General features: G+C 42.1%; 122 protein-coding genes, 22 tRNA genes, 3 rRNA genes, 2 riboswitches and 1 other annotated feature (1 of these 150 cut by a window edge). Of the genes, 31 read left to right on the forward strand and 116 right to left on the reverse strand.

Features of this window, described 5'->3' with window-relative positions:
- From MHB66_RS13940 to MHB66_RS13950, 3 genes are all read right to left on the reverse strand, one after another.
- Positions 1 to 27: the beginning of a dienelactone hydrolase family protein gene (locus tag MHB66_RS13940; protein ID WP_046312137.1), read on the reverse strand. Its footprint begins 876 nt before the window's first position; the window shows 27 of its 903 coding nt (coding positions 1-27); its start codon is at positions 25 to 27; its stop codon lies beyond the left edge, outside the window.
- Positions 28 to 157: 130 nt separating this feature from the next.
- On the reverse strand, positions 158 to 2,572 hold the full coding sequence (leuS, locus tag MHB66_RS13945; protein WP_046312139.1) for a leucine--tRNA ligase: 2,415 nt from the start codon (positions 2,570 to 2,572) through the stop codon (positions 158 to 160).
- A gap of 97 nt (positions 2,573 to 2,669) precedes the next feature.
- Positions 2,670 to 2,891 (reverse strand) — a binding site (T-box leader).
- A gap of 103 nt (positions 2,892 to 2,994) precedes the next feature.
- Complete coding sequence (locus tag MHB66_RS13950; protein WP_008343006.1) at positions 2,995 to 3,324, reverse strand: DUF4257 domain-containing protein; 330 nt, start codon at positions 3,322 to 3,324, stop codon at positions 2,995 to 2,997.
- A 422-nt stretch (positions 3,325 to 3,746) separates the two neighbouring features.
- On the opposite strand from MHB66_RS13950, the gene MHB66_RS13955 reads away from it, so the two are divergent.
- Both MHB66_RS13955 and MHB66_RS13960 read left to right on the forward strand, forming a co-directional pair.
- Positions 3,747 to 4,550, forward strand: a complete 804-nt coding sequence (locus tag MHB66_RS13955; RefSeq protein ID WP_024426208.1) for an STAS domain-containing protein — start codon at positions 3,747 to 3,749, stop codon at positions 4,548 to 4,550.
- Between the two features lie 85 nt (positions 4,551 to 4,635).
- On the forward strand, positions 4,636 to 5,334 hold the full coding sequence (locus MHB66_RS13960; RefSeq protein WP_046312141.1) for a m protein repeat family protein: 699 nt from the start codon (positions 4,636 to 4,638) through the stop codon (positions 5,332 to 5,334).
- A gap of 65 nt (positions 5,335 to 5,399) precedes the next feature.
- On the opposite strand, the gene MHB66_RS13965 is transcribed toward MHB66_RS13960, so the two are convergent.
- The 7 genes from MHB66_RS13965 to MHB66_RS13995 all read right to left on the reverse strand — a co-directional run bounded on the left by MHB66_RS13965 (position 5,400) and on the right by MHB66_RS13995 (position 10,277).
- Positions 5,400 to 6,710 (reverse strand): ABC transporter permease, encoded by a 1,311-nt coding sequence (locus MHB66_RS13965; protein ID WP_024424896.1) that lies wholly within the window; start codon positions 6,708 to 6,710, stop codon positions 5,400 to 5,402.
- Entirely contained in the window at positions 6,700 to 7,398 is a 699-nt protein-coding gene (locus MHB66_RS13970; RefSeq protein WP_044332340.1) for an ABC transporter ATP-binding protein, read from the reverse strand. The genes MHB66_RS13965 and MHB66_RS13970 overlap by 11 nt, the downstream gene beginning before the upstream one ends.
- Positions 7,399 to 7,419: 21 nt before the next feature.
- The gene (locus tag MHB66_RS13975; protein ID WP_046312144.1) at positions 7,420 to 8,406 is read right to left on the reverse strand and encodes an ABC transporter permease subunit; all 987 of its coding nucleotides are present in this window, start codon (positions 8,404 to 8,406) and stop codon (positions 7,420 to 7,422) included.
- Complete coding sequence (locus MHB66_RS13980) at positions 8,400 to 9,278, reverse strand: ABC transporter ATP-binding protein (RefSeq protein ID WP_046312146.1); 879 nt, start codon at positions 9,276 to 9,278, stop codon at positions 8,400 to 8,402. The genes MHB66_RS13975 and MHB66_RS13980 overlap by 7 nt, the downstream gene beginning before the upstream one ends.
- Positions 9,271 to 9,663 (reverse strand): GntR family transcriptional regulator, encoded by a 393-nt coding sequence (locus MHB66_RS13985; RefSeq protein ID WP_024426212.1) that lies wholly within the window; start codon positions 9,661 to 9,663, stop codon positions 9,271 to 9,273. The genes MHB66_RS13980 and MHB66_RS13985 overlap by 8 nt, the downstream gene beginning before the upstream one ends.
- A gap of 17 nt (positions 9,664 to 9,680) precedes the next feature.
- Positions 9,681 to 9,860 (reverse strand): hypothetical protein, encoded by a 180-nt coding sequence (locus MHB66_RS13990; protein WP_024426213.1) that lies wholly within the window; start codon positions 9,858 to 9,860, stop codon positions 9,681 to 9,683.
- 141 nt (positions 9,861 to 10,001) lie between these two features.
- Positions 10,002 to 10,277, reverse strand: a complete 276-nt coding sequence (locus tag MHB66_RS13995; RefSeq protein ID WP_024426214.1) for a YtzC family protein — start codon at positions 10,275 to 10,277, stop codon at positions 10,002 to 10,004.
- A gap of 152 nt (positions 10,278 to 10,429) precedes the next feature.
- Here MHB66_RS13995 and MHB66_RS14000 point away from each other — a divergent pair, with 152 nt between their 5' ends.
- Together MHB66_RS14000 and MHB66_RS14005 are read left to right on the forward strand one after the other, a co-directional pair.
- Complete coding sequence (locus tag MHB66_RS14000) at positions 10,430 to 11,395, forward strand: TIGR01212 family radical SAM protein (protein ID WP_017358356.1); 966 nt, start codon at positions 10,430 to 10,432, stop codon at positions 11,393 to 11,395.
- Entirely contained in the window at positions 11,392 to 11,964 is a 573-nt protein-coding gene (locus tag MHB66_RS14005; RefSeq protein ID WP_046312150.1) for a class I SAM-dependent methyltransferase, read from the forward strand. Before MHB66_RS14000 ends, MHB66_RS14005 begins: the two co-directional genes overlap by 4 nt.
- A gap of 178 nt (positions 11,965 to 12,142) precedes the next feature.
- Here the strand turns inward: MHB66_RS14005 and MHB66_RS14010 are convergent, their stop codons facing one another.
- Positions 12,143 to 13,222 (reverse strand): tetraprenyl-beta-curcumene synthase family protein, encoded by a 1,080-nt coding sequence (locus MHB66_RS14010; RefSeq protein ID WP_024424905.1) that lies wholly within the window; start codon positions 13,220 to 13,222, stop codon positions 12,143 to 12,145.
- A gap of 30 nt (positions 13,223 to 13,252) precedes the next feature.
- On the reverse strand, positions 13,253 to 14,032 hold the full coding sequence (locus MHB66_RS14015) for an alpha/beta hydrolase (protein WP_024424906.1): 780 nt from the start codon (positions 14,030 to 14,032) through the stop codon (positions 13,253 to 13,255).
- Positions 14,033 to 14,077: 45 nt separating this feature from the next.
- On the opposite strand from MHB66_RS14015, the gene MHB66_RS14020 reads away from it, so the two are divergent.
- Complete coding sequence (locus MHB66_RS14020) at positions 14,078 to 14,593, forward strand: gamma carbonic anhydrase family protein (RefSeq protein WP_046312152.1); 516 nt, start codon at positions 14,078 to 14,080, stop codon at positions 14,591 to 14,593.
- A 142-nt stretch (positions 14,594 to 14,735) separates the two neighbouring features.
- On the opposite strand, the gene asnB is transcribed toward MHB66_RS14020, so the two are convergent.
- Together asnB and metK are read right to left on the reverse strand one after the other, a co-directional pair.
- Positions 14,736 to 16,634, reverse strand: coding sequence for an asparagine synthase (glutamine-hydrolyzing) (gene asnB / locus MHB66_RS14025; RefSeq protein WP_046312154.1), 1,899 nt, complete (start codon positions 16,632 to 16,634; stop codon positions 14,736 to 14,738).
- 148 nt (positions 16,635 to 16,782) lie between these two features.
- A complete protein-coding gene (gene metK / locus MHB66_RS14030) occupies positions 16,783 to 17,985 on the reverse strand; it encodes a methionine adenosyltransferase (RefSeq protein ID WP_034279424.1) in 1,203 nt (400 codons plus the stop codon).
- A 195-nt stretch (positions 17,986 to 18,180) separates the two neighbouring features.
- A riboswitch (SAM riboswitch) is annotated at positions 18,181 to 18,315 on the reverse strand.
- A gap of 226 nt (positions 18,316 to 18,541) precedes the next feature.
- On the opposite strand from metK, the gene pckA reads away from it, so the two are divergent.
- Positions 18,542 to 20,128, forward strand: a complete 1,587-nt coding sequence (gene pckA / locus MHB66_RS14035) for a phosphoenolpyruvate carboxykinase (ATP) (protein WP_024424910.1) — start codon at positions 18,542 to 18,544, stop codon at positions 20,126 to 20,128.
- Positions 20,129 to 20,170: 42 nt separating this feature from the next.
- Here the strand turns inward: pckA and MHB66_RS14040 are convergent, their stop codons facing one another.
- Genes MHB66_RS14040 through MHB66_RS14065 form a run of 6 tightly spaced genes read right to left on the reverse strand, consistent with a single transcriptional unit; the run spans position 20,171 to position 25,307 of the window.
- Entirely contained in the window at positions 20,171 to 20,413 is a 243-nt protein-coding gene (locus tag MHB66_RS14040; protein WP_025092385.1) for a DUF2584 domain-containing protein, read from the reverse strand.
- Between the two features lie 39 nt (positions 20,414 to 20,452).
- Entirely contained in the window at positions 20,453 to 21,247 is a 795-nt protein-coding gene (locus tag MHB66_RS14045) for a prolyl oligopeptidase family serine peptidase (protein ID WP_041107366.1), read from the reverse strand.
- 26 nt (positions 21,248 to 21,273) lie between these two features.
- Positions 21,274 to 22,755, reverse strand: a complete 1,482-nt coding sequence (crtI, locus tag MHB66_RS14050; protein WP_046312158.1) for a phytoene desaturase family protein — start codon at positions 22,753 to 22,755, stop codon at positions 21,274 to 21,276.
- The gene (locus MHB66_RS14055; protein ID WP_046312160.1) at positions 22,752 to 23,879 is read right to left on the reverse strand and encodes a glycosyltransferase; all 1,128 of its coding nucleotides are present in this window, start codon (positions 23,877 to 23,879) and stop codon (positions 22,752 to 22,754) included. Before MHB66_RS14055 ends, crtI begins: the two co-directional genes overlap by 4 nt.
- Entirely contained in the window at positions 23,864 to 24,610 is a 747-nt protein-coding gene (locus MHB66_RS14060; RefSeq protein ID WP_046312162.1) for a lysophospholipid acyltransferase family protein, read from the reverse strand. Before MHB66_RS14060 ends, MHB66_RS14055 begins: the two co-directional genes overlap by 16 nt.
- Positions 24,579 to 25,307, reverse strand: a complete 729-nt coding sequence (locus tag MHB66_RS14065) for a carotenoid biosynthesis protein (protein ID WP_046312165.1) — start codon at positions 25,305 to 25,307, stop codon at positions 24,579 to 24,581. Before MHB66_RS14065 ends, MHB66_RS14060 begins: the two co-directional genes overlap by 32 nt.
- Positions 25,308 to 25,481: 174 nt before the next feature.
- Here MHB66_RS14065 and MHB66_RS14070 point away from each other — a divergent pair, with 174 nt between their 5' ends.
- From MHB66_RS14070 to MHB66_RS14080, 3 genes are read left to right on the forward strand one after another with little or no spacing between them, the layout of a single operon-like run.
- Positions 25,482 to 26,483, forward strand: coding sequence for an ABC transporter substrate-binding protein (locus MHB66_RS14070; RefSeq protein WP_046312167.1), 1,002 nt, complete (start codon positions 25,482 to 25,484; stop codon positions 26,481 to 26,483).
- 15 nt (positions 26,484 to 26,498) lie between these two features.
- Positions 26,499 to 27,269 carry an ABC transporter ATP-binding protein gene (locus MHB66_RS14075; RefSeq protein ID WP_046312169.1) on the forward strand — a complete coding sequence of 257 codons (771 nt, stop codon included), beginning with the start codon at positions 26,499 to 26,501 and terminating at the stop codon, positions 27,267 to 27,269.
- Positions 27,256 to 28,050: an ABC transporter permease gene (locus MHB66_RS14080; protein WP_039180873.1), complete on the forward strand. Its 795-nt coding sequence runs from the start codon at positions 27,256 to 27,258 to the stop codon at positions 28,048 to 28,050. Before MHB66_RS14075 ends, MHB66_RS14080 begins: the two co-directional genes overlap by 14 nt.
- Positions 28,051 to 28,081: 31 nt before the next feature.
- On the opposite strand, the gene ytkD is transcribed toward MHB66_RS14080, so the two are convergent.
- Positions 28,082 to 28,558: an RNA deprotection pyrophosphohydrolase gene (ytkD, locus tag MHB66_RS14085; protein ID WP_034279403.1), complete on the reverse strand. Its 477-nt coding sequence runs from the start codon at positions 28,556 to 28,558 to the stop codon at positions 28,082 to 28,084.
- A gap of 248 nt (positions 28,559 to 28,806) precedes the next feature.
- On the opposite strand from ytkD, the gene MHB66_RS14090 reads away from it, so the two are divergent.
- Both MHB66_RS14090 and MHB66_RS14095 read left to right on the forward strand, forming a co-directional pair.
- Positions 28,807 to 29,418, forward strand: a complete 612-nt coding sequence (locus MHB66_RS14090) for a TerD family protein (RefSeq protein ID WP_046312174.1) — start codon at positions 28,807 to 28,809, stop codon at positions 29,416 to 29,418.
- Positions 29,419 to 29,440: 22 nt separating this feature from the next.
- A complete protein-coding gene (locus MHB66_RS14095) occupies positions 29,441 to 30,226 on the forward strand; it encodes an AIM24 family protein (RefSeq protein ID WP_024424922.1) in 786 nt (261 codons plus the stop codon).
- Between the two features lie 28 nt (positions 30,227 to 30,254).
- Here the strand turns inward: MHB66_RS14095 and MHB66_RS14100 are convergent, their stop codons facing one another.
- From MHB66_RS14100 to MHB66_RS14115, 4 genes are all read right to left on the reverse strand, one after another.
- The gene (locus MHB66_RS14100) at positions 30,255 to 30,563 is read right to left on the reverse strand and encodes a hypothetical protein (RefSeq protein ID WP_024425787.1); all 309 of its coding nucleotides are present in this window, start codon (positions 30,561 to 30,563) and stop codon (positions 30,255 to 30,257) included.
- 43 nt (positions 30,564 to 30,606) lie between these two features.
- Complete coding sequence (locus MHB66_RS14105; RefSeq protein ID WP_034279395.1) at positions 30,607 to 31,011, reverse strand: phage holin family protein; 405 nt, start codon at positions 31,009 to 31,011, stop codon at positions 30,607 to 30,609.
- 155 nt (positions 31,012 to 31,166) lie between these two features.
- Entirely contained in the window at positions 31,167 to 31,358 is a 192-nt protein-coding gene (locus tag MHB66_RS14110; protein WP_024424925.1) for a hypothetical protein, read from the reverse strand.
- 126 nt (positions 31,359 to 31,484) lie between these two features.
- Positions 31,485 to 31,922, reverse strand: coding sequence for a Dps family protein (locus tag MHB66_RS14115; RefSeq protein WP_024424926.1), 438 nt, complete (start codon positions 31,920 to 31,922; stop codon positions 31,485 to 31,487).
- 131 nt (positions 31,923 to 32,053) lie between these two features.
- On the opposite strand from MHB66_RS14115, the gene ytzI reads away from it, so the two are divergent.
- A complete protein-coding gene (ytzI, locus tag MHB66_RS14120; protein ID WP_003217544.1) occupies positions 32,054 to 32,200 on the forward strand; it encodes a YtzI protein in 147 nt (48 codons plus the stop codon).
- 8 nt (positions 32,201 to 32,208) lie between these two features.
- On the opposite strand, the gene MHB66_RS14125 is transcribed toward ytzI, so the two are convergent.
- The gene (locus MHB66_RS14125) at positions 32,209 to 32,646 is read right to left on the reverse strand and encodes a FixH family protein (RefSeq protein ID WP_041116883.1); all 438 of its coding nucleotides are present in this window, start codon (positions 32,644 to 32,646) and stop codon (positions 32,209 to 32,211) included.
- A gap of 118 nt (positions 32,647 to 32,764) precedes the next feature.
- On the reverse strand, positions 32,765 to 33,238 hold the full coding sequence (locus MHB66_RS14130; protein ID WP_003217624.1) for an S-ribosylhomocysteine lyase: 474 nt from the start codon (positions 33,236 to 33,238) through the stop codon (positions 32,765 to 32,767).
- A 126-nt stretch (positions 33,239 to 33,364) separates the two neighbouring features.
- On the opposite strand from MHB66_RS14130, the gene yidD reads away from it, so the two are divergent.
- Positions 33,365 to 33,589, forward strand: coding sequence for a membrane protein insertion efficiency factor YidD (gene yidD, locus MHB66_RS14135; protein WP_024424928.1), 225 nt, complete (start codon positions 33,365 to 33,367; stop codon positions 33,587 to 33,589).
- A 1-nt stretch (position 33,590) separates the two neighbouring features.
- Here the strand turns inward: yidD and MHB66_RS14140 are convergent, their stop codons facing one another.
- The gene (locus tag MHB66_RS14140; protein WP_024424929.1) at positions 33,591 to 34,157 is read right to left on the reverse strand and encodes a carbonic anhydrase; all 567 of its coding nucleotides are present in this window, start codon (positions 34,155 to 34,157) and stop codon (positions 33,591 to 33,593) included.
- Between the two features lie 214 nt (positions 34,158 to 34,371).
- On the opposite strand from MHB66_RS14140, the gene MHB66_RS14145 reads away from it, so the two are divergent.
- The gene (locus tag MHB66_RS14145; protein WP_041116881.1) at positions 34,372 to 35,355 is read left to right on the forward strand and encodes a zinc ABC transporter substrate-binding protein; all 984 of its coding nucleotides are present in this window, start codon (positions 34,372 to 34,374) and stop codon (positions 35,353 to 35,355) included.
- Between the two features lie 77 nt (positions 35,356 to 35,432).
- On the opposite strand, the gene MHB66_RS14150 is transcribed toward MHB66_RS14145, so the two are convergent.
- Entirely contained in the window at positions 35,433 to 35,675 is a 243-nt protein-coding gene (locus MHB66_RS14150; RefSeq protein ID WP_024424931.1) for a type B 50S ribosomal protein L31, read from the reverse strand.
- Between the two features lie 176 nt (positions 35,676 to 35,851).
- Between MHB66_RS14150 and MHB66_RS14155 the strand changes: the two genes are divergently transcribed.
- From MHB66_RS14155 to MHB66_RS14170, 4 genes are all read left to right on the forward strand, one after another.
- Entirely contained in the window at positions 35,852 to 37,183 is a 1,332-nt protein-coding gene (locus MHB66_RS14155) for a cytochrome ubiquinol oxidase subunit I (protein ID WP_041116879.1), read from the forward strand.
- A gap of 22 nt (positions 37,184 to 37,205) precedes the next feature.
- Positions 37,206 to 38,252, forward strand: coding sequence for a cytochrome d ubiquinol oxidase subunit II (locus MHB66_RS14160; RefSeq protein WP_170871266.1), 1,047 nt, complete (start codon positions 37,206 to 37,208; stop codon positions 38,250 to 38,252).
- Positions 38,253 to 38,320: 68 nt separating this feature from the next.
- Positions 38,321 to 38,479, forward strand: coding sequence for a DUF1540 domain-containing protein (locus tag MHB66_RS14165; RefSeq protein ID WP_080943468.1), 159 nt, complete (start codon positions 38,321 to 38,323; stop codon positions 38,477 to 38,479).
- 25 nt (positions 38,480 to 38,504) lie between these two features.
- Complete coding sequence (locus MHB66_RS14170; RefSeq protein ID WP_034279382.1) at positions 38,505 to 38,696, forward strand: hypothetical protein; 192 nt, start codon at positions 38,505 to 38,507, stop codon at positions 38,694 to 38,696.
- Positions 38,697 to 38,802: 106 nt separating this feature from the next.
- On the opposite strand, the gene menC is transcribed toward MHB66_RS14170, so the two are convergent.
- The 6 genes from menC to MHB66_RS14200 form a co-directional block, all read right to left on the reverse strand.
- A complete protein-coding gene (menC, locus tag MHB66_RS14175) occupies positions 38,803 to 39,927 on the reverse strand; it encodes an o-succinylbenzoate synthase (protein ID WP_046312180.1) in 1,125 nt (374 codons plus the stop codon).
- Entirely contained in the window at positions 39,914 to 41,374 is a 1,461-nt protein-coding gene (locus tag MHB66_RS14180) for an o-succinylbenzoate--CoA ligase (RefSeq protein WP_046312182.1), read from the reverse strand. The genes menC and MHB66_RS14180 overlap by 14 nt, the downstream gene beginning before the upstream one ends.
- A 71-nt stretch (positions 41,375 to 41,445) precedes the next feature.
- On the reverse strand, positions 41,446 to 42,264 hold the full coding sequence (gene menB, locus MHB66_RS14185; protein WP_024424937.1) for a 1,4-dihydroxy-2-naphthoyl-CoA synthase: 819 nt from the start codon (positions 42,262 to 42,264) through the stop codon (positions 41,446 to 41,448).
- A 14-nt stretch (positions 42,265 to 42,278) separates the two neighbouring features.
- Entirely contained in the window at positions 42,279 to 43,106 is an 828-nt protein-coding gene (gene menH / locus MHB66_RS14190; protein ID WP_034279373.1) for a 2-succinyl-6-hydroxy-2,4-cyclohexadiene-1-carboxylate synthase, read from the reverse strand.
- Positions 43,088 to 44,833: a 2-succinyl-5-enolpyruvyl-6-hydroxy-3-cyclohexene-1-carboxylic-acid synthase gene (gene menD, locus MHB66_RS14195; protein WP_046312183.1), complete on the reverse strand. Its 1,746-nt coding sequence runs from the start codon at positions 44,831 to 44,833 to the stop codon at positions 43,088 to 43,090. The genes menH and menD overlap by 19 nt, the downstream gene beginning before the upstream one ends.
- Positions 44,826 to 46,244 (reverse strand): isochorismate synthase, encoded by a 1,419-nt coding sequence (locus tag MHB66_RS14200; protein WP_041116869.1) that lies wholly within the window; start codon positions 46,242 to 46,244, stop codon positions 44,826 to 44,828. Before MHB66_RS14200 ends, menD begins: the two co-directional genes overlap by 8 nt.
- Positions 46,245 to 46,626: 382 nt before the next feature.
- Between MHB66_RS14200 and MHB66_RS14205 the strand changes: the two genes are divergently transcribed.
- From MHB66_RS14205 to MHB66_RS14215, 3 genes are all read left to right on the forward strand, one after another.
- Complete coding sequence (locus tag MHB66_RS14205) at positions 46,627 to 47,565, forward strand: 1,4-dihydroxy-2-naphthoate polyprenyltransferase (protein ID WP_034279366.1); 939 nt, start codon at positions 46,627 to 46,629, stop codon at positions 47,563 to 47,565.
- 117 nt (positions 47,566 to 47,682) lie between these two features.
- A complete protein-coding gene (locus MHB66_RS14210) occupies positions 47,683 to 48,417 on the forward strand; it encodes a TraR/DksA C4-type zinc finger protein (RefSeq protein WP_046312185.1) in 735 nt (244 codons plus the stop codon).
- An 86-nt stretch (positions 48,418 to 48,503) separates the two neighbouring features.
- Positions 48,504 to 48,980 (forward strand): tryptophan-rich sensory protein, encoded by a 477-nt coding sequence (locus MHB66_RS14215; RefSeq protein WP_046312187.1) that lies wholly within the window; start codon positions 48,504 to 48,506, stop codon positions 48,978 to 48,980.
- A 75-nt stretch (positions 48,981 to 49,055) separates the two neighbouring features.
- Here the strand turns inward: MHB66_RS14215 and MHB66_RS14220 are convergent.
- The 24 genes from MHB66_RS14220 to MHB66_RS14335 form a co-directional block, all read right to left on the reverse strand.
- Positions 49,056 to 49,127 (reverse strand) — tRNA-Glu (locus MHB66_RS14220).
- Positions 49,128 to 49,134: 7 nt separating this feature from the next.
- Positions 49,135 to 49,225 (reverse strand) — tRNA-Ser (locus MHB66_RS14225).
- 3 nt (positions 49,226 to 49,228) lie between these two features.
- Positions 49,229 to 49,303 (reverse strand) — tRNA-Asn (locus MHB66_RS14230).
- Positions 49,304 to 49,309: 6 nt separating this feature from the next.
- A tRNA-Ile gene (locus tag MHB66_RS14235) sits at positions 49,310 to 49,386 on the reverse strand.
- A 17-nt stretch (positions 49,387 to 49,403) separates the two neighbouring features.
- A tRNA-Gly gene (locus tag MHB66_RS14240) sits at positions 49,404 to 49,477 on the reverse strand.
- An 11-nt stretch (positions 49,478 to 49,488) separates the two neighbouring features.
- A tRNA-His gene (locus MHB66_RS14245) sits at positions 49,489 to 49,564 on the reverse strand.
- Between the two features lie 25 nt (positions 49,565 to 49,589).
- Positions 49,590 to 49,662: transfer RNA gene (locus tag MHB66_RS14250), tRNA-Phe, on the reverse strand.
- Between the two features lie 18 nt (positions 49,663 to 49,680).
- A tRNA-Asp gene (locus MHB66_RS14255) sits at positions 49,681 to 49,757 on the reverse strand.
- Positions 49,758 to 49,761: 4 nt separating this feature from the next.
- Positions 49,762 to 49,838 (reverse strand) — tRNA-Met (locus MHB66_RS14260).
- 22 nt (positions 49,839 to 49,860) lie between these two features.
- Positions 49,861 to 49,953, reverse strand: a tRNA-Ser gene (locus tag MHB66_RS14265).
- 7 nt (positions 49,954 to 49,960) lie between these two features.
- Positions 49,961 to 50,037, reverse strand: a tRNA-Ile gene (locus MHB66_RS14270).
- 4 nt (positions 50,038 to 50,041) lie between these two features.
- A tRNA-Met gene (locus MHB66_RS14275) sits at positions 50,042 to 50,115 on the reverse strand.
- Between the two features lie 25 nt (positions 50,116 to 50,140).
- Positions 50,141 to 50,213 (reverse strand) — tRNA-Ala (locus MHB66_RS14280).
- 8 nt (positions 50,214 to 50,221) lie between these two features.
- Positions 50,222 to 50,298: transfer RNA gene (locus MHB66_RS14285), tRNA-Pro, on the reverse strand.
- Positions 50,299 to 50,305: 7 nt separating this feature from the next.
- Positions 50,306 to 50,382: transfer RNA gene (locus MHB66_RS14290), tRNA-Arg, on the reverse strand.
- Positions 50,383 to 50,392: 10 nt separating this feature from the next.
- Positions 50,393 to 50,478, reverse strand: a tRNA-Leu gene (locus MHB66_RS14295).
- A 12-nt stretch (positions 50,479 to 50,490) separates the two neighbouring features.
- Positions 50,491 to 50,562 (reverse strand) — tRNA-Gly (locus MHB66_RS14300).
- A gap of 30 nt (positions 50,563 to 50,592) precedes the next feature.
- A tRNA-Leu gene (locus tag MHB66_RS14305) sits at positions 50,593 to 50,675 on the reverse strand.
- Between the two features lie 8 nt (positions 50,676 to 50,683).
- Positions 50,684 to 50,759: transfer RNA gene (locus MHB66_RS14310), tRNA-Lys, on the reverse strand.
- Positions 50,760 to 50,796: 37 nt separating this feature from the next.
- Positions 50,797 to 50,872, reverse strand: a tRNA-Thr gene (locus MHB66_RS14315).
- Between the two features lie 33 nt (positions 50,873 to 50,905).
- Positions 50,906 to 50,981 (reverse strand) — tRNA-Val (locus MHB66_RS14320).
- 517 nt (positions 50,982 to 51,498) lie between these two features.
- Positions 51,499 to 51,614: ribosomal RNA gene (gene rrf, locus MHB66_RS14325) — 5S ribosomal RNA — on the reverse strand.
- 61 nt (positions 51,615 to 51,675) lie between these two features.
- Positions 51,676 to 54,606 (reverse strand): 23S ribosomal RNA (locus MHB66_RS14330).
- 182 nt (positions 54,607 to 54,788) lie between these two features.
- Positions 54,789 to 56,337: ribosomal RNA gene (locus MHB66_RS14335) — 16S ribosomal RNA — on the reverse strand.
- Together the 16S, 23S and 5S rRNA genes form the textbook arrangement of a ribosomal RNA operon.
- A gap of 436 nt (positions 56,338 to 56,773) precedes the next feature.
- Positions 56,774 to 56,875: riboswitch (TPP riboswitch) on the forward strand.
- 98 nt (positions 56,876 to 56,973) lie between these two features.
- On the opposite strand from MHB66_RS14335, the gene thiT reads away from it, so the two are divergent.
- Both thiT and MHB66_RS14345 read left to right on the forward strand, forming a co-directional pair.
- Positions 56,974 to 57,549, forward strand: a complete 576-nt coding sequence (gene thiT / locus MHB66_RS14340) for an energy-coupled thiamine transporter ThiT (protein ID WP_046313445.1) — start codon at positions 56,974 to 56,976, stop codon at positions 57,547 to 57,549.
- 92 nt (positions 57,550 to 57,641) lie between these two features.
- The gene (locus tag MHB66_RS14345) at positions 57,642 to 57,830 is read left to right on the forward strand and encodes a hypothetical protein (protein ID WP_046313443.1); all 189 of its coding nucleotides are present in this window, start codon (positions 57,642 to 57,644) and stop codon (positions 57,828 to 57,830) included.
- Here MHB66_RS14345 and MHB66_RS14350 read toward each other — a convergent pair.
- The 3 genes from MHB66_RS14350 to MHB66_RS14360 form a co-directional block, all read right to left on the reverse strand.
- A complete protein-coding gene (locus tag MHB66_RS14350; protein ID WP_034284309.1) occupies positions 57,790 to 58,344 on the reverse strand; it encodes a GNAT family N-acetyltransferase in 555 nt (184 codons plus the stop codon). The two genes, MHB66_RS14345 and MHB66_RS14350, sit on opposite strands and share 41 nt — an antisense overlap.
- Before the next feature lie 142 nt (positions 58,345 to 58,486).
- Positions 58,487 to 60,034, reverse strand: coding sequence for a flotillin family protein (locus MHB66_RS14355; RefSeq protein WP_046313440.1), 1,548 nt, complete (start codon positions 60,032 to 60,034; stop codon positions 58,487 to 58,489).
- Positions 60,035 to 60,045: 11 nt separating this feature from the next.
- Positions 60,046 to 60,576, reverse strand: coding sequence for a hypothetical protein (locus MHB66_RS14360; RefSeq protein WP_034284306.1), 531 nt, complete (start codon positions 60,574 to 60,576; stop codon positions 60,046 to 60,048).
- 206 nt (positions 60,577 to 60,782) lie between these two features.
- On the opposite strand from MHB66_RS14360, the gene MHB66_RS14365 reads away from it, so the two are divergent.
- Positions 60,783 to 61,262: a DinB family protein gene (locus MHB66_RS14365; protein ID WP_024425883.1), complete on the forward strand. Its 480-nt coding sequence runs from the start codon at positions 60,783 to 60,785 to the stop codon at positions 61,260 to 61,262.
- A 39-nt stretch (positions 61,263 to 61,301) separates the two neighbouring features.
- Here MHB66_RS14365 and MHB66_RS14370 read toward each other — a convergent pair whose 3' ends face one another.
- Both MHB66_RS14370 and betB read right to left on the reverse strand, forming a co-directional pair.
- Positions 61,302 to 62,510, reverse strand: a complete 1,209-nt coding sequence (locus MHB66_RS14370) for an iron-containing alcohol dehydrogenase (RefSeq protein WP_025094230.1) — start codon at positions 62,508 to 62,510, stop codon at positions 61,302 to 61,304.
- 27 nt (positions 62,511 to 62,537) lie between these two features.
- Complete coding sequence (betB, locus tag MHB66_RS14375; protein WP_046313438.1) at positions 62,538 to 64,007, reverse strand: betaine-aldehyde dehydrogenase; 1,470 nt, start codon at positions 64,005 to 64,007, stop codon at positions 62,538 to 62,540.
- Between the two features lie 206 nt (positions 64,008 to 64,213).
- Between betB and MHB66_RS14380 the strand changes: the two genes are divergently transcribed.
- Positions 64,214 to 64,771, forward strand: a complete 558-nt coding sequence (locus MHB66_RS14380) for a GbsR/MarR family transcriptional regulator (RefSeq protein ID WP_034284303.1) — start codon at positions 64,214 to 64,216, stop codon at positions 64,769 to 64,771.
- A 72-nt stretch (positions 64,772 to 64,843) separates the two neighbouring features.
- Positions 64,844 to 64,916, forward strand: a tRNA-Ala gene (locus MHB66_RS14385).
- A 53-nt stretch (positions 64,917 to 64,969) separates the two neighbouring features.
- On the opposite strand, the gene MHB66_RS14390 is transcribed toward MHB66_RS14385, so the two are convergent.
- The 39 genes from MHB66_RS14390 to MHB66_RS14580 all read right to left on the reverse strand — a co-directional run bounded on the left by MHB66_RS14390 (position 64,970) and on the right by MHB66_RS14580 (position 92,338).
- Positions 64,970 to 65,152, reverse strand: a complete 183-nt coding sequence (locus MHB66_RS14390; RefSeq protein ID WP_046313435.1) for a hypothetical protein — start codon at positions 65,150 to 65,152, stop codon at positions 64,970 to 64,972.
- Positions 65,153 to 65,268: 116 nt separating this feature from the next.
- Complete coding sequence (locus MHB66_RS14395; RefSeq protein ID WP_046313432.1) at positions 65,269 to 66,072, reverse strand: N-acetylmuramoyl-L-alanine amidase; 804 nt, start codon at positions 66,070 to 66,072, stop codon at positions 65,269 to 65,271.
- A 19-nt stretch (positions 66,073 to 66,091) separates the two neighbouring features.
- Positions 66,092 to 66,355 (reverse strand): phage holin, encoded by a 264-nt coding sequence (locus tag MHB66_RS14400; protein WP_046313431.1) that lies wholly within the window; start codon positions 66,353 to 66,355, stop codon positions 66,092 to 66,094.
- A gap of 11 nt (positions 66,356 to 66,366) precedes the next feature.
- Complete coding sequence (locus tag MHB66_RS14405; RefSeq protein WP_017367922.1) at positions 66,367 to 66,579, reverse strand: BhlA/UviB family holin-like peptide; 213 nt, start codon at positions 66,577 to 66,579, stop codon at positions 66,367 to 66,369.
- A gap of 36 nt (positions 66,580 to 66,615) precedes the next feature.
- Positions 66,616 to 66,759 carry an XkdX family protein gene (locus MHB66_RS14410; protein WP_041115885.1) on the reverse strand — a complete coding sequence of 48 codons (144 nt, stop codon included), beginning with the start codon at positions 66,757 to 66,759 and terminating at the stop codon, positions 66,616 to 66,618.
- Positions 66,756 to 67,076: a hypothetical protein gene (locus tag MHB66_RS14415; protein WP_046313427.1), complete on the reverse strand. Its 321-nt coding sequence runs from the start codon at positions 67,074 to 67,076 to the stop codon at positions 66,756 to 66,758. The genes MHB66_RS14410 and MHB66_RS14415 overlap by 4 nt, the downstream gene beginning before the upstream one ends.
- 12 nt (positions 67,077 to 67,088) lie before the next feature.
- A complete protein-coding gene (locus tag MHB66_RS14420; RefSeq protein WP_046313425.1) occupies positions 67,089 to 68,474 on the reverse strand; it encodes a hypothetical protein in 1,386 nt (461 codons plus the stop codon).
- 48 nt (positions 68,475 to 68,522) lie between these two features.
- Positions 68,523 to 69,650, reverse strand: coding sequence for a pyocin knob domain-containing protein (locus tag MHB66_RS14425; RefSeq protein WP_046313423.1), 1,128 nt, complete (start codon positions 69,648 to 69,650; stop codon positions 68,523 to 68,525).
- Between the two features lie 7 nt (positions 69,651 to 69,657).
- Complete coding sequence (locus MHB66_RS14430; RefSeq protein WP_046313421.1) at positions 69,658 to 69,831, reverse strand: phage portal protein; 174 nt, start codon at positions 69,829 to 69,831, stop codon at positions 69,658 to 69,660.
- Positions 69,828 to 70,157: an XkdW family protein gene (locus tag MHB66_RS14435; RefSeq protein ID WP_046313419.1), complete on the reverse strand. Its 330-nt coding sequence runs from the start codon at positions 70,155 to 70,157 to the stop codon at positions 69,828 to 69,830. The genes MHB66_RS14430 and MHB66_RS14435 overlap by 4 nt, the downstream gene beginning before the upstream one ends.
- Before the next feature lie 10 nt (positions 70,158 to 70,167).
- A complete protein-coding gene (locus MHB66_RS14440) occupies positions 70,168 to 71,046 on the reverse strand; it encodes a hypothetical protein (protein WP_046313417.1) in 879 nt (292 codons plus the stop codon).
- 14 nt (positions 71,047 to 71,060) lie between these two features.
- Positions 71,061 to 71,444, reverse strand: a complete 384-nt coding sequence (locus MHB66_RS14445; protein WP_024423249.1) for a phage tail protein — start codon at positions 71,442 to 71,444, stop codon at positions 71,061 to 71,063.
- An 11-nt stretch (positions 71,445 to 71,455) separates the two neighbouring features.
- Positions 71,456 to 72,379, reverse strand: coding sequence for a YmfQ family protein (locus tag MHB66_RS14450; protein ID WP_046313414.1), 924 nt, complete (start codon positions 72,377 to 72,379; stop codon positions 71,456 to 71,458).
- A complete protein-coding gene (locus MHB66_RS14455; RefSeq protein ID WP_034282461.1) occupies positions 72,363 to 73,412 on the reverse strand; it encodes a baseplate J/gp47 family protein in 1,050 nt (349 codons plus the stop codon). Before MHB66_RS14455 ends, MHB66_RS14450 begins: the two co-directional genes overlap by 17 nt.
- Complete coding sequence (locus tag MHB66_RS14460; protein WP_034282463.1) at positions 73,405 to 73,827, reverse strand: DUF2634 domain-containing protein; 423 nt, start codon at positions 73,825 to 73,827, stop codon at positions 73,405 to 73,407. Before MHB66_RS14460 ends, MHB66_RS14455 begins: the two co-directional genes overlap by 8 nt.
- A gap of 14 nt (positions 73,828 to 73,841) precedes the next feature.
- Complete coding sequence (locus MHB66_RS14465) at positions 73,842 to 74,108, reverse strand: DUF2577 family protein (protein ID WP_024423253.1); 267 nt, start codon at positions 74,106 to 74,108, stop codon at positions 73,842 to 73,844.
- Positions 74,105 to 75,115 (reverse strand): hypothetical protein, encoded by a 1,011-nt coding sequence (locus tag MHB66_RS14470; protein ID WP_046313412.1) that lies wholly within the window; start codon positions 75,113 to 75,115, stop codon positions 74,105 to 74,107. The genes MHB66_RS14465 and MHB66_RS14470 overlap by 4 nt, the downstream gene beginning before the upstream one ends.
- 12 nt (positions 75,116 to 75,127) lie before the next feature.
- Positions 75,128 to 75,796 (reverse strand): LysM peptidoglycan-binding domain-containing protein, encoded by a 669-nt coding sequence (locus tag MHB66_RS14475; RefSeq protein ID WP_046313410.1) that lies wholly within the window; start codon positions 75,794 to 75,796, stop codon positions 75,128 to 75,130.
- Positions 75,789 to 79,928 (reverse strand): transglycosylase SLT domain-containing protein, encoded by a 4,140-nt coding sequence (locus tag MHB66_RS14480; RefSeq protein WP_046313408.1) that lies wholly within the window; start codon positions 79,926 to 79,928, stop codon positions 75,789 to 75,791. The genes MHB66_RS14475 and MHB66_RS14480 overlap by 8 nt, the downstream gene beginning before the upstream one ends.
- Positions 79,929 to 80,066, reverse strand: a complete 138-nt coding sequence (locus tag MHB66_RS14485) for a hypothetical protein (protein WP_095357030.1) — start codon at positions 80,064 to 80,066, stop codon at positions 79,929 to 79,931.
- Between the two features lie 41 nt (positions 80,067 to 80,107).
- Positions 80,108 to 80,548 (reverse strand): phage portal protein, encoded by a 441-nt coding sequence (locus MHB66_RS14490; protein ID WP_046313405.1) that lies wholly within the window; start codon positions 80,546 to 80,548, stop codon positions 80,108 to 80,110.
- A 525-nt stretch (positions 80,549 to 81,073) separates the two neighbouring features.
- Positions 81,074 to 81,517: a phage tail tube protein gene (locus tag MHB66_RS14495; RefSeq protein WP_024423257.1), complete on the reverse strand. Its 444-nt coding sequence runs from the start codon at positions 81,515 to 81,517 to the stop codon at positions 81,074 to 81,076.
- A 1-nt stretch (position 81,518) separates the two neighbouring features.
- Entirely contained in the window at positions 81,519 to 82,865 is a 1,347-nt protein-coding gene (locus MHB66_RS14500; RefSeq protein WP_034282473.1) for a phage tail sheath family protein, read from the reverse strand.
- A gap of 3 nt (positions 82,866 to 82,868) precedes the next feature.
- Positions 82,869 to 83,081: a hypothetical protein gene (locus MHB66_RS14505; protein WP_034282476.1), complete on the reverse strand. Its 213-nt coding sequence runs from the start codon at positions 83,079 to 83,081 to the stop codon at positions 82,869 to 82,871.
- Positions 83,068 to 83,523, reverse strand: coding sequence for a hypothetical protein (locus tag MHB66_RS14510; RefSeq protein WP_046313403.1), 456 nt, complete (start codon positions 83,521 to 83,523; stop codon positions 83,068 to 83,070). Before MHB66_RS14510 ends, MHB66_RS14505 begins: the two co-directional genes overlap by 14 nt.
- A gap of 4 nt (positions 83,524 to 83,527) precedes the next feature.
- Positions 83,528 to 84,025: an HK97 gp10 family phage protein gene (locus tag MHB66_RS14515; RefSeq protein ID WP_046313401.1), complete on the reverse strand. Its 498-nt coding sequence runs from the start codon at positions 84,023 to 84,025 to the stop codon at positions 83,528 to 83,530.
- Complete coding sequence (locus MHB66_RS14520) at positions 84,022 to 84,378, reverse strand: YqbH/XkdH family protein (RefSeq protein ID WP_046313400.1); 357 nt, start codon at positions 84,376 to 84,378, stop codon at positions 84,022 to 84,024. The genes MHB66_RS14515 and MHB66_RS14520 overlap by 4 nt, the downstream gene beginning before the upstream one ends.
- Positions 84,375 to 84,758 (reverse strand): DUF3199 family protein, encoded by a 384-nt coding sequence (locus MHB66_RS14525; protein WP_024423261.1) that lies wholly within the window; start codon positions 84,756 to 84,758, stop codon positions 84,375 to 84,377. The genes MHB66_RS14520 and MHB66_RS14525 overlap by 4 nt, the downstream gene beginning before the upstream one ends.
- Before the next feature lie 13 nt (positions 84,759 to 84,771).
- The gene (locus tag MHB66_RS14530) at positions 84,772 to 85,695 is read right to left on the reverse strand and encodes a phage major capsid protein (protein ID WP_024425904.1); all 924 of its coding nucleotides are present in this window, start codon (positions 85,693 to 85,695) and stop codon (positions 84,772 to 84,774) included.
- Between the two features lie 22 nt (positions 85,696 to 85,717).
- Positions 85,718 to 86,806, reverse strand: coding sequence for an XkdF-like putative serine protease domain-containing protein (locus tag MHB66_RS14535; RefSeq protein WP_046313398.1), 1,089 nt, complete (start codon positions 86,804 to 86,806; stop codon positions 85,718 to 85,720).
- A gap of 38 nt (positions 86,807 to 86,844) precedes the next feature.
- The gene (locus MHB66_RS14540) at positions 86,845 to 88,302 is read right to left on the reverse strand and encodes a phage portal protein (RefSeq protein ID WP_024425905.1); all 1,458 of its coding nucleotides are present in this window, start codon (positions 88,300 to 88,302) and stop codon (positions 86,845 to 86,847) included.
- The gene (locus MHB66_RS14545; protein ID WP_162176180.1) at positions 88,299 to 89,600 is read right to left on the reverse strand and encodes a PBSX family phage terminase large subunit; all 1,302 of its coding nucleotides are present in this window, start codon (positions 89,598 to 89,600) and stop codon (positions 88,299 to 88,301) included. Before MHB66_RS14545 ends, MHB66_RS14540 begins: the two co-directional genes overlap by 4 nt.
- 8 nt (positions 89,601 to 89,608) lie before the next feature.
- Positions 89,609 to 90,253, reverse strand: a complete 645-nt coding sequence (gene terS / locus MHB66_RS14550) for a phage terminase small subunit (RefSeq protein ID WP_046313395.1) — start codon at positions 90,251 to 90,253, stop codon at positions 89,609 to 89,611.
- Positions 90,254 to 90,405: 152 nt separating this feature from the next.
- Positions 90,406 to 90,924: a sigma-70 family RNA polymerase sigma factor gene (locus MHB66_RS14555; RefSeq protein WP_046313392.1), complete on the reverse strand. Its 519-nt coding sequence runs from the start codon at positions 90,922 to 90,924 to the stop codon at positions 90,406 to 90,408.
- Positions 90,925 to 91,050: 126 nt separating this feature from the next.
- A complete protein-coding gene (locus MHB66_RS14560; RefSeq protein WP_024423268.1) occupies positions 91,051 to 91,257 on the reverse strand; it encodes an XtrA/YqaO family protein in 207 nt (68 codons plus the stop codon).
- Positions 91,254 to 91,655, reverse strand: coding sequence for a hypothetical protein (locus MHB66_RS14565; RefSeq protein WP_034282500.1), 402 nt, complete (start codon positions 91,653 to 91,655; stop codon positions 91,254 to 91,256). Before MHB66_RS14565 ends, MHB66_RS14560 begins: the two co-directional genes overlap by 4 nt.
- A 50-nt stretch (positions 91,656 to 91,705) precedes the next feature.
- Entirely contained in the window at positions 91,706 to 91,948 is a 243-nt protein-coding gene (locus tag MHB66_RS14570; protein WP_080701215.1) for a hypothetical protein, read from the reverse strand.
- Positions 91,926 to 92,078: a hypothetical protein gene (locus MHB66_RS14575; protein WP_169737554.1), complete on the reverse strand. Its 153-nt coding sequence runs from the start codon at positions 92,076 to 92,078 to the stop codon at positions 91,926 to 91,928. Before MHB66_RS14575 ends, MHB66_RS14570 begins: the two co-directional genes overlap by 23 nt.
- Positions 92,075 to 92,338 (reverse strand): helix-turn-helix transcriptional regulator, encoded by a 264-nt coding sequence (locus MHB66_RS14580; RefSeq protein WP_034282502.1) that lies wholly within the window; start codon positions 92,336 to 92,338, stop codon positions 92,075 to 92,077. The genes MHB66_RS14575 and MHB66_RS14580 overlap by 4 nt, the downstream gene beginning before the upstream one ends.
- Positions 92,339 to 92,497: 159 nt before the next feature.
- On the opposite strand from MHB66_RS14580, the gene MHB66_RS14585 reads away from it, so the two are divergent.
- The 3 genes from MHB66_RS14585 (at position 92,498) to bioB (ending at position 94,591) form a co-directional block, all read left to right on the forward strand.
- Complete coding sequence (locus tag MHB66_RS14585) at positions 92,498 to 92,875, forward strand: helix-turn-helix transcriptional regulator (protein ID WP_024425910.1); 378 nt, start codon at positions 92,498 to 92,500, stop codon at positions 92,873 to 92,875.
- A 218-nt stretch (positions 92,876 to 93,093) separates the two neighbouring features.
- On the forward strand, positions 93,094 to 93,444 hold the full coding sequence (locus MHB66_RS14590; protein WP_024425911.1) for a hypothetical protein: 351 nt from the start codon (positions 93,094 to 93,096) through the stop codon (positions 93,442 to 93,444).
- A gap of 151 nt (positions 93,445 to 93,595) precedes the next feature.
- On the forward strand, positions 93,596 to 94,591 hold the full coding sequence (bioB, locus tag MHB66_RS14595) for a biotin synthase BioB (RefSeq protein ID WP_046313389.1): 996 nt from the start codon (positions 93,596 to 93,598) through the stop codon (positions 94,589 to 94,591).
- Between the two features lie 35 nt (positions 94,592 to 94,626).
- Here bioB and MHB66_RS14600 read toward each other — a convergent pair whose 3' ends face one another.
- The 4 genes from MHB66_RS14600 to MHB66_RS14615 form a co-directional block, all read right to left on the reverse strand.
- Entirely contained in the window at positions 94,627 to 95,100 is a 474-nt protein-coding gene (locus MHB66_RS14600) for a hypothetical protein (protein WP_024423274.1), read from the reverse strand.
- A 374-nt stretch (positions 95,101 to 95,474) separates the two neighbouring features.
- On the reverse strand, positions 95,475 to 96,308 hold the full coding sequence (locus MHB66_RS14605; RefSeq protein ID WP_046313507.1) for an undecaprenyl-diphosphate phosphatase: 834 nt from the start codon (positions 96,306 to 96,308) through the stop codon (positions 95,475 to 95,477).
- 127 nt (positions 96,309 to 96,435) lie between these two features.
- The gene (locus tag MHB66_RS14610) at positions 96,436 to 97,578 is read right to left on the reverse strand and encodes an AI-2E family transporter (protein WP_024423275.1); all 1,143 of its coding nucleotides are present in this window, start codon (positions 97,576 to 97,578) and stop codon (positions 96,436 to 96,438) included.
- 66 nt (positions 97,579 to 97,644) lie between these two features.
- Positions 97,645 to 98,037, reverse strand: a complete 393-nt coding sequence (locus MHB66_RS14615) for a DoxX family protein (RefSeq protein ID WP_034282508.1) — start codon at positions 98,035 to 98,037, stop codon at positions 97,645 to 97,647.
- Between the two features lie 197 nt (positions 98,038 to 98,234).
- Between MHB66_RS14615 and MHB66_RS14620 the strand changes: the two genes are divergently transcribed.
- Entirely contained in the window at positions 98,235 to 99,227 is a 993-nt protein-coding gene (locus MHB66_RS14620) for a Gfo/Idh/MocA family oxidoreductase (RefSeq protein ID WP_046313387.1), read from the forward strand.
- A 62-nt stretch (positions 99,228 to 99,289) separates the two neighbouring features.
- On the opposite strand, the gene MHB66_RS14625 is transcribed toward MHB66_RS14620, so the two are convergent.
- From MHB66_RS14625 to MHB66_RS14645, 5 genes are all read right to left on the reverse strand, one after another.
- Complete coding sequence (locus MHB66_RS14625) at positions 99,290 to 99,814, reverse strand: type 1 glutamine amidotransferase domain-containing protein (RefSeq protein ID WP_024423278.1); 525 nt, start codon at positions 99,812 to 99,814, stop codon at positions 99,290 to 99,292.
- Between the two features lie 90 nt (positions 99,815 to 99,904).
- Complete coding sequence (locus MHB66_RS14630; RefSeq protein WP_046313385.1) at positions 99,905 to 101,893, reverse strand: methyl-accepting chemotaxis protein; 1,989 nt, start codon at positions 101,891 to 101,893, stop codon at positions 99,905 to 99,907.
- A gap of 365 nt (positions 101,894 to 102,258) precedes the next feature.
- Positions 102,259 to 104,235: a methyl-accepting chemotaxis protein gene (locus MHB66_RS14635; protein ID WP_046313383.1), complete on the reverse strand. Its 1,977-nt coding sequence runs from the start codon at positions 104,233 to 104,235 to the stop codon at positions 102,259 to 102,261.
- A gap of 173 nt (positions 104,236 to 104,408) precedes the next feature.
- On the reverse strand, positions 104,409 to 106,400 hold the full coding sequence (locus MHB66_RS14640) for a methyl-accepting chemotaxis protein (RefSeq protein WP_046313381.1): 1,992 nt from the start codon (positions 106,398 to 106,400) through the stop codon (positions 104,409 to 104,411).
- A 125-nt stretch (positions 106,401 to 106,525) separates the two neighbouring features.
- On the reverse strand, positions 106,526 to 108,517 hold the full coding sequence (locus MHB66_RS14645; protein WP_046313378.1) for a methyl-accepting chemotaxis protein: 1,992 nt from the start codon (positions 108,515 to 108,517) through the stop codon (positions 106,526 to 106,528).
- 156 nt (positions 108,518 to 108,673) lie between these two features.
- On the opposite strand from MHB66_RS14645, the gene MHB66_RS14650 reads away from it, so the two are divergent.
- On the forward strand, positions 108,674 to 109,414 hold the full coding sequence (locus tag MHB66_RS14650; RefSeq protein ID WP_041115839.1) for a protein-glutamine gamma-glutamyltransferase: 741 nt from the start codon (positions 108,674 to 108,676) through the stop codon (positions 109,412 to 109,414).
- 21 nt (positions 109,415 to 109,435) lie between these two features.
- On the opposite strand, the gene MHB66_RS14655 is transcribed toward MHB66_RS14650, so the two are convergent.
- From MHB66_RS14655 to MHB66_RS14670, 4 genes are all read right to left on the reverse strand, one after another.
- Positions 109,436 to 109,684, reverse strand: coding sequence for a hypothetical protein (locus MHB66_RS14655; protein WP_034282525.1), 249 nt, complete (start codon positions 109,682 to 109,684; stop codon positions 109,436 to 109,438).
- Positions 109,685 to 109,708: 24 nt separating this feature from the next.
- Positions 109,709 to 110,740, reverse strand: coding sequence for a nitronate monooxygenase (locus MHB66_RS14660; protein WP_046313376.1), 1,032 nt, complete (start codon positions 110,738 to 110,740; stop codon positions 109,709 to 109,711).
- A gap of 16 nt (positions 110,741 to 110,756) precedes the next feature.
- Positions 110,757 to 111,158, reverse strand: a complete 402-nt coding sequence (locus tag MHB66_RS14665) for a secondary thiamine-phosphate synthase enzyme YjbQ (protein WP_034282527.1) — start codon at positions 111,156 to 111,158, stop codon at positions 110,757 to 110,759.
- Positions 111,159 to 111,271: 113 nt separating this feature from the next.
- Entirely contained in the window at positions 111,272 to 112,564 is a 1,293-nt protein-coding gene (locus MHB66_RS14670; protein ID WP_024423287.1) for a hemolysin family protein, read from the reverse strand.
- Positions 112,565 to 112,585 lie beyond the last annotated feature (21 nt).

Below are 112,585 nucleotides of genomic sequence, written 5' to 3' on the forward strand. Positions count from 1 at the left end.
TTGTTCACGTTTGCTTTCCTTTTCCATTGACGTCACTCCTCATTTTCTTGATCACCTGTTAAAATACGAGACCGATGCGGGAATCACCTTGTTTTCGACAAAATTATGTCCCGGGAAATAAAGAACACCCACCGGTTCATACCGATGGGTGTCATCATTAGTTCGCAACAATATTGACAAGCTTCCCAGGAACTGCAATCACTTTACGAATGGTTTTCCCTTCAAGCTGTTCTTTTACACGTACATCATTTTTCGCGAGCTCTTCTAACTGCTCCCTTGTTGCATCAGCAGGAACGGTTAATTTTGCTTTTACTTTACCGTTAAGCTGTACGACAATTTCTACTTCATCGTCGACAAGTTTTGACTCATCATATTGAGGCCATGCTTCATAAGAAATAGATCCTTCATGACCAAGTTTATTCCAAAGCTCTTCTGCTAAATGCGGTGCAATTGGAGAAAGAAGCTTTACAAAGCCTTCTGCATATTCTTTCGGCAGTGTATCAGCTTTATAGGCATCGTTGATAAACACCATTAATTGTGAAATGCCTGTATTGAAACGCAAGCCTTCATAATGATCCGTTACCTTCATGACTGTTTCATGATAGCTGCGTTCTAATGCGCCGCCAGATTGCTCTGTCACTTTATCACTGAGTGAGCCATCTTCATTTGTAAAGAGACGCCATACACGATCAAGGAAACGACGAGCGCCATCAAGTCCTGTTTCAGACCAAGCAATTGACGCATCTAAAGGTCCCATGAACATTTCATAAAGTCGTAATGTATCCGCACCATGAGATTCTACGATATCATCCGGGTTGACCACATTTCCTTTTGATTTACTCATTTTTTCATTGTTTTCCCCAAGAATCATACCTTGGTTGAACAATTTCATGAAAGGTTCTTTTGTTGGAACAACACCGATATCATACAAGAACTTATGCCAGAAGCGTGCATATAGAAGATGCAGTACAGCGTGTTCTGCTCCGCCGATATACACATCAACTGGAAGCCATTTCTTCAGCTTCTCAGGAGAGGCAAGCTCTTCTGTGTTATGAGGATCAATATAACGTAAGAAATACCAGCAGCTGCCTGCCCATTGCGGCATTGTATTCGTTTCGCGGCGGCCTTTCTTACCTGTAACAGGATCTACAACCTCAACCCAGTCTTTAATATTGGCTAACGGTGATTCACCTGTACCACTTGGCTTAATCTCTGTCGTCTTAGGCAAGATCAGTGGAAGCTCTTCTTCTGAAACAGCTGAAGATGTTCCGTCCTCCCAATGAATGATTGGAATCGGCTCACCCCAGTAGCGCTGACGGCTGAACAGCCAGTCTCTTAAACGATATGTGACTTTCTTTTCACCTTTTTGATGTTCTTCAAGCCATGCAATCGCTTTTTCAATCGCTTCTTCTTTTCCTAAGCCATTTAGGAAATCAGAGTTAATGTGCTTTCCATCACCTGTGTAGGCTTCTTTCTCAATGTCTCCGCCTTCTACAACTTCTTTAATTGGAAGATCAAAGGTTTTGGCGAATTCATAGTCACGTTCATCATGGGCCGGAACCGCCATAATGGCTCCAGTTCCATAAGTCGCCAGCACGTAATCGGCAATCCAGATCGGCATCTTTTCACCATTTAAAGGATTGATGGCATACGCTCCTGTGAAAATACCTGTCTTCGTTTTAGCAAGATCTGTCCGCTCTAAGTCACTCTTTGATTGAATCTCTTTGATATACGCTTCGACAGCTTCTTTTTGAGCATCTGATGTAATTTTTTCAACAAGTGCATGCTCTGGTGCAAGCACTGCATATGTTGCGCCAAATAGTGTATCAGGACGCGTTGTGAAAACCGTAAACTGTTCGTCATGTCCTTCTACTTCAAAATGAACGTGCGCACCTTCAGAGCGTCCGATCCAGTTACGCTGCATATCTTTGATGCTTTCAGGCCAATCAATGTCCTCTAAATCTTCTAACAGCCTGTCCGCATATGCTGTAATCTTTAGCATCCACTGCTTCATAGGACGTCTTTCAACAGGATGCCCTCCGCGTTCACTTTTTCCATCAATGACTTCTTCATTTGCAAGCACTGTGCCAAGCGCTGGGCACCAGTTCACTGGTACTTCATCGATATAGGCCAATCCTTTTTCGTACAATTTTAAGAAAATCCATTGTGTCCATTTGTAGTAATTCGGATCTGTCGTGTTGATTTCTCGATCCCAATCATACGAGAACCCTAGTGATTGAATTTGGCGGCGGAAGTTATTGATGTTCTCTTCTGTAAAAGCCGCCGGATCATTTCCTGTATCAAGTGCATACTGTTCTGCTGGGAGACCAAATGCGTCCCATCCCATTGGATGAAGAACATCATATCCCTGCATGCGTTTCATGCGTGATAAAATATCCGTTGCTGTATAGCCCTCAGGGTGCCCGACATGAAGCCCTGCTCCTGATGGATATGGAAACATATCAAGTGCATAAAACTTCGGTTTATCTTCCGAGTCAGATGTGGCGAATGTTTTATGTGTCAGCCAATAATCCTGCCACTTCTTTTCAATTTCCCGATGCTGAAAACTCAATGTGAAAACCTCCTTTAATATGTACGGCTTTATCTGCTTAGATGGCCACTGCAAGAATTCAGATTTTTCTAAAATCAACAAAAAACCCTCATCCCTGGAAAGGGACGAGAGATTTTTTGGTTCCCGCGGTACCACCCTTGTTAGCGTAACATGCTGTTCGTACGCTCACTTAATATCTTTAACGCAGACATGCGACAGAAGCTTTAACGCAACTGCAACTCTGAGGCGAGTTCAGAAGCAGATTTGATTGACTTTCACCAGCCGTCAATTCTCTAAAGACAAATACTGCTTTCCTACTACTCCTCTTCACTGTTCTTATCGTAACCGTCATCTAAGTAGTATTTTATAGAATTATGATCATAAGTGCAAGCAGGTTTGTATACAATGGGAATGTACCCTAGACTAGGGTAAAGTAGAGGATATTATTCGTGTGGAGATCGGTTATGACGGTTGGAGCCTGCATCCTGTGAACGTTCTTCTCTCACAAAATCGAAGCTTCGCAGAACTGCTTCTCCTCCGTAACCTGAAATAATGGATAAGATGATCAAGTGCAGACTAGATTCGGGATTTGAGGATAAGACAAGCAGTGTAGCGGCAATCATCCCAACGAGCCAATCTTCAATAAACCCTAAGTAAATAAACTTTTTTGTCATTCTGGGCTTCTCTAGCCTGCCTTTTTTCTTTACGTGACCGAGAATGCCCATGACCCCTCCAATGGCGCAAGCAATAATGACTTGTTGCAGCATTTTCATCACCTTCCTAAAGCCCTTAGAATAGTAAAGCGACTTCAGGCTGTCCAGCCCCCTGTAATGCCATTCTGCTGTTCCGTCATAATCCATGTAAAAGGTCTATTCTCTCTAACGAAGAAAAAAAGCTTGTTTCTTCCATTATATGTGAATGACCTAAAAACAATCTTGATGCATTGGAATCATTTTTACCTAATCCATATTAACTATTTTTGTCATTTTATGAATGATGAGTAATTGATTCCTTCTTTTTCTAATGAAAAGTCTCCTTACTTACTCTATTCTAATGGAGGACAAACTATGATGACAAATTTAACAAAGCGTTTGCAATCGTTGAAACAGAACATATGTTATGTTACGTTTAAAAGGATTCATTTGGTTGAAAAGACAACCATTTGATATGTCTTATAGCAGCAAAGGAGGGTAATATGGTCAGCTCGAACATTTTCGGCTTGCAAAAACAGCTTGAACTCATCAAAAAAGCGCTGGATCATGCGCGGATCGGTGTTGTCATTACAGACCCTTCCTTAGAGGATAACCCTATCGTTTATGTGAATCACGGCTTTACACAAATGACTGGATACAAACCAGATGAAATTCTTGGTCGTAATTGTCGATTCCTTCAAGGAAAAGACACGGATCAAAAGCAGCTTGCTTTAATTCGTCATGGAATTCAAAACAAAACACCTATTACCACACAGCTAAAAAATTATAAAAAAGACGGCACTTTTTTTTGGAATGAACTCAATATAGATCCTCTATACATTGAACAAGATGACAAAACATTTTTCATTGGTTTTCAAAAGGATATTACGAAACAGAAAGAATATGAACAGCTCCTAGAAGATTCCTTACAGGAAGTCACCTCTCTTTCGACGCCAATCGTCCCAATTAAAAATGGTGTATCTGCTCTTCCGCTTATCGGAAAATTATCTGAAGAACGCTTTGATGCTATTGTCGCTAAGTTAACCTGTATATTAGATGATTCAAAGGATGATTATTTAATTGTCGACCTTTCTGGTTTAATCGAGGTCGATGATTCCGTCGCAGCACGTATTTTCAAACTGCATCATCTTCTCAATCTAACTGGAACCGAACTGATCATCACTGGGATTAAGCCGCAGCTTGCGCTGAAAATGAAAGACCTGGATACAGATTTCCAGAATACGATCACTTATTTGACAGTAAAAGAAGCCATAAAAGGATTACCATTAGCTGAAAACCCTGTGTAAACAGGGTTTTTTTAATTGAACCGCTCCCCAAAATGGAAAAATGAGGTATGATAGGTGTAAATAGCAATTTAGGGGGCTGTTAGATATGCTGTTACTCATATTAGGTCTTTTATGTGTTTGTTTTGCCATCGGATATGCTGTCAATTTCTTCTTACTCAAACACCAGAACGAGCTGATTTTTTCAAAGAAACTTTTTTATCCTTTTTTGATCATTGGTCTCTTCTTTTCCATTATGTCATTACCGCTTACTGCTGGAAATGCGCCAAAGGCACAAGCCGATCCATCTTCCGAACAGCTGTTAAAGGATCAAAAGGAACTCTCATCTGACATTTCGCGCTTAAAAGCTGATAAAGAGTCGCTTACCTCCTCTTTAGAAGATGCGGAGAAGGAAAAAGAAAAGCTGGAAAAAAAGCTAGAAACCATCACCTCAGAAAAAGAAACGGTCAAACAGCAAGAAAAGACCATTCAATCGCTTGAACAGAAAATAGACAAGCTCACCTCCAGCAATGAAACACTCAAACAAGAAATCAAGAATAGTAGCAGCGATACGAGTTCTTCCACCGTCCAGCGCTCCGCACCTAAAGATGAAGGAAAAAGCACAGGCGGTCATGAATCACAAAAGGAAACAAAAAAAGAATCGGCTGCCTGTAACATTAAAGGGAGTGTCAACGGTATTTACCACACACCAAGCAGCAGATACTACTCTAGAACAAAGAATGTAACCAAAATGTTCTGCTCAGTAGAAGAAGCAGAGCGTGCCGGATACAGGGCACCTAAGCAATAGCGATGTTTAATTAAGATAAAAAAGAACCTCCTGAGCACCCAATCGGGTTTACAGGAGGTTCTTTTTTAGATTTCTCTTCTTAAAGCTGCTAATACATTCGTTTTTGTTGCCTTACGTGCCGGGTTAAGCCCTGAGATGATCGCTACCCCTGCGCTGATCACTGTCGCTGTAATGACAAGGCTGAGTGGAATATAGGAAAAAGTAATCGAGAATTGATCGCTTGATCCTCCCTCAGACATGGACGACAAAATGGCTGGGATGATTAAATTAACGGCGAAACTAATCAAATATGAGATGATAATACCGATGATTGATCCGATTACTCCAATATAAGCACTTTCCATTAGGAACATCCGCTTGATAATGGATGGATTCGCGCCAATGGCTTTCATAATCCCAATCTCTTGTGTTCGCTCTGTTACCGCCATGGTCATCGTATTGAAAATTCCGATGGCAGAAATAATGACTGCAATACATCCGACAAAAATGAGTCCAATTTTGAAGACCGTAAAGAACATATCCATTCCTTCAAGCTGGTTCGTCACAGAGATGACTTGATAGCCCTCATCTGTCAGTTTATTCGTGAGCGTACCGACATTGTCGAATTTATCTGCATAAACAGAGGTCATTTTCTCGACATTTCCTGCTTCAGGAGACAGATCGAGTATTTGACCAAATTCTTTTTCATAAGCATTCGGAATCAGAATTTTATGATCCTCCTGCCACTCCAAATTCGGCTTTTTCAAAACGCCTACTACACGGAAATCAAATGTTTTTTCTTTAACGACTTCACCTTCTTCATTTAGTTTTGGCACTTTGATTTGAATCACTTTATTTAAAATATCCTTCGTGTAGCCTTTTGGCTCCTTCGGTGTTTCTTCCCCATTTGACGTCTGGTTTAATTCTTTTTCATAGGCTTCGCGTTCTTTTTTTGTCCACAGTTGCTGCGCCATATGATACCCAACCACAATTTCGTTCGCTGATGTTGGGACTTTTCCTCGGTCTAGTTCAAGACCTGCTTCTTTTTCTTCTTTCATATCAGTCAAAGCAGCCTGCGTTTCACTTGAACGGTTATCGAGCTCGACGTTAACCGAAGGATTGATTGCCGTTCTTGAGACGACAGATTTCACATGATCATATTTCTTTAAATCATCAATCTTAACGTCTCCTTTTTCTTTTCCTAACACTTTAATTTCTGTGATGATTTGCTGCTTCATAATTTCATCTTGAGCTGATTTTTGCAAACCAAAACCGACAGACGCTAGAACGATTAAGAAAGAGCATGCCATTGTCGTCGCAAGAATGGTCATAAACACACGCAATCTATTTTTCTTCATATTTCTTCTAATGAATTTGACCTGATCTCTAAATTTCAATGGATTGTTCCCCTTTCTTTAATACACCGTCGTGAAGCTGGAACGTTGTGTCTGCGATTGAAGCGACTTCATCGTCATGTGTAATGATGACAAATGTAATTCCTTTTTCGCGATTGAGCTGCTGGATAAAGGCTAAAATTTCTCCTTCAGTTTCTGAATCCAGACTGCCTGTTGGTTCATCTGCTAAAATAATTGATGGATTTAAAATCAAGGCTCTTGCAATACTCACACGCTGCTGCTGTCCGCCTGACAGCTCATTTGGGTAATGTCCTGCGTGGTGTTCGAGTCCTACTCGTTTCAGCATTTCTTTTACTTTCACTTTTCGTTCAGACGGCTTCACCCCTTTTAAAGTGAGCGGAAGTTCAACATTCTCATACGTTGTTAAGCTCCCGATCAATTGAAAGCTTTGAAAGATAAAGCCAAAGTGATCTAAGCGAAAGTCTGCCCATTCTTTTTCATTAAAGCCGGTCACATCGGTGCCATCAATGACAATTTTTCCGCTCGTTGGCGTAATATAGCCTGATATTAAGTTCAATAAAGTCGATTTCCCCGAACCACTTCGTCCAACAATACAAGCAATATCGCCTCTTTTGATGGACAGGTCAATCCCTTTCAGCACAGGAATTTCATTTTCCCTGCCCTTTTTACCAATTTTAAATACATGATCTAATGCTTGAATCTGAATCATCTCTACTCCCCTGCTCTCTGTTTATCTTTTTCTATAGATTAAGAAATAACTCGTTAAGGCGCCTACGACTCCACCGATGAGCATGCCAACGATATAACCAAATATGGAATTATCTGAAGAAAAACCAAACCATCCAAACCCTAGAACACCGAAGATGATGACCATAATCTGAATAGGTCTATCCATACTTGAGTAAAGGAAGAAGCGGCCATTTCTTTCAATTGGATGTTTTATAAAGCTAATTAAGCCAATTAGATAAAACAGAACCACCATGACAATAGGTATAATGATTTTTTCGCCTGAGAACCAAAGAGGATAATCAGATCGGAAAGGTTCATCTATAATATAGTTGATTGGAGATATAGGCGATATCAAATAAGCGAAGCTCTTATCTAACCAACTCCCACTTGTCTTGATGATAAAATCTACATGAACAAGCGGTAATCCGATCACTAAAAAGGGTAAAATAGCTGTGCTGAACCCAACGATTGCTTGCGCAATGGAACTTCCGGTTAAAGTACCCGCTGCAAAAAATAAACTATAAAACATCAAGGAGGACACAAGCGAAATGATATAAACGCTATGAAAGCCAGGTGTCTCTAGTGGGTCAAGTCCTAAAATAAGTAAATAAGTAAGAACATAAGAAACGGCATGAGCGACTGCTATGATTCCAGCACCTAAGAAAAACTTTGTGTGATAGATTGTACTTCTGCTAAATGGTAAGGATAAGGTAAAATCCATCTGCCCTTTATTTCTCTCAAATCCAAGCTGCATGACAGCAAAGAAAATTCCCATTAGCCATGAAAGGGAGAGGAAAGGATCCGTCTTAAAGATATAAGAAAAACGTGGTGCATCCGTAATACACTCTGTATCGTTTAGACACGTTTGAAAAGACGAATATTCCATTAAGAATGCGAAAGGCGTCGCAAGCGCAGCAACAAGCATCACTAAAATGAATGTCAGCTCTGATTGCTTCCACTCCTTATATAATAATTGCCGCTTTACCATCTGCGTTTCCCTCCAAACTTCGCAATGAACACTTCTTCTAAATTCACAGGCAGTTCATGCCATACTTTTGGCTTCAGTGACTTCAAGTACTCTTTAGCTTCTTCGTCGGTTTTTAGAACAAGCGCTGTATAGAAAACGCCCGCTTGATCCAAAATCGCAACGCCATTTTTTCGAATACTTAAGTTCATATCTTCTTCAAAGGCCATTTGGATTTTGACATAGTCATTCTTTAATTCATCTAAATCCATGACACTTGTGAGCTGATTTCCTTCTAAAAATCCAATTCGATTACACATGCGCTCAATGTCCTCTAAGCGGTGAGATGTAATTAAAATCGTTGTTTGTCGTTCTGCCACCTCGTCAATCATCAACTGAAGAACGTCATTTCTTGTGACCGCATCAATACCATCAGTCGGCTCATCTAATAAAATGACCGCTGGTTTGATGGCAAAGCTTAAAATTAATGACAGCTGTTTCTTTAACCCTGTCGACAACTCACGATACTTCACTTTTTCCGGAATTTCATAGCGGTTCACAAGCTCATTGGCATAGGTCACGTCAAACTTTGTATACATATGCTTTAACAGCTGGACAAGCTGTCCGTAATTGTATCTGTCAAAGTAGGGATTCACGACCGGCATGAATACAATATTTTGCTTTACTAAAGGGTGGTCTTTCACCAGTACGTCTTTAAAATAAATCTCTCCTTCATCTGGAAGAAGAATTTGCTGAATCAATCTGAGAAGTGTTGTTTTCCCAGAGCCATTCCGGCCAAGCAGACCGAAAATCTCACCTTCGCCTATTTTGAAGGAAACGTCGCTGAGTACTTCGCGTCCATTTAATTTCTTTGATACATTTCTAACCTCAATCAACTTGTTTTCCTCCTTTTAGACTTGAGCCGATCTCTTCCAGCCATTCCTTGAGCTGATGAATATCAATACCAGCATGATGAGCTTCTATGATGAGTTGTCTTAACTGTTCTTTCATCTGGAGCACCTTCCCTTCATTCAGCTTTAACTGAGCACCTTCTGTTACATACGTACCGCGGCCCCGCAGAGTTTCAATAATCCCTTCCCGCTCTAGCTCTTTATACGCTTTACTGACGGTGTTTGGGTTGGCAATGATAATGGTGGCGAGCTCTCTGACAGAGGGCAGTTTGTCACCTGGCTTCATCACGCCTTTTAAACATAAAATTTTGAGCTGCTCAATGATTTGTTCATATATTGGCGCAGCGCTTCTTGGATCTATTTGAATCATGATGACTCCCTCTTTCCTCATTCATGCTTTTGCAGTCCTATCGCTTGTTCATGTCCTTGCATTAAAGGAACTGAATTGGGTATCAAATCTTTTTGAACTTCAAAACCAATGAAAACAAGAACGAAAAAAAATGTACATGCTAACGCAACAGCCAGCACCATCCACTTCAAATTAATTGGGTTTTTTTCTTTTTTCATGGTTGAACACCTTTCTTCACTTTAAGTGTCTGTAGTGTATTAGTTGATGTAGTACACCTAATACAATATAGACACCCAGCATAAAAGTCAATAACTTATTAAGAAAATAAAAAACAGACCCTTAAAAGAAGGATCTGTTCATCATTCATTATCGTAAGAAATCCCTAAAATCATTTGATTTTGTAAGCTCTGAATTTGAACACGTGCCCTGTCTAATCGTTCTCTTTGCTGGTCATTGGCGACATCTTTTAATTTTTCTAATTCGTTGACCGTATTCTCAAGCATGAGCTGTGCTTTAGAAAACTCTTCCTCATTATAATGTTCCTGACGTGAGCTCAAATCAAATTGTTCACTTGCAAACTCAAGGGTTTCCGTACTTTTTTGGATAAATTCATCAATCGACTGCCTTGTTGCCATCTTACATTCCCTCCATTTCATCATCGCTCCCGCCTATTTTGCCCATGTAAAGCTTTTTCACTAAAGAAAATGTTGGACAGATTCAATTGTCCTCCTTCGTGATTTTTGTTAAACTTTAAGGATGCCTATTATTATGCAAGGAGGTTACTGACTTGGATCAGCATAACCCTTTTTTATATTCAAACAGCGAAAAACGTTATCACACATGGAACTACCATTTGCGTGAACACTTTGGTCATAAAGTATTTAAAGTAGCCTTAGACGGCGGCTTTGACTGCCCAAACCGTGATGGTACTGTAGCCCACGGCGGCTGTACATTTTGCAGTGCCGCTGGATCTGGTGATTTTGCAGGAAACCGGGCTGATGATCTCATCACTCAATTTAACGAAATCAAAGACCGGATGCATACAAAATGGAAAGACGGAAAATACATGGCGTATTTCCAGGCGTATACAAACACACACGCGCCGCTTCCTGTCCTAAAAGAAAAATATGAAACCGTCATGAATCTAGATGGTGTCGTAGGTCTATCCATTGCAACAAGACCTGACTGTCTGCCGGATGACGTAGTGGAGTATTTAGCCGAATTAAACGAACGCACTTACCTATGGGTAGAGCTTGGTCTTCAAACGGTACACGAACGGACAGCTATGCTCATTAACCGTGCTCATGATTATGAATGCTACGTTGAAGGTGTAGAAAAACTGAGAAAACACGGAATTCGTGTCTGCTCACATATCATCAATGGATTGCCTCTTGAAAACCGAGACATGATGATGGAAACAGCAAAAGCTGTTGCGGATTTAGATGTGCAGGGAATTAAAATTCATTTGCTTCACCTTTTAAAAGGGACTCCAATGGTCAAGCAATATGAAAAAGGAAAGCTTGAGTTTTTAAGCCAGGAGGAATATGTTCAGCTTGTTTGTGATCAGCTGGAGATTCTGCCGCCAGAAATGATTATTCACCGTATTACAGGGGACGGCCCAATTGAATTAATGGTTGGTCCAATGTGGAGTGTTAACAAGTGGGAAGTGCTCAATGCCATTAATGCTGAGCTCGAAAGACGTAACAGCTACCAAGGGAAACGTTTCGTCAGATTGGAAGAAGCAGCCAAATGATTTTGAAACGCATGCTTCCTTTTAGTAAAGAGCTGTTAGAACGCGCTTGTCAAAAAGGCGACATCGTCATAGATGCAACAATGGGAAACGGCCATGATACACTCTATTTAGCGGACCTTGTAGGAACTGAAGGACAAGTGTTTGCATTCGACGTGCAAGAGGAAGCCTTGCAGCAGACAAGCAAAAGGCTTGGCGGTCAATATCCTTACGTTCACCTGATCCATGATGGACATGAAAAACTGGCGGATCATCTTCCGAAGGATGTTTATGAACATATATCTGGTGCAGTGTTTAACCTTGGGTATTTGCCTGGAGGCGATAAAACCGTCACCACTCAGGCTCATACAACCATTGAAGCGATCAAACAGCTCCTCGAATGGCTCAAACCCGGAGGTCTGATCGTCCTTGTGATCTACCACGGACATCCCGAAGGTAAAAGAGAAAAAGAAGTGCTTCTCGACTATTGCAGATCACTCCCTCATGAAGAGGTACAAGTTTTATCATATCAATACATGAATATTCAAAACGACCCGCCTTTCGTGGTCGCCATTGAAAAAAAGCTAAAATGATGTGCATTTTAGCTTTTTTCTTCTTTTCAGCGTGATAGAAAACCTTTGCAGTCTAGGAACGGGCGAGCACCGGAACGGAGCGAATTTGACATTCGTGAGTACCGGCGCGCAGACCTGACACCGAATGCGAGGGTTTGTCTACACGCTGAAGCTCAAATCCTAATGGATTTGAGCTTTTTTATGATGATTTCATCCAAGGCATTTTCTGATAGGTCCGATAGGCTCTTCCGTTAATATAGAAAAAGAACGATGTTTTCCCGCTTGATTTGATCAGCCTTTTTGCCAGCTTGTTCATCTCTTTTTGGGCTGTCACTTTTTCATCGGACAAATAGACCGCCAGTAATCCTCTGTTAATCAATTTGTGAAAGTTTTCATGCGGAATACCTTTCAGCTGCTCATCCGCTTTTTCGATAAAATGCTGAAGTCTATCCATCATTTCATGATGAGAATCATAGTATGAGCAAAAGTTCAGATCTCCCCCAAGCCTGTCCTCTTCTTGGTCTATTAAATAATCGAGTAAAATGTGCAGACCTTGAATATAAGGGAAATAGCTTTCGTAAATTTGCTTCGCCTGCTTTTCTGTAAAATCAGGCTGCAGCGCATACGCCACAAGACAGAATATCCCTAACGTTGATCCCGCACAAGCTGAAAACTCATACCATTCCATCTTCGGCAAATCTTTTTCATATTGGCGGAACCATGACTCTAGCCGTGGTACACGCTCATGGGGAACAACGTGCTTATGTACTTGCAGGTCACTATAGTAATCACACAGCGTGTGTAAATATGGCTGAATGATCGGATAATGTCGAACACGCGTAAGCACATCTTGGCATGTGCGGACAAGCGCATGTAAATATCCATGATCCTCTTGATCATCACGGAATTGATAGTATGGCTTGAGCTCAGCATGAATATCAAGCGCATCTCTCATCGCTTGATGCAGCATATGGAAATCCTTTGGATCAAGCGACGTGCTGCGGTCACAAAGGTTATCTAAGTAATCACTGATGGTTTGATACGCCACAATGAATTCAATACATGTTTCTTTCTCTTCACCTGCCAGAAGAGATAAAATACCTCCGCCTTCACAGTGAAACGTTTTACTCGATATGCTCGCTAGTGCCTGCGTTCTCAGTTCTTCATTTTCAATCATTTCGGCATGAGCCCGCCACTTTTTCAGCTCCTGATGAACAAGCGGAAAAATATCTTTATACACCTTTGTCATCAGTGCAAAAGGACGCTCTGGTACTGACAAATCACTCCACCCCCAACTTAAAGCTCACAATCAAATATATTGATCTGTAAAGGCTCTTGCCGCCTTAAACACATCTTCTCTTTCTGGTTCATTAAAAATTTCGTGATACAGCTCTTCCCATTCACGGTATGATTTATTGGTTGATTCTATGCCATTGAACCATTTAATCACCCTTGTTTTATCGACGATCTTATCATCGCCCGCCTGCATTAAAAGGAGCGGGATCGATTTAAAGACATTCGTCGGCTGCATCGCCGCATCGATATTTTTGATCAGCTCTCGATACCAGCGAACCGACACCTTTGTCACGTAAAGAGAATCATTTGAGTCTGCCTCAATGACCGCCTGATTTCGTGTGGCTAGTTCAATCGACAGCCCTGACTCCACTTTAAAAGACGGTGCCAGCACATTTAGACCTTTTGACGCAAAATCCATCAGCTTCTTCGGTTTAAATTGCAGACCTAAACAAGGTGATGATAAAATAAGGCCATTCAACTTCGTATGGGTATACTGCTTCATCCACTCAATTGAAATGAGTCCACCCATACTGTGTCCAAGTAAAAAAGTAGGAAGCCTGAATGATTTCGCATGCTCGATCCATTCATCGACTGTATCAATGTATTCTTGAAACGAACGAATGTGGCCTCGCGCACGTGTCGATGTGCCTTGCCCAGGCAAATCACCCATGACGACGTGATAGCCTGCATTCCGCCACATTTCAATCAGCCATTTATATCGGCCGTGATATTCACTCGCACCATGTACAATGACAATTGTACCAACTGGTCTTTCAGCATGCCAAGTCCACAAAGTAAACACCTCACAAATGTTGTATTAAGAAAGGAAGTCGAAAAAGTGATTTATCCATATCATCAGTTTACACCTGAGATTCATGAATCGGTCTTTGTCGCAGATAACGCCACCATTACCGGTGATGTCACAATTGGAGAATATTCGAGCGTGTGGTTCCAAACCGTCATCAGAGGCGATGTTGCACCTGTGAGAATTGGAAAGAACGTCAACATTCAAGATTTAACGTGCCTGCATCAAAGTCCTAGAAAAACACTTCTTATTGAAGATGGTGCTACCATTGGACACCAAGTCACATTACATAGCTCAATCATTCGAAAAAATGCCCTCATTGGCATGGGGTCTATCATTCTCGATGGTGCGGAGATTGGCGAAGGCGCCTTTATCGGTGCAGGAAGTCTTGTCCCTCAAGGAAAGGTCATCCCAAAAGGATCACTCGCTTTTGGCCGTCCAGCCAAAGTCGTTCGGCTGTTAACAGATGAAGATATCCAAGACATGGACCGAATCCGCAGAGAATATGTAGAAAAAGGACAATACTATCGTTCCCTTTTATCTCGTTAACATCATACGTGTATCTTCACTTTATCATGTTTTTTTCAGGATATTAAGCAATAACTATGAACCGCTTGTTATTTTACCCTTTTCCGCCACTTTCTATCATGACAAAAAAGGTTTTCAGCACAAAGCTGAAAACCTTTTTTCATTAACTAAAGATGACTTCTTTCGGTTGATGATTCAATTGCTCTGGATCAATACTGCGCTCGACATAAATGCTGTGCCAAATCATAAAAATCAGGACGGTCCAAATCTTACGGCTATGATCTGCTTTACCAGCACAATGTTCATTTAATAAATCAAGCACATACGCTTTGTTAATATATTCGTCAGTTTGACTGTTTTTAATGATGTCTTTCGCCCAAGCGTTCATCTCATTTTTCAGCCAATGACGAATTGGAACAGGGAAGCCCAGCTTCTTGCGGTTTAACACATGGTCAGGCACAATGCCTTCTGCTGCTTTACGCAATAAATATTTCGTTGTGCCATCTTTTGTTTTCAGCTCTTCTGGAATTTTAGAAGCCGCTTCAAATACGACCTTATCAAGGAAAGGAACGCGAAGCTCAAGAGAATTCGCCATTGTCATCTTATCTGCTTTCAGTAAGATGTCCCCGCGCATCCACGTATGAATATCAACATATTGCATTTTGTTAATATCACTGTAGCCTGCACTTTCCTCGAAGTATGTCTTCGTCACATCACGATACGTAATGTTCGGATCATACTGCTTTAAGAGGTTTTTCTTTACTGGCTCTTCAAAGATTTTCGCATTACCGATATAACGTTCCTCTAATGGTGTACAGCCGCGGACGATAAAACTTTTTCCTTTCATTCCTTCTGGCATTAAGCGCGCCAGACGAAGAAGAAGCTTTTTCAGCATAGATGGAACAGATTCAAATGGTTTAAGAGAAAGCGGCTCACGGTAAATATTATATCCACCGAACAGCTCGTCTGCTCCCTCACCAGAAAGAACGACCGTCACTTGTTTCTTCGCTTCCTTTGCCACGAAATACAATGGAATCGCCGCCGGATCAGCTAAAGGATCATCTAAATGCCAAACAATTTTCGGAAGCTCATTCATATATTCCTCAGGAGAAATCACCGCGCTGAAGTTTTGTAAGCCAAGCTTATCAGCCGTTTCCTTCGCTACATCAACTTCACTAAAGCCATCCTGCTGGAAGCCAACAGAAAACGTCTTCAGCTCAGGATGAAATTCCTTTGCAACAGATACGATGAAAGAAGAATCGATACCACCTGATAGGAATGAACCAACAGGTACATCACTTCTCATATGAACTTTCACAGAATCATAGATTGCATCGCGGACTTCTTCAATCAGCTTTTGTTCTTGTGTTTGCTCAGGCTTGAATTGAACTTTCCAGTAAGTCTTAAATTCAATCTCCTGTCCTGGGCGTAAAGTAAACTGATGACCTGGCTCTACTTTGTGCACCTTTTGATCAAGTGTATTTGGCTCAGGTACGAACTGGAATGACATGTATTGCTGCAAAGCAGTCTCATCAAATAAAATGTTCTCGTTCACTGCCATCAAGCTTTTGCGTTCAGATGCAAAGTACACTTGCTCATCCATTTGTGTAAAATAAAGCGGTTTGATGCCGAAAGGATCTCTTGCGCCATATAATAATTGCGCTTCTTTATCCCAAATTAAAAATGCAAACATGCCGCGAAGCTTAGAAGCCGCTTCTTCTTTATAATGACGGTATGTAGCAAGAAGTACTTCCGTATCAGAATCTGTGCTGAACGTATAGCCTTTTTTCACAAGCTCTTCCTTCAGCTCCACATAGTTATAAATTTCTCCGTTGAAAATAATCCAATACTTTTCATCTTCATATGAAAGCGGCTGCTTTCCGTGCTCAACATCTATAATACTTAAACGTCTAAATCCAAATCCTACATGCTCATCATGAAAGTAACCCTCATCATCCGGACCACGATGAACGATGAGACGATTCATTTGTTTAATTAGCTCTTCCTGTTCAGTAGTTTCGGACAATGGACGGTGATTAAATACACCAACAAACCCACACATATTATTGCCTCCACGTTATGTTATTTCTTAAAAGTAGACCTATAATTAGACAGTATTTTGTCCGATTTTGTTTCACATTTTTTCGCTTTTTGAAGATTTTTTTTTAATCAAAAGGAAAACCGCTTAAAATAAGCGGTTTTTTATGTTGTTATTGTCCCAATGCTTCTTTGCGAAGTGTATCGGCTTTATCCGTTTTTTCCCACGGAAGATCTAAGTCGTGACGGCCGAAATGTCCGTATGCAGCTGTTTGTTTGTAGATCGGACGGCGCAGGTCTAGCATTTTAATAATGCCAGCTGGACGAAGATCAAAGTTTGCACGAACCACTTCAATTAATTTTTCTTCTGAAGCTTTTCCTGTCCCGAATGTATCAATTGAAATTGATACAGGCTGTGCAACCCCAATTGCATAAGCAAGCTGTACTTCACAAGAATCTGCAAGGCCGGCAGCTACGATATTTTTCGCTACGTAACGAGCAGCGTATGCCGCAGAACGGTCAACCTTCGTTGCATCCTTACCTGAGAAAGCACCGCCTCCATGACGAGCGTATCCGCCATACGTATCAACGATGATTTTACGTCCAGTTAAACCAGCATCCCCTTGAGGTCCTCCGATCACGAAACGGCCAGTTGGGTTAATAAAGTATTTTGTCTGTTCATCAATCAGTTCACTTGGAACGACAGGACTGATGACATGCTCTTTTAAGTCACTTTGAATTTGTTCAAGCGTCACTTCTGGTGCATGCTGCGTAGAAATAACCACTGTGTCAATACGAACTGGTTTGTTTTGCTCATCATATTCAACTGTGACTTGTGTTTTTCCGTCTGGACGAAGGTATGCAAGTGTTTCATCCTTACGTACTTCTGTTAAACGGCGAGATAATTTATGCGCTAGTGAAATCGGCAGCGGCATGAGCTCTTCGGTTTCGTTATTGGCAAAACCAAACATCAATCCTTGGTCACCTGCACCAATCGCATCAATTTCTTCTTCCGTCATTGTTCCTTCACGTGCTTCAAGCGCTTTGTCTACACCTTGCGCAATATCAGCAGACTGTTCATCAATTGATGTAAGTACAGCACATGTTTCCGCATCAAAACCATATTTCGCACGTGTGTAGCCAATTTCCTTAATTGTGTCACGCACCGTCTTTGGAATATCGACATAAGTAGACGTTGTAATTTCACCGCTTACTAATACGAGACCGGTTGTAACAGAAGTTTCACAGGCAACACGTGCATTTGGATCTTTCTTTAAAATTTCATCCAAAATGCTGTCTGAAATTTGATCACAGATTTTATCCGGATGTCCTTCTGTCACTGATTCTGAAGTAAATAAACGACGATTTTGACTCATAATGGCTATTTCCTCCTGTACAAGACCACATCATCCCAAGATGAGGCCTCCAATATGATACGGAACTCGTTCCCTCTTATATTTGAAAACGTTTATATTAGAGATGTTATTGGCAATTTGTTCATATGATATCCCAAAAATAAAAAAACCATTTCCTTCATTGCGAGGAAAGGGTCTGAGATCGCATGCCTTTCACTCTTATCGCTCAAGGTGTTCTTGTACCTTGCATCAGGTTAGCACCTTGGTTTCTCAGCATTTTCATGCCTTTTAAATAAGAAACCGGTTGCTGGGCTTCATCGGGCCTGTCCCTCCACCAACTCGGGATAAGAGTATCCGTTCAATAAGATATCTTATCTTAAACCCTTGCGTCATGTCAATGCTTCATAAGAATTATCTCCCTCTTTTTTCTCCTCACCATTAGCATCACCAAAAAGCATATTTTCATAGCAGAAATGAAAAAACACACACAAAAATTTTTAAATAGTATAGACTATTATTATTAATGTGTTATACTAATCGAAACAAACAAATTCAACGGTAAAGGAAGGGTTTTTTTATGAACTCAGTGGATTTAAAAGAAGATTTGCAGTCATTGCTCTCATTAGAAAATACGCACCAAAATTTATCTGTTCCGAAACTTGTTGAAAAGATTTTGGCACGTAATGAAGGCGTTTTAACATCAACTGGAGCTGTCCGCGCTACAACTGGAGCCTACACAGGACGTTCGCCTAAAGATAAATTTATCGTCAAAGAAGAAAGCTCTGAACATAAAATCGATTGGGGTCAAGTAAACCAGCCGATCTCCAAAGAAGCATTTGACCGTTTATATACAAAGGTTGTGTCATACTTAAAAGAACGTGATGAACTATTCGTCTTTGAAGGGTTTGCAGGCGCTGACGAAAGATATCGTATGCCGATTACAGTTGTAAACGAATTCGCATGGCACAATCTTTTTGCCAAGCAGCTATTTATCAGACCTGACGGGTCAACACCTTCTTCAAACGAAAAACCTTTCACCATCTTATCTGCACCGCACTTTAAAGCAGATCCTGCAACAGATGGCACAAACTCTGAAACGTTTATCATCGTTTCTTTTGAAAAACGCACGATTCTTATCGGTGGAACAGAATATGCAGGAGAAATGAAAAAGTCCATTTTCTCTGTGATGAACTACCTGCTTCCTGAGCAAGATATTTTATCCATGCACTGCTCAGCAAACGTAGGTCAAGAAGGCGATGTGGCCCTATTCTTCGGACTTTCAGGTACGGGGAAAACGACGCTTTCTGCAAGCGCAAGCCGCAAGCTGATCGGAGACGATGAACACGGCTGGTCTGGCACAGGGGTCTTCAATATCGAGGGCGGATGCTATGCGAAATGTGTGAACTTAAGTGAAGAAAAAGAACCTCAGATCTACAAAGCGATCAGCTTCGGATCAGTTCTTGAGAACGTTGTGCTTGATGAAGAAACACGTGAAGCGGATTACGATGATACTTTCTTTACTGAAAATACACGCGCTGCTTACCCAATCGAAATGATTGATAACATCGTGAAACCAAGTATCGCAGGACATCCATCTGCCATTGTCTTCTTAACAGCGGATGCGTTTGGCGTCTTACCTCCAATCAGCCGTTTAACAAAAGAGCAGGCAATGTACCATTTCTTGAGCGGGTACACAAGTAAATTAGCTGGAACTGAGCGCGGTGTCACATCACCAGAAACGACATTCTCTACTTGCTTCGGTTCACCATTCCTTCCGCTTCCAGCTCACGTCTATGCTGAAATGCTTGGCAAAAAGATTGATGAGCACGGTGCAAAAGTATTCCTTGTGAATACAGGCTGGACTGGCGGAGGCTACGGTACAGGCAAACGAATGAATCTCGCTCATACAAGAGCAATGGTGCAGGCAGCAATCGAAGGTGACCTTGACAATGCCGAGATGATTACTGATGACATCTTTGGCTTACACATCCCGCTTCATATTCCTGGTGTACCAGATGAAGTGCTTCAACCTGCTAAAACATGGGATGACCAAGAGGCTTATCAAGAAAAAGCACACTTCCTTGCCAATGAATTTAAAAAGAACTTCCAAAAATTCAGCCACGCGGCAAGTGACATTGAAGCCAAAGGCGGTCCACTCGTATAACCAAATGAAAAAAGCTGAGGAGAATAAAATCCCTCAGCTTTTTTAGTTTGTTGAATGCAAGGACACAAGACGGTACGTCACCTTCGTGACATTGTCTGTCAGCTCCAGCTTTTCAACATGTGCAGTCCCTGTTTTTTCTCCGTCTTTCGTTTTGCGCACCTCAAGTGGAATATTTAATGGATAAATGCGATATCCATCCTTCATGAGTTCAAATACATTTTCTTCAATTCTTGTCTCTTTTCCCTTTGTGACAATCATTGTATTAAATTCAACAGGCATTCCCATAATGAAAATCCCCCTACTTTCTATATTTCGTTATACTGCTTATTTTACCACATTTCCGCTTTTTCGGCTGTGCATCCATGTGGTCAGCCTTCTCACAATTTCTCGATTATGCTGCGGCGGGAAATAGTGGTTGTATCCGTGGAAATACCATGTCTCCACGGATTTCCCGTGCTGGCGCAGCGCATCTTCTAACAAATACGCATGCTCAATCGATACATTTTGGTCCTCTTCTCCGTGGATGATAAGGACAGGTGCTTCAATTTTGTCCACATCATTTAAAGGGGTTCTGTTCTCATATGCCTCTGGCACCTTATGCGGCGGGCCGCCAATCACACGCTTCATCATCCGTCTCATATCCACACGCTCTTCATAAGTCAGTTTCATATCACTGACGCCTCCCCATGTGACAAAGGAAGCTGCCTCCTGTTTCATTTCAACAGCGGTCCAGATGCCCATAATACCGCCTCGCGAAAAACCAAAGATATGAATGCGGTCCTTCTTCACTTTTTTGTGCTGTTTTAACAGTTGAAAGGCAGCGAACGCATCTTTTCGATCTTCTCCGGCAAAATCTTCGTTCCCTTCGCCTCCTTGGTTTCCCCGGTAAAAGGGAGCAAAGACGACAAAGCCCTGCGCGGCAAATTGCACAATCCGGCCCGGTCTGACCATCCCCACATTTTTAATGCCGCCTCGTAAATACAAAAAGCCGTCGTAGAAACCTTCTCCGGCTGGTTCAGCGAGCAGCCCTTTCATCCGAAGTCCATCTGCCTCATAGGTCACTGTATATAAGTGAATATGCGGATGGGGCGACGGAAACCTTCTTTTTTCCACAATCACTCGATTTCTCTCCTTTTCATCTTTGATTACGTCCATTGCTTCAGCATCGCTTCTGCGACAAGCTGGCCTGATTTTGTCACCATCGGCGTGCCGCCGCCTGGATGACTTGTTCCCCCAACAAACCAAAGTCCTTCAATATCCTTTGACTGATTATTGATGCGAAAGAACGCCTGTTTGAACGAGTTTGAAGACATGCCATAAATGGCTCCACGATATGCCCCCGTTTTCTGCTGCAGATCGAGCGGGGTTTGAACCGCTTCATATTCGATAAGCTCATCCAAATCAAAAAGACCTTTTTCCATTAATTTGTTTTTTACATGCTGACGATATGTCTCCTTTAGCATGTCCCAATCTTGCTCTTTTGTCACATAAGGTGCATTGGCCAGTACAAACAGGTTGCTTCTTCCCGGTCCTCCGCTTAAAGCTGGTTCTGAATGACCTGAATAGCATATGTATAGCGCCGGGTCTTGAGGCAGCTGTTTTTTCTGAAAAATATCCTTGAATTCTTGCTCATAATCCTCAGGGAAAAACACATTGTGATGGGCCAGCTGTTCATAGACTTTAGGTACACCTAATAAGAGAACAAAGCCCGACAACGACGGTTCAATGCCAGACAGTTTTTGATTTAAATAACGAGGACGGTTTTTTTCATCTATGAGATGACGGTATACAGTCAGCGCATCTGCTCCTGCAATGACTTGATCTGCCTCATACATCTGCTGATCCGTTTCCACTCCTTTGACCTGCCGATCCTTCACATGAATCTTGTTCACTTGTTCATTGAGGTGAATCTGAACACCTAATTCTTTTGCCAGTGTCTCAAATGCCTCAACTAAACGATATGTACCGCCCTGTATTCCATAAATCCCTTTCTCCCCTTCTAAAAACGCCATCATATTAAAAATAGCCGGCGCCTCGTAGGGAGAGGAGCCAATATAAGTAGCATACCGTCCAAACATCGCCAATGTATGGGGGTGACGGAAATATTGACGCAGCAGGCGCTGAACGGATGTGAACGGTTTGACAGCGAGAAGTGCTTTCATCAGCTTTAAATCCGCCTTATCCTTCCAGCTCAATAACAGACGATTTAAAAACTGCTCCTCTGCCTTTTGAAAAAGCGCCTTTGATTCCTGCAAAAATGCACGGTATTGCTTCGCATCTTCAGGACTGAATGCAGCAATTTGTGATTCCATTTGCTCCATATTCGGCGTAAACTCGACCGTATGTCCATCTGGAAAAAAATTTTTGGTAAGCGGAGAAATCTGATAAAAGGTCACATAATCCTCCATCCGTCTATGACAGGCTGTAAACACTTCTTCAAAATATGTCTTCATTGTAATGGTACTCGGTCCTAAATCAAAAGAGTAGCCTGCTCCGTGATGGCGCTGCAATTTCCCGCCTAAAGCCGCTTCTTTTTCTAAAATGGTGACCTGAACCCCGCGTGACTGTAGACGGATCGCGGCTGATAATCCGCCAAATCCGCCGCCGATGATGATCACTTTTTTCATTCGTACCTTCTCCCTTTCCATTCATACCCTTCTTTTTTCAGCCCGATTTTCATAGAAGCAAAGCCAATGGCGATCAGGCTTAAAATACTGAGCGGCAATAAAAAAGCCATTGCAGAGGTCCGCCCGTTTTCAATATCAATTGCCGCTTTAATCGATACACCCAGCCCATAGCAAAGAATCGCTAAGCATATGCTCAAAACATCCAGCTGAAACAATGCGATCATGAAACAAATGACAGGAACCAAATAAAGGAGGGTGTATAAACAAAAGACAGTGCTTAACAGAGGAATGCTTCGATTCACACCCGGGAACAAATTTTTCCGGTAACCTTCCCAAACCTCTTGTCCACTTTCATACATTCTCATATACACAAATGGATGAATGCTTGCAAGTGTGAACGGAAAGCCTTTTTCCTTCACCCGTTTAGCCAAAGCCATATCATCAACGAGTGAATCCTTGATCGCTTTATGCCCGCCAATGTCGTGATAACAATTCTTTTCAATGGCAATAAAACCGCCATGTGCTGCGGCAAAAGCGGGATTCTTAGATTTTCTTACCCATTTCACTGGCAGATGACAGCCAATGGTAAACATCATCATAGGAACCACAAGATGCTCAAAAAATGTACCTGTTTTTTGTTCTGGAAAACCTGACAGCATGCCCGTTTTTTGCATACATAACTGCTTGTATACTGATTCAACTGCCCCTTTTTTTAACCGGACATCCGCATCTAAAAATAGCAGCCAGTCAGAAGCTGCTGCCTCCGCGAGCTGAGAACAGGCATATGATTTACCAAGCCAGCCTCGCTTTAATAGCTGACCTGACTGGACACGGATCCACGGATATGTTTCTGCGAAGCGCTCCACCATCGCTCTTGTCTGATCTGTCGAATGGTCATCAAGTACGATAAGCTCTTTTGGGTAAAGACGTTGATCAACAATCGACTGAAGACAGGCTTCTATCCTTTTTTCCTCATTTCTCGCTGGAATTAAAATCGATAACGAAATAGGTTCATCAGGCGAAATGGATGCTGGCTTTAAAACAGGAAGCTGCCTCATATTCCATATGGTGAAAATAAACTGACAGAGCAAGAGTACACTGATCACGGTTAAGAAGACCGCCATGTTTTCACCCACTTTTTAAAGGAATCAAACGCATCACTTGTTGACTGACTTGTCCTCGTCATCTGTCTAAATTCTTGATTAGTTGTAAAATCAGGATCTGCGATGACCTGTGCTTGATGTGAGTTTAACTGCGTTTCAAGGAGATCCCTAAGCAAATTCGTCACGTCCTTGCTTCGAAGTTCTCCGCCAGATACAAAGGTATCTTCACCAAACAAAGCAGATACTGTCGGCTTTTGAAATTGATTAAATGTATAATGCAAGGTCACAGGCTTCACCACAACTTGCTCAAATTGTCTCACTAAAAAAGAAGCCCCGCCCTCCAATTCAAGCGGCCGCACATCCTGATGCATGATTTTCCCCTGTGGAAAAAGCCATACAGCCCTGCCAGCCTGCATGTTCTCTTTTGCCATCATTAATGCTTGCTTCACACTTTTCAGATTCTCTTTATGAACCGGAAACGCTCCAAGCTTTCGGAAAAAGGCATATTGCTTCAGCTGTTTCTCCTCCATCATCATATAGTGATCGAGCCCAGATGCTTTTTCTGTTAAAAGAAAGATGATCAGTCCATCCCACCAGGAGCTATGATTAGCGAGATAAAGAACAGGCAGCTTCTCGTTTGGGTCCACAGCGCCTTTCATCATCACGCAGCGGAAATGTTTATGAAGTAAATACCGCTCAAGATAAAGAGAAAATATACGTCTAAACGATCGGCTTTTGTCGCTTTCTTTCAAATTGAACCCTTCCTTCACACAAAATAACAATGATTAGCGCTAAATAAAAAATGACATCGAGCCCGCCCTTTAATGCCAGCACACCAAAAAAGAACACCATTGCCTGATAAATACGGCTCGTCCAGCTGAGGGCCTTTTGACCAACCTGAACAAGCGGGAAGAGAAAGGAAAGTCCTGCTCCAATCATACCCCAGCTCACAAAATTCTCAAAAGGAATACCATAAAAACCACCGCCGTCATACCACACCCAAAATTTCCGTTCAGCCGCTACTGGGTCTAATATGAGGTCAAGCAAGACAATCCATATCCCCGTTTCGACAGCTCGTTTCCATTTCGACTGCTGAGTGGATAAAAAAAGGCTGTTTAAAAACACACCAACCCATGCAAAAGCAATGGTTAAAGGCACTCCAGCCACTAGAAAACCTAACGTCGGATAATAGTCATAGGCCCCGAAAGGAAAACCAGTTGTGATCCCTATCCATTCAACCGTAAATGTCAGCACACCGACAATGGCTGCCCTTTTGATCACACCAACCCATGCCCCATAAATATTTCGCCCAATCTCTATCACACAGCAGGCATACAGCACAAGGAAAATGCCATTTGCAAACTGAAGCCATGCTGGCACTTCAAAAGAGACCATTAATATGAGCCCTACTAAATACCAGCCAAGAAATACCCAACTCACTCTATACACGAAACCGCCCCTTTATTTCTTCCAAATTCAAGAAAGTATTCATGCTTCTAGTATAGAAAAAAAGACACGTTCTATAAATAAACAATGCGCTTCTTATTTTCATCTAGGCACTCACCAAAAATCCCTTTTGACATACTTTAATTAGTGATCTAGAACAAAGGAGGCGAATTACTCTTGAATCGTTCCATCAAAGTCAGACTGGCATTCATCGTCGTTGTCCTGCTCTTTATTCCATTTGTCGCCTGTAAAAAAGAACAAGAGCAGACCGTACAAGTAGCCGAGGTGACCCATTCGGTTTTTTATGCTCCGCTCTATGTTGCCATATCTGAGGATTTCTTCAAAGAAGAAGGGCTAGAGGTTGAATTAAAAACGACCTGGGGCGGCGATAAAACGATGACAGCTCTCTTATCCGGCGGTGCAGATATCGCCCTGACCGGATCTGAATCCTCTATCTATGTAGAGGCTCAAGACACAAAAGACTCTGTCATCAACTTTGCACAGCTGACACAAACAGACGGTACATTTCTTGTTTCAAGGGAGAAAGTGAGCGAATTCTCTTGGGATCAATTAAAAGGAAAAGACTTTCTTGGACAGCGGAAAGGCGGCATGCCGCAAATGGTCGGTGAATATGTCCTGAAAAAGGAAGGCATTGATGTAAAAAAGGATCTTCGCATGATTCAAAATATTGATTTTGCCAACATTTCAGGTGCTTTCTCCTCTGGAACTGGCGATTTTGTGCAGTTATTCGAACCGACAGCATCCTTAATTGAAAAAGAAGGCAAAGGGTACATTACCGCCTCCTTTGGAGAGGCTTCCGGAAAGGTGCCGTATACCACCTTCATGGCAAAGAAGAGTTACTTAGAGGAAAACAAAGAGACAGCTGAAGCCTTCACTCGCGCCATTTACAAAGCGCAGAAATGGGTAGAAGCCAAGCCGCCGGAGGAGATTGCCAAAACCATTCAATCTCATTTTCCTGACACAGAACTTGATGTTTTATCAACTGCCATTAAGCGCTACAAACAGCAGGACTCCTATGCAGCAGATCCCCTTCTGAATGAAGAGGAATGGAACAAATTACAGGAAATCATGAAGGAGAGCGATGAATTGCCGAAATTTATCCCGTACAAACAACTTGTCGATTCATCCATTGCAAAGAAGGTCACAGAACACAAATAGAATAGGAGGTAGCACATGTCTTTCCTTCAAATTGACCATGTGACCCACACGTACTTCTCTTTAAAAGAAAAAACAACGGCCATACAGCATATCAATATGGAGATAGACCAAGGAGAATTTATCTCATTTATTGGTCCCAGCGGCTGCGGGAAAACCACCCTGCTGTCTATCATTGCAGGAATAACGCCGCCATCTGAAGGCCGAATTTTAATCGAAGGAAAAGAACCGAATCAAAAGGAGCATCAAATCGGCTACATGCTCCAGCAAGATTATTTGTTCCCTTGGAAAACCATCAAGGAAAATATCATTCTCGGGTTAAAAATTACCAAGCAAGATTCCCATGAAGCCACCTCCGCCGCTCTTGGCTTACTGCCTAAGCTTGGCCTTCATGATGTAGAGGAAAAATACCCGAAGGAGCTGTCAGGCGGTATGAGGCAGCGTGCGGCTCTCGCCCGAACGCTTGCAGTGAATCCCGGTCTGCTTTTACTAGATGAGCCCTTTTCAGCTCTAGACTACCAAACCAAACTCACTTTAGAGGATCTCGTCTTTCATACACTCAAAAACTATCAAAAAACAGCGGTTCTTGTGACACATGACATCGGCGAAGCCATTGCGATGAGTGATCGCATTTTCTTATTCTCAAAGCATCCTGGCTCGATACAGCGAATCTTTACCGTTCCAAATGATCTGAAGACTCTTTCTCCTTTCAAAGCGAGACAGACCCAGAGTTTCCAAGAGCTCTTTCAAACGATTTGGAAGGAGCTGAAAACAGTTGAAACACAGTGACCTTTTACATGAAGCCTATCGCAAAAAATACCGAATGGAAAAACGCATGACCCGAATCTATCAGTTCATTATTTTCGCCAGCTTCTTTTCGCTTTGGGAGCTTGCCAGTCATTTTCGCCTTATCGATCCACTGATATTTAGTTCACCTTCAGCAGTCTGCCAATTGTTTGTACAAAAAATATCCGATGGGTCTTTAGTGAATCATATGAGTATTACATTATTTGAAACGGTGCTCGGATTTCTACTTGGTACCTTTTGCGGCATTTTGCTCGCTGCCGCCTTATGGTGGTCCACCCGCCTGGCAAACGTTCTTGATCCTTATTTAGTCATTTTAAATGCCATGCCAAAAGTTGCCCTCGCCCCGATTTTAATTGTTGCCCTTGGGCCTGGCATGATCAGCATCGTTGCCATGGGCGCAATCATTAGTGTGATCATTACGACAATCGTCATTTATACAGCCTTTCAAGAGGTCGATGAGAATTATTTAAAGGTGATGAAAACCTTTGGTGCGAAAAAAAGCGTCGTCTTTCGCGAGGTCATTTTGCCAGCTAGTATTCCAACGATGATTTCTGCGATCAAAGTCAATGTCGGTCTTTCTTGGGTTGGGGTTATCGTAGGGGAATTTCTTGTTTCCTCAAAAGGGCTCGGCTACATGATCATTTACGGTTTTCAAGTCTTCAACTTTACACTCGTGTTCTTAAGTCTTTTCATTATTGCCGTATTTGCGACCATCATGTACCAGCTTGTGGAATGGCTCGAACGCCGTTTTCTTCAAAAATAAAAAGCACAGGGATTGTCACCCTGCGCTTTTTTTAACGAATCAAACCGTTCTTTTCTAAATAAGCAAGACTTCGTCTTAACACATCATCTTTCATAATAAAACTGAAATTCTTATTTTTTGCGATGGATCTTGGCAAGTCTGCGAAAAGAACGGGTCCTTTCGTTTCAAAATACGTGTCTTGCTTCACTAGCTTTTCAATATCAGCGAAATAAATATTCTTGACAATGACCTTTTCTCTGCCCAGCACCTGATATTGACCAATATACGTTAATTCACGAACAACAGCACCCGTCTCTTCTTGAATCTCCCGTATAGCGGCTTGGTCTGCTTCTTCATCCGGCTCAACTTTCCCTCCTGGAAACTCATAGCCCCGATCCTCATGTTCAGTGAGCAGCCATTTCCCTTGGTAGCGGCAGATGGCCCAAACATGCTTAGGATGACTTGAAAAAGGCTTCTCCTCAAAAGAGAGCTTGACCGTATTATGATAATAGTCTTTAAATACATGCATGTGAAATCCCTCATATCCTGTCCTTGCTTCTTGTAAAACATCATACCACAGATCACATTTATCTGAAGAATTTTTATCAAAAGTGAAACAAACGAGTGGTTCCAACTCGTCTTTATCTAAAATGAGGTATTGTTTCTAAAACCTTTTTATCATCTCCAACTTCACCCAATTTTAATCATGAAACCTTTTATCCCTATATGACGTAAATGAATCAGTGTTTGTCCTATGACAACGAGGAGGAAATCAGCATGAGTATAAAAAATGGGTCAAAACAAAACGCACCCCATGAGGTGATCAAGAAACACCTCGTGAAAGGGCAAAAGTTAGATTTAACAAAAGACAATCCAGCGGTCGACCAAATTCATATCGGGCTTGGCTGGGACCTTGCTGGTCAGCCAATTGATTTAGATACGCAAGTGTTTCTTTTAAATGAAGAGGACAAGCTGTTGTCTCCTAAGCATCTGATCTATTATCACCAGCAGCAAAGCTTAGATGGAGCTGTGCGTCATCTTGGTGATCATCAATTTGGCGGAGGGTATCGAGACAATGAAATGATTATTATGCAATTAAGCAGAGTCTCACCTGATATTCATAAAATTGTCGTCACAGCCACGATACATGATGCACACGAACGCCAGCATCATTTTGGACAAGTCACCAATGCCTACGTGCGACTTACGGATCAAATCTCGCAGCAAGAGATTTGTACCTTTCAGTTAACAGAGGATTATTCGTATTGTACATCCATTATATGCGCTGAACTCACGAGAGATCAGGAGGAATGGAAAATCACCGCGACCGGGCAAGGGACTACTCTAGATTTAAATGATTTATGCCGCATCTACGGATTTACATCTTGACGCAGGAAAGGAGCCGGCACCTATGGGATTTCATTTCAACACAATAGAAGAACTTACCTTACAAGCAGAAGGCAGCGGAATCTTTTTTGCCAAAAAAGGCGCCATGATTGCGGATCAAGGAAGTTTCCAATACCGCAAGCGATTACTTGGAACGAATAAAGGAAATATGGTCAGCCAAGTATTTAACCATATCAGCAGGAAATTCACAGGGGAGAACCTTGAGATGATGGAAGTGAGTGGACAAGGTACTTGCTACTTGGCGGATGCAAGCGAGCATGTAACAGTGATTAACCTTGAGCCAAGCGGTCCTTGGCAGCATGTAAGTGTAGAAAGTGAAGATTTACTTGCCTTTACTGAGGAATGCCATTACGGCGTCACACCAGTAGGCGTTGGTATTTTATCACAGAAAGGACTGTTTACATCAAAACTCTCTTATCAAGGGCACGGAGCGCAAGTCGCCATCAAAACGAATGGAAATCCGCTCATTTTAAAAGCCCCCTGCCGTGTAGACCCTGACGCAATTGTTGCTTGGACAGGCAAAGCACCGAAGGTCAAACTAGATGTGAACTGGAAGACTTTCATTGGACAAACATCTGGCGAATCCTACTTATTTGAGTTCCAGGAACAAGATCAAATCGTCATTATCCAGCCATCTGAGCGCACATCTGGGTTACGGGTGGGCTTAGATGATAATCGCTACAAACCTCAGAGCCAGAGCTCCTCTCATGAGTTCACCAATTCACAGCAAGAAAATAGAGGCGGCGGGATCAGCGATTTGATCGGAGGCATTTTACAACCGCGAAAATAAAGCATGTAGAGAATCTCTACATGCTTTTTCAATTCATCAAACCATTTGTCTCAATAAAGCTCCTTGTCTCTTCATTGCCGAGCTCATAAATCATTGTGTAAATCTCTTTTCTTTTTCTATCCATTTCATCATTTGGACTATCATAATGATATTCAAGAAACGGAACATGCGCCCGAAAGAAGCCTTTCCAATCTGTCATATACTGTTCATCGAAATAGTCTCTCAGCTGCAAAATTTGATCATCATCTGCTTCTATTTGAAATTGCCAAGCCGCTGCATCTCTATGCTGCGATATCGATCCATCTTGTACGGATACATAGTACGTGTGTCTCGCCATCTGAATCATCCTTTTTCCTTTAGTATGACCAGATATGAGGAAATTACGGCTTTTTGCGCAATTTATTTTTCAACATGTCCAATACATCAATAAACAACTGTGGAATGGGAACTCCAAGGGCTCTGGCTGTCGAGACGATTTGGTAAGATTCATAAATAATATAAAAGATGATCGCTAAATCCTTAATCGTCCCATTTGTCTTCAGCATGACATCGAAGAAATGCGCCATCGATATTAAGGAGACTGTCACGATCTTTCGAACAAGCCGCGTAAAAAACCGCTTCATTGTGAGCTGCCCAGTCAAAGATTCTCTTAGGCTTGAACAAATTAATTCAATAGCCATCAACGTCACTAAAATCATCAGTAAATATCCTGCTCCACCAAACAGAAAGCCCATCGCCGACAAACTCACTGTAACCAACGAAAAGATGCCTAAATCCTTGCTCACTTGGCATCAACATCCTTTCAAAGTGGAACTCCTTACCTCAATAGTATATGCCGAATTCTCGCAATAGCTTGGACGACAAAAAATAAAGGCGCTGTTATGTCCTCAGGGAGACGAATGAAACCAAAAAAAGCCGCCCCATGAGGCGGCTTCTCTTTTTAGACTCTGACATCAATAAATGAAGCATCTGAATCCTTTGGCTGAACAGCTTGAGGCTGCTGCTGCACTTGATCCAGCATCACCATAGCTTGTGCTGTATTCGTAGCAAGCTGTGAATTCAACAAACTAATATTGAGTGTCTTTTGAATGCTCGCTACTTGCTGACTCATCATTCCTGCAATAGAAGACATCTACTTCCCTCCCTTCTCTTTTCTCTTCGGCTGAAAGCCCTATGATTTCAATGGGCTGTCTGTCCCGATTCCAATAAAAAAGAATGTCGGTCTATTTATGACCGACATTCTTTTCACATACGTGTATTATCCTAAATATGCTTTAAGCATCCAGTTGTGTTTTTCAATGGATTGATGAATCGCAAGCAGCATATCACCTGTAGTTTCATCGCCAACCTCTGCAGCCAGCTCCATTCCTTGCTTTAATTCCTCAGCGATATTGGAGAAATCATCATATAGATTTTTCACCATTTGCTCCGCTGATTCTTTGCCCTCTGCTTCTTGAATGCTGGAAATTTCTAAGCACTCTTTCATTGTCGCAACAGGCTGTCCATTTAAAGCAAGCATACGCTCAGCCAAATCATCAATATATGTAGCTGTTTCTGTATATAGTTCCTCAAATTTCTCATGGAGTGTAAAGAAATCTTTCCCCTTTACATACCAATGATAGTTATGTAATTTCACGTAAAGCACAGTCCAATCAGCTACTTGTTTATTGACGACGTTTAATAATTGTTCAGACATATTTATTCCTCCTTATGTAATTGCGTTTAGTATGAGAATACCCTTTTCTTATTATACTGAAACCTGCCGTCAATTTCTTCTATTTTGACTGCATGAAATATATGTTAATATGGAAATAAGGAGGGAGTTAGATGCTGTTACTTGGGATTATCAGCTTTATCATTATCTCAATCGTTGTCTTTTTATCATTGTGGACGACATCGAAGGCTTATGAATATAAGCATAAAGTCGATTCACCACAGGATGCAGAACCAAATCAACGTCCTAATCCAAAATAAATCCGCTTTTAATGATGTGAGGTTTCTTCTTCTTCAGTAGATGAACTCTCTTTTTTCACCTCACCTACGTGGATGTTCGTTTTTGGCATATTATGCTGCTGTTTAGCTGTCACATGGACTTGTATGATATAAAGGCCATCTTTTTTGAAGGCTGTGTGCAATTCGTATACACCCTTGTTTTCTTTCTTTGGCTGAATCATCTTGCTGTTATCCTTGTCGCCATCTTTCCACACTTCAAATTGAACATCATCTGCATCATCAACAGGCCTATCACCGTATGTGACAGCTGCTTTTACTATAACGCTTTCATTTTTCTCCACTTGCTCAGGTCCTGTGAGCTTTACTTCTAATAACTCAGGCACTTCCCCTTTGCCGCTATTTGCTGCAGAGTTTCCACATGCACTTAATAACGTGAGCATCAGAATCATTCCCAACATTTTTCGCATCCTGCGTTTCCCCCTTCTTTTACTGACATGTCCATTTTAACAAATATCCCCTATTTTGACATCTCTGTTTAAATTCAAATAAAAAACCGGACATCTAAATGTCCGGTTCATCCTTCTATTAACCAAATACTTTTAAAAGCTCTTCTTGATCCTGAGAAAGCCAGAAACGCATTAAACGTTTTGCCCCTTCAAGATCATGAAGCTTCGCTTGTCCGCATTGCTCTTCGTTTGCAGCAGGAATTTCTGTTACTTCAACCGCATCCTTGAATGTTGCATCAAGAAGTTCAACGATCTCTTTTGGAGTTGGTGCACCACTGACAACTAAATAGTAGCCTGTCTGGCAGCCCATTGGAGAAATATCGATGATATCAAAATGATCATATTTCTCTGAGTGTGTTCTAATATTAAACGCAAGCAAATGCTCTAATGTATGAATCGTATCAGGTTTCATCGCCTGCTTGTTGGGCTGACAAAAACGAATATCGAATTTATTTACTTCCCCATCTGATCCCACTTTATGAACGCCGCAATGACGAACATATGGCGCTTTTACAGCATTATGATCAAGTTCAAAGCTTTCGACTGAAGGCATAATCACCACTCCTATAATTGCAATTTCCTATATTATAACATATTTCTCCGACCAGTTTAGTTTATAAAACTTTCCTTCCTTGTCCTTTTTTCTTATACTGTGGAAGACAGACAAGGAGGAACCTCTATGAAACAAATTTTTATCGGCATGATACGCTTTTATCAAAAATGTATTTCCCCTCTTACACCGCCAAGCTGCCGGTTTTATCCAACATGCTCAAACTATGGACTAGAGGCGATCAAAACGCATGGCGCGGTCAAGGGCGGCTGGCTCACCATAAAACGGATTTTGAAATGTCATCCGCTTCATCCTGGCGGCATCGATCCTGTTCCGCCTAAAAAGGAAAAATAACTTACTTTTCTTCATATCCGTTGACAACTAAGTCAAGCTTCCCTGTTCCAGGGTCAATGACAAGCCCGTGTACAGGTACATCTGATGGAAGAAGCGGGTGATTTTTCACTACGGACACACTGTCCTTCACGCTCTCTTCGACTGAACTAAAGCTTTTGAGCCACTGTTTAAAATCAATTCCTGAGTATTCCAGTACTTCAATACGTTTTTCTGGAATACCGCGCTCAACGGCTTTATTTAAAAGTGTCTGGCTGTCTATTTTACTCATCCCGCAATCATGATGCCCAATGACATATACCTCGTCAGCATTTAATTCGTAAACAGCAACTAAAATGCTTCGCATAATACTTCCAAATGGATGAGAAACAAGCGCCCCAGCACTTTTAACAATCTTAATATCACCATTTTTCATGTTCATGGCACGCGGAAGCAGTTCAACAAGTCTTGTATCCATACACGATAGAATGACAGCTTTTTTCTGTGGAAACTTTGTTGTTGTAAATTCTTCGTATTTCTTTTCTTCAATAAATTGTTGATTATATTCGATGATTTCATCTAAAAGTTTCATACGTTTGTCCATTCCTTTATCTTTTTTTAAAAATAAATATAGCACAATGTAAGAAATTTCGTCACGTTTTGCAGCTTATTTTTTTAGAGGAAACATCTGCTGACGAAAATTTTTTATTTTCCTCTTTTCAAATCGTAATAATTACGATACAATAACTCAGGACATTAAATCGTAATCATTTCTATCTATTAGATTGAGAGGAGACATTTTCTACATGAAAAAAATCTTTTTTATTTTAACAGCTGCTTTATTCGCGATCGGTCTTGCCGCTTGCTCAAGCAGTGCGGGCACGAATGCTTCAAAAGGTAAGGCAGACGGGAAACTAATGATTTACACCACGATCTTCCCAATCCAAGATTTTACTGAAAAAATTGGCGGCTCTCACGTTCATGCTCAAAGCGTGTATCCTGCAAATGCAGATGCACACAGCTTTGAACCAAGTTCAAAAACAATGGTTGAAATGGCTGAAGGTGATGCCTTTATCTACAGCGGCACAGGGGCTGAAGCATTCGCAGACAAAACTGCTGCCACTTTAAAAGACCAAGGTGTGAAAACAGTCAAAGCAGCCGAAGGCATCAAATTGTTATCGACAAATGAAGAACATGCACATGAAGAAGGCGAAGATCATGACCATGAAGGTGAAGACCATGATCATGACGGGCACGATCACGGAGATAAAGACCCTCATGCATGGTTAGACCCGGTTTATGCGCAGCAAATGGCGAAAAACATTAAAGACACACTCGTCTCATTAGATCCAGATCATAAAGATGAATACACAAAAAACTATGAACATCTAAAAGAAGATTTGCAATCATTAGATCAAGAATTCAAAACAACGTTATCTAAAGCGAAACATAAAGAAATCCTTGTTTCTCACGCAGCTTATGGTTATTGGGAAAAGCGCTATGGCATTGAGCAAATCAGTGTTTTAGGATTATCCGCTTCTGAAGAGCCATCACAAAAACAGCTCGAAAACATTGTACAAAAAGCGGAAAAGCATCACATTCAATACGTTATTTTTGAAAACAACGTCAGCAGCAAAGTATCAGATACAATCCGCAGTGAAATTGGGGCAAAAAGCTTGACCCTTAAAAATCTAGAATCCATTACTGAAGATGATGCCAAAAACGGCGAAAGCTACGTCAGCTTAATGAAACAAAACTTAAAGACCTTAAACACCGCTTTAAATGATTAATGCTTTGAACCCCGGCTGATCACCCGGGGTTTTTTACTGTCAAAAAAAGCACACCGTTATCAGGCGTGCTTTTTTGATTACATTTGATATTTTTTCTTAAACTGCTCGGCTCTTCCACCTTTTTCTCCGAATTTTTGGCGCCCTGTATAAAAAGGATGCGTATCAGAGCTTGTTTCTACTTTAATGACAGGATACGTTTTCCCATCTTCCCACTCTACTGTCTCATTTGATGTCTTTGTTGATCTACTCAAGAAGCGGTAACCGCTGTTTACGTCCATAAATACAACTTCATGTGAGGTTGGATGAATATCTCTTTTCAATGTCAAAACTCCTTTCGTTAATAAAACGTAATGGTTACGTTTTATATTTATATTCTACTCCCTCTTTTACAACTTGTCAAAAAACAAGCTTTCTTAGTCAGGAAGAATAATCTAAAAATGGTGGAGAATAATAAGCATCATGAAAAAGAGAAGCGATAAGAAAGGCGGAGAAAAAATTGACTGATCTCGTTTTAGCTAGAAGCCTGTTCGGCACAACCATGGGCTTTCATATTATTTATGCCTCGCTTGGCGTTGGCATCCCGCTAATGATTTTGTTAGCTGAACTCATCTTTCAAAAAACGAAGGACCCTCATTATGCCATCATGGCCAAGCGGTGGACAAAAGCACAGGCTGTTCTGTTAGGGGTCGCCATTCCAACAGGTACAATTGCTGGTACGCAACTTGCCCTTTTATGGCCAGGTTTTATGGAGGTTATCGGAAAGGTCATGTCACTGCCATTCCAGATTGAAATTTATGCGTTCTTTATAGAAGCATTATTTATGTCTATTTATGTGTACGCAGCGGATCGCCTATCAAATGCAATGCGCATCATTACCGTTATTTTTATCGTCATTGGTGCAGCTGCATCAGCGATTCTAATTACAAACGTACATGCTTTTGAAGGGACACCTGCTGGCTTTCAGATGGTGAATGGAGAAATCACAAATATCGAGCCTTGGAAGGCCTTTTTCAATCCAAGCTTTGCTGTAACTGCTACACATGTTGTGCTGTCTGCTTTTACAACAGGTGCTTTTGTGATTGCTTCAGTTGCAGCTTTTAAAATGCTCAAAACGAGAAAAAATGAGAAGCTCTATACATTTCATCGAAAAGCCCTTTTTCTTGGACTCATTGTAGGAGGACTTTTCTCCTTTCTAACAGCCTTAAATGGCCACGAATCCGCTCAGCTTCTGTATGAATATCAGCCTGAAAAGCTGGCTGGAGCTGAAGGTTTATTTGAAACGCAATCACATGCGCCTCTTGCAATAGGTGGTTTTACGGATGCTGATTCGCAGGAAATTAAAGGTGCGATCGAAATTCCTTGGGCGCTCAGTTTTCTGGCAGGAAATAGCTTCGATACAGTGGTCAAAGGCTTAAATGATTTTCCTCGTGACGAGTGGCCGCCTTTATTTATACACACATTATTTAACGGCATGGTCATTATTGGATCGGTGCTCATTCTATTTGCGGTATTAGCCCTGCTTTACCGTAAAATTTTAAAACGGGACAAATTTCCGAAGTGGCTTCTTTTTCTTTACTTATTCGGCGGTCCTCTTAGTCTTTTGGCTATTGAATTTGGCTGGATCTTTGCTTGTACAGGCCGCCAGCCATGGGTCATTTATCGAATGCTCAAAACCTCCGAGGTTGTCACATCATCTGGCTCGATCGGAACACTTTTTATCCTTTTTGCCATTGTCTATCTCATCTTAGGCATAGCAACCGTTATTGTGCTGACGTACTACTTTAGGAAAAATACGATTGAAGAAGACCTACGGTTAACAGAATCTTAAAAAAGGAGCGATCTTGATGCAAATGGATGTTACAACTGATGCGCTCATTGCAATCACCATCTTATGGGGATTCGTTTTTATCTATGCAGTGATGGCATCAATGGATTTCGGCGCAGGATTTTGGTCGATGATTTATATGAATAGAGAACAAACAAAAGCCGCTAATATCGCAAATAAGTACCTTTCTCCAACATGGGAAGTGACAAACGTCTTTATTGTCGCCATCGTTGTCGCATTGTTCAGCCTGTTTCCAGGTGCGACCTTTGTACTTGGCACCGTTTTATTAATACCCGGCAGCATCATATTATTACTTCTTGCACTGCGAAGCGGGTTTCTCGTGTTTTCTCATTCACTGCCTAAGAAATACCGAAAAGCGGTGACGTATATTTCAGGGATCAGCGGCTTTATCATTCCGTCCATCCTGATCATGGTTCTCCCAATCACCCATGGTGGCTTTATCTTTCAGGAGAACAACGTCTACTCATTAGATCTTGGACTGGTCTTTACAAGTGCAAATGTCTATTCTTTTGTCGGCTTTGCCATTTTCAGCACCCTTTTTCTTTCGTCCTTGCTTTTAGCTGATTTCTCTAATGTAGCTGATGAAGATGAAGCTTACAGCATTTATAGAAGAGGAGCGCTCATTACGGGTCCACTTTCACTTATGATGGCCTTTTTTATCATGCTGACATTACGAAGCGAGGCCAATTGGCTGTTCACAAAAATGATGCAGAACATCCCTATTCTTCTTGTATCTCTCCTAATGTTTCTGCTCGCAGGACTGGCTCTATTTTTACCAAACAGCCGGTTTAAGCACCGGAAAGGAAGACCACGCCTTGCCGTCATTGCGATTACCATTCAATATTTCTTAGCAAGCTATGTGTATGGACGTGCCCATTTGCCTTACATGGCTTATCCAGATATTACAATCATGTCTGGATTTACAGATCCTGTCACATTTAGGGCATTATTTATCACCTATATTGTAGGTTTTATCATCTTGTTTCCCGGATTTTATTTCTTCTGGAAATTATTTATGAAGGATAAGCGCTATATTCGTCAGGAAGATTAACATGAATGGACGAGCTTCATTTCGGTTACATTATAGATGAAAGACATACTCAAAAGGAGGTCATCTGTATGAGTCAAAAAATCCTTTGTGAAGTCAATAACTGTTTCTATTGGAATGCTGGAAACCGCTGTGGTGCAGATGCAATCTATGTCGTCAGCCACACAGGAAATACGGCTGAGAAAAGCGAAGAAACGGATTGTAAAACGTTTAAACCACAAGACCTTTAAGTCTCATTAAAGGAGGCGCTTCATTTTGAAACATGATCGGCTGCTTCAAACGTTTTTTGACGAAATTCATGACGCGGATGAAGACGCATTCCACCAAGCCGCTCACTCCTTTTTAAATCTTTGGGATTATGAATATGGACATGCATCAAACATGCCAAATGAAATTCATCAGTATATCGGACAGCTTGCTTATGACAGCGAGCTGGTTGAAGAGTAAGAAAGAGCGGATCACCGCTCTTTCTTTTTTGTTCAGACAGGAAGGAAAAACTTTCTCTCACTATACCTAGATTCTATTGTGGATGCAAAAGGTGATTCCTTCGTTTTTATCTCACAAAATCATGTTTTGTAAACACGTCGATTTTATCTGAAAACGAACGGAGCGCTTGGTAATCAACTTCCACGCCCATTCCTGGGGAGCGAGGCACCTCAATAAACCCATTTTCAACCTTAATTTCAGGAAAAATGATATCCTGCTCCCAAAATTTTGACGAAGCTGAAATATCACCGGGAATCGTAAATTGAGGAAGCGAAGCAAGTGCCACGTTCTGCGCTCGGGAAATACCTGTTTCAATCATCCCTCCGCACCATAATGGAATTTGATTCTCCTTACAAAACGTATGAATTTTAAGAGCCTCTGTCAGTCCGCCAACTCGTGAAGGCTTCACATTAATAATTTGACAGCTGCCAAGCTCTACAGCTTTTCTAGCATCATCTAAAGAACAAATACTTTCATCTAAACAAATCGGCGTTTTTAAATGCTTTTGCAAATGGCGGTGGTCCACAATATCATCTGCAGCTAGAGGCTGTTCAATCATTAATAAACGAATATCATCGAGCTGCTTAAGCTTGCTAATATCTTTTAATTCATAAGCAGAGTTTGCATCTGCCATTAATGGCAGATCAGGAAAAGACTCTCTGATCTTTTGAAGAAGTCCAATATCTTGTCCCGGTTTAATTTTCACCTTCACCCGCTGATAGCCTTGGTCAACAAATTGCTGAATTTGCTCAAGCATATCGTCAATCGGGCCTAACCCCGCCACAACACCAGATGGTATTCTATCTTTTGTACCGCCTAATACATCGCGTAAAGACTTATTCTCACGCTTCGCATAAATATCCCAAACAGCCGCTTCAATGCCTGCTTTCGCCATCCTATTGCCTTTAAAATGATACAGACTGTCAGGGATTTCAGAAGGATGTGTAAAGGTGCGCGTCAGCACGTTCGGGATAAAGAAAGCCCTCAGCATATGATAGCAAGTCTCAATTGTTTCTTCTGTATACCACGGAGAAGAAAAAGCAGATACTTCTCCCCATCCAGTCAATCCTGTCTGATCTTTTACTTCAACAATAATAAACTCACGCTCTGAAATGGTTCCAAGACTTGTTGTAAATGGCTGTTTAAGCTTCATCGTGACATGATATAAAATTACTCGTTCAATTTGAATCATTTGAAAACCCCTTTGATCTGAGTCTGTGCCTTTGCAATTTATTCGACGCATTTCTTGGCAGCTCGTCCACAAAGTGAAAAGCGGCGGGCCATTTATATTTGGCTAAATGCGACCCACATAAAGCATAGAGCTCATTCTCCGGTATCTTATCATCTGTTACAAGGAAAGCAGCAGGTACCTCTCCCCACCTATCATCATACATACCCGTTACTCCGGCTTCCTTTACATGCGGATGTGTTAGCAGAACCGCTTCAATTTCCGCAGGATAAATATTTTCTCCGCCAGAAATAATTAAATCTGAACGGCGGTCAAGCACAAATAAGAACCCTTCCTCATCCACATAGCCAATATCACCCGTTTTCAGCCAGCCCTCATCAAAGGCAGCCGCGGTCGCTTCTTCACGGTAAAGGTATCCTTTCATCACATTTGCACCTTTCACCATAATTTCGCCATGCTCAAAAGGACGGCAAATGCGATCACCATCTTGAATTTTCAGCTCACACCCAAAAAGAGGTTTTCCCGCTGAACCAAGCTTCTCTACACTAAATTCGGGCGCAAGGGTCACAATTTGTGAACAGGTTTCCGTCATCCCGTACGATTGAAAGACAGGAAAGCCCTTCTCTTTGCTTTCTTGGAGCATCGCATAAGGCGCAGGGCCTCCTCCTAATAAAAGACAGCGCAAAGAAGATGGACATTCTGCCAATCTGCTTAATAAACGAGATAACATCGTCTGCACAACGGAAATCATCGTCACACGATGCCGTTCAATAGAATCCTTTACTTCATCGACGTCAAACTTCTGATGAAGCACGACTGTCATTCCATATATCACAGACTTAAATAAAGCAGATAAGCCGCTAATATGAAAAAGAGGCAGGGCAATGAGCCAGCGGTCATCCTCTCTGAGACCCAGATTCAGCGCAGAGGAAACAGCACTATGAAAATGATTGCCAAACGTTTGCTCTACCCCTTTTGGACGTCCCGTTGTCCCAGATGTATACATGATGGTCGCTGTTTCATACAAATCAAATTCACTCTCGATCTTGTTGATATGGCCTTGCCCTGGTTCAGGTAAAGTTTCCATTGTATAAACGGGTAAATCACCCTCATGATCGCTTGCATAACTAGATTCTGTTAATAACGCCGCGGCTTTTGCATCTTCTAGCTGATAGCGTCTTTCAGCTTTTGTCAGCTTATTATTCAATAGCACAATTTTTACCCCTAATAAAAAACAGGCATGTACAAGCATCACCATATGAGGATGATTGTTCATCAAAAGCGCAACCGCTTCCCCTTTTTTCAATGATGCCTGAGCAAGTCTATTTGAAAGCACTTCCGCTTCTTGAGCTAATTCGTGAAATGTCCACTCTTTCTCTTGATAAATGAGTGCGACTCGATCTGGCGTTAAATAGGCACGGTGCAGCAGCCAATTAGGTTGCTTCATCATGACACCTCCTTTTTGTAAAAGAAAACAGCTTAGTCTGATGCACTAAGCTGTTGTTCATTGATATCATTGAATCAAGGGAAACGCGGGAACTGGCCGAAGTCCGGCTTGCGTTTTTCCTTAAAGGAATCGCGTCCTTCTTTTGCTTCATCTGTTGTGTAATAAAGAAGTGTCGCATCTCCTGCAAATTGTTGAATTCCAGCTAATCCATCCGTATCTGCGTTAAATGCAGCCTTCAAGAATCGTAAAGCAGTCGGGCTCTTTTCTAGCATCTCCTCACACCACTTCACCGTTTCCTCTTCAAGCTGATCTAATGGGACAACTGTGTTAACAAGTCCCATATCAAGCGCTTCTTGTGCATTGTATTGACGACATAAGTACCAGATTTCTCTTGCTTTCTTATGACCAACAATACGTGCAAGGTAGCCTGAACCATAACCAGCATCAAAGCTACCTACTTTTGGACCTGTTTGTCCAAAAATCGCATTATCTGCTGCAATCGTCAGGTCACACACAACGTGAAGAACGTGTCCTCCGCCAATCGCGTAACCTGCTACCATTGCGATAACTGGTTTTGGAATGACACGAATCAAACGCTGCAAGTCTAATACATTTAGACGTGGAATTTGATCGTCTCCTACATAACCGCCATGGCCGCGAACTTTTTGGTCTCCACCAGAACAGAATGCTTTTCCGCCAGCACCTGCAAGAACAATTACACCAACTTCTGAATTATCACGAGCCCGTGAAAATGCATCAATTAATTCACTAACAGTCTTTGGGGTAAACGCGTTATGTACGTGTGGACGATTAATCGTAATCTTTGCGATCCCATTGTACGTTTCATATAAAATTTCGTCATACTGACGCTCTGTTTGCCATTCAATAGCCATCAATATTTCCTCCTCTAATCTTGCTCTAAAATAAACTCACTTACTATTTTACCAAAAAAATGTGGTTGTTCCACATGAACTGTATGCCCGGCATGCTCAGCCAAAATGAATTGACTTCCTTTCAGCTCCTGCTGCATACGTTTGCCGATATGGCAGAACTTTTCATCAAGCGTTCCGCAAATGAACAAAGCAGGCAAATGAATATGCTTTAACGCCTTCCAAACAGACGGCTGTGAACCTGTTCCAATTCCTTCTAAGCTGCGAGCCAGTCCAAGAGGATTGGCTTTTAATCTTCCCTCTCTCAGCTCAGTCTGCCTTTCAGCTGATAAAGTTTTCTGCGACGCAAACAAAGGAATGCTTTCCCAAAAATCCACAAACTTCACTAAGCCTTCATGTCTAATCTTTTGAGCAAGCTGATGATCATGCTTTAGTCTTGCCATCCGCTCTTTAAAAGTGCGAAGCCCAGGAGACGTACTCTCAAGGATCAATTTATTGACACGATCTGGATAACGAGCGGCAAATGATAAAGCAATACGTCCTCCCATAGAATATCCGAGAATATTCACTTTGTGAAGCTTTAATTGGTTTAAAATCTCTACAAGATCTGCCAGCTGCTGAGACATTGCATATCTTCTCACACTTTCTGGCGAGTCCGTACGCCCATGTCCGAGCAAGCTGACCTGAATCAGTCTTGTATTCTCCAAATAAGCATTCAAGAACGTCCAAGACGCTGCACTTCCAGTGAATCCGTGTAAGCATAGTGTAGCATTTGCTGCCGAAGGGTTCTGGTCCACCACTTCGTACGCTACCCCATCACGCATTCTTATGATGAGAGAAGGCATTCTTTTTTCACTTCTTCCAATATGTCATCCATCATTTGACGATGCTTGTCTACACGGGAATGACGATCTGTTTCAATTTCAATTAAATGAAGACCAGGTTCATCGATATGAGCCATGTACAAATCATGTAACTCTTGTTTCGTTGCCGGTTTCGAATAGGTTCCCCCATATAACTTCGATGCATACTCAAAATTCAGTCCTGTCGGCGTACCGAAGAGCTTTTCATAATACGGTTCATCAGACGCCTGCGGAAGGAAAGAAAAGATACCTCCCCCATCATTGTTTATCAAAACAACTGTCAGCGGAATGTCCATCAGCTTAGCTGCAAGCAGACCGTTCATATCATGGTAAAATGATAAATCTCCAATGACTAAAGTGACTGGCTGCTTCAATGCTGCATACGTGCCAAGTGCTGTGGACACAACGCCATCAATGCCATTTGCTCCGCGATTGGCCATCATTCGAAAAGGCTTGGACTGAGTTTCAAAAAATGTATCTACATCACGAATCGGCATACTATTTCCGATAAAAAGGACACTTTCCTTTGGCAAGAGGTGCTGAAGCTGACGGTACACATTCCCTTCAAAGGACAAATCCTCATCTGAATAGCGGGCTGCATGCGTTCTGAATGAAGAATTAGCATTCTGCCAGCAGTTTAAGAAGCTTGTCTCTTTACGTTGTACTGCTTGATTTAATGCTGCTTCTACAAAAGCAGACACAGTACTTTCAATGACGTATGAAGCACTTAACCCAGGATCACGAAAACCTCCGGCTGCATCTACAACAATCTGCTTCACTTCCGCATGTTTTTCCAGCCACTTGAATAAGGGCTTAGATACAGGCATCGGTCCAAAACGAATGACCATATCCGGCAAGAGGTGCTGCTGTAATGCTTCATCTTTTAATAAAGAATCATACGCATCGATAATCAGATCTTCATTTACATGTCCGTTGCGCAAAAGAGACAGCGGGTCAGCTAAAATAGGTAAATGAAGAGCTTTCGAAAGGCGTAAAACTGCCTCTTTTTCTTCCTGTGTATGAAGTTCACCAGCCACAATCAGTCCCTTTTTGGAATGGTTCATGACGGTTACGATTTCAGACATCACTCGATCATTTGGGAAAGTCTGACCTGATGCTAATACCTTTTTCGTGTCTGATTCTTCTCTCGCGAAAGGATCAATAGACAGATCAGGAAGCAATGGTTCTCTCAGAGGTACATTAATCTGAACAGGCCCCTTTGGCTCCTGCATCGACATGTGATTTGCTCTCGCAGCTGCTGTCTGAACATATCGCAGCATTGTTTGACTTTCCTCTGGCAGAGCTAAGTCTGTGAACCATTTAACAAACTTACCGAATAAGAATTGCTGATCAATCGCTTGAGGTGCTCCAACTTCCCTCAATTCGTGCGGCCGATCAGCAGTTAAAACAATAAGAGGTACACGAGAATAATGCGCCTCTACAATGGCTGGATAAAAATTAGCAGCTGCTGTACCTGATGTACAAATAAGCAGCACTGGTGATTGACTTGCTTTTGCAAGACCAAGCGCATAAAAAGCAGCAGACCGTTCGTCCACTAAAACATGGACATGGATGTCTTGATGAGCAAGAGCCAGCATCGCAAGCGGAGTTGAACGAGAACCTGGACAGACAACTGCCTCTTTCACACCACCTTGGACGAATTCATCCATCAATCTGCCTATATATGTTGTCATGATGTGATTATTCAATAGGATGACCTCCAAGAGCAGACAGCATTGGTCTTAACTTCACTTGTGTTTCCTCATACTCCTGCTTTGCAAGGGAATCCTCTACAATTCCGCAGCCAGCGAATAAACGAACATGATCTTCCTCAATAAGACCTGACCGAATGGCTACAGCAAATTCTCCATTATCCTGAGAATCAATCCAGCCTACCGGCGCTGCATACCAGCCGCGCTTGAGCGGTTCGATTTCACGAATCACTTCTATAGCCTTTTCCTTCGGATATCCGCCTAGTGCCGGCGTCGGATGAAGCTGCTCAATTAATGAAAAAAGGGAACAGCTGCTTTTAATTTCTCCCACAATCGGTGTAAACAAATGCTGAATGTTTTTTGTTTTATAAAGACTTGGTTGATTTGGTTTATGCACATGAAGGCAATTCGCTTTAAATGCTTGCTCAATCATATTGACGACAATTTGATGTTCAATCAAATTCTTCTCATCATGCAGCAGTTCCTCGCCTAATGCGTGATCCTCCGCTTCATCTTTTCCGCGAACAATGGAACCTGCTAAACAGGATGAAAAGACCTCTCCGCCGCTTTTTTTCACTAAGCGTTCCGGCGTTGCTCCGACAAATGCTTGTCTTCCCTGTTCAACCGCAAATACATAACTTGTTGTTTGATGCTTTAATAATTCTGCTAATAGTGGAGCAAGTTCAATTTGATTTTTATAGTGAAGCAAGACTTCTCTTGCTAAAACAACCTTTTCATATTCGTTTGCACGAATGTGGTCTGTCGCTTCTTGGATCGCCTTCATCCATTCGTTCACATCCAGCTCTTCCATATGAACAAGTTCAGCTTGTCCACCAGTCCGTACTGGTAATGTCTCGAAACGAGAGGCCTTTTGTTCTAATTCTTGAATAAGCTGATGAACATTCCCGTCCACCTGCTTCCACTCATTGATCGTAAGAAAGCTGCCTTCTTTTGAAACAGTCAGCATGATCGATGGCACAAAAAAATGAGCCTCGCCAAATGCTTCCCAATGACGCGCCTTCTCTTCGTGCGGATCAAACGAGAATCCTCCAAATAAAAGCGGACCAACAGCCGCTTGCTTTAACTCCTTCTCATCATGAAAATGGAACATGTGCTGCTTTAGCTGTTCCCATTCTTGATGGACTATATCGAATCGTTCCTTGCCTTGCTCAGATGATTTAATGACGGCCGCTCTGCCAAGTCCAGAAAATATCATTTGGCTTTCTGGATCAGACCAAAAAAACCGCTCGCCTAAAAAATCCGCTTCGCCGCTTTGGAAAAAGGCAAGAGGATCCAGATCGTCAACTCTTCTGGAGTAGCTTATCAAAACAGCATGGTTGACGTTATTCGCTTCTTCTAATGTCGCGAGCGCTTCCTGCCGGAAAGTACTTTGCACTGTTGTCACCATGATACATTCCTCCAAAATCCATGAAATAACATAAAAAAATAAAACCCATAATGAAAAAATACATGAACATTCGAATATGTCGAATGACCTGCTTTTCTATTATAAACCTTAACAGATGAACTTAGTAAAGAAAACAGCTTTTAAAACCTCGAATCCTTATTATATCACGCTTTCAAGATTTTTTCGCTCCTGCTTATTGAAACGAGAGCATCAAAGGTAAAATGGCAGGACCTGTTCTAAAATCAAGCTTTCCTTCGATATGGCAACGATTAGCAAACATCTTTTTCCCGATTCATCGCATCAATATATTGACACCTTTTTGAACTTTGCTAAACTGGAATTTGGACGTGTACGTATTTTTTTATTTAAAGGAGTATATTTTATGCAGCATCAATCGATATCAGATCAGCTTTCACCAATAAAGCCTGATAAAAACTGGCGAATTTGGTGGAATTTACTACGACCGCATACACTAACAGCGGCATTTATTCCCGTTACTTTAGGAACTGTTTTAGCACTTCCAAGTGGTCAAATACATGGTGGGCTATTTTTAGCCATGCTGTTCGCATCTATGTTTATCCAAATCGCAACAAACATGTTTAATGAGTACTTTGATTATGTTCGCGGGCTGGACAACGAGAAATCTGTCGGCATCGGCGGAGCCATTGTAAGAAACGGTGTGAAGCCAAAGACAGTCCTCACCCTCGCTTATGCACTATTTGCGGTTTCTTTATTACTTGGGGTATATATTTGCATGATGTCTAGCTGGTGGATTGCACTAATAGGTCTTATTTGTATGGCAGCAGGCTATTTTTATACTGGCGGCCCTGTACCAATTGCATATACACCGTTTGGAGAACTTGTTTCAGGTGCTTTTATGGGATTAGGAATCATCCTGATTAGTTTCTATATCCAAACAGGCACACTGACGTCTAAAGCTGTTCTCGTCTCACTACCAATTTCTATTTTAGTTGGTGCCATCTTACTGTCGAACAATATCCGTGATTTAGACGGGGACAAGGAAAATGGACGAAGAACACTTGCCATTCTTGCTGGACGCAAAGCTGCAGTGAACATTTTACTTTCCATGTTTTTGGTATCATATGTACTCATTTTTGTTTATATCTTCACAGATATCGTCGGTCTTTGGAGTCTTCTTGTTTTACTCAGTGTGCCAAAAGCCTATACAGCCATTAAAGAGTTTAAACAAAAAGAAAAGCCGATTGAATTAATGAATGCCATGAAATCTACAGCTCAAACCAATACATTTTTTGGTTTTCTGCTGACGATCGCTTTAATCTTACAATACTATATCGCGTAACAAAGAACGCCTGCAGCCGCAGGCGTTTTTTAATAAGGAATTGCTTCAAATTGGAACTAGTCTTACATACAAAATTGCTCATACTAACAATATGTTTGATATGAAAGGATGATCGCTTTGTTGTCTAAAGACGAATTACATCATTTGAAGCAGCGCCTTCTCGATGAAAAGAAAGAACTTGAAGCCAAAAGCCATGACGATGAACAGAAAGTATCCTTTCCTTACGATTCGATCGGTGAATTGTCTGCCTATGATAACCACCCGGGTGATCAAGGGACAGAGCTGTTCGAGCGGGGGAAAGATATTGCTTTAAACAGCTTGGAACATGAACATATGTTAGACATCAATGAAGCACTCCAAGCCATTGCAGACGGCTCTTATGGTCTGTGCAAGGTCTGTAAAGCCCCTATTCCAAAGGAACGCTTAGAAGCCCTGCCTACTGCCGTCACATGCACAGAGCATTCAAAAGAACAGACCGTTTCACAAAACCGTCCGATTGAAGAGGATTTATTAAGTCCTCCCGCGGGACAATTTGAAAATGAAGAAAGTGCTGCGTACGATGGAGAGGATGCCTACCAAGACGTAGAACGCTACGGAAACTCTGAGACCCCGTCTGATATGGAATTCCCTCCTCTAACATACGATGATGTGTATACACAATCAGAAGATGAAGATTATGTGGAGGACTACGAAGGATTCGCAGCTGCTGATATTGAAGGAAAAGCCAGCAAGGTGTATCCGACCAAAGCACACGAGGCCTATGAAGAAGCACTAGACGAAGAAGGTGTCATGACGGTATTTGGTGACTTGAAACCGTACGAGAAAGAACCTTATACAGAAGAAAATCATTAGTCCCCTCATATTGGGGGCTTTATGTTTATATCATGTAATTATTGGGAAATCATTTTAAGAGTGAATTTGATTGGAGGAGATTCTTGATGGCTAGAAAAAGTATCATTTGGGCGATTGTCGTCTTCTTTATTACATACGCACTATTCTCTATTGCCGGATTCTTGTTCCCCATCGACAGAGAATGGTATGACGCATTGAATAAACCAGAATTGACGCCTGGTGGCGGTGTCATTGCTGCTGTGTGGGCTGTCTTATTTGCACTCATCTCATTGTCCGCAGCGATCATTTATGGAAAGTATGGATTTCAAAAAATTACATTACCATTTTGGATTCTTTTCCTTTTAAATTATGTTTTCAATCAAGCCTTTGGCTTTTTTCAATTTACACAAAAGGATTTGTTTGCAGCTACAATCGACTGCCTGCTCGTCGCACTGACAGCACTTGCACTTGTCATCGTCTCACGTAAACTAAGCAAAGTCGTTCCAATTTTACTGATTCCTTATGTCTTATGGGGCTTCTTTGCCACATACTTGTCTTATACGATCTATTCCATGAATATGTAAAAAAAGACCGCCATGATGCGGTCTTTCGTTTGGAGAAAATAAAAAAGAGATCTTTGACAAGATCTCTTTTAAAAATGACCCGTACGGGATTCGAACCCGTGTTACCGCCGTGAAAGGGCGGTGTCTTAACCGCTTGACCAACGGGCCAGATCAATGGCGGAGAAGGAGGGATTTGAACCCTCGCGCCGCTTACGCGACCTACACCCTTAGCAGGGGCGCCTCTTCAGCCACTTGAGTACTTCTCCATTTGGCTCCGCAGGTAGGATTCGAACCTACGACCGATCGGTTAACAGCCGATAGCTCTACCACTGAGCTACTGCGGAAGATCATGGTGGGCCTGAGTGGACTCGAACCACCGACCTCACGCTTATCAGGCGTGCGCTCTAACCAGCTGAGCTACAGGCCCATGAACAGATATACAAATGGAGCGGGTGATGGGAATCGAACCCACGACATCAGCTTGGAAGGCTGAGGTTTTACCACTAAACTACACCCGCAAAAATATGTATGGGGCGATTGATGGGAATCGAACCCACGAGTGCCAGAGCCACAATCTGGTGCGTTAACCACTTCGCCACAACCGCCATACTATGAATATTTTGATAAAAGTGGCTCGGGACGGAATCGAACCGCCGACACACGGATTTTCAGTCCGTTGCTCTACCAACTGAGCTACCGAGCCAAGTATTCTCTTGAAAAATGGCGGTCCGGACGGGACTCGAACCCGCGACCTCCTGCGTGACAGGCAGGCATTCTAACCAACTGAACTACCGGACCATTTTGGTTGCGGGGGCAGGATTTGAACCTGCGACCTTCGGGTTATGAGCCCGACGAGCTACCGAACTGCTCCACCCCGCGATGATATGGGTTTTAAAAAATATGGCGGAGGAAGAGGGATTCGAACCCCCGCGGGCTTTGACACCCCTGTCGGTTTTCAAGACCGATCCCTTCAGCCGGACTTGGGTATTCCTCCGTATAGATGGTGGACCTTGTAGGACTCGAACCTACGACCGGACGGTTATGAGCCGTCTGCTCTAACCAACTGAGCTAAAGGTCCTTTATAGCGGCGGAGGGGATCGAACCCCCGACCTCACGGGTATGAACCGTACGCTCTAGCCAGCTGAGCTACACCGCCATGATCAAAATAATCTTTTAAAAAGTGGAGCCTAGCGGGATCGAACCGCTGACCTCCTGCGTGCAAGGCAGGCGCTCTCCCAGCTGAGCTAAGGCCCCATAAAAGATGGTCGGGAAGACAGGATTCGAACCTGCGACCCCTTGGTCCCAAACCAAGTGCTCTACCAAGCTGAGCTACTTCCCGATCTTAATGGCGCGCCCGAGAGGAGTCGAACCCCTAACCTTTTGATCCGTAGTCAAACGCTCTATCCAATTGAGCTACGGGCGCTTATTTATAATGCCGAGGGCCGGACTTGAACCGGCACGGTAGTCACCTACCGCAGGATTTTAAGTCCTGTGTGTCTGCCAATTCCACCACCCCGGCGTGGATGGTATAAGCGGAAGACGGGATTCGAACCCGCGACCCCCACCTTGGCAAGGTGGTGTTCTACCACTGAACTACTTCCGCATTACAGGATTTCTTTATTTTATTTGGCAATGCGGGTGAAGGGACTTGAACCCCCACGTCATAAAGACACTAGATCCTAAGTCTAGCGCGTCTGCCAATTCCGCCACACCCGCATGAAACATGGTGAGCCATGAAGGACTCGAACCTTCGACCCTCTGATTAAAAGTCAGATGCTCTACCAACTGAGCTAATGGCTCGCTTTAAAAGCGACTTGTCTATCTTACCATATGAAAGTGGTGCCGGCAAGAGGACTTGAACCCCCAACCTACTGATTACAAGTCAGTTGCTCTACCAGTTGAGCTACACCGGCTTTATCTATCCTAACATTATGTAAGAATAAATATGGTGGAGGATGACGGGCTCGAACCGCCGACCCTCTGCTTGTAAGGCAGATGCTCTCCCAGCTGAGCTAATCCTCCACTATGTAGGAATCTCTCGATCCGACAAAGATTATTATATACAGGTTTTAATCATTTGTAAAGGCTATATTAAAAAAATTTTATTTCAATTTTCATTGCGTATTTCTTTTAACAAATGATCGTCATTTCTCCTATTCAAACAGCTGCTGTTCCACGTTCAGCAGCTGAACTTCTCTCTTCTATATTCTCTTTTAAAACGTTCGATTCCTTCAGAAATATTAGCAGTCCCTCATTTTTATACTTTAATGATATATGTATCTCTTTAGCCGTAAGCATTTATAAAAAATCATAGAGGCTTACACATCTTTAATTTCCCTATATAAGCTGATACTCTGTCTCTCTATTGTTTTTTTATAGATAATGGTTTATGCGATAGACTCTTTTTCTCTTTATATCCAAGTATTTCACACGCTGCTTGTGGACATAAAATGAAGCCACGATCTTTTATCAAACAAGTGAATGTACCCTCAACTTGCACAAAAAAGACCAGTTCCGACTGGAACTGATCCTTATAGAAGCTTGGCGGCGTCCTACTCTCACAGGGGGAAACCCCCAACTACCATCGGCGCTGAAGAGCTTAACTTCCGTGTTCGGTATGGGAACGGGTGTGACCTCTTCGCTATCGCCACCAAACCTGATGGAGAGAATGTTCTCTCAAAACTAGATAACAATGTTCATGCTTCACATTAGAATATAGGTTAAGTCCTCGATCTATTAGTATCTGTCAGCTCCACGTGTCACCACGCTTCCACCTCAGACCTATCAACCTGATCATCTTTCAGGGATCTTACTTCCTTGCGGAATGGGAAATCTCATCTTGAGGGGGGCTTCATGCTTAGATGCTTTCAGCACTTATCCCGTCCGCACATAGCTACCCAGCGATGCCCTTGGCAGAACAACTGGTACACCAGCGGTGCGTCCATCCCGGTCCTCTCGTACTAAGGACAGCTCCTCTCAAATTTCCTGCGCCCGCGACGGATAGGGACCGAACTGTCTCACGACGTTCTGAACCCAGCTCGCGTACCGCTTTAATGGGCGAACAGCCCAACCCTTGGGACCGACTACAGCCCCAGGATGCGATGAGCCGACATCGAGGTGCCAAACCTCCCCGTCGATGTGGACTCTTGGGGGAGATAAGCCTGTTATCCCCGGGGTAGCTTTTATCCGTTGAGCGATGGCCCTTCCATGCGGAACCACCGGATCACTAAGCCCGACTTTCGTCCCTGCTCGACTTGTAGGTCTCGCAGTCAAGCTCCCTTGTGCCTTTACACTCTGCGAATGATTTCCAACCATTCTGAGGGAACCTTTGGGCGCCTCCGTTACATTTTAGGAGGCGACCGCCCCAGTCAAACTGCCCACCTGACACTGTCTCCCTGCCCGATAAGGGCAGCGGGTTAGAAGGTCAATACAGCCAGGGTAGTATCCCACCGATGCCTCCACCGAAGCTAGCGCTCCGGTTTCCAAGGCTCCTACCTATCCTGTACAAGCTGTACCAACATTCAATATCAGGCTGCAGTAAAGCTCCACGGGGTCTTTCCGTCCTGTCGCGGGTAACCTGCATCTTCACAGGTACTATAATTTCACCGAGTCTCTCGTTGAGACAGTGCCCAGATCGTTGCGCCTTTCGTGCGGGTCGGAACTTACCCGACAAGGAATTTCGCTACCTTAGGACCGTTATAGTTACGGCCGCCGTTTACTGGGGCTTCAATTCGCACCTTCGCTTACGCTAAGCGCTCCTCTTAACCTTCCAGCACCGGGCAGGCGTCAGCCCCTATACTTCGCCTTACGGCTTCGCAGAGACCTGTGTTTTTGCTAAACAGTCGCCTGGGCCTATTCACTGCGGCTTCTCGGGGCTTTAACACCCTAAGAAGCACCCCTTCTCCCGAAGTTACGGGGTCATTTTGCCGAGTTCCTTAACGAGAGTTCTCTCGATCACCTTAGGATTCTCTCCTCGCCTACCTGTGTCGGTTTGCGGTACGGGCACCTCTCACCTCGCTAGAGGCTTTTCTTGGCAGTGTGGAATCAGGAACTTCGCTACTAAATTTCGCTCGCCATCACAGCTCAGCCTTTACGGGAAACGGATTTGCCTATTTCCCAGCCTAACTGCTTGGACGCGGATATCCAATACCGCGCTTACCCTATCCTCCTGCGTCCCCCCATTGCTCAAATGGTGAGGAGGTGGTACAGGAATATCAACCTGTTGTCCATCGCCTACGCCTTTCGGCCTCGGCTTAGGTCCCGACTAACCCTGAGCGGACGAGCCTTCCTCAGGAAACCTTAGGCATTCGGTGGACGGGATTCTCACCCGTCTTTCGCTACTCATACCGGCATTCTCACTTCTAAGCGCTCCACCAGTCCTTCCGGTCTGGCTTCACAGCCCTTAGAACGCTCTCCTACCACTGTTCGTAAGAACAGTCCGCAGCTTCGGTGATACGTTTAGCCCCGGTACATTTTCGGCGCAGAGTCACTCGACCAGTGAGCTATTACGCACTCTTTAAATGGTGGCTGCTTCTAAGCCAACATCCTGGTTGTCTAAGCAACTCCACATCCTTTTCCACTTAACGTATACTTTGGGACCTTAGCTGGCGGTCTGGGCTGTTTCCCTTTCGACTACGGATCTTATCACTCGCAGTCTGACTCCCAAGGATAAGTCATCGGCATTCGGAGTTTGACTGAATTCGGTAACCCGGTAGGGGCCCCTAGTCCAATCAGTGCTCTACCTCCGAGACTCTTACCTTGAGGCTAGCCCTAAAGCTATTTCGGAGAGAACCAGCTATCTCCAGGTTCGATTGGCATTTCACCCCTACCCACACCTCATCCCCGCACTTTTCAACGTGCGTGGGTTCGGGCCTCCATTCAGTGTTACCTGAACTTCACCCTGGACATGGGTAGATCACCTGGTTTCGGGTCTACGACCACGTACTCATGCGCCCTATTCAGACTCGCTTTCGCTGCGGCTCCGCATCTTCTGCTTAACCTTGCACGGGATCGTAACTCGCCGGTTCATTCTACAAAAGGCACGCCATCACCCGTTAACGGGCTCTGACTACTTGTAGGCACACGGTTTCAGGATCTATTTCACTCCCCTTCCGGGGTGCTTTTCACCTTTCCCTCACGGTACTGGTTCACTATCGGTCACTAGGGAGTATTTAGCCTTGGGAGATGGTCCTCCCGGATTCCGACGGAATTTCACGTGTTCCGCCGTACTCAGGATCCACTCTGGAGAGAACGACATTTCAGTTACAGGGCTGTTACCTTCTTTGGCGGGCCTTTCCAGACCTCTTCGCTTATATCATTCCTTTGTAACTCCGTATAGAGTGTCCTACAACCCCAAGAGGCAAGCCTCTTGGTTTGGGCTGTTCCCGTTTCGCTCGCCGCTACTCAGGGAATCGCATTTGCTTTCTCTTCCTCCGGGTACTTAGATGTTTCAGTTCCCCGGGTATGCCTTCTCATACTCTATGTATTCAAGTATGGATACTACTCCATTACGAGCAGTGGGTTTCCCCATTCGGAAATCTCCGGATCAAAGCTTGCTTACAGCTCCCCGAAGCATATCGGTGTTCGTCCCGTCCTTCATCGGCTCCTAGTGCCAAGGCATCCACCGTGCGCCCTTTCTAACTTAACCATTTCTTACTTTAGAAAGAATCACTATGTGTGATGAACTTTGCATTGCATTCAATGTGAATGTATTACTTATTGTTATCTAGTTTTCAAAGAACAATCCTGTCTCGCTAGAGACATGTTTTGAAGGAATGATCCTTCAAAACTAAACAAGACGAAAACGTACGCTGCTCCATATATCCTTAGAAAGGAGGTGATCCAGCCGCACCTTCCGATACGGCTACCTTGTTACGACTTCACCCCAATCATCTGCCCCACCTTCGGCGGCTGGCTCCATAAAGGTTACCTCACCGACTTCGGGTGTTGCAAACTCTCGTGGTGTGACGGGCGGTGTGTACAAGGCCCGGGAACGTATTCACCGCGGCATGCTGATCCGCGATTACTAGCGATTCCAGCTTCACGCAGTCGAGTTGCAGACTGCGATCCGAACTGAGAACAGATTTATGGGATTGGCTAAACCTTGCGGTCTTGCAGCCCTTTGTTCTGTCCATTGTAGCACGTGTGTAGCCCAGGTCATAAGGGGCATGATGATTTGACGTCATCCCCACCTTCCTCCGGTTTGTCACCGGCAGTCACCTTAGAGTGCCCAACTGAATGCTGGCAACTAAGATCAAGGGTTGCGCTCGTTGCGGGACTTAACCCAACATCTCACGACACGAGCTGACGACAACCATGCACCACCTGTCACTCTGTCCCCGAAGGGAAAGCCCTATCTCTAGGGTTGTCAGAGGATGTCAAGACCTGGTAAGGTTCTTCGCGTTGCTTCGAATTAAACCACATGCTCCACCGCTTGTGCGGGCCCCCGTCAATTCCTTTGAGTTTCAGTCTTGCGACCGTACTCCCCAGGCGGAGTGCTTAATGCGTTAGCTGCAGCACTAAGGGGCGGAAACCCCCTAACACTTAGCACTCATCGTTTACGGCGTGGACTACCAGGGTATCTAATCCTGTTCGCTCCCCACGCTTTCGCTCCTCAGCGTCAGTTACAGACCAGAGAGTCGCCTTCGCCACTGGTGTTCCTCCACATCTCTACGCATTTCACCGCTACACGTGGAATTCCACTCTCCTCTTCTGCACTCAAGTTTCCCAGTTTCCAATGACCCTCCCCGGTTGAGCCGGGGGCTTTCACATCAGACTTAAGAAACCGCCTGCGAGCCCTTTACGCCCAATAATTCCGGACAACGCTTGCCACCTACGTATTACCGCGGCTGCTGGCACGTAGTTAGCCGTGGCTTTCTGGTTAGGTACCGTCAAGGTGCGAGCAGTTACTCTCGCACTTGTTCTTCCCTAACAACAGAGCTTTACGATCCGAAAACCTTCATCACTCACGCGGCGTTGCTCCGTCAGACTTTCGTCCATTGCGGAAGATTCCCTACTGCTGCCTCCCGTAGGAGTCTGGGCCGTGTCTCAGTCCCAGTGTGGCCGATCACCCTCTCAGGTCGGCTACGCATCGTCGCCTTGGTGAGCCATTACCCCACCAACTAGCTAATGCGCCGCGGGTCCATCTGTAAGTGACAGCCGAAACCGTCTTTCATCCTTGAACCATGCGGTTCAAGGAACTATCCGGTATTAGCTCCGGTTTCCCGGAGTTATCCCAGTCTTACAGGCAGGTTACCCACGTGTTACTCACCCGTCCGCCGCTAACATCCGGGAGCAAGCTCCCTTCTGTCCGCTCGACTTGCATGTATTAGGCACGCCGCCAGCGTTCGTCCTGAGCCAGGATCAAACTCTCCGAGGTATGCAGGATGCATATCACACATGCGTTGCTACACGATGTAGCGAACTTAGCATGTGATCATTTCCTGCCTCGCCAGTTTGACTGACTACCTATGAAGTTTCATAGGATTTTTTTTATAAAAACTCGAATTAACAGGTACGTTTTGTCTTGTTTAGTTTTCAAAGATCATCTTCGTCGTCTCCCAGAGGCGACTTTATTAATATAACATTCTATCAAGATAAAGTCAACAACTTTTTTCTTAATGTTATTTATCAACCGCGCTGTTTCAGCGGCGAATACAAATATAACACCTTTTGAAAGAAGAAACAAGTATTTTTTCTAAATAATTTATTTTTCCTTATCTCTTACTATATATTGATACAAATGCTGCTTATCTCGGGAATTGTCTATTGTTGATCCTGCAGGTCTTTAGTATATTTATAATAGATTGAAACTAAATAACCGCAGGGGGAGCTTTGTGCTGAGAGTGAACATTCGTTGTTCTGACCCTTTGAACCTGTCAGTTAATACTGAAGTAGGAATGTGGCATCACTTGAATACATACGGTGTATTCAAATCGATATGTTTTTCTATGAATAACATACTCATCCTTACACGGTCTCTCCTTGCTCAATTCATGAAAAAGGAGATTTTTTTATGCAGCAATCAAATCAATTGGTACGACTGATGGAAATCGCGATTATGACTTCACTTGCTCTTGTATTAGATTACTTATCAGGTCTCTTTTTAAGAATGCCCAATGGCGGTTCTCTTGCGCTGATTATGATTCCCGTTATTCTCATGTCTATTAGATGGGGAATATCTACCGGATTTATCATCGGTGTGTTAATCGCAGGTCTTCAGCTGATGAATAGCCCGATCATCGCTACACCTGTTCAAGGATTCCTCGATTACTTCATTGCATCTGTTGTCATTTCTTTAAGCGGCCTGTTTTCTGGACTGATCAAAAAAGCCATTCAGGATCAAAAGCGAAAACAGCAATTCTTCTATATTACCTTAGCTGTTTTTGTTGCTAGTTTATTCAGACTGCTGACGTTCTTTATTTCTGGCGTCGTTTTCTTCTCTCAATATGCACCGAAAGGAACACCAGGATGGGTCTACTCTTTAATTTATAACAGCACATATATGGTTCCTTCATTTATTATTTGCAGTATCGTTCTTTGTATACTCATCCCAAGTGCATCTCGTTTGGTTTTTCCTCATCAAAAATAACCGGCTGATTTCAGCTGGTTATTTTTTTATGCATAATTTGCTGCTCTATGGAATCTATTAATAATAGAAGATTTCATGCTGGAGGTACGACAATGAGCCCTTACTCCATTATGCTGTGCTGCTATATTCTCAGTCTTGCTTATTTTTTGGTAGGTTTCTATGAAGCTTTAAAAATAGCAGGCGTGAAAGGAAAAGTAGAAGCTTCACCGTTTATTTCTTACATGCTGCTTGCTGTGCTCTTCACTTTTTTCTCTCATTATTACTGGAAGCTGACGATTTAATCCGCTGTACATGGTTATTCAATATAGAGAGCTCCCATCCATACCCTATTTCATTATGGTTCTCGCCAGCCAGCTCGAACTGGCTGGTAACGACAAAACTAGGTTGAAGTTTTTGATAAAATTGTTTTGCCGAATTTTGCTCAAACACCCATAGCATCAACCTCTGATACCCTTTTTCTATTAAATAATCGACACCTTTAGCAATTAAAGCAATACCCGCACCTGATTTCTGTTTCTGTTGTAATAAATAGATGGCATACAGCTCTCCATCATATGTAGAATAACGTTCGTCACGTTGTTTTCCGAAAGAAGCAAAACCAAATACGCCATCCGCATCTTCTGCGACAAACGTGCCTTCAAGCGATCTTTTTCTCCAGCTCTCTTTCCGATCTTTTATATTTAAACCATCCAAATAATCCTGATTAATAATGCCTTGATAAGTCGTTTGCCAGCTCTTCACATGTATTTCGGCGATTTTAGGAATATCTTGATGTACAGCATGTCTCACCTTCATCCGCACCACTCCTTTTAGTTTTTTACACCCTATCTTCATTATCATAAATTCCTATTACGTAGAATTCAATGGTCTGTATTTCAATGGTTAAAACTTCTTCTATAAAAAATAGACACCCTCTGCTGGAAGGTGTCTTTTGATTTTATTCTTCTATTTGAGTATTAGCGATCTCTTTTTTTCTTGGCTGTTTGATTTCGTTTGTCAGCTCTTGAATGCTTTGCTTCACATTTCCTTTGCCGGAAAAGTTCTCAATAATTTCTTTCACATCTATTCCAGAGGATGCTTTCAGACTTTCTTGCAGACTGGACATGAGGTTTGTGGCATAGCCTGTAACTTTATTGGCACCGCTGCCTTCCCCGTTACCGCCCGTATCCACAACAGTAATTTTATCAATGTTAGAAAGTGGTGCAGATACTTGCTTCGCATATTCAGGTAGCATTTTCACAATCATATCAAGGATCGCTGCCTGACCATACTGTTCGAATGCTTCAGCGATTTTCTCTTTCGCTTCCGCTTCTGCAAGTCCTTTTAGTCTAATGACTTCTGCTTCTGTTTCCCCTTTTGCACGATCCGCTTCCGCTTTGGCAAGCCCGTCAATACGGACTTTCTCAGCTTCTGCTTTTGCCATTGCTTCAATGCTGTATTTCTTCGCATCTGCTTCAGCAAGGCGTTTCGCTTTTTCCGCGGCAGCCGACTGCTCAACAGCATAACGGTCCGCATCTGCTTTCTTTTTCACTTCAGAATCGTATTGACGTTCACGACGCTGAATCTCTTTTTCTTCTAATTCAATTTGTTTCTGACGCTCAATGATTTTGACTTGCATTTCTTGTTCAGTTACGTGCTGACGGTTACGAGCTGTTTCTAGATCGTACGCTTGGTCAGCACTTGCTTTCGCCGTATCCTGTTCACGTCTGAATTCTGCTCTTTTCAGCTCATTGATCTTTTCTGCTTCAGCGATTTCAGTAGCACGCTCAAGCTCAGATTTCTTCGCATCTTTATCTGCTTCGGCACGTTTGATACGTGTTTCTTTATCTGCTTCAGCTGTTGCAATATCTGCATCGCGTTTTACTTGGGCAATTCTTGGTTTACCTAGAGATTCTAAATAGCCATTTTTATCACGAACATCTTTAATCGTAAACGATACAATGACAAGACCCATTTTCGCTAAATCTTGAGAAGCGACACGTTGTACTTCTTGAGAAAATTTCTCTCTGTTTTTATAAATCTCTTCAACTGTCATTGATCCTAAGATGGAACGAAGATGGCCTTCTAATACTTCTCTTGCTTCGTTTTCGCGGTCTTCTTTTGTTTTACCTAAAAATTGCTCTGCAGCAGTAGCAATTTCTTCAATCGATCCGCCAATTTTTATGATGGCCGTTCCATCCGCCATGACTGGTACACCTTGTTCGGTATAGACTTCAGGGGTTGAAACATCTAGCTTGCTAGATAGTAAGCTGAGCGGCTCTGCTTGTTGAAAGACTGGAAGTACAAAGGTACCGCCGCCTCTTACAATCTTAATCTTGTTTCCACCTTCATCCACGTGGACATTTTTACTTCCTAGGTAACTTCCTGTAACGATTAATGCTTCATCTGGACCTGCTGTCCGGTATTTAGAAACAAATACACCAATAAGTGCAATAAGAATCACAAGCACAATTCCAATGATCACTAAAATAGTTGTTCCTGGCATAGCATTCCCTCCTAGATTTCTTCATTTGGTATAACAGATAAGACGCCTTTGTTCACTTCGACAACTAGCACACGGGTTCCATATGGAATCTCCTCTTGGTCGAAACTGACAGCTGGCTTTGAGATTTTCCCGCTATTACTGATTAACAGCACTTCTCCAAATCCGTCTTTTGGAACAGATACAATGATCTCCCCAGTTCTTCCTTTTAAATCGGCTTCCGTATAAGAGAGAGATTCTTCAGCAGAGGAAAGCGGGACTAATACAAATACATTCAAACAGGTCACAAGGATCACTGCGAGGATCGCAGATAATACTGCGCCAAGCCCACTTCCTACAATTGCTGTTTTTTCAGAGATAAACCCTCCAGCCGAGAAAAAGGTAAGAAATGCGAGGATCAATGTTGGTTGAAGGAATGGAACAGGGATCGCTTCAAATAATCCATCAAATACATCGCCGAAAAAGACGAAAACAAGTGTCAGGATTCCTGATATCATTAATATGTATAAATACAGCGTCTGAAGAGGCAGCCCGAACACATCCATCTTCCTCATCCTTTCTTCATGAAATGAACATCTTTTGTTTCATTTAGACCACACCCACCTCCAATGTATTCCTTCTAACAGGTAATACGAACCACTTTTGTAAAGGTTTCATATTTCATCACAATTCTTCAAAGGGATTTTCGGATAGCTCAAGAATGATTGTCATGTACCATTATGTTAAAATTTGATCTTGAGGTGATGAGAAAATGAGTATATTACATGAAGCGAGACAAGAATTGTGGCACGAGCTGCAAGGTTTGAGCGAAGAACAATTGAACCAAAAATTATCTGATGATACTTGGAGTATTCAAGAGGTAGCAGATCATTTAAAGAAAATGGACCTAGTTGCAGCAAAACATCTAGCTGCTGAGGGTAAAAAAGCACCGATTAAAGAATATGAACCAAAACCGGTAGAAATGGCAGAGGACCGTTCGAAAAAAGCCACTGCGCCTAGTATTGTTGAGCCTGAACGCAAGCATGTAACACCTACACATTTAAAGGATGAGCTCGATACTGCACGTGAGCAGCTCAATCAAATTTTATCCACATTTACTGAGGAAGATTTCAAACGCGTCATTGCACATCCTGTGTTTAAAGAGCTATCCCTTAAGCAATACCTTGATTTTATCGGCGCACACGAAAAACGCCATATTCATCAAATCAAAGAAATTAAAGAACAACTATAGGCATAAAAAAGACTCCCTTTTGGGAGCCTTTTTTCATTGTTACACCGTTTTAGGTGTTAACTCAAAGCAGCGAGCATAAATCCATTTGTACGCTTTTTCGTTTAAATCTCTTGGGTTTCCAACTGTTTGCGGATCTTTCATTGCTTCTTTAGATAAACGATCAATCATATCTTTTGATACACCTTGTTCTTCTAATGAAGGAACTTCTAAATCCTCTACTAAATCATACATCCAGTTCACAGCTGCTTTGGCTGCTTCCTCTGTTGTCATTCTGCTTGTATCAATCCCAAACGCTTGCGCAATTCGAGCGAATTTTTCTGGATACCCTTTCCAGTTATACTCCATCACTGGTCCCATCATCGCTGCAACACACTGACCGTGAGCGACAGGAATAATACCTCCGAGTGTTTGACTCATCGCATGTGCAGCTCCAGCTGATTCACTTCCATAAGAAAGCCCGGCAAGCATCGCAGCTTGTGCCATTCCATATCTGGCTTCTAAGTCCTCGCCATCAGCAAAGGCACGGCGAATATAATGAGCTGCATATTCAATTGCCATGAGCGCTACCGCATCTGTAATCGGCTGAGCAAATTTCATCGTATAGCATTCAATCGCGTGAGCAAGCGCGTCAATTCCAGTCATTGCTGTCACATGAGGCGGCATGGACACATGAAGCTCTGGATCAATGACTGTTAGATGAGCTGCAATGAGAGGTCCACCAGTATTGAATTTGAATTCTCTTTCTTCATCAGTAATGACCGCCCACTGCGTTACCTCTGAACCTGTACCAGCTGTTGTCGGAATAGTGGTTAAAGGAGGGATTCTGTTTTCTAGCGGTTTTTTTCCCTCTGCCGCTTCGTAATCAAGGACTGAGCCTTCATGAGTCGCCTCTACTCCGATTGCCTTTGCTGTATCCATTGAACTGCCGCCGCCTACTGCGACTAATCCATTACAGCCTTCTTTTTCATATAAAGCAGATCCTTCGTTCACTAGACGGACTGGCGGATTTGGCTCTACTTTATCAAATAGAACGACATCGATTTGTGCTTCTTTTAATGAAGCAATTACTGGGTCCACCACGCCGGCTTGATAAATACCAGGGTCTGTTACAAGCAATACCTTTGAAACGCCGTATGCTTTTACTTCTTCCCCAACATGTTTCACTGCACCAATGCCGTGTTTGATAACAGTCGGAATTTCAAATGTGTGGAATTTCTGCATGCTTTCAATTTTCATATTTAGTGTCATAAAGAATCTCCTCCAAATGCTTAATTTTTATTTAAACCAATGAACCGCTTCAGGTTTTGTATTTCGATATAAATGCTTCAGTTCGGTATATTCTTCAAGCCCCGTGCGTCCTAATTCGCGCCCAATGCCTGATTGCTTGTAGCCACCCCAAGGTGCTTGAGCGAAATAAGGATGGAAGTCATTGATCCAAACCGTGCCCAATCTTAATTGTCGAGCCACTCTTTCGGCCTTGCTGATATCAGAAGACCACACAGCTCCTGCTAATCCATAAATCGTATCATTTGCCAGCTTGATGACTTCTTCCTCTGTACGGAAGGATTCGACTGTCAGGACAGGTCCAAAGACTTCTTCCTGTACAATCCGCATATCTGACGTGCAGCCTGAGAAAATGGTCGGCAAGTAGAAGAACCCATTTTGCAGCGCCTCTGCGTCAGGTCTTTTTCCGCCTGTCTCTAACTTAGCGCCTTCTTCTAAACCGATGCTGACGTATTTTTCTACTTTTTTTCGATGCTCAGCTGAGATGAGCGGCCCGCTCTGGGTATCTTCATCAAAGCCGTTGCCTAGCTTGATTTTTTTCGTACGCTTCACCAGTTCTTCTAAAAATTCATCATGAATAGATTCCTCCACCAGCAAACGTGAACCTGCTGAACACACTTGCCCTGCATGGAAAAACACAGCATTCATCGCCTGGTCAACCGCTACGTCTAAATCAGCATCTTGAAACACAATATTCGGATTCTTTCCGCCAAGCTCAAGGGCTATTTTTTTCACATTCCCGCTGGCTCCCTGCATAATTTTCTTCCCTGTTTCAATACCGCCTGTAAATGAAATCAAATCTACTTGATCATTTACAGCAAGCTCATCACCAACGGTTGCTCCAGGTCCAAGCACTAGGTTTGCAACGCCTGCTGGAACGCCCGCTTCTTCCATGAGTTTAAATACTTTAATTGTGGTGAGTGGTGTGATTTCACTTGGCTTTAAAACAATTGTATTTCCCGCCGCAAGAGCCGGAGCGATTTTCCAGCTTGCTTGAAGCAATGGATAGTTCCAAGGAGTGATTTGTCCGCATACACCGACAGGCTCTCTGATTAATTCACTTTTCGAGTTTGGAATTGGCGATGCAATGATTTCCCCGCCATCTTTATCAGCCAGACCTGCGTAATATTGGAACACGTTCGCAATATCATCCATATCTGCCTTGCTTTCCTCTAATGTTTTCCCTGTATCAAGCGATTCCAATTTGGCTAGTTCATCAAGATCACGTCTAATCAATTCAGCTATCTTAAACACAATATTTCCTCTTTCAAGTCCAGGCATGTTTGCCCAGTCCCCTTGATCGAAGGCTTTTCTCGCTGCTTTAATGGCTAGCTGCGCGTCATTTCTAGATCCTTCGCTGACTGTCGCGATCACTTCTTGATTGAACGGATTGATGATATCCCGTGTGTCGCTACTTTTAGCGCCAACCCATTGTCCGTCTATAAATAGTGTTTGACTCATAGAAGGGACCTCCTCTGATTCTCTTTGGTAAGTTTGTTAAATAAAAATTTAACGTTTTGAACATAATTAACTTATCATGTTCAAATTTTTCTGTCAAAGGGAGATATGCTTCATTTATTTTGACATTTTGTATTCTTTCGTTAACATATAGTCCATAAAGATTTTTTTGAACGGATTGAATTTTCTTAATAGAAAGCAGGGACAAAATGAAAAAGCAGGAAAAGCCGCAAGCAGAAGATCGTATATTAGCTGCTAAAGATCTAGTCATTGATTCCATAGCTGAAACGATGGATCTCTATGGCATTACAAGAAGTGCAGGTATTCTATATGGAACGATGTATTTAAATGAGGAAATGACACTGGATGAAATGCGTGAAGAGCTGCAAATGAGTAAGCCGAGTATGAGCACGGGTGTGAAAAAGCTGCAAGACATGAATATTGTCAAAAAGACGTTTCACCGTGGCCGAAGAAAACACAGCTTTGTTGCGGAAAAAGACTTTTTTAAGTTTTTCACGAACTTCTTTCCGCAAAAATGGGAACGTGAGGTCGAGGTCAATTTAGCGGCAATTGAAGAAGCGCAAGAGCGGCTTCAAGAGGTGTCGCGTGATGATCAGCTGGAGGAACATGTAAGAGAAGAAGCGCAGCAGCTTATTGAGCAGCTTGAAAGCTCAAAAGCCTATTATGACTGGCTGAGACGATTAGCCCATTCTGTTCATTCTGGTGAAATTTTTGACTATATTCCGATTGAACAGAAGGAAAAATAGACGATGTGTTTACGTTTTACAGCTTGAATTTCAGAGGAGGATTGATTATAATAAATTATGTCGTCATACCTCGGGGCATTAGCTCAGCTGGGAGAGCGCTACGCTGGCAGCGTAGAGGTCAGCGGTTCGATCCCGCTATGCTCCATACGAAAAACCATTCTTGTAAAATCAAGGATGGTTTTTTTATGTACATATCTCTTACAGTTCTGTTTGTTCTTTGTTTTTTCTTAATAACTTTATGATGCGGTATGTGATCACAGAAAGATAAGTTAGGATGAGAATGATTGTATAGGACACAGGGAAGTCGCTCGTCATTCCGTGATAAATGAAATAGATGAGCAGCACTGACAGCAAAATGATCTGGAGCAGTTCTTTTTTCATTTTTCTCTCCTCTCATGATAGGGATTTGGCCAATTATATCACAAATGATGTCATTTTTTGTTAGCTATCAGCAAGGAAGCATTTCCTCACTTGCTGATAGCTTTTTTTATAGATCATCATTTCTTCTGTAATTGTTCGATTTTGTTCTTCGTCTTCGGTCCGTAAATCCCGTCTGCAGCTAAGCCGTTCATGAGCTGGAACCGCTTGACCGCGTTCGCCGTTTTCGGTCCATAATAGCCGTCAATCCCGTTGTTTTTTGCCCCTTTGTCTGGGTAAAAATAGAGGGTAGATAAGGCTTTTTGCACGGCTGTGACTTGAGGGCCTTTTGTTAAGGGCTTGGTGACTTTTAAAATGCCAGATGGCAGGTTTGACGATTTCTGTTTGGGAACGGGTGCTTTGTGGCTCAAGCTTTCTGTCTGAACTGGTTTTCTTGTGCTTTTGCTGCCGGTATGCGCTGTGGCTATTCCAGCTTTAAACTGATCCCACCGTCCGAGAAGTTTCCTTGGACACTCTTTCCCGCTCCAATGTTTATGAGGCACTACATTTGATAAGGGAATTCCGAAATCTCCCATCAGCTTTCGAATGAGCCATTGGGCATTTTCGACTGCTTGTTCAAAGCTGCCGTCTGCATTTTCACAAATTTCAATACCAATTGATTTCATATTGCCGGTGCCTCTGCCATCCCCTGCGTGCCAGCCGTTTTCGTTTAACGGTAAATGCTGATAAATCACCTGATCATCAACGGTGTAATGCCAGCTGACCCCGGTACTTGAACGTGCAACAAACGCTGCATGACTGGCCGCATTAGCGCCTTTTGCACTGTTAGACGTATTATGCACTGTAATATAGAGCGGCTTCATCGTGTTTCCTGGTCTGTTGCGATGTTGTTTTGGAATCAATGCTTGAATGATTTTTACCATGTCGTTTCTCCTTCAAGTATTATTTTGTTAGCCCTCTTTGTTTCAGAGCATCTTTTTGTAATTTGCCTTTGTAGGTCACATAATTGTTTTTAAACCAAGCTGTTACCGCTGTGACCATAGTGAAAATTGTAGAACCTGCCACATATAGTGCCTCACCTGCGGTTTGTACTTGCTCCTCACTAATCGGCAGCACCGTCTGTCCAAACATGACAAGCGTTTGATTGATCAGAGCAATAAAAAGAAGCACTGTGCGAATCACAGTGCCTTTGTCGAATGTTTTCATGATCTTTCCTCCTATTTTAAATTTCGTTCAATTTTGTCGAGTTTGTCGATCACGACGTCATACTTTTCACTAAACTTTGCTAACACATCATTTTGCGCCTCGATTTGCTCATTGAGTTTGTTTTCTCTTTCCTTTGTTGTGTTGAGAACATAGAACAGAATCCAGCAAAAGAGAACGGCAAATGGGCCTTGTGTCATTAAGTTTTGAACAACATCTACTTCCATTGAAATCACCTTCTTTCCGACAAAAAAATAAAGCCATTAGGCTTCGTATTTGTCTCCTGTTATGTCTTGATAGTCGTCTGCCGAGATCCAGCCGATCCTTACATAAAATGCAATGTCCTCTGGGCCGTAACATTGCCAGTCCCAAAATTGTTTGATATCTGCTACAGTTGGAAACATCATTTTGAAGTCCCCCCTTTTTGCATAGCCAATAACTGCGTTAATTGTTTAGATAATAAGGCATTTTGTTTCTTTAAAAGTTCTATATCACTTGGCGGGAGTGGGGCTGGTTTTAAGCTATCTATATATTCCAGTGTCGCTGATTCATACCATTGTTGTTTTTCCACATCAAAAGCTGCTTTATAAAAAGAAGGATTATTGGGTGGAGCAATTGTTGTGCATTGATCTGGAATGATATAATTTCCTTCATCATCCCTCTCAAACACTACTATAGGTCTGACCAATTCATTTTGATGATTGTACTCATAAACTTGTATCATACTATCACTTCCTTAATTTAATGGGACGACTGTGTCTAAATAGTAGCCAGTTACTGCACTTTCATTCGCTGCCAGTAAACCAGTTAGCTTTAGCTCTCCTGTCTTATATATAAGTAATTTACTATGACCCGTTGTACCTGATACGGGAACTGACACCACAAGACCTTTCTCTGGTAAACCTTCGGCTGGAATCCGTCCACAGATGATTTCTCTATTTGCTTTTAGATGACCTCTCAGCAACAACAAATTTCCCCATTTTACATATTCAACTGGTCTATCCCCTATAGATGAACTTTTGTCTAAGGTAACACTAAGCCACGTGACATGTTCAAACTCAGCATTTGTCACTAGCTGTTTCCAGCCCCTGAAGATTCCATCAGTATGAGTAGTTCCGTACCAATGGCTGTTATCATAGCTTCGACTCACATGAAAAGTTTTGCGGTTATTTCCCGTTTCTAAAATATCTACATTAAACCAAGAAGCATCGGTCGTTGATGGCATATTTACTGCATTCGTTCCAGAGACATAATAAAAACCAGAAGGCAGAGTGAGTATATCTGTACCAGTAGGAATAAGCATTCTATTTCCATTCGCTTTCAATAATGGATGCTCGTTCAACCTCTTCCAGCCGCTCCATTCTTGCTGAGTACCGGTAACATCTGTCGTCGATCGATTGATGTATACATCGCCTGTATTATTCGCCCCAATGATCCAACCATAAGTATTTTCACTAAAGACTGATAAGGCCCTCATAGAACTTTTTGTAGGCAGATCGGGGTGTGCTTCATGAATATACCAAGAATGCACGCCCGGTAATTTGATAAGTTTATCTAAAATACTAGGATCGTTTGCATTAATTCTTTCATAAGCTTTTCCATCGTCAGCAGTGATTTTAGATAGTTGTCCTGCGTCCCATTTGTTTTTTTCATTTTGTGTCGGCAATTGGAGCCAGTTAATTCCGTCGTCATTCACATGATAGGAAAAACAAAATGCATTGCCTGATGTGTCAATCGCGATTCCTACGCCAATATTATTTTGACCTACAAGCTGAAAGCCTCTTAATGCAGCATTACCTATAGCAGGAGAATCGACTACTCCAGAACCTCCCGGAGCATAGAACGAGCAGGCACCTAACGATTTAATCCCGTTATAAATACTGCCGCCAGCAGGGATATTCACCAACTGGGACCCGTTATCATTTGTCATTTTATATAACTGAGATTGATCCCATTTCTGCTTTTCTGTTACAGATGCATGAGATGTTGCATCATTTTTGTGTTGATTGATTTGATCCAAAAGTCCAACATCATTTTCAAGAATAACCTTGATCATGTCATTAAACAGATCTGCATGGGCTTTGTCACTGACTTTAAAAGAACGAGGTGTCTTTATCTCCATGAACATTCTCCTTTTATATTTCAGCTCTAAATATTGGTTTTATTAGTTTCACCTTGTGCTGAACTTAAAACCAAATGTAATAAACTCAGTGGGATTGGCGTTATTTGAAGATGATTGTACACATACATTACCCTCTTTATCTATTAAGGTACGATGGAATTGTGGTACTCCTGGAGTCCCTATACTAGAAGCGACTCCTACAAAATGCATTGCCTGTTTCGGCCAATATTCTTCAGGCAAATTAAACACTGCATTATTTCCTAATGTCCCACCTTTTACAGCTCCTACTATCTCAACTTCACCTAGGAGATTCTTGCGATATTTTACTGGTAAATTAATAGGGTCATATTCCTTCCAATTGCTTTTAATCTCTTTAGGTGTTTCCCAAGATCCTTCTAATAAATCTGATAGCGTGATTTGCTTCTCCCATGGTGTCCATGATTCTGCATTGTGTTTAAGAACTCTAAAGTATGTGTTCTTCCCATAAACAGATTCGTATGCTATTTGCACTAATGTACTGCCATAACTCATGACCAATAAAAACACTCGATTAAAGGATGATGGACCGTTTATACCTTGGTTATAAATGAGGTACATTCCTGTCTGAGTGAGGGTGTTATAGTCTGTTTCGCTAGCAAATCCATGATAAATGGGCTTTCCATTATCTTGTGTGATTTTTACTAATTGACCGTTATCCCATCTATTCATATCGCTTTCTGTAGGCAGCTTTGTCCATGAAATCGATGTATGTCCAGCATCATAATAGAAAAAATAAGCATTTCCTGACATATCAATTGCAAAGCCAGATCCAATATTTTCTTGCCCTACTGTCTGCAGCCCTCTTATTGATACATTCGGTAAGGCAGGTGAATCCTCCACACCAGCAGCTGCATAAAATGTACATGTTCCTTTGTCTTTTATCGCATCAAATATACTTCCCCCGGCTGACACATTGATAAGCTGTCTTCCACTATCAGCCGTGATCTTATAACTCTGGGATTCATTCCATTTTTTCTTTTCTGTTTCAGATGCGTGTACTCCGCCATCATTTGTATGTTTTAAGAGATGCTCTAATAATCCAGTATCATTTTCAAGTAGTACTCTGACCATGTCATTAAACAGATCTGCATGCGCTTTATCATTCACGTTAAAAAGTTTTGGTTCTTTTATTTCCATTCGGTTTTCACTCCCTTGCCTTGAAATTTGGTTCAATCTCTTGCAGCTGCTCTAAAGTGAGTATCCTTTGCTCGTATCCTGCATTTAGATCTTCCATTGAACAATCACCTAGTTCAATTGCCTGTTTGACCAATTCAGGTGTCACCCATTTGAAATATAATGCCATTACCCAATAACTCATCTATCACCCTCTCCTTTAATGAAAAGGATCTCATTTTTTAGCGCTTTTAGTTCGTTTGATAGAAGATCACATTGATGTTCAAGCTGCTTTCTCATCAGCTTTTCTTTTGCTACTTCTTGCGCTAGATAATCTAGTGGGAGCGGTGGTTGATACCTTGGATTGGCTTGTGATTCCTCCCACCATTTTTTCAATTCTTCTTCTGTTGGTTTGGGCACATCAAGATACCATTCATCTATATACGAACCAGCGCCGTCATTTCTTAGTTCAAAATCCTTTTGCGGATCCGCATCGGGATATTTATATTTAATGGCTTCATATAAAATCATCAAAACCCTCCTATACTCGCGGGAAATTTCGGCCGCCTACTTCTGTAATGTCAAAATAGTTGTACCAGCCTGAGTTATCTGATATATAACGACTAACGTCTCCGTCATATCCTGCGTACATGTAAATTTCTAAATAATCCCCTTTATTAGCCGGTACATTGGCAGAACCATAAAGTCCCATACTAAAACTCAACGTATCAGATGGGCTTGTCGGACTTTGTCTTTGATGTGAAATATTTTTATATCTTTTTCCATTTAAATAGATCGATAATTCAAAGTTTGCATACCGTTGAAAGCTTTCAATATACACACCAGCATTCACTGAATACATTCCGTTTTCAGGGCAGATGAAGCGATTATTTTTGATATCAAAATTGTTATGACTGTCTTTTATCTTTCGATTAAAAAGGACTTTTTGATACTCTCCCTTGGTTAATAACTGCTTCCCAGTTGTACCTATATTGGCATGACAGAACCCAGAGAGTTTATGCCAGTCGGTCCAACCCGATCCAGTCCACCAATGACGGCACCACGTACCTGTGCTATCAAAATAGCTGCCTGCTTCGTTTCCAGTCCCATAATAATATTGAACAAATCGAAAGTTACTATATTTTTCATTTTTCACAAAGCCGAATCTTGTAGGGTATCCCGTATCATTGGCTTGACCAATATCCATGAATGTAATACCTATTGGATATTCCTCACCGCTGACTGTCGCATCTTGAATGGCTTGATCCCCTGTTAGTTTGAAGAAGCTTTCATTTGTGATCCCTGCAATTTGTTTACTCAGCGCATTGTCATTCTCTACAAGTGTGTCGACCATCTGGTTAAACAAGTTGGCATGGGCTTTGTCAGTGGTTTCAAACGGTAAAGGTGATTTTATCTCCACTTCTTTTCCCTCCATTAATAAATATCATCAATCTCAAAAACAAATTCGATGTCGCCGTCTTTTTGTTTGTCTGTCATGGTGCGGATGGCGGTGAATTTGCCGTCTTCGTCGACAAGTGCTAGTTCGTTGATCACTTCTCCTGCCAGTTCTCCTTCGGCGATCGTGCAGGTGTAGCGGATTTTTGCTGGTTCCATGAAGGTAAACGAATCAATATTTTTTTGGACTAGTTCTTTTTTGAGTTTTTGTTCAGTGCCGTCTAGTGAGATCGGTTTTCCATCCTTCGTTCCCCCATTTCCAAATGCCATTTTGACGACTTTTGTGAGTTTTGTTCCTTCGGCTCTTGCCTTTGCCATTTGTTGACGTGCATACAGTGTTGTTACGGTTAATTGATCAGCCATTGTGATCCTCCTTATAAATCTATTTTTTTAGAAGTTGCTGCTAGCATTTTTGATCCATCCAGCGGAACAGATCCATCGAGAATCCAGTAATGATCTTTGATCAGTAAGCTTCCACCCTGCTCAGTTTGGACATGTACTGGCAGACGGAACGTCATCTTCTTCTTGGTTTGATGCTGGAGCTGATTTTTTGTGCGTAAAGTCAATGCCGCTCCTTGCTTCGTTTCAAGTACCGCTCCAGTCATGACATAGTTCATGCGATATGCTGTTTCTGACTGATGTTGAAGAGGCATCCTCATGTTTAATGAATGCCGAAAACGAGCAGGCACATCCGTTGCACCTCGCGTTCCGCTGAGATAAAACGTACCATTTAAGACAAATTCACCATTGAGTAAAATCGGGATATGATCGAAAAAACCCACTCTACTTCGCAGTGTGAGCCTCCCGTGATGATCATTTTTTTCATGTACGTCGGTATGATGAAAAGCCGTGAACGTATAAGCCAAGTGCGCGGGCTTTAACGTTTCAAGTATTTCTACAATATATCTCGTGTTTTGCAGATCATCTAGGTTCACACGTAAAGCGAAGTGATAGCGATTGGTTGTGAGACGGATGACAGCACTTGGATTCTTGAGAAAGCGATTCACTGATTTCTCTAATGAAAGATACGTGATTGGGGGAATATTTGACATCATATTGAGTAAGCGTGCCCTGCGCAGTTCAATTGAATCATCTGATTCCCGCTGCACCTTCAGCATTCTTTCCCATCTGTTTAATCCCCATGTCGCTGTTAAAGGAAAGAACTGATCCGTTAAGTCGAAAATAGATTCGTCCAATTGCTCAAATTCCGGTGCCTCTGTCTTGAGCAGGTGATCCACTTCATAAATTTCTGTAAAATATGGCGGCAAGTAGGTTTTCATTTCATCCTGTTTGCTCAATAACCTTCACCTGCCTAAGACGCGGAATCTCAATGTCCTGTAATACTAAGTTTTTCGACTCGCCATTCAATAACACATCTGCATAATCTGACACACTTTCTGAATGGTACAAAATATCATTTAAAGCGGACATTCGAATGGTACTCTTTTCAAATGCGATTGATTTCAACAGCGTCTTGACCTTTTCTTCTATTTCTTTCTGAGCTCCTTCAAGGGTCCAGTCCATTTGAAGTTCGACAGCCACTTCTATGTCGATATCCAGCCATTTGGCGCTTTCAACGGTTGCTTTGGAGCCTATAGGCGCTTGTCCTTCTCCTTCACCTGGCACTGGGTCGATATATTCCTGTACCCTTTTGACAAGAAGGTCTGATGCAACATCTAGATTGCCATCTGTGATGACAATTTTGACTGTCCCTTCTCCGTTCCAAAGCGGGAACACTTTCGCTCTGCCAACACCAGGCACTTCCTCAGCCCATTTTTTATAATGCGCCCTGTTGGCACTGACCGCCTCCCGCCTCGCACGTATTAAATATCGATCATATAAAGAAGCGTCATCTTCCTCCTCTTGACCTGGTATCACCAGTTCTTTCATCGTAATCGATTCAAGTCCTGGAATTGTATCAAGTGACAGCAGCGGCTGATCTGTTAATTGAACATTGCCGGCTTTACCAGGTGTCTCGCATTCTAGCGTGCCATCCTTCGAATACTGGAAATAAACGTCTTCAATAAAAAAACGTGAGCCAGCTGGAATGTTGATACTGTCTGGCTGAATGACCGCTGACCAAACCGCTTTAGTGGCTGGTTTTCTTTCGATCCCTACTTCAGCAGCCCGCCGATCTAGAAACTCTCCTTGTGCTGTATCTGCAAAGACCAGCTCAAACACTTGATCAAGCCAAATATAGGATTGGGCCAGTTCAGCGGCAGCAGGTGCCAAGGCATTCCAAATCACGCTGTTTTCTCTTTTATCTATGTCATCTGGCAGTCTGTCCAGCATTCTTTCCATTAATGCTTCGTACGTCTGTTCCTCAAACATCGCCCTCCATCACCTCCTCTATTTCTAATGTGCCCTCATCTGTGACAATCGCTAGTTTGACATGAAATGAGTCATTTTGCTTTGTGACCTCTAACTCTTCAATATGATCAATCCGCTCGTCAACGATCAGTGCTTCCTCTAGCAGCCTTGGAATCTCCATTTCTTTGTATTCATCCGTAGCTTCTGTATCCGTCAATAGCTCCTGAATTTCAGTACCAATGTCGTGGCTGTAGATAGGATGTGCATACCGCTCTGTCCTAAGTGTCATATAAACGAATTGCCGGATTGCCTCGATGCCTGAAATGGTTTCGCCTGTCAGTCTGCCAGTTTCAAAATCTATTCGATACGTCGTCGAGGTTTCGACCTCTTCGTCTTCTTCTGTTTCCTCGATTTCTTCCTCTGGTGAAAGTGCCACGTTCATCACCTCCCTTACAATTTGTCGATGATGTAAAAGGACTGGCCTCCTGCCATTGCAAGCACCATAATACTGTCTCCCCTTTTCAGCTCATCATCCTCACCCTTATTTAAGCGCTTCGGCCAAATCAGTAATTCTTCTGGAATGATCAGCTTATGATTTTCATTTAATCGGATGCTCAGAGGGGAAACCGCCGTGACTTCTCCGATGACAAGATCAATTGGAGATTCTGCGTCTACTGCATTTACTGCCAATCGTTTAATCGCTTCACTTAATCTCACGCTTGATCACCCTTTGGCATGGAATTTTTCTCAACAACATCAATGGTCATGGTGTGTTTCACTCCACTGAATTCATGTTTGTCTTGATCGATCCAGTAAGTTTTTTTCACATTGATTTCAGGAATTTTCAAATAGATTGGGAGACCGCTTTGCAGCTCTGGAATTCCTAGGGCTTGAATGCTTTTGACTTCTTGTTTGACGCCTTTTTTCTCTGCCAGCCGTACTTTGGCTCTTTTTTGCAGCTGCGGCTGGTTGATTTGCCCAGTGACTGTCTCAACATGCTGTAAAATACCGTATTTATTCTGACCTGCTTTATCCTGTTCGATCACCACAATCTCGGATTTACTGCCTTTTTTCTTATTCTTCCCTTGTTCATCAGCAGACGTACGCATCTTGACACGAGTGGCTGTCCCTTCAATCGAGGTGCTGTATTGATAGCTGATGAGATTGACGCCTGATTCAATGACCCACACGTCCTCTGGATCAGGCCAGGCTCTCAGCCCCATCTTGCCTTTAGCAGAATAGATTTGATAGTTTCTTCCTGTTTGCCGCTTCGTTTCTTTCAATGCTTTCAATATCATGTCATACAAGCTTGTATCATTTTTAAACACTAGTGATTTTATGACATGTCCTGTATTGGCGATGGAGGTCATTGGAATTTGAAAGTCAGCTCCAATCCGCCTTAAGATTTGATCTGCTCTTTGATTTGAAAAAACATAGACATCTTGGTTTTTCACCAAATATTGGAGCATATCGTATGCAGTAAACGTCAGCTTTCCTTCAACAGGCGTCCGGGAAAAAACAATGCCTCTAAACAGCTCTTTTCCTTTCCATTTAAAAAGAACCGTGTCCCCTTCTGAGACACGGTAATATGTTTGACTGCCTTGTTTTGTGATAATATTTGCCTGAATTGAGCGAGGGGCTTGATACCTTTGCCCCTGAAGTGTCACACTCTCTGTGACAAGCTCATACATGGTGCCGCTTCTGATGGCAAAAAGCTCGATCAATGCCAGCCCCCCTTATTGTGGTATTTTTAATTTTTGTCCAGGAAAAATCCAATGCCCTGGCTGCTTAATATTGCGTTTACTTCGTTTAATCATCGATGCTTTATTGGCATTCCAAATACGCCGCCATTTTGTACTGTCACCATAAAATCGGCCTGAAATGGCCCACAACGTATCACCTTTTTTGACGGTATACAATTTTGGTGGTGTTTTTGATGGCCGTTTCCTTTTCGTTTGTTTTGCTTTTTTCTTCCGTTTGATTTTCCTAGGCGATGCAGTTTTGTATTCCTTTAACTCGATCGTAAATTCACGATCTCCAATATCATATGACCCTTCCTTGTGGGTGAAGCTTTCAATGCTGCACGTCATATTGATTTTTGTTCCAGTTACAATCAACCGCACGGATTTCTTTGAACGCATCATTCGTTCAATTTTCGCGATCGCATTCTCTGGTGATGGAATGCTTTTATATTCAGCAATCGGCGAATATTTCTTAGGAAATAATGAGGTGAATGATACTTGTTTAGCCGATGGTACGTCAATAAAAGTCAATTCTCCAAAAGAGGCGACCTTCACTGTTTCATTTTGTACATTATTTGTGATTTCGAGTTCGGATGGAAGGACAGGGAATCGCAACTTGTCCTTTCCTTGGGAAATCCACAATTGATACACTGATTTACCCATCAATTACGACCCCCTTCGTTCCTGTATGAATCTCTACTTCTAGTTCATCTACAAGCATTTGTTTAATTTTTTCGACTAGCGATTGCTGATCTTGTCCATTATGGAAATGCTGATCTCCATTGAATTGAATCGTAATCTGTTTATTACCTGGCGAAGTTGTACTGCCAGTAGACTGAGGTGAGGTAACTTGCTGCATCTGTGCTTCCGGTAAAGGAGCAGATGCATTTGATGGATCATATACTTGCATCCCAAGTGCCTTGGCTGCCTGCGTCAATAAATACCTTCCGCGAATGCCTCTTTCCTCTGGAATGATCCATTCGCGTTTATTTCCTTCACCGACTCTAGCCACCTGCTCTTGAGTAATCAATCCGCCATTTGCATAGCCTTTATAAGGTCCGCCTCTTCTCATACTTCGTAATCCCGGCGTGTTGAAGACTGTTCCATATCTTCCCTTAATGTAGTTAATAGCTGCAACGGCATTATGAATTGGGTTCCAAATGTCATTCATGCCCTTGCCTTTATTGGCGTTAAACGTCGTTCCAATGGTTTGCATTAAGCCTTTAGAAGGCGTTCCTTTTTTAGCATTGGAATCCCATAAGTTGATCGCTCTCGGATTTCCACGTGACTCATGCTGCGCGATGGTCATCAGACCTGGAAGCCAGCTCATTGATGTACCAGTTGCCATGATAGCCGCCATGAGCCATTGTTTAATATTAAGCCCTGAAGCTCCCATACCGCTGAAGGCACCGATTAATGAACCAGCCTGATTTTCAGCAAATTTTTTCACATCAACTGAGTCGAGCCCTTTGACGACACCGATCGATGCAAATTTCCCAAGACTCATCATGACGCGTGAAGGGGAATGAATGTCTAATTCCTCTCTAAACGCCTGTTCTACTTTCTTCGCCATTTCTTTGGCCGCTTGCGTGACTTCGCTTCCTTTGGAACGCATGCCGCTGTTAAAGGCGTCAATCATTCCAGAACCCCAGCCTGGTGATTCTTGTTTTGCTTGCAGGAATGGTTGTTTGATGTTTTGATCTACGTATTGGCTCGTGCCAATTGATGTGGCATTTTGGCCTGCTGCAAAACCACTAACCGTTCCAGAACCCCAAGTGGGTGATGCTGTCATGACTTGTTGGTAGGGTGCTTTTACACGACTTTGCAAGAAGCTGTCTGTTCCTGTTGGTGTCATCTGCTGACCGTTTGCAAAGGCAGAAACCGTTTGCTGACCATACTTTCCTGAGTCTGATGTCAATTGACCAAAAGGCTGCTGAATATTCTTTTGTTTCCATTGATCAAGAGAGATGACTTTACGGTTTAACCCTTGTTCAAAATCGTCATTAAATTGCTCGCCAATGCTAGAAGCTTGAATGTTCGCATTCATTGAGACTGATCCGCCTCCGCTCATTGAACCTACAGAAGATGATGCAGTTGTAGGAGCTGGGGAGCTTGACACTTGAGTTCCTACCGCTCCGCTCGGGACAACAGACATTCCAAGTTGAGAAGCAGCCTGAGCAAGCAGCATCTTTCCGCGTCCTCGGTTATTTTGAGTTGGAATAACAAATTCGTTACCTGCTTCACCAACCCATGATAAGGTTGGCTGGGTGATATAACCGCCTGTGGCTTTTTTATCAGGGGTTCCAAAGACATGTTTCAATACAAAATCAACCCCACCGCCAGCCTTATCAAAAATCTTTTTGACCCAGCCAAATGCTTTAGAAAACCCATCACCAATAGCTTCTGCTACTTTTACAATCGGCTTTTGAATATTGTCCTCAAACCATTTGGATAATCCATCCCATATATCTGTCACGACTTTATACGCTTCTTCAAACTTTTTACCGAAACTGTCTTTAATGGTTCCTACCGTATCTACAAGTGGATTCCACACATTTTCCATAAACCATGTCGATACAACTCCAAAGATTGATTGTATCTTATTCCATGCATTTGATAATGCTGTCCAAATCCCTGTAGCGACTGTAACAACTGTGCTGCTTAGTGGCGTCCAGACGTTCTCGATAAACCAGCCTGCGACTGCACTGAATGTTTCTTGAATCCATGTCCATGCATTGACTAGGCTTGACCAGATGGTCGTTGCTACCGTAACGACTGTACCGCTTAACGGGGTCCAGACGTTCTCGATAAACCAGCCTGCGACTGCACTGAATGTTTCTTGAATCCACGTCCAGGCATTGACTAGACTTGACCAAATGGTCGTTGCTACTGTAACGACTGTACCGCTTAACGGGGTCCAGACGTTTTCAATAAACCAGCCTGCTACTGTACTGAATGTTTCTTGGATCCACGTCCAGGCATTGACTAAACTCGACCAGATGAATGATGCTACTGTGACAACCGTACTGCTTAATGGTGTCCAGACATTTTCTGTGAACCAAGTCGCAACTGTTGACCAAACTTCAACAATTTGGTCTTTGATTTCAATGGCTTTTTGGCCAATCTTTTCAAATCCGCCGCCATCAAACCATTTTCCGATCGTTTCACCGATAGATTCGCCGCCCATACTTCCAGCGATGCCGCCTACTAGACCACCGATGGCTGTACCTACTCCTGGAACTACGCTTCCAATAGCTGCACCTGCTGCAGCACCTGCCATCCCGCCAGCGATACCGCCTCCAGTCGTACCGATCTTTTCACCAGCATTCTCTTTTTTCATACCGATTAAATTTGTTGCACTAAGTAAACCACCTAGAATTGGTACTTTCTTTAATAATTTACCGCTCCCTTTACCGATATTTTTCACCGCATCCCCTAGTCCACTTAACCCCTTGCCACCTTTCATTAGACCCGTAAGTCCGCCAACTGAAGCTGCGATACCCGCACCTTTCTTTAGTCCACTAGGGATTTTTCCAAATAATTTACCTGCATTGGTTTTCAGTTTCCCTAATTTACTTGGAGGCCTTCTATTCATTTCGGTTCTTGATGTGGCATTTGGATTTGTTGATTGTCTCGGTGAACGGCCATTTTTCGCTTTAGTAGATCCTCGGCTGCTTATTCCTCTTGCACAACAAGGGCAACAACTACTGCGAAACAAACCTTTTCCACCTCGCGGCTTAGGCTGCGTTTTAGGAGCCGAATTAGATGGTGTTGATGTTGGTGCCGTTGTTGGTGCCGTCGTTGGCGCCGTCGTTGGAGCTGTTGTTGGAGCTGTTGTTGGTGCCGGAGTCGTACTGTTGTTTTCACTTGATTGATCACTTGTACCAAAGAGACGATCTAATCCAGTCTTCACCCATTGATCTAGTTTTTTTTCAGGATTAAATTTAATCTTCTCTTTAATTCTTCCGATCACATCTTGTTTGTACTCTTCCATTTTATTTTCAACCCAAGGAAGTCCTTTTTCATCCCAAAACTTTCTAGGACTCAATTTTTCCTTCACTTTGTCTGCAACGTCACCTGCATATTTTTGAATTTCTTTTAATCCTTTATTGGCAAAACTTTGGAGCCAACTCTGTTTAGGTTCATCCGTTTTAACTGGCTTACTAGCAGCCTCAGGCTCTTTTTTTATGGTTTTTTCTTTCACAACAGACTCTGCCTGATCTCGTTTTTTCAGCTTACTTTTTGCATTGTCTTGAACAGACACTCTGATTTCGTGTTTGGACATCGTCAAGCTTTTGAGTGTCTTTTTGATTCGTTGAATTGCAGCGGTGGCTTGGTCAACCATGTTTAATCTCATATAGTACGTTCTGTTGATGAGCTGAAGGATTGATTTTTTGATCGATGACATTTTCGCTGACAATTGATCGTTTAGTTTAAACGTCAGCATAATGGGACTTGTCCCCATTTGTTTCAAACGATCTATGTTGGATTTAATGACATTCAGCCCCTTCGCTTGAAAGGATATGACCAGATGATTTGGAATCATATTTAACTGATTGTTCAATGCTTTTAGATCCCGATAGATTCCCTGATCCAGCCTCATAGAAAATACTGAAACTTTCCGCAGCGATAAAGTGAGGTTTCTTAATTTCTTTTCATCCATTTCCAGACTTATTTTCACTGGTTTTCTAAATGGTTTGAGCTGCTTCTCAAACGTTTGAAATCGTTTTTGAATGCGTAATAACTTCTTCGACACCCGGTCTTCTAATTCAAATCGTGCTGTAAGTTTCGCCAATTATTTACCTCCTTTCTTTGCTTCTTTTTCTAGCATGTCTAGCTTGTAGCTGATGAGTCCGAAAAGGAATGCTTTGAACGGTCTTGGGGATTCGTATAATTCCAGGAGTTCAGATGGGGAGTAGTGAAGCTCGTGCATTGCGTAATATAAAAACACCGCTTCTTTATCCCCATCTTTTATTAGTTTTTTGCTGCTTCTTCTAAATCTTCAATTTCATCTTCGAATCCGTTGATTTCGATCGCTTTGTTTAACCAGTTCGCATATTCACCGCCGACTGACAGGACCCGTTTTGCTACTTCAACTGGATCTTGTGTGCTGTAGGCTTCTCTTAATTCCTTTGAGCGGAAATCTGGGTAAATCGTCGATTCAATCGCAATACGTGCGTAGAAGCGCTGGCTGTCTAAGTCTTTCACACGTCCTCTGCCTTTGACATTTTTGAAGGCTGTGTTTTCTTTTTCCAATTCATCAATACGTTCAGTTGTAATGGCTTTAAAGACAAAAGGAATGACATTCCCTTTTTTATCAACAAAACGCTTAGAAATCGGTACTTTGACTTCTTCCGCTTCTACTGTTTGTCCTGGCATAAAAAATGAAAGATCAAATGTTTGTTTTTCACTCATGTTTAAAAACTCCCTTTGTTATGTTTTTTTGAATGCAAAAAAGCACATCCATTTTTTGAATGTGCTTTCCAATCTTTTCATGTATAATTTAAATTGTACAATTGAACGGCTTGCTCAAGGGCGTCTGGCTCATCCCCGATAGGAAGGGGGTGATGCATATGTCAACATTTGAAGCGATTTCCCTTATGCTTTTATTCGGGATGTTTATCTTTACTTTGTTGACGTATATAGACAAAAAATAGACTCCCCTTGAGCTGTGGAAGGTTAAAGGGAAGTCTACCTAAAGAACCTATTCGAAAAGCCAGCCCCTTGAAGGGCCTCATTGTACATTGCCGGGATGTTAGAGCATCCTGGCTTCTTTTTATTTTATGCAAATCGCTTTGCATGTAAACATATTTTAATGAATCGAATACAAGACGTCACCAGACGAAATGAAGACGGCTTCAAGACGGTTGTATTACAACTGCATTATAGCATATTCAGTTATTATTTTGCTAATTAATTAGCTAATTTCCTCCACTTTTCTTAGAATGTATTCTTCAGCTTTTCAGGCAGATCAAAGTCCTCGAATGTGAAAGGAACTTCTTCTTCAAGCGCCTCTGAATCAACATCCAATCCAGCGATTTTAGCAGAATCAAAGTTGACATCAAATAATGTCACACGCTCAGTGCCACGGCCTGATGATTTATCGTCAATGACAGCTTGAAGAGTGAAATATGGATCTTCTCCTTTTTTCACATAATTGAGCATTAATTGAACGAAACGGGACGTAACTTTATAGAATGTTGCCGTTCCTGTTCCGTTTGCTCCCGTTGTTTTATGTCCAGTCATTCGGCGGCCCATGACGTTGACTTCTGATTTGTTTTTCTCCACGTTTGCTTCGAAGGTTTTGATAAATGCAAGCTCCTCACCTTCTAAGAAAAGACGACCTTCTTTACCTGAAATTGTATTTTGCGCTTTAAAAGCCATCTTACTTCACCTCCACATTGAAATAGAATTTTTCTGCTGCATCTACTGGCTGAACCGCTAAATCGATGATAAATCCATCACGATCTTCATTGAGACCGATCACGATATCTGTTTCTGAATTAAAGCCTGTAATGCCGCTGCCATCTTGAAGCTGTGTAAGATACTGAGTAATCAGTGTTTTCACAAGCTGCACACCATCATCTGATGCTGGAATGTCATTGCCATTGGCTTTACGTAATTTAATCAGATTTTTTAATTCGAATGTTAAATCATTGTTGATCGCATCAAGCACACGAATGATTTTATTTTTCGCCAATTGCTGGTTCTTTTCAGCTGTAAAGCTAGTCAAGGAGTTAATATCTTTTTCAACACTCACGGTACGATCTCTCGCATCAAAGGTGAAAAGGAACTCCCCTTGTGATAATCGGTATTCTACTTGATCATTGTCAAGGCGTTCTAATGTATCGACTGCTCCTTCGTATTCAACAAAGGTCAATGACTGATTGAAATTTGCTCCGGCACTTGCACCTGCGACCCATGCTGTTGTTTGGGCAGGTGTTAGTTCTGTTCCATCTTCGAGGACAACGCCGCTTGTCACATTGATGATTCCTTCTTGGTCCGCTGCATAATTCGCCACAACCCCTTGCACCTTACGTCCTTGCTTATCACGTAGACGCTCGATAAATGAAGCGAAGGTTGCTTTTAATTGCTCACTATTATCGACTGGAAGGGCAATGACATCGAAGTATTCTGTTTCTGCTGCTTCTAGGAAAGCTGTATAATCTGCGACACTTGCCACGCCGTTTTTCCCGCCGCTTAGTGCCACACCTGCTGTGATGACGGCTTCACCTTCACCAGAAAATTGAACGTATTTGTTTTTCACAAGGTCTTTGACATCAGTGACGACCTGTTTATCCACAATATCTGTTCCAAGATAAGTGATCACATCGCGTTTTGTGCTATCAAGTACATTTTCTGCGACTTGTACTGTGATCTCATTTCCTTTTAGGCCGCCATAATTTGCTGTGACGACAAAATTTTCAGCAATTTCGGCTTTGGCCGGCTCTCCTTCATTTAGGCGGTAAAGCAAGACCGTTTGGGCTTTTTTCTTTGCTTCACGGAAAAGAAGAAGTGACTTATCATCAATGTTGAGTCCAACCTTTTTATTTAAATCTTCCATATTTGAAACGGAAATAAAGGTTTTGGGTTCTCCCCAGCTCATCACAAGGGGAAGTGCCACTGTACCTCGATCGCCTAAAGTAATTCGCTGCTCTGCTGTTGTTTTAAAATTAAAGTAAATACCAGGACGCTTTTTCTCTGTACCTGGTGTAAAAGTGCCTCCGTTCATCCTTTAAACCTCCTTGGACAAAAAAGCATCAATGTGCTTTTTCGCTTCTGTTTTTGTAATTGGTTGATGTTTGATATAAAAAAGAGCCCCTTCAAGGATTTCTGGTTTGACCCCAAAAAGATCCTTACTGTGCTCCTTTAAGGCTTCAAATGAAAAGCCAAATTCTTTTTCTTCGCCGGCTGTTTGAGCGGGCTGAGCATGTTTAGTCTTGCTCACGTTTGATCACCCCATCTGAAAAGTTGATATCTTCAAGGCTTTCCTGTTTATCACGGTTGTACCAATAGCTGCTATCCCACGTCAGGACAATCGCTGCTACGCCTTGATCTATCTTTCTTGTTTCCACTCTTTTTATGCGGACATAATCATCAAGCACCTCTCCGTCTTCACTCATCATCTGAATGATTTGACGATCAGCAAGCAATGCATCAACGATTGATTCTGCCGCATCATGTGCTTTTTCTGTATCAATATGAAAGACTTTCACTTGCAGCGAATAAGATTTCATAAAGGTAGAGACCGTATCTGGACCGCTGATCACTGTCACAGGCGGCACATAAACGGATGGCACTTGAAAGCGTTCTGGCAAAAGACGATCATACATTGTCACAGGAAAGTGTGTGTAGATATAATGCATGATTGCCCCGACTTCTTGATTCATTCCATCACCTCCCAAAATGTCGATCGAACCAGCTTTGCAGCTTTCGATCCAGCGACTGTTCAAACATTTGCTCATAGAGCATGACAGCATGATCCCAGTAGCCATTGCCATCAATCCATTGAGAGGCAAGCATCATTCCTGTACTTGCATTCGGATCATATTCAAAGCGGCTGCCAGTCCATCTGCCAGGCACCCATCTTCGCTCTCCACTTGAAGAAGTGGCATGTCCATCATTGACATAGGAGGCATATTCAAGCTGCGTTCCCACTTCAAGTGTGAGACCGCCTTTTGAAATGAGAAAATGATTCTCCTTATCGCCTTGTGTAAAGGATCTAAGAAGCCGGCCTGTATCAACAGCATTCTCCTTGATTAATTCATCCTGAATGATGTCTAAAAATTGCAGGCCCATGTCCTTCAGCCAATCTTGATATTCTGCCTTTAAGCCGCCATCACCCGCTGTCTGCAGCTGTGAAATCAGCCGGTCAAGTCCATCAATTTTCATAGATTTTCCTTCCTGACTGCCATCACTTCGATGTGATGATTTTTCACTTTTTTAGGCTGCTGTAATTTGAGTGACACGCCATTCCACACCATTTTGTCATGCAAGCGAATATCACTTCCTAAAGGAAAATGAACAAGATAGGATTGATAAATGACTGTATTCGGCTCTTCTTGCACAAGTGACTGGTTCTTTTCTATGACATAACAAGCTAGATCGGTCAGGCTGGGAGCATCGGGATAGGAAAGTGTTATTTGTAAATCATCAGCTGGAATTCCAAATTTCCCGCGGGCGGACTCCTTCCGTTCAAGATGAAAAAGATCACAGCGATCTGTTAATAGAGATTGATAGCTCATAATGACCTCACCTTTAACTTGGCACTGCCGCCGGTCAATGTTGGTTCAATGTAATCTACAAGCAGGGCATATACATAGGGTCTGCCTTTCACTTGATCAGCTGCCTTCGCATATGAATAATCGCCCATTTTTTCTGACGTAAAGCCTTTCATCATAGATTCGTCATCATTCAGCATGGCAAAATATTGGGCCATTTTTAATAATGCGATTCTTGCTTTTTCAGGGAGGGGCTGATATTTTTCGCTTGAGAAATCGTGACCTACGATCTGAAATACCGCAGCTTCTGCTTCGATAATATCTGCTGTCAGTCTTTCCACAGATCGATTTTTCACACGATCAAAGACAGAATAGGCTTGCAGTTCTTCAGCAGAAATGATCATGACCTGCCGTCACCTACTCTTTCACTTTCATCACTTTTGCTACAGCATCCTCTTCCTCAAATTTGCTGTCTAGCTTCGCTGTGAGGACAATAATAAATTTACGGCTGCGAATATCTTTTTCTACTTCAATTCGAATATTACGAGAGAAACCTACGATAATATTTTTAGGGTGTGTCAGCAAAATATCTGATACGTCTGTTCCCGCTTCGTCATATGGCTGCATATTGGCAAGACCTTTGACCGGCACACCAAATGCAGAAGAAAGTCCGCCTTGAATGGCCGCATCTCCAAGGCCTGTCTGACGGTTTGCTACTTGATCCTTCCACTCAACCTCTAAGCTTGGAGATGTGTAGAAACGGAAATCCTGAGGTACACGTAAATATTTTGACGGCATCGCTTTATAGGCTTGCTTAAACATTTGGCGGCTGATTTCCGCTCCGTTTGCATCTACGATATGAGAGACTGCTTGTTTTCTCACGCCATCCATTTGAGCTAAAAATGGATCTGCTGAAGTCGTATCGCCATTGACGATGAGCTCTTCAATGTCAACGGCTGCTCGTTCAGCTAGCATTTGCATAATCGTCTGCTGAATTCCGTCTTTCTCAATATTGTTTTCAATGCTGTCGTAGGTCATATGAATCTCTGCGATGACCTCTTTCGCATTTAGCTGGACAGTGCTTGTCGCTGGGACAACACGGTCTTTCGCATCAAGTGCTTTGCCTTCTTCTGCTGGGCGCAAAATACGCTGGCCAAAGCCGATTTTTTCGATTTTTTGTGAATCACTTTCCATTGGAATAATACGTGCATCATTTAAAACGGTTGGTGTATTTTGCATCATTCTAATGAATGTGTTGGATTGGGTTGCGTTCATGAGACCGCCGGTTTTTAAGCTGGCAAGTGTCATTTCGGCCTTGCGAATCAACTCTTGATTTCTCACACTGTTTCCTCCTTATTTAGGCTTATAGTAAGCCATCCCATATGGGCTTTGTACTGTCATTTTGTGTATCGTGGATTGTTTGTTTTGACATACCGCGCGCTTTTTCAAGCATGTGAATCCGCTCTGAAATAGGCAAAAGCTGCTGCTGAAGCACTTGCTCAAGCGCTGCTTTTTCTCTGCTGGCTGATTTCTCTAAGGAAGAAAGCTGATGATGAATCGGTGCAACGACTTGCTCAAGCACCTTTTGGACAGGTTCTTCCTCTGTTTGATCTGTTTCCTGCTGTTCTGCCTGCTGTAAGACGTTTTCAATGGCCATTTTTGCTTTTTCAAGCTCTTGTACTTGCTCCGTTGTCAGAGCGGCATCTTGTTTTTGTACGGAGGCTGGCCTTTCACCAATCGTTTGAAGCACATCCTCTGTCTTCAAAATGTCCTGCACGATTGGCAGCAATTGCTCAAGCGCTGATCTTACACCCGCCTCATCACCATCACTTGACTGTAAGGCTTCCAGCAGATGGTCTAAAACGCTCCAAAATTGTTGTGACATGTTTGCACCTTCCTCTTTCAAAAAGAAATTTTTCAGCAAAGAAAAAAGCCCTCTCTCATTTGTGCTTTGAGATAGGAGCTGATCTTGTTCTTCTATTGCTACGATGTCCGCCGTTCCAGCCATTGAATACCCTGTAATGTGGCCTTTCTGGATTTGATCCCAAATCTCTTGGGAAGCCTTTGTTACAAGTACCCAAGATCCTTTTCGAATCAGCTCACCGCCTACCTCAAAATCAGCGGGGGCAATGTATGATTCAACAACCTCGCCCACACCATGTTGAAAATCATGCTGCTTGTCAATGCGGCGGGCATCCTTCATAAAACCATGTGCCGCTCTTTCAATTTCTTTGGCAGACATAAAGTCTTGGTGTGCATCAGGTGTATTCGGTTCATACACGACACCATACACAAGACGATGAGCATCTTTTGCCTTTGTCAGCACACTAACCTCCTTTTGAAAATCAGGCTGGCTTTTATTTGCCTTCATCAAAAAGAATTTCTTTTTGTTTGCGGCTCTGTCCACATAGGAAACATGCGTAATTTTTGCGTTTTTTAATTCTCTCGGCATATGTTCACCCCCTTTCAAAAAAGCGCATGCGCTTCGGTTTATTTCTTCAGCTGATTCGCCTCTCGTTGAGGCTCCTGTTCGGCTGATGTCATGCGGCTTTCTAAAGGTCTGTGATAGAGATCCTCCGGCCATTCCTCTAACGTTTTCCCAAGGATACGTCCTGCTAGATCTCGCAAATCGTTTGGTGACACTGCCCCAGCCTGAATAAACGGTGTCAGAACCTTGGCAATCTCTAATGGATCTCTAAAGTCAGGACCATTTAATAGGAAACGAACATGCCAAATATCAAGATCCGGCAGGAAAAGGGTATTGAGCTTTCCTGTGATGAGATGCCGTTCAGGCTGAAATACCTGTTCTTCTGTTGTTTTTCGCGCCGTATCGGCTGTCGCTTTGTTATAGTCTTGAGACTCACCTGTGTAAATAGGCGGCAGGCGAAAAGCAGAGCGGATTTTGTTTCTTGTTTTTTCATCGTATTCTAAAAAGAGTGCATCTTCTTGCAAGATCTCTGCTAGGGATTTGAAGTTCACTTTGACATTTGAGACATCTTCTTCTCCAGTTAACCCTTTTTCCGTCGGGAGACCTTCGACTTCAAGCAATAGAAATTTATGTGCATGATCAGAGCCTTCGATATCGTCCATATAATCCTGAAGCTGCTGATAGGAAGACTCAGACAGCATTCCATTTTCGACAATGATGGCACCAGGTACATGCCGCCCTTGTTTAAAATAAAGATAGTTCAACTCTTCTGCCTTGCGTGCCCCATACATATTGACGATGTTGCCAATCCAGCGGGGAATCCCATACGTTCCACTGCCGATTTTAAAATGAATCACTTCTGTTGCGCGCAGCGGCTCTGGGGTGGTGTCATCGTATTTGCCTGTTTCACAATGTAAAATGCGCGGATCACCATACTCCTTGAAGAAGACTTTCTTTTCATTGATCACCTGCACATATTTACGAAATCGTTTCTTTCGATTCATTGTTTTCAATTCGCCGTTTTCTGTATACCGGAATTCAACATCAACTGGCTCACTAAGCTTGCAAATACGGATATGGAGCGCATCTAAATACTCGATTCCTGCCGGCTTTCCCTGACCATCTCGGAGAACCTCTAAAAAACCATTCCCCGTTTTCTCCCGGTCTTCGATGACATAGCCAAGCACCACATCAGCAGACTCATCATAGTTCATGTATTTCGTAAACTCTTCAAGTCTTGTCCATTCCTTCTCTGCTGCTTTCTTTTTTGCCGGTTTCACACCTTCTGCATTAAAGTCAAAGGCATATTCTACACCAAAACCAAAGCCTAAAATATTGGTCTTATACGCATCAATACATTGCTGAAGAATGGTTGAATATTCTGCCATGCTTTTTAATTCATTGATATTGTAAGGCGGGGGAACAATATCATCTTTTTCGTAGGAAAATTCATCTGCATACATTTGTTTTGTATGATCAGACATGTTTGCCTTCATAATGGTTGCTTTCAATTGTTTCATTGTATGGACCTCCTCTCTCTGTTTGGACGGACACGCTCTGAGGCGGTCTGTTTCAAATCTGTCACTTCATAATCATCCAGCGCATACCAGATGGCTGATAAAGTGTGCGGATCAATTTGAAATTCATCTTCCTCTAAACGTCCATCCTTATCTGCCTTATAGGTTAGTGATTGAAGTTCATAGATGGTATATGGACAAGCATCAGAACAAATAATTTTCTTAAACCGTTTGATTTTTTTTGTATACTGCAAACGTGAGCCTTGGAACTTATGTGCCGCTACCATTTGAAAGCCGCGCTGCCGAAAATAGTGAATGGTTTTAGGTTCGGCTGCGTCAGCTTTAATCAGTTCCTGTGATTCAATGAACTCTTGCAGGTCAGTGGCTGTTTCATCATCTGTTTTCCCGCGGTCGTAATATTCCCAATAAATATATAAGTACTTTTTTTCATGATCGACAGCTAACCGAATGAGCGCATTGTATGATTCAACAAATCCAAAATCCATGCCAGCTCGTTTCAGCGGTCTGTCAATCTGCTGAATGGCTTCTAATACATCAGAATGGCTTCTCACCTCAAATTGAGGAAAAACCTTTGTGCCATTAATGCCGAAATACCCCTTCCTCGCAATGCGATAGAGATCTGGGTCATACTCTTTCAGCTCATCCAGCTGCTTCACGTAGCTTTTAGGAAGGAATAGGTTATCTTCCGCCGTGGAGTGATGGTAATACGTATCCTTGATGACAACGGTTCGCTTTTTGTATAATGTTTCGTCATCTAAAACAAATCGCTTCAGCTGTTCATCTCGAAAAAAATGTCTGTACGTCCAATTATCCTGACCAACGGGATTCGTCGATAACATCATATAAAGCGGTAAGGATGGATGCCTCAGCCTTCCAAGCAGCTCTTTAAAACCTTCATAAGAAACCTCTGAACATTCCTCAATCCAAATGATCGAGATGTTGTTGATCGATTTCAATTTTTCAGGCTTGTCCAGTCCTTTAAATAAGATGCTGCTGCCGTTTCGAAACGTTAGTGCAAGCGGCGAACTTCGGCACTTTACCACGTGGTCGATGCCGAGGTCGCTAACGATTTCTTGTAATAAAGAAAAGGTTGATTCGCGGTGCGTATCATACACCTCTCGAATGACAAGTGCTGTCCGCTTTTCTTCCAGCAGTTTTAAGACAAGCTTTAAAGCAATGTGATAGCTTTTGGAGGAGCCATAGCCTCCGACTAAAAATTGAAACTTTTGATTCCAATCGAATAGAAAGTGTTCAAAGTGAGGATTGACTTCTTTTTCAATCAATGGCGTCATGAGTCTTCCTCTTTTCGCTTGATCATGATTTGAAGATCTTCCTCTTTTTCTTCACGCACTGCTTTTTTCGTTTTTTCGATCGTCAGTTCAATTTGCCTCAGCCTTAATCTTCGTTCATCCTTCGCATGTGCGAGCTCTTCAAACTGTTTTATTAAACGCCTGAGTTCACCCATTGCACGGGATTGTGCATTTAAAAACGTCGCATGCCGATCCCATGAAAATTGAAACGAGTATTCTTCTGAGGTCATGTCTAGTTCTGTCTGAATGCCTTCGCCTGTTTCTTCTAATGAAGAAGGCATGTATGCCGCCTTTTTCAGCTCTTTGATCATGTCCTCTTGATCTGCTACATACATGATTCGCTGCGCCCGAATAATGGCTGCATATTGAATTTGAATTTGGTCCCAGATTAAATCAAGCGATGTGCGTCCATCCATTTTCTCCATGATTTCAATCGTTTCATCTGAAAGAAATTGATTGAAAATCGAGTGTGCTTGCTTTGACGAAGTTTTTTGTCTTTGCCATCCGTATCGTCTTTTCCACGATTTGACGGTATGGATCGAGACATTGTAATGATCAGCAATTTGCTGGTACGTCATCCCCTTCATATAATCCTGCTTGGCCTCTATCCGTTTATCTTTCATTTACATTCACCTGCCGCCTCCTTTTAATTCGAATGATTCCCTCTGAAGGAATCATTTGTGTAGGGCTAGCAAACATTCGTTTGGTCTTTCTAACTATAGGTGGCAACTGTAAGACAAGCTTTAGCTGATTTATTTTTGAACAGAAAAAACACCTATTCAGCAGCTCTGAATAGGCGTTCTTGTACTTTTTTGGACATTTTCGTCCGCGCTCTTTCCATATGTTTTTGCACAGTTCCTTTTTTGACATCCAGCATGTCCGCAATCTCGCTAAACGATAACCCTTGTGTTGTGTGCATAAAGAATACGTCCTTTTCTCGATCTGTTAAAACAGACAAAGCGTCATCAATTCTTTTTTTGTCTCTCTCACTGACTTCTCTTTCTTTCTCTTGAATAAGGGTATATTCATGTGTTAAAGCCTCTAACACTTCTGGATTTGCGAGAATGGTACGCTGATAGACTGAACGTCTGTCTAATCCTCTGCGCGCGCCTGGCTCTCTTCCAATTTGAAGCCATTCTACTACGTATTCCAGATCGCTTACCATACTGGCGATCATTTTTTTATCATGCTTGTCTTGAACGGACAGCTGATGTTCTTCTTTTTCTTTAAATGGTTCATATTGTTTTCTAGCATTCTTTAAAGCTCTTTTATATTCAATGAGTAAATCTTGCATATTGGCTCTCTCCCTTTTTTAAGAAAATAAAAAACGGACACCAATCAGGCCCCCTTTAGCAGGGTCTTGATCAGTGTCCGCAGGCTTTCCGTCTTGGACATATTGTGCTTTGATGTGTTCAGTCAGTTAGCTGATTTTAAAACCAATCTCGTGATCTACTCTTGCAAAATGACCTTTTGCCGTTTGAATAATGGTTTTTCCATGTTCAGGTACATCCATTTTATAAGCCGTTCCTACATTCCCATCTAACACGATGACTTGAATTTTTCCTTTTTCCATCTCACCGACAAATGTTTGGTTTTCTTGAATGAATAGTTGTTTTGGCTCGTTCATCTGCTTGTCTCCTTTTTTGGTGTTGGCCTCGTGCCACCACCTACCGTATTGATAATGATTTCAACTCTTGGACACATACTATAAAACTGAGAAACTCTTAAATCGACCATCTGCAGAGGGACTTCATCGGCTATAGAATGAAGTGCTTCTTGAATATGCTGTAGATTCGGCTGAAAGATGCTGACGTGTACTGGGCGTATCAACCCTTTTTCTGCGTATGTACGCTTTTTTTGGCAGTCAGCTATGTCAAACGGCATGTGATCAAATAAACGAATTTCAAGTGATAGTGCGCCTTTTAATTTTTGCGGGCATTGCCCTTTTGCAGCTGATCGTATTCTTTTCATCAATGTCTCTTTTGTTAACAAATGCTCATGTTCAATGATTAAATGGATGACCATGTTATGATCTCCCGTCATCCTTTGCCCACTGGCGGATGTCTTGTTCGTTTTTACTCGCTTTGAGCAAGCATTTCAAAAATGTCATGATTTGCTTCCATCGTTTCACGTTGACCTGATTCCTCCTTTTTTGTATCATCAACCTTAGCTTCTAGGAGGGTCATATATGTCTCTTTCTCTTCTGATGTGGCAAAAACAAACATCGGTGTCTGATGATGAAAGGCGATCCAGCCGCCAGCTTGGTCTAAACAAAGCTGCGCTTCTTTTCTAGCATCAAACGTCAGCTGATGTCTCATCTTCTTCAGCTCCCTCCAAGCTGTCCTCAATTTCTGTTTGGTATCCATATCGTTTCATGTCATATAACCAATAACTTTTTGGATAACCAAAGTCACTTATCTGAGTCACCATTGGATGTTCAATATTCATTCTGCTCGTCTCCCCTTTTCTAAGAACCGATCTTCTCTTAAACAATTACTCTTTTCGTGTAACTTTTGGCCAAAAAAAAGCTCTTGAACCCCGGTATTCAGCAGATCTGCAATATGCTTTGCTGTTTCTAAGCTAGGCTTCGTTCTGCCCATTTCGATATTCGCATAGCCGCTTGTGTACTTATATCCCAATTTTTTCGCCATATAGGTTTGTGTTTTTCCTTGCAATATGCGCTCTTCTCGTAAATTTTCAAGTTTCATCTTTCCACCTCTTACTCAATATGTGTAAGTTATATTCATTATGATAATATACACGAAACGAGTAAGTCAATCATATTTTTATTCTTTTTGTGTATTTATTTATCTTTTCCGTGTAATTCATGATAAAATTTACTCATAACATGAAAAAAGGTGTTTCTGATGGATAATTTGACTGGGAAGATTCTAACTGAATTAAGAGAGAAGCATGGATGGAGCAAGTCAACAGTTGCTAAAAAACTCGGATTAAAGGCGATGTCCACTTATGCAAACTGGGAATACGGCTTGAGAAAACCCGACGGTGAAATGATTGTGAAAATTGCCGAATTATATGGGGTCTCAACCGATTATCTTCTCACAGGTAAGGACAAAGGCAGGCCCGATGACGATCTTGCAGACGATCCTGATTTGCAAATTGCGTTTAAAGCAGCATCAGATTTTTCCGAAGAAGCACGAAGACAAACCATCGATTTTATTAACTACATTAGAGAGAAGGAGAAGCAAAAAGGTCGTCAGCCAAAAAAGCGAGACGACAATTGATCATCTCTTTTCATCTGCTTTATGCTGGGACGAACCCAGCTTTTTTTATACCTCTTTTTCCCTTAAAAAAGAAATAGCATATGAATAAAAAATCATGTCTTTTCCAACATAATATGTGACAATTTTCGCCATAATTACTCTTTTTTTCACATATTTTAATTGACAAATAATTCTATTATTATTAATATATGTATATACCAAAAAAAGGAGTGTTACCGATGAAAAAATTCATGAAAATCTGTACATTGTCTTTAGCTGCTGTAGGTGCTCTTACATTCTCTCAAACTGAAGGTGCTCATGCAGCTGCACAGCCAAAAGAACCAGTCATAGCAAAAGCTCCTATTATGAATAAAGTAATTACGGTGAACCGTACGCTTTCTGTAGGTTCTTCAATCGCCGTCTCTCTTCCAGCAAGCCAAATTTCTGTGTCGGGTGCAACGTATGCGATTCAATTAGATCAAACAGCTCCAAACTTTACTTGGATTCGCGCTGTACAACGCGGTTCTGTGACAGTTTCCTACTATAATTCACTAGGCGAGCTTGTGATTAACTATATTACTGTTCGATAAGCAATCTAGCTTTACATATCTAAAGGCGATGACATGAAGTCATCGCCTTTTGGTGTTTAGAGTTGGTTTCATCTGAAACATGATTGCCAACATCCGCTCAATATGTTAACTTTTAATAAATATAAGTTAACATATTGAGGGGGCATTCATGATGAGAGAGCAGCTGTCTTTGTCTTGGGAAGCAATAGCGGAGAAGGCGATGAAAAATGAACCGATCACGGCGCAAGAGGGTCTAGACATTCTTGAAGCTGACGATAGAGAATTGTTACCTATTATGCATGCAGCCTATCAAGTGCGATATCATTTTTTTCAAAAAAAGGTGAAATTAAATATGATTTTTAACGCGAAAAGTGGATATTGCCCTGAGAACTGTGGATATTGTTCACAGTCGATGATTTCAAAAGCACCAGTTGAAAGATATACAATGCTTGATCAAAAGACCATTGTAGCTGGTGCGCGTGAGGCTCTCAAAAGAAAAGCCGGGACTTATTGTATTGTGGCAAGCGGGAGAGCACCTTCTCATAGGGAATTAGATGAAGTCACAGCAGCAGTCAAGGAAATCACTGAAACGATGCCTTTGAAGGTGTGTGCCTGTCTTGGGTTATTAAATGAAGAAAAAACGAAGCGGCTGAAGGAAGCGGGTGTTCATCGGTATAATCACAATATCAATACACATCATGATCATCATGCTCACATTACGACAACTCATACCTACGATGACCGCGTGTCGACCATTGAGCAGGTCAAACAATCTGGCATGTCACCTTGCTCAGGGGTCATTATTGGAATGGGTGAAACCAATCAGCAAATTGTTGAAATGGCTTTTGCGCTCAGAGCACTTGATGCGGATTCAATTCCAGTCAACTTTCTTCATGCCATCGAAGGAACACCGCTTGAGCATCAAAAACGAACACACCCAATCAAAGCATTGAAAGTGCTGGCAATGATGAGATTTGTCAACCCAACAAAGGAAATTCGGGTATCCGGAGGCAGAGAGTTTAATTTACGGACACTCCAGCCGCTCGCACTGTATGCCGCAAATTCCATTTTTGTTGGTGATTATTTAACAACAAAAGGCCAGCAAGTCCAAACGGATCATCACATCATTGAGGATTTAGGGTTTGAAATAGAAGAATGTGCGTTATAAAAGAAGTCTGCCGATTCACCGGCAGACTTTTAAGATTAGAATCTTTTATGAAAATCGACAGTTCCGCTTCCATCTTCTCGGTCAAAGCTGCCAACAAACGTCCAGTTAATATATCCACCGTCGCCATTATTGACAAACGTACCATCTTCAAATACCCAAATACCAAACGTAATCCCGTCATATTCAACACTATCATAGTAAACAACATTGTTCAGACCGCTAAAGTCGTGGTCTTGGCTTAAGTTTTGGACAACTACGTTGTAGTTTTGACCTGCTTCATAGAACGCACTGTATGCCGCATTTTTTACGAATCCATCACGATTTTGAGATGATTTTACTGCTTGTTCAATTTTATCGGCAATGGCTACTGGATCAATTGAGACACTTCCATCAACACCTGTTGTTGTAGCAGCTTCAGCCGTTTGACCAAAAGTCGTAAGAGATAGAGGGGCAGCAATCATTGACGTAGCGATGACAGAACCAACAAACATTTTGCTTGTTTTTCTCATTATTTCTAACTCCTCCTTTAATTGGTATGTTTATGTACTACCCCTTCATCTGTCTCTTAAACACTAATTTATGAAAAAAATTCTTATTCTACCAATTAAGAGGGTATTTTTACTGTTTAATTAGGCGAAATCACAAAAAAACTACTCTTATAAAAGAGTAGTTTTTTCAGATTGTTGACAAAGGGCTAAAATGATGTTTATTTTAGCTCTTTGTCTTTTTTTCAGCGTGATAGAAAACCTTTGCAGTCTAGGAAGGACGAGCACTGGCGTGGAGCGAATTTGACATTCGTGAGCACCAGCGCGCAGGACTGACAAAGAATGCGAGGATTTGTCTACACGCTGAAACTACTCTTATAAAAGAGTAGTTTACAGTATTACATGAACAGGATAAATAAAATCACACCTAGGATAATTCGGTATATCGCAAAAGGCACCAGTTTGATTTTATTGATCAGTTTTAGGAAGAATCGAACAACAAAGAGAGCCACAACAAACGCACTCACAAAGCCGACGATAAAGAATGGCAGCATATCCGGTGTTAAATATTCGGCATTTTTCACAAGGGTTAACAAGCTTGCTCCTGCCATGATCGGCATCGCCATGATAAATGTAAAGTCTGCCGCAGCACGGTGATTCAAACCAAGAATAACCCCGCCTGCGATCGTCGAACCTGAGCGCGAAAATCCTGGCCATAATGCTAAACATTGAAACAGTCCAATATAAAGCGCCTGTCTGTAAGTCATGTTATCGACAGAGCTTGTTTCTGATTTCCGTTTATTGATCCAGTCAGCGACAAGCATCAGAACTGCCCCTAAAATCAAACCGACAGCGACTGTTCTGACGTCAAATAAGTATTTATCAATATAATCTTCAAATAGAAATCCTAAAATGACGGCTGGAACAAGTCCAACTGCAATTTGGGCGATGGTCAGTTTATGCCCGCTGCGCTTTTGCTCTTCGGTGATATTTTTCTTTAAGCCCAATAAGTTTAAAATACGATCTTTAAACACGATCATGACAGCTAAAATTGAGCCTAACTGAATCACGACTTTAAATGTGTTGGCCGCTTCTGGCGTAATAATTTCCTTTGATTTTAACCAAAGATCATCGACAATGATCATGTGACCTGTAGATGAAACAGGTGCGTACTCTGTTAATCCTTCGACAATTCCTAAAACCAGTGCCACGAATAAATCCCATAGATTCATGATTTTCTTTCCTTTCAATTCTGATCTTTTGAACACGCCAAACATCTATGTCCACATAAAGACAAGCTTCCTTCATCGAAAGCTCGTCTTTATGATACTATATTTTTTTCAAAAAAAGATTATGACATCAAACCTTTTCTTCTTTATACAAATTAGACCGCATTTTGAACCAATCAAATAAGTGAGTCGTGATGACCTTCAGAACGGCATACGTCGGAATAGCGACAATGATGCCGACCACGTTGAACAATTTACCAGCTGTTAATATAACAAAAATAATCGTAATGGGATGAATATGAAGGTTTTTCCCCATCACCTGAGGAGAAATGAATTTCCCTTCAACGAGCTGAACCACTGTCCAGACTATAATGAGTTTTAGCAGCATTACTGGTGACGTCACAAGTGCAATCACAATCGCTGGAGTAATCGCAATTGTTGGACCAAGGTAAGGCACTATGCTTGTACATGCTGCAATGATAGCGAGCAGCAGCGCATAGTCAAGTCCAATGATCATATAACCGATTAACAGAAGAACACCGATACAGAAGCTGACAATGATCTGTCCGCGAATATACGAGCTTAGACGGTGGTTCATTTCGTGAAGCATGATATGTGTATGTTCCCTCATTTTACTTGGGAAAAATTTCAATAGATAGTCAGGCAGCTTTTTGCCGTCTTTTAATAGATAAAACAGAATAAACGGCACAGTCACGATCGAGATGATGACTTCTGTGAGCGCCCCTAAGAATGTTCCTACACCGGTAAAGGTGCTTTCCAAAATCTTCGTCGCTTGACTGGATGCTTTACTTACCAATTCAGACACGTTAAAGTTCATCGAGTTTTGCACTTGATTAATAAAGTTACTTCCTGTTAATTGTCTAATTTGATCTTCTACCGTATCGACGTATTTCGGAAGATTATGAAATAGACTCATGGTTTGAGCTTGTAAAAAAGGAATAATGGACACGATGGTCACTGTAATAATCCCAATAATGACAATATATAAAAGCAAAATGGAATAGATCCGCTTGATTCTTGCTTTCTCTAACAAGTTAACAATTGGATTTAATAAATAATACACGACTCCCGTTAAAATAATCGGTAAGGCAATGGTTTTGACGAGTACAATGAGCGGTGTGAAAATAAATGATGTTTTCATGAAAACTAGGATATTCAATCCAATTAATAACAGGACGAGTAAAAAGAGAACAAACTTGTTATCAAGAAAAAATTTTCTAAATCGACTGCTCCACATTTGCATAGAATTCATATTGTTCCTCCAAACACGGGCTATTTTATGAGTAAATTGTACACTACTTGATCATGATTATGGTCGTCATTGTTTGAGCTTTTTTTCCCATTTTGCAATGGACATTGCCCATACAATGAGAATCGGCTGTCCAATAAGCCTTATCCATAGCAAGGCTTGTTCTGTATTTTCTTGACCTGGAAATGGTATTCCCTCACGAGCAGCAAATAAGTTTGCAGGGAAAATGAGTACAAGATAGACAGCAATGGATTTTGCCGCTGCAATCCTGACATTTGGCAAAAGCAGCAGCACGGCCAGCAGCCATTCAAGACATGCAGTCGCATAGACCATTACATATGGAAATGGCCAGCCTGGCATCATGCGGGCAAAGCCGCTCGGCTCTATCACATGAAAAATACCAGCCGCTATGAATAAAAGCGCAAAGATGTATGTACTTCCTATATGCAGGACGCGCTTCATGTTTCCTCCTCTCCCTTCTATCCTGAGTATTACCCGAAGAAGGAAGAAACTACCCACTTTTCGTACATTTATATCCTTTATGTAAGACGTTTCAGCCTATATAAAGGTTTCATCCGCTTTGCAATAAAAAGAATATTCTTTCATACAAACGCTTTCAAAGCATGTATAATCAGAGAAAAGCAGAAGGAGGGAATCACATGATTCGATTTGCTGTCATCGGAACGAACTGGATTACAGATCGGTTCTTACAAGCTGGTGAAGAACTAGCTGATTTTACATGTACAGCCGTCTATTCACGGTCCGCTGAAAAAGGACAGGCCTTTGCCGAAAAATATGGGATTGATACGGTTTTTACGAACTTACAAGAAATGGCGGAAAGTGATACGTTTGATGCCGTGTATATTGCGAGTCCAAATGCCCTTCATAAAGAGCAGGCCATGTTAATGATGGAGCATCAAAAGCATGTTTTATGCGAAAAACCATTCGCCTCTCATCGAAAAGAAGTGGAAGAAATGATTGCCGCAGCGAAAAAACATCAAGTGTGTTTGATGGAAGCGATGAAAACGACCTTTCTGCCTAATTTCCTTCAAATCAAACAGCATCTTGATCAGCTTGGACCTATCAGGCAAGTGGTCGCGCATTACTGTAAATATTCTTCAAGATACGATGCCTATCGAAGCGGCGAGCTTCCAAATGCCTTTAAGCCTGAGCTATCCAACGGTTCTTTAATGGATATCGGGGTGTACCTCGTTTACCCAGTCATATACTTATTTGGTCTGCCGAATCAAATCACCGCAAGAGGCTATAAGCTTTCTTCTGGTGTGGATGGGAACGGTTCAGTCCTTTTACAGTATGACGGGCATCAAGCACTTCTTTTTCATTCTAAAATTTCAACGTCTCATTTATCGGCTGAAATTCAAGGCGAGGATGCCACCATGGTGATTGATCAATTCCACCGTCCTTCACGAATCACGATACACGACCGTGACGGACATCAAACTGACATCTCTCTCAAAGATGATCAGCCAGCTATGTCTTATGAAATCAATCATTTTATTGAGTGTATTCAGCAGGGAATGGGGCAGTCTCCTGTCAATACATTTGCCCTATCTGTTCAAACCATGTCCGTCATGGACGAAGCGAGAAGACAAATGGGTGTGTTGTATCCTGCCGACAGACAAAATGTATAGGGCATGAAATGATGAACAAAGGGCGAAATTTTTTTGTTCGCCCTTTGTTTCGTGTCAGTCGTTTATTTTGCGGCTAACACATCCGCAAATGCTTTCACATACGGCGGAAGGTCCGGCGGGCGTCTGCTGGAGATGAGGTGGCCATCTGTGACAACTGCCTCATCGAACCAGTCCGCACCAGCATTTGTCATATCGTCTTTAATACCTGGTGTACTTGTCACTTGTCTGCCTTTCAGGATTCCTGCTGATATCAGCACCCAGCCGGCATGACAAATCTGACCGATTGGTTTTGCCTTCGCATCAAATGTACGGACGATGTCTAATACTTCTGGATAACGGCGCAGTTTATCAGGCGCCCATCCGCCAGGGACTAGCACAGCATCATAATCATCAGCTTGAATGGAATAAAAATCTGCATCAGATACCGCCGGCACACCATACTTCCCGATGTACTCATGATTTGCTTTTTCACCTACAAGATGGACAGTCGCCCCTTCTTCTCTTAAACGCAGAACCGGATACCACAGCTCTAAATCTTCAAAATCATCGCTGACAAACGCAATGACCTTCTTATCTGATAAACGCATACTATCTCTCCTCTTCTTTCGATTTCCTCTATTGTACGAGATGTCCTCTTAAAAAGAAAAGCGGTTCCCCTTGAGGAGAACCACTTGACCTTATTCGCTGATCTTGAATTTTTTAATTAAATCACGTAATTCTTCCGCCATTTGGGAAAGAGTTGTGGATGAAGAACTAATCTCTTCCATAGAAGCAAGCTGCTCTTCAGCAGATGCTGCGATATCTTGGATGCTTGCTGAACTCTCTCTTGATACATCTGCAATTTCATTTACTGCTTTAGAAATTTGCTCAGATCCTTTCGACAGCTCGCGCACCGTTGTATTCATTTCATTCATTCTTGCTGCGATTTCCGCTGTTTGCTCATTTATTTGTGAGAAGCTTTCTTTCGTTTGATCTGTAATAGTAAGACCATTTTTCACTTCTTCATTCACTGCTTTGAACATATTTTGAGATGTTTCGATTTCAGTAACGATTTCATTCACAAGCTTTTCAATCTCTTTTGCTGAATCCGATGATTGAACCGCTAGTTTACGCACTTCTTCCGCAACAACAGAGAAGCCTCTGCCTGATTCACCTGCACGTGCTGCTTCAATGGCAGCATTTAGTGCAAGTAAATTCGTTTGATCCGCAATGCCGTTAATCACGCCGAGGATGTTTGTGATATCTTTTGATTTATGCTCTAGCCCGTTGATCACGCCTTCAGCTTCTTTCACTGAATGGTCAATCGTCTTCATTTGGCCAACAGTCTGCTCCACAAGCTGTCCGCCTGTTTCTGCGACTGTTTTTGATTGAACAGATGACGCTGTGATGACATCAGACGTTTCGGCAACTTCGTTCAGTCCTTCATTCATTTGTTTTAAATGAACCGCGCTTTGTTCCACCATTTCGCTTTGATTTTCGTTGCCGTTTGAGAATGTTTCAATAGATGATGTGATATGTTCGGTTGCTTTAGTTGTTTGACCTGCGCTTGCCGTCAGTTCTTCAGATGATGAAGCAACATTCTCAACAGATGTTTGTACTGCTTGAATGACATCTCTTAGGGACTCACTCATTTCATTAAAGCTTGTGCCAAGCTGTCCAATTTCATCTTTTGAGCGGACATCAATTTTTTCTGTTAAATCTCCCTGACTGATCTTCTTCGAAGAAGAGACAAGAGTGGAAAGTGGTTTTGTAATGGAACGGATGATAAAGAAGATCAGAATCCCGCCAATGATAAGCGCGCCGGCTAAAATGATGGCGGCCATGTTAAAGACTGGCTGTGCAGCTTCTTCTACTTCACTGACAAACATCGTCCCGACAATTTTCCAGCCAGTCGCCTTGTTTGTGGTGAACTCCATTTGCTTTTCTTTTCCTTCAAACATATAGCTCATAGATCCGTTATCTTGTGAATACATTTTTTCTAACCATTCACCAGATAATTTTGTTCCTGCTTTTTTCGTTGGATGTGCCACATATGTACGGTCTGGACTTCCAATAAAGGCATAGCCTTGTTTCCCAATGTTAATGCTATTGGACTCTTTAACTAGATTCGCAATGTCTAGGTTCATCGCGATGACGCCTGATCCATCCTCTAGTTTTTTAGAAATGGTTACCACAAGTGTACCGGTTGAAGCCGTTGCATATGGGGCTGAAACAGACAGCTCACCGTTTTTCGCCCAGCCGTCTTTGTACCAATCCCGCTCAGTAGCGACATAACCTGCAGGCATTTTTTGATTAGGATATCTTGAAAACACTTTGCCGTCACTTGAAGCGACAAAAATGCCTTCTGTGTCATCATTCATACTCATGAACTGCTCAAAGCGTCCTTGAATATCGGTCGTTCCTTTTTGCTTGAGCTTTTTCTCCGTGATCCATTTGCTAAAGAAATCGGCTGCGTCTGTTTTCACTTTGACAACCTTCGTAATATTTTTATCTAGCTGCTCTACGTTTTCCTTTGCACTTTGCATAATTTGATCATTTAATGAGGTGCTTGCCGTATGGTATGAAGAGAATGCCAATACAATGATTGGACATAAAAGAATAAATAAGAAAGAGAATACGAGCTTTTTTGAAATAGATGGCTTTCTGAAATACTGTATGAATTTCATAAAAAAGAAAACTCCTTTTAGTAAGATAGTATATATATCGGAAGTACTACTAGGTTCTTTACTTTTTTAACTTATTAAAGTCTAAATAAGTCCAAATTACCCAATTTATATGCATCGAATGGAAAAACACCTGACGTTTTGGCGTCAGGTGCTTAAGATTGTTGACAAAGGGCTAAGAGATTCTTGATTTTAGCCCTTTGTCTTCTTTTTCAGTGTGATAGAAAACCTTTGCAGTCTAGGAAGAACGAGTACCAGAGCGAATAAAAGATTCGTGAGCACCGGCGCGCAGACCTGACACCAAATTTGAAGGTTTGTCTACACGCTGAAACACCTGACGTTTTGCCGTCAGGTGTTTCGCTACTCTCTTACATTTTAAATTGTTTAATAAGCTCCCTTAGTTCTTCTGCCATCTGAGATAAAGTGGCAGAGGATGAGCTGATCTCTTCCATAGATGCCAGCTGCTCTTCTGCTGATGCCGCGATATCTTGGAAGCCTGCTGAGCTTTCTCTTGAGAGCTCTTTGATTTGATTCACCGCATGAGAAATATCATTTGAGCCATGCGATAGCTCTTCGGCTGATCTGTTCATTTGTTTCATTTGTTCTGTCATTTCTAATGTTTTATCAGTGATTTTCTCAAAACTCACTTTCGTTTCATCTGTAATGTTTAATCCAGATTGTACTTCACCTGCTACTTGTTTAAACATTTTCTGCGATTTTTCTATTTCCTCCACAATTTCGTTCGTCAGGCTTTCAATTTCTTTTGATGAGCTTCCTGACTGCTCTGCCAGCTTGCGGACTTCTTCTGCGACAACAGAGAAGCCTCTGCCTGCTTCACCTGCTCGTGCGGCTTCTATCGCAGCATTTAAAGCAAGGAGATTCGTTTGGTCCGCAATACCGTTGATGACCCCAAGAATGTTTGTAATATCTTTTGATTTCTGCTCTAAGCCTGCAATGACAAGCTCTGCTTCTTTTACTGCCTGCTCAATCGTTTGCATTTGACCTGCTGTTTTTTGAACGAGTTCTCCTCCAGCCTGAGCAGTTTTGCTCGATTCGATCGACGATTCCATCATATGAGAGGTTGTATCGACCATATGCGATAAGCTCCGATCCATTTCGTTTAACTGAACTGAGCTTTTTTCGATCATATCATTTTGATGTTCAGTGCTGTTTGAGAACTGTTCAATAGATGATGTGATATGCTCGGTCGCTTGAGCTGTCTGTCCTGCACTTGCCGTTAACTCTTCAGACGAAGCAGCCACATTTTCAATGGAATTTTGGACAGCTTGAATGACTTGCTTCAGCTTTGCTGACATGTCGTTAAAGCTTTGCGCAAGCTTACCAATTTCATCGTGCGTACGAACTTCAATATACTGGGTCAAATCACCTTGACTGATTTTTTCAGCCGATTCAGAGAGCTCTATCAGTGGCTTTCGAATCGATTTAATAATAAAATAAATCGCGATTCCGCCAATGGCAATCGCAGCCGCAAGAATGATCATTGTTAAGTCGAGCACTGGCTGTGCGGCTTCTTTTACTTCATTCACATACATCGTTCCAGCAAGCTTCCAGCCGGTTGCTTCATTTGTGTCAAAAAACATTTGCTTCGGCTGGCCATTGTATTCATATTCAAAGCTGCCTTCTTTTTTATCATATAGTTTTGAGATGAAGTCACCAGTCAGCTTTGTCCCAGCCTTATCGGTTTTATGGGCCACATAACGCTGATCTGATGTGGCGATAAACGCATAGCCTTCTTGGCCAATTTTGATGCTGTTTGTATCTTTTACAACCGTATTTAAGCGTACATTCACCCCGATCACACCAGATCCATCTGCTAGCTGTTCTGATATTGTGATGAGCAGGTCATCTGATGACTTATCGGCAAAAGGATCTGAAATGATGAGTTTCTTCTCTCCCATCGATTTCTGAAACCAAGTTTCATTTTTTGCGCTCTTTGCATTACCTTTGTGAATCTCCGAATATTCAGTTAGTTTACCATTTTGATCTGCAACAAATACTTCTACTACATCGTCATCTGTTTCCGATAATTGCTCTAATTTCACTTTGAGTAAATCTTTGTTTTTAGCAGTCAATTCACCCTTTTTGATCGATTTAGATAAGTATGAAACCATGTCAATTTTAGGCTGTATATCTTTATTAATGAGTTCGTTTAATTGTTGAACACCATTTGCAGCACTAGACATAATCTCATCATTAAGAGACTTTGATGCCACTTCATAAGAAAATGCAGCCAATACGAGAATTGGCACTAGGAGAATCGCTAAGAATGCAGTAATTAATTTCTTCGACATCGTAAAGTGCTTAAAAAAGTTGATTTTTTTCATGACTCTACTCCTTTTGATTTATGATTTGTGGTCTTCCTCTTCTATTCTTAGGTAATATGAATTATTTTTCAAGGAATAATGTTCAAAAAATCCAAAAAATAAGTATAATTACCCATTTCTTTTGATTTACTCAATGAAAAAGAGCCTCTATCTGGAGGCTCTTTTCTTCCTGTCTATTCAACCTTAAATTTGCTAATTAAATCGCGTAATTCTTCTGCCATAGAAGAGAGTGTGGCAGAGGACGAGCTGATTTCTTCCATTGATGCCAGCTGTTCTTCTGCTGAAGCAGCAATGTCTTGAATATTTGCCGAGCTTTCACGTGATACGTCTGCGATCTCACGAACAGCCTCTGACACATGTGCCGAGCCTTTTGAAAGCTGAACAACGGTTTGATTCATTGTTTGAAGCTGGTCAGAAATTTCTTTTGTCATTTCGAAAATATTGTGGAAGCTTACTTTCGTTTGTTCAGTGAAGCTTAGGCCTGATTGAACTTCTCGATTCACTGCAGTGAATACTTCCTGTGATACGTCAATATCTTGCACGATTTCTTTAATCAAATTCTCAATTTCTTTTGCCGAGTTGGCAGATTGAACCGCCAGTTTTCTTACTTCTTCTGCTACAACGGAGAAGCCTCTGCCAGATTCACCAGCTCTTGCTGCCTCAATCGCTGCATTTAGCGCAAGTAAATTCGTTTGATCGGCAATTCCATTGATGACACCCAGAATTTGGGTAATGTCTTTAGATTTACTTTCAAGTGCACTGATGACATTCTCTGCTTTTTTCACGGACTGATCAATGACATTCATTTGAGAAGCGGTTTTTTCAACAAGCTGGCCGCCTTCCCCTGCGATATCTGTTGATTTGATCGATGAAGCAGTAATGGATTCAGCCGATTCATTCATATTCTGAAGACCGCGGTTCATTTCCTCTAACTCTTCTGAGCTCAATTCGACTTTATCATTTTGGCTTTCATTTCCGCTGGAGAATTGTTCAATGGCTAGTGTAATATGCTCTGTTGCTTTACTTGTTTGTCCTGCGCTGGCAGTCAGTTCTTCTGATGAAGATGCGACATTCTCGACTGAAGTTTGAACGGCTCCAATGAGAGATCGCAATGAGTCAATCATCGTATTAAAGCCTTTACCAACTTGTCCAATTTCGTCATCTGACTGGATCTGAAGCTTATCGCGTAAATCACCTTCGCTGACTTTTTTCGAGAAGCGGGCAAGATTGGATAACCTTTTTGAAATAGAGCGGACGATAAAGAAAATGAGGGTTCCTGCAACAATGAGTGTGACACTGAATACGATAATGGCTGTATTGAAAACGGGCTTTGCCGCTTCTTCTACTTCAGATACGAGCATCGTTCCACCAATTTTCCAGCCGGTTAATTCATTGGTGACATATGCAACCTTTTTATCTGTTCCTTTGAGGGTATAGCTGCCGCTTCCTTCTTTGTTTTTAAAAATAATGCTGGCCAGATTTTCATTGACTTGACTTCCTGGCTTTTGGGTTGGATCTGCTAAAACTGTTTTATCTTTCTCCATGATGAAAGCATAGCCTTTTTGCCCAATTTTGATTTCTTTTAGTTTTTGGAGCAGGCTGTCAATTTCCATATCAAGACCAATGACACCTGAACCATCTTTCATTTTTTGGGCAATTGTGATAACCATTTTGCCTGTGGATGCTGCTACATATGGTTTTGTGATGACTTGTTCTCCGTTTTCTGCTTTCAATGCCTCTTGATACCATGGACGTTCTCTTGGATCGTAGCCATCTGGCATCTTTTGAACTGGATATTGCATAAACAATCCCTTTTCAGAGCCTGCATAGATTGCGGATACATCTTTTTCATTAATTTTTCCAAATTGCTGTAATTCTTTAATGGTCGCATTTCTATTTTTTTCTTGAAGGTTAGACGCTTTGAGCGAGTCTGAAAACAGTGTCACAGCATCTGATTTGTTGCCAATATTCTCATTGATTAAGGTATCAAATGCATTAACCTGACTCATCGCACTGCCCATAATCTGTTTGTCTAGCTCTGTCTTTGATGTAAAAAACGCACTAATTGTCAGTGCCACAGTTGGCAGAATAAGGACGACCAAAAAGGCAATGATTAATTTCTTTGAAATGGATGGTTTTTTGAACCATTGGATCATTTTTCCCATTTTAACTTTCCCCCTTTACTTCTCTAAAGTTATTATCGGATGAAAGGTTTATTTTTAGAGGCTGGAAGGGAGGTTTAAAAATAAAAAAAATATCCAGACAATTCTGGATATCTTTTCATCATCATTTAATTAATTTTAAATTGACTTGTGAGCTCTTTTAGTTCCTCTGCCATGTTGGCAAGTGTCACAGAGGAAGATGTGATTTCTTCCATAGATGCTAGCTGCTCTTCTGCAGAAGCCGCAATGTCCTGAATGTTTGCTGCGCTTTCTCTCGAGACTTGGCGCATCTCCTGCATCGCTTGTGAAACAAGCTTTGAACCGCTTGATAGGTCAATGGCTGTATCGTTTAATTGCGACAGTTTTTTCGACATTCCTTCTGCCGCCTCATAAATGTGCTGGAAGCTTTCTTTTGCTTCCTCTGTCATACCGAGTCCTGCGTTTACTTCTCGATTGACTGCTTTGAACATATCTTGAGATTTAGCAATTTCTAGTACAATTTCTTGGATGAGCTTCTCAATTTCTTTCGCTGAATCTGCGGATTGGACTGCTAGTTTTCTCACTTCTTCTGCAACGACGGAGAATCCGCGTCCTGATTCACCTGCTCTTGCTGCTTCAATTGCTGCATTAAGCGCAAGTAAATTCGTTTGATCCGCGATGCCATTAATGACATTTAAAATACTCGTAATATCTTTAGATTTGTATTCTAATTCTTTCATGACCTGCTCTGCTTCTTGTACAGATGTATCAATATGTTTCATTTGGCTTGCTGTGCTTTCAACAATTCGGCCGCCTTGACCAGCAGCTTCTGTTGATTGAATAGAGACAGCAGCCACTTCAGATGAGGTTTGTGACATATCTTGTAATCCTTCGTTCATTGCCACAAGCTGATTCGTACTAGATTCGACTTTCTCGTTTTGTGCTTCATTTCCATTTGAAAATTGTTCAATTGACATCGTGATATGCTCTGTTGCTTGACTTGTTTGGCTGGCACTTGCCGTCAGCTCCTCTGAAGCCGAAGCCACGTTGTCGACAGATTGCTGTACAGCGCGAATGACGTCACGAAGAGATTCACTCATCTTGCTGAAGCTTCTTGTGAGATCTCCTATTTCATCCTTCGATTTGGTTTCGAGGGTTTCTGTTAAATCCCCTTCACTCACCTTTTCTGAGAAATCAACAAGCCTTCTCAGTCCAATGGTAATCGAGCGAACAATGAAGAAGATAGCGACACCGCCAAGGATAAATGAAGAAATTAAAAGAATAATGGCAGAATTCCAAACTGGCTGTGCTGCTTCTTCTGTTTCTGATACAAACATCGTTCCAGCAATTTTCCAACCTGTTAAATCATTTGTGACAAAAACGATACGTTTTTGTTCTCCTTTATTCTCATAAGTTGATGTTCCTTCTTTGCCGCTGTAAAGGATTGATGAAATATTTCCTGTGACCTCAGATCCTGACTTTTCTTCTGGATGGGCTACAATTTGTTTGCTTTTATTTGCAATAATTGGATATCCTTCTCGTCCAATTTTAATTTCTTTGATTTTATCAACAATGTCTTGCACATCAATGTCGATTCCGATCGCTCCCGACCCGTCCTTCAGGCGCTGGGCAATCGTGACCACCATGCCGTTTGTTGTAGCAGAAATGTATGGATTGGTGACAACTGGCTCACCTTTTTCATCCTGCATCGCTTGCTGATACCAATCGCGTGTTGTTGGGTCATAGCCTTTTGGCATGTCTACTTTAGGAAACTGAATGAAATCATGATTTTTACTTGCTGCATAAAATCCAACTACATCATCTTCGTTGATTTTGCTGTATATTTCAAAATGCTCATACAGTTCGTCCTGGTTTTTCTTTTTAAAGTCTGCAGCAGTAGTTGTTTGAGTAAAAAGTTTCACCGCGTTTTCTTTATTCAAAAGCTTTTGCTCGATCATGTCATTCATATCATTGACTCTTGCTTTTGCTCCGTACATGATTTCATGATCTAATTCTTCTTTGGCAATCTGATATGAAATCGTACTGAGTGTAATGATTGGCAAGACGAGAACAAGTGTGAATGAAATAATCAGTCTTTTGGAAATAGATGGTTTTTTCAACCATTTTATTGCACTTTTCATGTTTTTCCTCCTTTTAAACGATATGTTTTATATCGGACATCTTCATAGTATTTTCATGTTTTTCAAATAAAAAGGATGCTATTTTGTTTATTTTCACAAATTGATTCCTTGCCCAAGCACCCTGCATACGCTAATACAAAAGGGGGCGCTTTTCATATGATTATCCTTTCAGGACAGCCAGTGACAAATGAGCAGCTGGCATCGTTTCAGCTAGAGGGACAAAAGCGGATCATTTTGATGCAGTTACAGGCCTCGAATGATACGTTCCGCTATAGGCAAGCATCTGATTTGTTATTTGAGGTCACTTTAAGATCGAACATTATGAATGCTGCAAGAGATTTGAATAAAAGCGGTGCCTCATTCGCCATCTTTCAAAGGTCGCGTGCAAATGATGCGTTTTGGCGTGTGTCGGAAGCAGGAGCACTAGAGCTGCGCTATCAAGTGGAGCCATCAAGAGGCATTCAAGACATTTTTGAAAATGGCTCAAAATATGCATTTGAATGCGCAACAGCGATTGTCATTGTGTTTTATATGGGGGTTTTGCAAACAGTAGGAGAGGAGAAGTTTAATCGAAGACTTCGCAGTTTAACACTGTATGACTGGCACTATGATACTTTGTCGATTTATACAGAGCGCGGGAATGATTTTATCTATGGGGATTGTTTATATTTCGAAAATCCAGAGTTTAGCTATCAGCAGTCGCAATGGCGCGGGGAAAATGTGATTTACTTAGGAGAAGATCAATATTACGGTCATGGACTTGGAATTTTAACAGCGGCAGAAATTATCGACAAACTGAATAAGAGAAGACGGCCAGGTGCGGTTCAATCCGCTTATTTATTACCGCAGACTACCCGGATGGATGTAATTTATCTCAGGCAAATGTTTGGCAGCTAAAAAAAGCCTCTTGTCTATTGGTTATGACAAGGGGCTTCTGTATGCCTTGCGTTTACGATAATTTTGGAGTGTGCCAAGCATCGTGTTCGCAAGGACCTCCATTTCTTCTAAATCTTTTCTTGTGACCGGCGAGTCGTGCCGGCTCCATTTCACGTATCGAACAAAATAGTAATGACGAATGGGCGTAAGGACAGCAGGAGAATGAGGGAAATCATCAAACCAAAATTCAATCTGGCCTTTTTTTCGGTAGGAATGTTTTAAGATGTCCATCCTGTCACACCACCCATCATGATTTTATGTCTGCGTCAGTTCGTGCATGATGTCTTCAACGCTTAAAATCGAGTGAATACGTCCAACGCCTTGTCCTGCCCACAGAGCCATTTGATCAGGGTTACCTCCGGCAGCAGCTGCTTTTCGCATCGGTGTTGTGCATACATGCTGAACTGGGTAAGGAAGAACCCTATCTTCATGCAGACTTTCATCCTCCATCCACTGATTCACAATACCTCTCGCTCTTTTCCCAGAAAAAAGCCTTGTCACCCTTGTTTCACTGCCTTCTGCCTGTAAAATGGCTTTCTTGTATACCTCTGCCGCAGCACTTTCCTGGCTGGCTAAAAATCGTGTGCCGATTTGAACCGCATCCGCTCCAAGCGCTAGCGCTGCTTTCATACCTAATCGGTCCGTGATGCCTCCTGCTGCTATCAAAGGCACACGGCAGAGCGGTTTGACGTCAGAGATCAGACTGATCAGCCCCACCAAGGCGTCTCCTTTTGCACGTAAAAATGTGCCGCGATGTCCCCCTGCTTCACTTCCTTGCAGCACAATGGCATCCATTCCTTTTTCCTCTAGAAGCAGTGCTTCCTCTTTTGTTGTCGCCGTTCCGATTAAAAAGATTCCCTTTTGTTTTAGGTGGTGAATCGTTTGTTCATTTGGACAGGCGAATGTAAAGGAAACGATCGGAACGTCTTCTTCCAGAAGAATGTTGATTTTCCGTTCAAAATCATCCCACAACTCTTCTTCGCTTGGCATCCTATGAGCTTCGGGCCATACAGGCAGTCTCTTCTCCCAAAACGCCACATCCTCTTTTTTCACATCTGGAATTGGCTCTGGTACAAACACATTGACCTGAAACAGGCGAGATGTCAGCTGTTTGACCTGTCTAATCTGCTGTCTCAAATCGTCAGGCTGCACATATCCACTTGCCAAGCTGCCAAGCCCTCCGTAATTTGAAACAGCGGCTGCCAGGTGCGGTGTCACAGCTCCTCCTGCCATTGGTGCTTGGATGATTTCATGTTCGATTTGCAGTAACTTTTTGATGTCCCCCATTTATTTCCCCCATCTCTTACTCGTTTGACGACACTTGTACATAAAAATGACGATGCCTCGGCCCGTCAAACTCACAGAAATAGATTCCCTGCCACGTGCCAAGCACAAGATCTCCATCATGAATGAGAACATGCTGAGACGCCCCCATATAACTCGCTTTCATATGTGCAGCCGTATTTCCTTCCATATGGCGATCCTTTGGGTGTTCCCACGGAAAAACTTCATCAAGCCGGCGAAGCATATCTCGTTTCACATCTGGATCCGCATTTTCATTAATGGTGATCCCTGCTGTCGTATGTGGACAATAGACGATGACAGTTCCGTTTTGTATGCCTGTTTCCCTGACATATTGGAGAACCTCATGTGTGACGTCGATCATATCATCGCGTCTGTCTGTTTGTAGATTGATTTTTTTCATATGAGCTGCTCCTTTTTCACGTTTCTATAAAAACCATACCCTTTTTATGTGAAACAAATCTTCTTATCTAAAGTTTACCAAGCAAAAAAACCTCGTCAAGCAATGCGAGGTTTTTAAGAAAAGTGAACCTTTTTGACTTCAATGGTTCGAATATGGTGGTCTTCAGCATCAATGATTGTAAATTCACAGCCTTCTGCTTCAATCGTATCCCCAATGTCAAAATCAAATTTATGCGTCATCATCCAGCCAGCAATTGTATCAACATCATCATTCTCAATGGCTAAATCCAATAAATCATTTACTTCATCAATCAATGCTTTCCCATCCATCACATAATGAAAATCACCTTTTTTAACGATGTGAGGTGTTTCATCCTGATCATATTCATCTCGAATCTCTCCGACAATTTCCTCTAATATGTCCTCCACAGTGACAAGTCCCGCTGTACCTCCGTATTCGTCTACGAGCACTGACATATGAATCCGTTCCTTTTGCATCAAAATGAGCAATTCTTGAACAGGGGTGCTTTCAATCACTCGGATCACCGGACGCATTAAGTCTTCAATCGATACATCTTGATTTAGAAAGCTGGCCTTAAATACATCTTTGCTGTTAATAACACCAATCACATGATCTTTGTCTTCTTTAATAACAGGGTAGCGTGTGTACCTTTCGTTCAGCATATAATGGGTCACGTCTTCTAATGTCTGTTCAATCTCTATAGCTGAAATTTCTGTACGCGGAATCATGATCTCTCTTGCCACTCGGTTATCAAATTCAAAGATTTTATTCACATATTTGTACTCAGATTGGTTAATCTCACCCTTCTCATAGCTTTCAGATAAAATGAGACGCAATTCTTCCTCACTGATCGCCACTTCATGTTCTTTGACAGAATGATAACCAAATAATTTCACGATGCTTCGTGCAGCCCCATTTAATGCCTTAATAAACGGGTACATGACTTTATAGAAAAAGATGAGTGGTTTTGCTGTCACAAGGCTGACCGCCTCTGCCTTTTGAATGGCAATTGTTTTAGGCGCGAGTTCTCCCACAACGACATGTAAAAATGTAATGATCACAAATGCGATGATAAACGAAAGGATGTCAGTCAATGCAGAATGAAGCCCGATTTTTTCAAACAGCGGATGCAGAAAATGCTCCACCGTCGGCTCACCCAGCCACCCTAGACCTAAAGCCGTGATGGTAATGCCAAGTTGGCAGGCGGATAAATACTCGTCAAGATTTGATATCAGCTTTTGAACATGAATGGCTCTCTTATCCCCGCTTTCGATCAGCTGGTTGATTTTAGAGCCTCTAATTTTCACAATCGCAAATTCAGTGACAACAAAAAATGCTGTCGCAGCAATGAGTAATATGACTAAAAATACGTTTAAAATGTACAAAAAAACCCTTACCTAACAATG

This window comes from Bacillus sp. FSL L8-0167 (genome assembly GCF_038630295.1).
Classification (GTDB): Bacteria; Bacillota; Bacilli; order Bacillales; family Bacillaceae; genus Bacillus; species Bacillus safensis.

Bases quoted from the DNA above. Each gene is read 5' to 3' on its own strand.
- MHB66_RS13950 (WP_008343006.1), bottom strand. From the start codon at position 3,324: ATGAAAATGCTGCAACAAGTCATTATTGCTTGCGCCATTGGAGGGGTC.
- MHB66_RS13955 (WP_024426208.1), top strand. From the start codon at position 3,747: ATGGTCAGCTCGAACATTTTCGGCTTGCAAAAACAGCTTGAACTCATC.
- MHB66_RS13960 (WP_046312141.1), top strand. From the start codon at position 4,636: ATGCTGTTACTCATATTAGGTCTTTTATGTGTTTGTTTTGCCATCGGA.
- MHB66_RS13970 (WP_044332340.1), bottom strand. From the start codon at position 7,398: ATGATTCAGATTCAAGCATTAGATCATGTATTTAAAATTGGTAAAAAG.
- MHB66_RS13975 (WP_046312144.1), bottom strand. From the start codon at position 8,406: ATGGTAAAGCGGCAATTATTATATAAGGAGTGGAAGCAATCAGAGCTG.
- MHB66_RS13985 (WP_024426212.1), bottom strand. From the start codon at position 9,663: ATGATTCAAATAGATCCAAGAAGCGCTGCGCCAATATATGAACAAATC.
- MHB66_RS13990 (WP_024426213.1), bottom strand. From the start codon at position 9,860: ATGAAAAAAGAAAAAAACCCAATTAATTTGAAGTGGATGGTGCTGGCT.
- MHB66_RS13995 (WP_024426214.1), bottom strand. From the start codon at position 10,277: ATGGCAACAAGGCAGTCGATTGATGAATTTATCCAAAAAAGTACGGAA.
- MHB66_RS14005 (WP_046312150.1), top strand. From the start codon at position 11,392: ATGATTTTGAAACGCATGCTTCCTTTTAGTAAAGAGCTGTTAGAACGC.
- asnB (WP_046312154.1), bottom strand. From the start codon at position 16,634: ATGTGTGGGTTTGTTGGTGTATTTAATCACCGTCCATTGTCCGAAACT.
- metK (WP_034279424.1), bottom strand. From the start codon at position 17,985: ATGAGTCAAAATCGTCGTTTATTTACTTCAGAATCAGTGACAGAAGGA.
- pckA (WP_024424910.1), top strand. From the start codon at position 18,542: ATGAACTCAGTGGATTTAAAAGAAGATTTGCAGTCATTGCTCTCATTA.
- MHB66_RS14040 (WP_025092385.1), bottom strand. From the start codon at position 20,413: ATGGGAATGCCTGTTGAATTTAATACAATGATTGTCACAAAGGGAAAA.
- crtI (WP_046312158.1), bottom strand. From the start codon at position 22,755: ATGAAAAAAGTGATCATCATCGGCGGCGGATTTGGCGGATTATCAGCC.
- MHB66_RS14055 (WP_046312160.1), bottom strand. From the start codon at position 23,879: ATGGCGGTCTTCTTAACCGTGATCAGTGTACTCTTGCTCTGTCAGTTT.
- MHB66_RS14075 (WP_046312169.1), top strand. From the start codon at position 26,499: ATGTCTTTCCTTCAAATTGACCATGTGACCCACACGTACTTCTCTTTA.
- ytkD (WP_034279403.1), bottom strand. From the start codon at position 28,558: ATGCATGTATTTAAAGACTATTATCATAATACGGTCAAGCTCTCTTTT.
- MHB66_RS14090 (WP_046312174.1), top strand. From the start codon at position 28,807: ATGAGTATAAAAAATGGGTCAAAACAAAACGCACCCCATGAGGTGATC.
- MHB66_RS14095 (WP_024424922.1), top strand. From the start codon at position 29,441: ATGGGATTTCATTTCAACACAATAGAAGAACTTACCTTACAAGCAGAA.
- MHB66_RS14100 (WP_024425787.1), bottom strand. From the start codon at position 30,563: ATGGCGAGACACACGTACTATGTATCCGTACAAGATGGATCGATATCG.
- MHB66_RS14110 (WP_024424925.1), bottom strand. From the start codon at position 31,358: ATGTCTTCTATTGCAGGAATGATGAGTCAGCAAGTAGCGAGCATTCAA.
- MHB66_RS14115 (WP_024424926.1), bottom strand. From the start codon at position 31,922: ATGTCTGAACAATTATTAAACGTCGTCAATAAACAAGTAGCTGATTGG.
- ytzI (WP_003217544.1), top strand. From the start codon at position 32,054: ATGCTGTTACTTGGGATTATCAGCTTTATCATTATCTCAATCGTTGTC.
- MHB66_RS14125 (WP_041116883.1), bottom strand. From the start codon at position 32,646: ATGCGAAAAATGTTGGGAATGATTCTGATGCTCACGTTATTAAGTGCA.
- MHB66_RS14130 (WP_003217624.1), bottom strand. From the start codon at position 33,238: ATGCCTTCAGTCGAAAGCTTTGAACTTGATCATAATGCTGTAAAAGCG.
- yidD (WP_024424928.1), top strand. From the start codon at position 33,365: ATGAAACAAATTTTTATCGGCATGATACGCTTTTATCAAAAATGTATT.
- MHB66_RS14140 (WP_024424929.1), bottom strand. From the start codon at position 34,157: ATGAAACTTTTAGATGAAATCATCGAATATAATCAACAATTTATTGAA.
- MHB66_RS14145 (WP_041116881.1), top strand. From the start codon at position 34,372: ATGAAAAAAATCTTTTTTATTTTAACAGCTGCTTTATTCGCGATCGGT.
- MHB66_RS14160 (WP_170871266.1), top strand. From the start codon at position 37,206: ATGGATGTTACAACTGATGCGCTCATTGCAATCACCATCTTATGGGGA.
- MHB66_RS14165 (WP_080943468.1), top strand. From the start codon at position 38,321: ATGAGTCAAAAAATCCTTTGTGAAGTCAATAACTGTTTCTATTGGAAT.
- menC (WP_046312180.1), bottom strand. From the start codon at position 39,927: ATGATTCAAATTGAACGAGTAATTTTATATCATGTCACGATGAAGCTT.
- MHB66_RS14180 (WP_046312182.1), bottom strand. From the start codon at position 41,374: ATGATGAAGCAACCTAATTGGCTGCTGCACCGTGCCTATTTAACGCCA.
- menB (WP_024424937.1), bottom strand. From the start codon at position 42,264: ATGGCTATTGAATGGCAAACAGAGCGTCAGTATGACGAAATTTTATAT.
- menH (WP_034279373.1), bottom strand. From the start codon at position 43,106: ATGCCTTCTCTCATCATAAGAATGCGTGATGGGGTAGCGTACGAAGTG.
- MHB66_RS14200 (WP_041116869.1), bottom strand. From the start codon at position 46,244: ATGGTGACAACAGTGCAAAGTACTTTCCGGCAGGAAGCGCTCGCGACA.
- MHB66_RS14205 (WP_034279366.1), top strand. From the start codon at position 46,627: ATGCAGCATCAATCGATATCAGATCAGCTTTCACCAATAAAGCCTGAT.
- MHB66_RS14215 (WP_046312187.1), top strand. From the start codon at position 48,504: ATGGCTAGAAAAAGTATCATTTGGGCGATTGTCGTCTTCTTTATTACA.
- thiT (WP_046313445.1), top strand. From the start codon at position 56,974: ATGCAGCAATCAAATCAATTGGTACGACTGATGGAAATCGCGATTATG.
- MHB66_RS14345 (WP_046313443.1), top strand. From the start codon at position 57,642: ATGAGCCCTTACTCCATTATGCTGTGCTGCTATATTCTCAGTCTTGCT.
- MHB66_RS14350 (WP_034284309.1), bottom strand. From the start codon at position 58,344: ATGAAGGTGAGACATGCTGTACATCAAGATATTCCTAAAATCGCCGAA.
- MHB66_RS14355 (WP_046313440.1), bottom strand. From the start codon at position 60,034: ATGCCAGGAACAACTATTTTAGTGATCATTGGAATTGTGCTTGTGATT.
- MHB66_RS14360 (WP_034284306.1), bottom strand. From the start codon at position 60,576: ATGGATGTGTTCGGGCTGCCTCTTCAGACGCTGTATTTATACATATTA.
- MHB66_RS14365 (WP_024425883.1), top strand. From the start codon at position 60,783: ATGAGTATATTACATGAAGCGAGACAAGAATTGTGGCACGAGCTGCAA.
- MHB66_RS14370 (WP_025094230.1), bottom strand. From the start codon at position 62,510: ATGACACTAAATATGAAAATTGAAAGCATGCAGAAATTCCACACATTT.
- betB (WP_046313438.1), bottom strand. From the start codon at position 64,007: ATGAGTCAAACACTATTTATAGACGGACAATGGGTTGGCGCTAAAAGT.
- MHB66_RS14380 (WP_034284303.1), top strand. From the start codon at position 64,214: ATGAAAAAGCAGGAAAAGCCGCAAGCAGAAGATCGTATATTAGCTGCT.
- MHB66_RS14390 (WP_046313435.1), bottom strand. From the start codon at position 65,152: ATGAAAAAAGAACTGCTCCAGATCATTTTGCTGTCAGTGCTGCTCATC.
- MHB66_RS14395 (WP_046313432.1), bottom strand. From the start codon at position 66,072: ATGGTAAAAATCATTCAAGCATTGATTCCAAAACAACATCGCAACAGA.
- MHB66_RS14400 (WP_046313431.1), bottom strand. From the start codon at position 66,355: ATGAAAACATTCGACAAAGGCACTGTGATTCGCACAGTGCTTCTTTTT.
- MHB66_RS14405 (WP_017367922.1), bottom strand. From the start codon at position 66,579: ATGGAAGTAGATGTTGTTCAAAACTTAATGACACAAGGCCCATTTGCC.
- MHB66_RS14410 (WP_041115885.1), bottom strand. From the start codon at position 66,759: ATGATGTTTCCAACTGTAGCAGATATCAAACAATTTTGGGACTGGCAA.
- MHB66_RS14415 (WP_046313427.1), bottom strand. From the start codon at position 67,076: ATGATACAAGTTTATGAGTACAATCATCAAAATGAATTGGTCAGACCT.
- MHB66_RS14420 (WP_046313425.1), bottom strand. From the start codon at position 68,474: ATGGAGATAAAGACACCTCGTTCTTTTAAAGTCAGTGACAAAGCCCAT.
- MHB66_RS14425 (WP_046313423.1), bottom strand. From the start codon at position 69,650: ATGGAAATAAAAGAACCAAAACTTTTTAACGTGAATGATAAAGCGCAT.
- MHB66_RS14430 (WP_046313421.1), bottom strand. From the start codon at position 69,831: ATGAGTTATTGGGTAATGGCATTATATTTCAAATGGGTGACACCTGAA.
- MHB66_RS14435 (WP_046313419.1), bottom strand. From the start codon at position 70,157: ATGATTTTATATGAAGCCATTAAATATAAATATCCCGATGCGGATCCG.
- MHB66_RS14445 (WP_024423249.1), bottom strand. From the start codon at position 71,444: ATGGCTGATCAATTAACCGTAACAACACTGTATGCACGTCAACAAATG.
- MHB66_RS14455 (WP_034282461.1), bottom strand. From the start codon at position 73,412: ATGTTTGAGGAACAGACGTACGAAGCATTAATGGAAAGAATGCTGGAC.
- MHB66_RS14475 (WP_046313410.1), bottom strand. From the start codon at position 75,796: ATGGGTAAATCAGTGTATCAATTGTGGATTTCCCAAGGAAAGGACAAG.
- MHB66_RS14485 (WP_095357030.1), bottom strand. From the start codon at position 80,066: ATGCACGAGCTTCACTACTCCCCATCTGAACTCCTGGAATTATACGAA.
- MHB66_RS14490 (WP_046313405.1), bottom strand. From the start codon at position 80,548: ATGAGTGAAAAACAAACATTTGATCTTTCATTTTTTATGCCAGGACAA.
- MHB66_RS14495 (WP_024423257.1), bottom strand. From the start codon at position 81,517: ATGGCTTTTAAAGCGCAAAATACAATTTCAGGTAAAGAAGGTCGTCTT.
- MHB66_RS14500 (WP_034282473.1), bottom strand. From the start codon at position 82,865: ATGAACGGAGGCACTTTTACACCAGGTACAGAGAAAAAGCGTCCTGGT.
- MHB66_RS14510 (WP_046313403.1), bottom strand. From the start codon at position 83,523: ATGAATCAAGAAGTCGGGGCAATCATGCATTATATCTACACACACTTT.
- MHB66_RS14515 (WP_046313401.1), bottom strand. From the start codon at position 84,025: ATGAAAATTGATGGACTTGACCGGCTGATTTCACAGCTGCAGACAGCG.
- MHB66_RS14520 (WP_046313400.1), bottom strand. From the start codon at position 84,378: ATGAGCTATCAATCTCTATTAACAGATCGCTGTGATCTTTTTCATCTT.
- MHB66_RS14525 (WP_024423261.1), bottom strand. From the start codon at position 84,758: ATGATCATTTCTGCTGAAGAACTGCAAGCCTATTCTGTCTTTGATCGT.
- MHB66_RS14535 (WP_046313398.1), bottom strand. From the start codon at position 86,806: ATGCCGAGAGAATTAAAAAACGCAAAAATTACGCATGTTTCCTATGTG.
- MHB66_RS14540 (WP_024425905.1), bottom strand. From the start codon at position 88,302: ATGAAACAATTGAAAGCAACCATTATGAAGGCAAACATGTCTGATCAT.
- terS (WP_046313395.1), bottom strand. From the start codon at position 90,253: ATGAAAGATAAACGGATAGAGGCCAAGCAGGATTATATGAAGGGGATG.
- MHB66_RS14555 (WP_046313392.1), bottom strand. From the start codon at position 90,924: ATGCAAGATTTACTCATTGAATATAAAAGAGCTTTAAAGAATGCTAGA.
- MHB66_RS14560 (WP_024423268.1), bottom strand. From the start codon at position 91,257: ATGAACGAGCCAAAACAACTATTCATTCAAGAAAACCAAACATTTGTC.
- MHB66_RS14565 (WP_034282500.1), bottom strand. From the start codon at position 91,655: ATGGTCATCCATTTAATCATTGAACATGAGCATTTGTTAACAAAAGAG.
- MHB66_RS14570 (WP_080701215.1), bottom strand. From the start codon at position 91,948: ATGAGACATCAGCTGACGTTTGATGCTAGAAAAGAAGCGCAGCTTTGT.
- MHB66_RS14575 (WP_169737554.1), bottom strand. From the start codon at position 92,078: ATGAATATTGAACATCCAATGGTGACTCAGATAAGTGACTTTGGTTAT.
- MHB66_RS14580 (WP_034282502.1), bottom strand. From the start codon at position 92,338: ATGAAACTTGAAAATTTACGAGAAGAGCGCATATTGCAAGGAAAAACA.
- MHB66_RS14585 (WP_024425910.1), top strand. From the start codon at position 92,498: ATGGATAATTTGACTGGGAAGATTCTAACTGAATTAAGAGAGAAGCAT.
- MHB66_RS14590 (WP_024425911.1), top strand. From the start codon at position 93,094: ATGAAAAAATTCATGAAAATCTGTACATTGTCTTTAGCTGCTGTAGGT.
- bioB (WP_046313389.1), top strand. From the start codon at position 93,596: ATGAGAGAGCAGCTGTCTTTGTCTTGGGAAGCAATAGCGGAGAAGGCG.
- MHB66_RS14600 (WP_024423274.1), bottom strand. From the start codon at position 95,100: ATGAGAAAAACAAGCAAAATGTTTGTTGGTTCTGTCATCGCTACGTCA.
- MHB66_RS14605 (WP_046313507.1), bottom strand. From the start codon at position 96,308: ATGAATCTATGGGATTTATTCGTGGCACTGGTTTTAGGAATTGTCGAA.
- MHB66_RS14610 (WP_024423275.1), bottom strand. From the start codon at position 97,578: ATGAATTCTATGCAAATGTGGAGCAGTCGATTTAGAAAATTTTTTCTT.
- MHB66_RS14615 (WP_034282508.1), bottom strand. From the start codon at position 98,037: ATGAAGCGCGTCCTGCATATAGGAAGTACATACATCTTTGCGCTTTTA.
- MHB66_RS14620 (WP_046313387.1), top strand. From the start codon at position 98,235: ATGATTCGATTTGCTGTCATCGGAACGAACTGGATTACAGATCGGTTC.
- MHB66_RS14625 (WP_024423278.1), bottom strand. From the start codon at position 99,814: ATGCGTTTATCAGATAAGAAGGTCATTGCGTTTGTCAGCGATGATTTT.
- MHB66_RS14630 (WP_046313385.1), bottom strand. From the start codon at position 101,893: ATGAAATTCATACAGTATTTCAGAAAGCCATCTATTTCAAAAAAGCTC.
- MHB66_RS14635 (WP_046313383.1), bottom strand. From the start codon at position 104,235: ATGAAAAAAATCAACTTTTTTAAGCACTTTACGATGTCGAAGAAATTA.
- MHB66_RS14640 (WP_046313381.1), bottom strand. From the start codon at position 106,400: ATGGGAAAAATGATCCAATGGTTCAAAAAACCATCCATTTCAAAGAAA.
- MHB66_RS14645 (WP_046313378.1), bottom strand. From the start codon at position 108,517: ATGAAAAGTGCAATAAAATGGTTGAAAAAACCATCTATTTCCAAAAGA.
- MHB66_RS14650 (WP_041115839.1), top strand. From the start codon at position 108,674: ATGATTATCCTTTCAGGACAGCCAGTGACAAATGAGCAGCTGGCATCG.
- MHB66_RS14655 (WP_034282525.1), bottom strand. From the start codon at position 109,684: ATGGACATCTTAAAACATTCCTACCGAAAAAAAGGCCAGATTGAATTT.
- MHB66_RS14660 (WP_046313376.1), bottom strand. From the start codon at position 110,740: ATGGGGGACATCAAAAAGTTACTGCAAATCGAACATGAAATCATCCAA.
- MHB66_RS14665 (WP_034282527.1), bottom strand. From the start codon at position 111,158: ATGAAAAAAATCAATCTACAAACAGACAGACGCGATGATATGATCGAC.